Annotated in this window: 67 protein-coding genes; 48 read left to right on the top strand and 19 right to left on the bottom strand. The window is 50.1% G+C overall.

The window, feature by feature from the left end; translation table 11 throughout:
• Nucleotides 1-1,155, bottom strand: a 1,155-nt coding sequence (locus tag C5O19_RS25210) for a UDP-glucose dehydrogenase family protein (RefSeq protein WP_104716142.1), incomplete at its 3' end; no start/stop codon positions are given.
• Between the two features lie 78 nt (nt 1,156-1,233).
• Complete coding sequence (locus tag C5O19_RS25205; protein WP_104716141.1) at nt 1,234-1,542, bottom strand: helix-turn-helix transcriptional regulator; 309 nt, start codon at nt 1,540-1,542, stop codon at nt 1,234-1,236.
• 606 nt (nt 1,543-2,148) lie between these two features.
• On the opposite strand from C5O19_RS25205, the gene C5O19_RS25200 reads away from it, so the two are divergent.
• The 3 genes from C5O19_RS25200 to C5O19_RS25190 are packed head-to-tail and all read left to right on the top strand — an operon-like array spanning nt 2,149 to nt 7,954.
• Nucleotides 2,149-3,432 carry a TlpA family protein disulfide reductase gene (locus C5O19_RS25200; protein ID WP_104716140.1) on the top strand — a complete coding sequence of 428 codons (1,284 nt, stop codon included), beginning with the start codon at nt 2,149-2,151 and terminating at the stop codon, nt 3,430-3,432.
• A 29-nt stretch (nt 3,433-3,461) separates the two neighbouring features.
• Entirely contained in the window at nt 3,462-6,596 is a 3,135-nt protein-coding gene (locus C5O19_RS25195) for a SusC/RagA family TonB-linked outer membrane protein (protein ID WP_104716139.1), read from the top strand.
• Between the two features lie 11 nt (nt 6,597-6,607).
• Nucleotides 6,608-7,954: a RagB/SusD family nutrient uptake outer membrane protein gene (locus C5O19_RS25190; RefSeq protein WP_104716138.1), complete on the top strand. Its 1,347-nt coding sequence runs from the start codon at nt 6,608-6,610 to the stop codon at nt 7,952-7,954.
• A gap of 133 nt (nt 7,955-8,087) precedes the next feature.
• Here C5O19_RS25190 and C5O19_RS25185 read toward each other — a convergent pair whose 3' ends face one another.
• The 6 genes from C5O19_RS25185 to C5O19_RS26425 all read right to left on the bottom strand — a co-directional run bounded on the left by C5O19_RS25185 (nt 8,088) and on the right by C5O19_RS26425 (nt 14,375).
• Nucleotides 8,088-8,384 carry a DUF6520 family protein gene (locus tag C5O19_RS25185; protein ID WP_133163452.1) on the bottom strand — a complete coding sequence of 99 codons (297 nt, stop codon included), beginning with the start codon at nt 8,382-8,384 and terminating at the stop codon, nt 8,088-8,090.
• A gap of 122 nt (nt 8,385-8,506) precedes the next feature.
• Nucleotides 8,507-8,917 (bottom strand): MauE/DoxX family redox-associated membrane protein, encoded by a 411-nt coding sequence (locus tag C5O19_RS25180; RefSeq protein ID WP_104716136.1) that lies wholly within the window; start codon nt 8,915-8,917, stop codon nt 8,507-8,509.
• A gap of 150 nt (nt 8,918-9,067) precedes the next feature.
• A complete protein-coding gene (locus C5O19_RS25175) occupies nt 9,068-9,628 on the bottom strand; it encodes a Crp/Fnr family transcriptional regulator (protein ID WP_104716135.1) in 561 nt (186 codons plus the stop codon).
• Nucleotides 9,629-9,667: 39 nt separating this feature from the next.
• Nucleotides 9,668-12,601: a lantibiotic dehydratase gene (locus C5O19_RS25170; RefSeq protein ID WP_262509742.1), complete on the bottom strand. Its 2,934-nt coding sequence runs from the start codon at nt 12,599-12,601 to the stop codon at nt 9,668-9,670.
• A 449-nt stretch (nt 12,602-13,050) separates the two neighbouring features.
• Nucleotides 13,051-13,794 carry a LytR/AlgR family response regulator transcription factor gene (locus tag C5O19_RS25165; RefSeq protein WP_104716133.1) on the bottom strand — a complete coding sequence of 248 codons (744 nt, stop codon included), beginning with the start codon at nt 13,792-13,794 and terminating at the stop codon, nt 13,051-13,053.
• The gene (locus C5O19_RS26425) at nt 13,791-14,375 is read right to left on the bottom strand and encodes a sensor histidine kinase (RefSeq protein WP_104716132.1); all 585 of its coding nucleotides are present in this window, start codon (nt 14,373-14,375) and stop codon (nt 13,791-13,793) included. Before C5O19_RS26425 ends, C5O19_RS25165 begins: the two co-directional genes overlap by 4 nt.
• A 1,038-nt stretch (nt 14,376-15,413) precedes the next feature.
• Here C5O19_RS26425 and C5O19_RS25150 point away from each other — a divergent pair.
• Complete coding sequence (locus C5O19_RS25150) at nt 15,414-16,211, top strand: glycosyltransferase family 2 protein (protein ID WP_104716130.1); 798 nt, start codon at nt 15,414-15,416, stop codon at nt 16,209-16,211.
• Between the two features lie 348 nt (nt 16,212-16,559).
• On the opposite strand, the gene C5O19_RS25145 is transcribed toward C5O19_RS25150, so the two are convergent.
• Together C5O19_RS25145 and C5O19_RS25140 are read right to left on the bottom strand one after the other, a co-directional pair.
• Nucleotides 16,560-19,001: a S8 family serine peptidase gene (locus C5O19_RS25145; RefSeq protein WP_104716129.1), complete on the bottom strand. Its 2,442-nt coding sequence runs from the start codon at nt 18,999-19,001 to the stop codon at nt 16,560-16,562.
• Between the two features lie 4 nt (nt 19,002-19,005).
• Nucleotides 19,006-19,410: a hypothetical protein gene (locus C5O19_RS25140; RefSeq protein ID WP_104716128.1), complete on the bottom strand. Its 405-nt coding sequence runs from the start codon at nt 19,408-19,410 to the stop codon at nt 19,006-19,008.
• Between the two features lie 997 nt (nt 19,411-20,407).
• On the opposite strand from C5O19_RS25140, the gene C5O19_RS25135 reads away from it, so the two are divergent.
• The gene (locus tag C5O19_RS25135; RefSeq protein ID WP_165796128.1) at nt 20,408-23,398 is read left to right on the top strand and encodes a T9SS type A sorting domain-containing protein; all 2,991 of its coding nucleotides are present in this window, start codon (nt 20,408-20,410) and stop codon (nt 23,396-23,398) included.
• Between the two features lie 462 nt (nt 23,399-23,860).
• Here C5O19_RS25135 and C5O19_RS25130 read toward each other — a convergent pair whose 3' ends face one another.
• Nucleotides 23,861-24,313, bottom strand: a complete 453-nt coding sequence (locus tag C5O19_RS25130; protein ID WP_104716126.1) for a hypothetical protein — start codon at nt 24,311-24,313, stop codon at nt 23,861-23,863.
• A gap of 591 nt (nt 24,314-24,904) precedes the next feature.
• Nucleotides 24,905-28,894, bottom strand: coding sequence for a hybrid sensor histidine kinase/response regulator transcription factor (locus tag C5O19_RS25125; protein ID WP_104716125.1), 3,990 nt, complete (start codon nt 28,892-28,894; stop codon nt 24,905-24,907).
• 609 nt (nt 28,895-29,503) lie between these two features.
• Here C5O19_RS25125 and C5O19_RS25120 point away from each other — a divergent pair.
• Nucleotides 29,504-29,899 carry a hypothetical protein gene (locus C5O19_RS25120; RefSeq protein WP_104716124.1) on the top strand — a complete coding sequence of 132 codons (396 nt, stop codon included), beginning with the start codon at nt 29,504-29,506 and terminating at the stop codon, nt 29,897-29,899.
• A 291-nt stretch (nt 29,900-30,190) separates the two neighbouring features.
• Nucleotides 30,191-31,354 (top strand): hypothetical protein, encoded by a 1,164-nt coding sequence (locus C5O19_RS25115; protein WP_104716123.1) that lies wholly within the window; start codon nt 30,191-30,193, stop codon nt 31,352-31,354.
• Nucleotides 31,355-31,395: 41 nt separating this feature from the next.
• Here the strand turns inward: C5O19_RS25115 and C5O19_RS25110 are convergent, their stop codons facing one another.
• Both C5O19_RS25110 and C5O19_RS25105 read right to left on the bottom strand, forming a co-directional pair.
• On the bottom strand, nt 31,396-32,016 hold the full coding sequence (locus tag C5O19_RS25110) for a hypothetical protein (protein WP_104716122.1): 621 nt from the start codon (nt 32,014-32,016) through the stop codon (nt 31,396-31,398).
• Between the two features lie 216 nt (nt 32,017-32,232).
• The gene (locus tag C5O19_RS25105) at nt 32,233-33,003 is read right to left on the bottom strand and encodes a helix-turn-helix transcriptional regulator (RefSeq protein ID WP_104716121.1); all 771 of its coding nucleotides are present in this window, start codon (nt 33,001-33,003) and stop codon (nt 32,233-32,235) included.
• Nucleotides 33,004-33,186: 183 nt separating this feature from the next.
• On the opposite strand from C5O19_RS25105, the gene C5O19_RS25100 reads away from it, so the two are divergent.
• Nucleotides 33,187-33,858 carry an outer membrane beta-barrel protein gene (locus tag C5O19_RS25100; RefSeq protein WP_104716120.1) on the top strand — a complete coding sequence of 224 codons (672 nt, stop codon included), beginning with the start codon at nt 33,187-33,189 and terminating at the stop codon, nt 33,856-33,858.
• An 11-nt stretch (nt 33,859-33,869) separates the two neighbouring features.
• The gene (locus C5O19_RS25095) at nt 33,870-35,879 is read left to right on the top strand and encodes a hypothetical protein (RefSeq protein WP_104716119.1); all 2,010 of its coding nucleotides are present in this window, start codon (nt 33,870-33,872) and stop codon (nt 35,877-35,879) included.
• A 114-nt stretch (nt 35,880-35,993) separates the two neighbouring features.
• Here C5O19_RS25095 and C5O19_RS25090 read toward each other — a convergent pair whose 3' ends face one another.
• Both C5O19_RS25090 and C5O19_RS25080 read right to left on the bottom strand, forming a co-directional pair.
• A complete protein-coding gene (locus C5O19_RS25090; protein WP_104716118.1) occupies nt 35,994-36,764 on the bottom strand; it encodes a LuxR C-terminal-related transcriptional regulator in 771 nt (256 codons plus the stop codon).
• Nucleotides 36,765-37,638: 874 nt separating this feature from the next.
• A complete protein-coding gene (locus tag C5O19_RS25080; RefSeq protein ID WP_104716116.1) occupies nt 37,639-38,025 on the bottom strand; it encodes a response regulator in 387 nt (128 codons plus the stop codon).
• A 778-nt stretch (nt 38,026-38,803) separates the two neighbouring features.
• Here C5O19_RS25080 and C5O19_RS25075 point away from each other — a divergent pair.
• The 17 genes from C5O19_RS25075 (at nt 38,804) to mobC (ending at nt 53,209) form a co-directional block, all read left to right on the top strand.
• On the top strand, nt 38,804-39,232 hold the full coding sequence (locus tag C5O19_RS25075; RefSeq protein WP_104716115.1) for a hypothetical protein: 429 nt from the start codon (nt 38,804-38,806) through the stop codon (nt 39,230-39,232).
• A 93-nt stretch (nt 39,233-39,325) separates the two neighbouring features.
• Complete coding sequence (locus C5O19_RS25070; RefSeq protein ID WP_104716114.1) at nt 39,326-39,562, top strand: DUF4134 family protein; 237 nt, start codon at nt 39,326-39,328, stop codon at nt 39,560-39,562.
• A gap of 521 nt (nt 39,563-40,083) precedes the next feature.
• Nucleotides 40,084-41,355: a group II intron reverse transcriptase/maturase gene (ltrA, locus tag C5O19_RS25065; protein WP_104716113.1), complete on the top strand. Its 1,272-nt coding sequence runs from the start codon at nt 40,084-40,086 to the stop codon at nt 41,353-41,355.
• 61 nt (nt 41,356-41,416) lie between these two features.
• On the top strand, nt 41,417-41,551 hold the full coding sequence (locus C5O19_RS25060) for a DUF4134 family protein (RefSeq protein WP_449441380.1): 135 nt from the start codon (nt 41,417-41,419) through the stop codon (nt 41,549-41,551).
• 18 nt (nt 41,552-41,569) lie between these two features.
• Complete coding sequence (locus C5O19_RS26580) at nt 41,570-41,905, top strand: DUF4133 domain-containing protein (protein WP_104716112.1); 336 nt, start codon at nt 41,570-41,572, stop codon at nt 41,903-41,905.
• Complete coding sequence (locus C5O19_RS25050) at nt 41,886-44,366, top strand: TraG family conjugative transposon ATPase (RefSeq protein ID WP_104716111.1); 2,481 nt, start codon at nt 41,886-41,888, stop codon at nt 44,364-44,366. The genes C5O19_RS26580 and C5O19_RS25050 overlap by 20 nt, the downstream gene beginning before the upstream one ends.
• Nucleotides 44,363-45,046 carry a conjugal transfer protein TraI gene (locus C5O19_RS25045; RefSeq protein ID WP_104716110.1) on the top strand — a complete coding sequence of 228 codons (684 nt, stop codon included), beginning with the start codon at nt 44,363-44,365 and terminating at the stop codon, nt 45,044-45,046. Before C5O19_RS25050 ends, C5O19_RS25045 begins: the two co-directional genes overlap by 4 nt.
• Nucleotides 45,022-45,615, top strand: coding sequence for a hypothetical protein (locus C5O19_RS25040; RefSeq protein WP_104716109.1), 594 nt, complete (start codon nt 45,022-45,024; stop codon nt 45,613-45,615). The genes C5O19_RS25045 and C5O19_RS25040 overlap by 25 nt, the downstream gene beginning before the upstream one ends.
• Nucleotides 45,616-45,619: 4 nt before the next feature.
• Nucleotides 45,620-46,234, top strand: a complete 615-nt coding sequence (locus tag C5O19_RS25035) for a hypothetical protein (RefSeq protein ID WP_104716108.1) — start codon at nt 45,620-45,622, stop codon at nt 46,232-46,234.
• On the top strand, nt 46,219-47,286 hold the full coding sequence (traJ, locus tag C5O19_RS25030; protein ID WP_104716107.1) for a conjugative transposon protein TraJ: 1,068 nt from the start codon (nt 46,219-46,221) through the stop codon (nt 47,284-47,286). The genes C5O19_RS25035 and traJ overlap by 16 nt, the downstream gene beginning before the upstream one ends.
• Nucleotides 47,287-47,309: 23 nt before the next feature.
• Nucleotides 47,310-47,918, top strand: a complete 609-nt coding sequence (gene traK, locus C5O19_RS25025) for a conjugative transposon protein TraK (protein ID WP_104716106.1) — start codon at nt 47,310-47,312, stop codon at nt 47,916-47,918.
• Nucleotides 47,915-48,064, top strand: coding sequence for a hypothetical protein (locus tag C5O19_RS26135; protein ID WP_165796127.1), 150 nt, complete (start codon nt 47,915-47,917; stop codon nt 48,062-48,064). The genes traK and C5O19_RS26135 overlap by 4 nt, the downstream gene beginning before the upstream one ends.
• Nucleotides 48,065-48,075: 11 nt before the next feature.
• Entirely contained in the window at nt 48,076-49,119 is a 1,044-nt protein-coding gene (gene traM / locus C5O19_RS25020) for a conjugative transposon protein TraM (protein WP_104716105.1), read from the top strand.
• A complete protein-coding gene (locus C5O19_RS25015) occupies nt 49,116-49,865 on the top strand; it encodes a DUF4138 domain-containing protein (protein WP_104716104.1) in 750 nt (249 codons plus the stop codon). Before traM ends, C5O19_RS25015 begins: the two co-directional genes overlap by 4 nt.
• A 4-nt stretch (nt 49,866-49,869) precedes the next feature.
• Complete coding sequence (locus C5O19_RS25010; protein WP_104716103.1) at nt 49,870-50,187, top strand: hypothetical protein; 318 nt, start codon at nt 49,870-49,872, stop codon at nt 50,185-50,187.
• Complete coding sequence (locus C5O19_RS25005; protein ID WP_104716102.1) at nt 50,172-51,224, top strand: relaxase/mobilization nuclease domain-containing protein; 1,053 nt, start codon at nt 50,172-50,174, stop codon at nt 51,222-51,224. Before C5O19_RS25010 ends, C5O19_RS25005 begins: the two co-directional genes overlap by 16 nt.
• A 14-nt stretch (nt 51,225-51,238) precedes the next feature.
• A complete protein-coding gene (gene mobC / locus C5O19_RS25000; protein WP_104716101.1) occupies nt 51,239-53,209 on the top strand; it encodes a conjugal transfer protein MobC in 1,971 nt (656 codons plus the stop codon).
• Nucleotides 53,210-53,251: 42 nt separating this feature from the next.
• Here mobC and C5O19_RS24995 read toward each other — a convergent pair whose 3' ends face one another.
• Nucleotides 53,252-54,136 carry a class I SAM-dependent methyltransferase gene (locus C5O19_RS24995; RefSeq protein WP_243406511.1) on the bottom strand — a complete coding sequence of 295 codons (885 nt, stop codon included), beginning with the start codon at nt 54,134-54,136 and terminating at the stop codon, nt 53,252-53,254.
• A 1,235-nt stretch (nt 54,137-55,371) separates the two neighbouring features.
• Here C5O19_RS24995 and C5O19_RS24990 point away from each other — a divergent pair.
• Nucleotides 55,372-56,829, top strand: coding sequence for a capsule assembly Wzi family protein (locus tag C5O19_RS24990; protein ID WP_104716099.1), 1,458 nt, complete (start codon nt 55,372-55,374; stop codon nt 56,827-56,829).
• Between the two features lie 3 nt (nt 56,830-56,832).
• On the opposite strand, the gene C5O19_RS24985 is transcribed toward C5O19_RS24990, so the two are convergent.
• Together C5O19_RS24985 and C5O19_RS24980 are read right to left on the bottom strand one after the other, a co-directional pair.
• The gene (locus C5O19_RS24985; protein ID WP_104716098.1) at nt 56,833-57,120 is read right to left on the bottom strand and encodes a hypothetical protein; all 288 of its coding nucleotides are present in this window, start codon (nt 57,118-57,120) and stop codon (nt 56,833-56,835) included.
• Nucleotides 57,121-57,177: 57 nt separating this feature from the next.
• The gene (locus tag C5O19_RS24980; RefSeq protein WP_104716097.1) at nt 57,178-58,689 is read right to left on the bottom strand and encodes a M28 family peptidase; all 1,512 of its coding nucleotides are present in this window, start codon (nt 58,687-58,689) and stop codon (nt 57,178-57,180) included.
• A 201-nt stretch (nt 58,690-58,890) separates the two neighbouring features.
• On the opposite strand from C5O19_RS24980, the gene C5O19_RS24975 reads away from it, so the two are divergent.
• From C5O19_RS24975 to C5O19_RS24875, 21 genes are all read left to right on the top strand, one after another.
• Complete coding sequence (locus C5O19_RS24975) at nt 58,891-59,418, top strand: DUF2911 domain-containing protein (protein WP_104716096.1); 528 nt, start codon at nt 58,891-58,893, stop codon at nt 59,416-59,418.
• Nucleotides 59,419-60,386: 968 nt separating this feature from the next.
• A complete protein-coding gene (locus C5O19_RS24970; protein ID WP_104716095.1) occupies nt 60,387-62,684 on the top strand; it encodes a GumC family protein in 2,298 nt (765 codons plus the stop codon).
• Between the two features lie 211 nt (nt 62,685-62,895).
• A complete protein-coding gene (locus tag C5O19_RS24965) occupies nt 62,896-63,564 on the top strand; it encodes a sugar transferase (protein ID WP_104716094.1) in 669 nt (222 codons plus the stop codon).
• 24 nt (nt 63,565-63,588) lie between these two features.
• Nucleotides 63,589-64,548 carry a GDP-L-fucose synthase family protein gene (locus C5O19_RS24960; RefSeq protein ID WP_104716093.1) on the top strand — a complete coding sequence of 320 codons (960 nt, stop codon included), beginning with the start codon at nt 63,589-63,591 and terminating at the stop codon, nt 64,546-64,548.
• A gap of 16 nt (nt 64,549-64,564) precedes the next feature.
• The gene (gene gmd / locus C5O19_RS24955; protein WP_104716092.1) at nt 64,565-65,662 is read left to right on the top strand and encodes a GDP-mannose 4,6-dehydratase; all 1,098 of its coding nucleotides are present in this window, start codon (nt 64,565-64,567) and stop codon (nt 65,660-65,662) included.
• 13 nt (nt 65,663-65,675) lie between these two features.
• The gene (locus C5O19_RS24950; RefSeq protein ID WP_104716091.1) at nt 65,676-66,977 is read left to right on the top strand and encodes a lipopolysaccharide biosynthesis protein; all 1,302 of its coding nucleotides are present in this window, start codon (nt 65,676-65,678) and stop codon (nt 66,975-66,977) included.
• A 40-nt stretch (nt 66,978-67,017) separates the two neighbouring features.
• Complete coding sequence (locus tag C5O19_RS24945) at nt 67,018-67,965, top strand: hypothetical protein (RefSeq protein WP_104716090.1); 948 nt, start codon at nt 67,018-67,020, stop codon at nt 67,963-67,965.
• Between the two features lie 11 nt (nt 67,966-67,976).
• Nucleotides 67,977-68,801, top strand: coding sequence for a hypothetical protein (locus tag C5O19_RS24940; RefSeq protein ID WP_104716089.1), 825 nt, complete (start codon nt 67,977-67,979; stop codon nt 68,799-68,801).
• Between the two features lie 23 nt (nt 68,802-68,824).
• Nucleotides 68,825-69,364 (top strand): acyltransferase, encoded by a 540-nt coding sequence (locus tag C5O19_RS24935; RefSeq protein ID WP_104716088.1) that lies wholly within the window; start codon nt 68,825-68,827, stop codon nt 69,362-69,364.
• A 13-nt stretch (nt 69,365-69,377) separates the two neighbouring features.
• Nucleotides 69,378-70,475 (top strand): glycosyltransferase family 4 protein, encoded by a 1,098-nt coding sequence (locus C5O19_RS24930; protein ID WP_165796126.1) that lies wholly within the window; start codon nt 69,378-69,380, stop codon nt 70,473-70,475.
• Entirely contained in the window at nt 70,472-71,587 is a 1,116-nt protein-coding gene (locus C5O19_RS24925) for a glycosyltransferase (RefSeq protein ID WP_104716086.1), read from the top strand. Before C5O19_RS24930 ends, C5O19_RS24925 begins: the two co-directional genes overlap by 4 nt.
• Nucleotides 71,584-72,594 carry a glycosyltransferase family 2 protein gene (locus C5O19_RS24920; RefSeq protein ID WP_104716085.1) on the top strand — a complete coding sequence of 337 codons (1,011 nt, stop codon included), beginning with the start codon at nt 71,584-71,586 and terminating at the stop codon, nt 72,592-72,594. The genes C5O19_RS24925 and C5O19_RS24920 overlap by 4 nt, the downstream gene beginning before the upstream one ends.
• A 7-nt stretch (nt 72,595-72,601) precedes the next feature.
• Entirely contained in the window at nt 72,602-73,858 is a 1,257-nt protein-coding gene (locus C5O19_RS24915) for a glycosyltransferase family 4 protein (protein ID WP_104716084.1), read from the top strand.
• 2 nt (nt 73,859-73,860) lie between these two features.
• Nucleotides 73,861-75,204: a hypothetical protein gene (locus C5O19_RS24910; RefSeq protein ID WP_243406510.1), complete on the top strand. Its 1,344-nt coding sequence runs from the start codon at nt 73,861-73,863 to the stop codon at nt 75,202-75,204.
• A 44-nt stretch (nt 75,205-75,248) separates the two neighbouring features.
• Nucleotides 75,249-76,373, top strand: coding sequence for a glycosyltransferase (locus C5O19_RS24905; RefSeq protein WP_243406509.1), 1,125 nt, complete (start codon nt 75,249-75,251; stop codon nt 76,371-76,373).
• 12 nt (nt 76,374-76,385) lie between these two features.
• Nucleotides 76,386-77,558 (top strand): glycosyltransferase, encoded by a 1,173-nt coding sequence (locus C5O19_RS24900; RefSeq protein ID WP_104716082.1) that lies wholly within the window; start codon nt 76,386-76,388, stop codon nt 77,556-77,558.
• Nucleotides 77,545-78,117 (top strand): WcaF family extracellular polysaccharide biosynthesis acetyltransferase, encoded by a 573-nt coding sequence (locus tag C5O19_RS24895; RefSeq protein ID WP_104716081.1) that lies wholly within the window; start codon nt 77,545-77,547, stop codon nt 78,115-78,117. The genes C5O19_RS24900 and C5O19_RS24895 overlap by 14 nt, the downstream gene beginning before the upstream one ends.
• A 4-nt stretch (nt 78,118-78,121) precedes the next feature.
• The gene (locus C5O19_RS24890; RefSeq protein ID WP_104716080.1) at nt 78,122-78,940 is read left to right on the top strand and encodes a glycosyltransferase family 2 protein; all 819 of its coding nucleotides are present in this window, start codon (nt 78,122-78,124) and stop codon (nt 78,938-78,940) included.
• Nucleotides 78,941-79,652: 712 nt separating this feature from the next.
• Nucleotides 79,653-80,948, top strand: coding sequence for a WcaI family glycosyltransferase (locus C5O19_RS24885; protein ID WP_104716079.1), 1,296 nt, complete (start codon nt 79,653-79,655; stop codon nt 80,946-80,948).
• Nucleotides 80,949-81,586: 638 nt separating this feature from the next.
• The gene (locus C5O19_RS24880; protein ID WP_104716143.1) at nt 81,587-82,726 is read left to right on the top strand and encodes an acyltransferase family protein; all 1,140 of its coding nucleotides are present in this window, start codon (nt 81,587-81,589) and stop codon (nt 82,724-82,726) included.
• Nucleotides 82,727-82,789: 63 nt separating this feature from the next.
• The gene (locus C5O19_RS24875) at nt 82,790-83,845 is read left to right on the top strand and encodes an isoaspartyl peptidase/L-asparaginase family protein (RefSeq protein ID WP_104716078.1); all 1,056 of its coding nucleotides are present in this window, start codon (nt 82,790-82,792) and stop codon (nt 83,843-83,845) included.
• Nucleotides 83,846-84,407: the final 562 nt, after the last annotated feature.

Raw genomic sequence — 84,407 nt, 5'->3', positions numbered from 1 at the left:
CATCAACGCGTCCGCATCCACCAGCGCCGAATAGGCATCCTTGGTGAAGGTGATCTTTGAGCCAATGTCCGCAAGATTCGCTACGTTTTCCATCGCCTCGGGATCGTAGGCTTTGATGTGAGCTCCCTGAGCAATCAGCTCGCGGATGTTGTAGAGTGCCGGTGCTTCCCGAATATCGTCCGTGTAGGGTTTAAAGGCCAGTCCCCAGATGGCGATCGTCTTGCCTTTCACATCCCCACCGAAATAATCCAGTACGTGCGGAATGAGCTTGGTCTTCTGATCTTCGTTGACCGTCATCACCGACTGTAAGATACTGAAGTCGTAGTCGTAATCCTGGGAGGTCTTGTGCAGGGCCTGCACATCTTTGGGGAAGCATGACCCACCGTAACCAATCCCGGCAAACAAAAAGCGTTTGCCAATCCGGCTGTCGGTACCAATGCCGCGACGGATGTCATCGACGTTGGCTCCTACTTTCTCGCAGAGGTTAGCAATCTCGTTCATAAACGTGATCTTGACGGCCAAAAACGCGTTTGCCGCATACTTGGTCATCTCGGCCGAACGCTCATCCATGAAGATGATGGGGTTGCCCTGCCGCACCAGCGGCGCGTACAACCGGTTCATGACCGCTTTGGCTTTCTCCGATGAGGTTCCAATGACTACGCGATCGGGCTTCATGAAGTCCTCTACCGCTACGCCTTCGCGTAAGAACTCGGGATTGGAGATCACGTCGAAGTCGACGGTAGCGTTCTCGGCAATGGCCGCCCGTACTTTCTCGGCCGTGCCCACGGGTACCGTCGATTTGTCAATGATGACGGCGTACTGCTTCAAAAGAGGTCCCAGATCTTTGGCTACGCCCAGGATGTATTTGAGATCGGCCGAACCATCTTCACCGGGAGGGGTGGGCAGGGCCAAAAAGATGACTTCGGCTCCTTCGATGCCTTCCGCAAGGGAAGTCGTGAACTGAAGGCGACCTTCGTTGGTGTTGCGCAGGAAGAGTTCTTCCAGACCGGGTTCGTAAATGGGAATGATGCCGCTACGCATCTTCTCAACTTTGCGAGCGTCGATGTCGACGCAGGTCACTTGGTTTCCAGTTTCAGCAAAGCACGTGCCTGTAACCAGGCCTACATATCCGGTGCCTACAACGGCTAATTTCATAGTGTGGCGGAAAAGTTTATGAAAATATAATTGATATTTTAAACAATCAAGCTGGTTAACGATTTATTATATATCGAATCAATCAAGTTTTGCACTACGTTTTTTAGGTTTATCTTTTTTGCTTTTCTTAGCCATTTTAATTTCTTCTCTTTTCGTTTTCAATACTTCTGCAGGTGATGGCCCTGTATCCCATTCTGTCTTTACAAGTAAGTCTCTTATATCAACTTTTAGAAATTCAGCTATTTTATATAAATCATTTACATGAGGTTGACTCTTATTATTGCACCACCGAGATATAGTACTAGCATCTTTATGTAAATACTCTACTAATAATACGCTATTTATTTTCTTTTCAGCTAGGATAGCTTTTATTCTATTTTCAGCCATTTCAATTTGGTGATATCGTTTGGCTGCAAATGTATAGTATTGTAAATTATTGAAAATCAGTATATAATGGATGTATTTGAAAATATAATTGCAAATGTTGCAATTATATTTTCGTTATTTGCAATTTTTTATATCTTTGTATCGCTAAGTTGAAGTATGAGTGTCTTTTTTAGCTTTTTAATTTCGTTATATAAGTCTCGCCCTCGAAAACTGGCACTTTTCACGCTACCACGAGACAAATGAGTTCTGAACACCCGACTTTGGCGTGGACTAGCTTATTTGTGGTAGGTATGCCAGTACCTCAAGGGCAATAAGTGAAGCTCCACGCCTTCCTTTCTTCTTTTGGCGCTTGACTTATGAAAAGAGACTCATTCCTTCGTTCCATTCACCGCTTTTTCCTTGTTAGGAAAAGCTAAACGCAACACGGTATGGAGTCTATGCTTTCCCTTATTATCTGTCCTCCGGACTGACCGCAGTCTAGATAGCTGCTTTTAAGCAGGCTAGGGGAGTGCACGCCCCTAGGCAGTATCCCTTTGCGCTTAAGATCCCCTTAAGCGCCAGCACCTGCTTTGCCCTTTCTTTCCTGATTTTAATCACATCCAAACAATGAAACCATTCATGTGTTTGCTGGGAATGCTATGCCTTTCCAGCGCGCTGCTGGCACAGCGAAACCCCCTTTCAGTAGGAGATACCTTACCCAATATTGATTTACCCACGGTACTTCACCACCAAGGAAAGTCCTTACCCACTACTTCCTTAAAAGGTAAGCTGGTGCTGCTGGACTTTTGGGCTACCTGGTGCAGCCCTTGCATTGCCATGATCCCAAAGCATCAGGAACTGGAAAAGCAGTTCGAAGGCCAATTGCAGGTGCTTTCCGTTACGAGTCAAAGCCGTAAGGAAGTAGAAGCATTCAGGGCTAAATATGAAGCTAAATACAAGCGACGTATAGAAGGACCGGAAGTCGTAGAAGATACGCTGTTACACGCGCTTTTTCCGCATAACTCGCTCCCACATTACGTGTGGATTGACGCTTCGGGGGTCGTTCGCGCCTTTACGGAACCCAGGGAAGTAACCGCCGAAACGATTCAAACGTATTTGCAAAGCCGTCAGCTCAGCGTAAGGCAACAGGAATACGTGGCGCCGCTAGCGTTTGATCGGCAGCTGCCGTTTCTAGTCAATAATAACGGAGGCAAAGGAGAGAACCTCATCTACCATTCCGTGCTCACGAGTCACACGTCAGGTCTGCCTTACGGCTCTATTTTAAAGCGTGATAGCACCGGCATGAAATACCTGGGCACTAACCAGAGCTTAAGTTGGCTGTATAAAACGGCGTATTCGGTTAGACCCCAGGTTTTTACCGAGCTTAATACCCGCTTTGAAGTAAAAGACCCTTCGTGCTTGACGACCGATCTTGTCGGGCAGGATTTCATCGATTGGCAAAAGGCGGGCAATGGCTACTGTTACGAGCTACTGGTTCCGAAATCCATGCAAAAGGATTTTTACCCGATTATGCAGCAGGAATTAGCCCGCCTATTTCCGCAGTATAAGGCCGGGGTAGAACAGCGACTTCTGGACTGTTTTGTGATGCGCCGTACCTCCGATCAAAACAAGCTACCTGCCGCTACTGGAGGCAAGCCTGTGATTCAGCATGATACCTTCGGCTACCGCTTACGTAACGCCTCCTTTGCCCAGCTCTTCTACCAAATCAACTATACCCAGCGCAGTCCTGCTCTGTTAATCGATGAGACGGGCCTGCGGCAAAAGACGGATTTGGACTTACCGGCAACCGTATCAGATCTCAAAGCTCTGAATCAGGCACTGGTTCCCTATGACTTGGAAATCACCGCCGAACAGCGTACGCTTCCTTTTTTGATCATTCGCGACCGTTAATCCTTTCTTCTCTTAACCATATACTTATCATGAAGCAGATTTTAATTTTTTTGTGGGCCCTGGCACTACCGGGGCTGGGCACCTGCCAGTTGATTACCCAGGGGCGCGTAGTGGCGCTACCGCACTTACAGCCTCTGGCGGGAGCTAGTGTGCGGTTGCAGGATAGCAACCTGGGAACGACGACGGATTCGTTGGGGCGCTTTACCTTGCGCACGGCGCAGCAGACGGGTATGCTCATCATTTCCAGCGTGGGCTACCAAAGCAAGCCAGTGCCCCTGGGCCCAAACGTGGGAACCATTGCCCTGAGTGAAGAAGCCAGTCAACTTTCCGAGGTGGTGATTTCTAATGGCTTTGAACGCATTCCCAAGGAGCGGGCGACGGGTTCCTTTGTCACTGTGGATCAGCAGCTGTTAAACCGCAGTGTCAGTACGGATTTGATTAGCCGGCTGGCTGACGTGGTGCCGGGACTTACCTTTGTTCGGCAGAATAGTAGCCCCAACGCCCAGACGCCCATCCGAATCCGCGGCCAAAGCACGCTCAATGCCCGCGCCGAACCCCTGATTGTCATTGACAACTTTGCCTTTGAAGGGGATATCAATACCATCAACCCCAACGACGTGGAAAGCGTAACCGTCCTAAAAGATGCCGCCGCCGCTTCCATATGGGGGGCAAGAGCCGGCAATGGGGTAATCGTCATTACCACGAAACAGGGAAAATTTAATCAGGCTCCGGTGGTTTCGCTGACGGCGAACGTGACCGTGGGCGAAAAACCGGATCCCTATTATGTTTCGCTGATGAGCTCGGCGGACTTCATTGCCAACGAGCAGCAGTTGTTTACCAGGGGCTATTACCGAAGTCAGGAGACTTCCCCCAATAAGCTCGTGTTGAGTCCCGTGGTGGAACTGCTCATTGCGGGACGGGACGGAAAGTTGTCGGCGGCGCAGGTGGCTCAGCAACTGGAACAACTGAAAACGCAGGATGTACGCCAGGACTACCTGCGGTATCTGTACCAGCCCAGCATCAACCAGCAGTACGCATTAAACCTGACGGGAGGGGCTGCTCAGCATCGGTACCGGGTAGCCGCGGGTTGGGATGAGAATCGCAGTACGGCCGTGGGGGATGGCTACCGGCGTCTAACCCTGAGCGCGAAAAATACCTGGTCCCTTCTCAAGCGAAAACTCGACCTGACGACAGAATTCTACCTGACGGCGGGCCGCACCCTGCAAAATAATGGCGGGCTCACGCCCATGAATCAGGTGCAACTGCTATCTAAAAATCCCTATGCCCGGCTGGCGGATGAACAGGGGCAGCCCCTGGCCATTCCAAAAGATTACCGGGTGGGGGTTCTTACGCCTCAGCCGCTGCCCTGGGACTATAAGCCCTTAGAGGAATTACGCCTAGCGGATTATAGCCGGCGAACGCAGGAGTTGCGGCTTAATCTGGGACTAAGTTATCAGGTGCTACCGGGCCTAACGGCTTCGCTACAGTACCAATATGCCCCGGGATCTTCGCTGCAGCGGAACCTGCAAAAGCAGGAAAGCTACGAAACGCGTAAGCTGATTAATTCCTTTCGGCAGGCCGATGGCAGTTTACCCATTCCGCTGGGAGATATGCTAGATGAGAGTAACGCGCGCAGTACCGGTCATAACCTGCGGGGGCAACTGGCGTATCAGCGGCACTGGGGAGGTAAGCACGAGCTTTCCTGGTTAGGGGGGAGCGAGATTTCTGAGCTGAGGCGCTACGCGCGTTCCGCGCGGTTATACGGCTACGATGCCGAGCACCTGACGAGTAAAGCCGTGAACTACCTTTTGCCCTATGCATCGGCCATTAACCCGGCTTCCCAGCTCAGTTACATTCCTTATAAGGACGGGAGTACCCTGCAGGTCGACCGCTTTCTTTCTTTGTATACGAATGCTTCCTATACCTACGACCGGCGCTACAGCGTATCGGCGAGCACGCGTTACGATCAGAGTAATCTTTTTGGCGTGGATGCCAACCAGCGGGGCGTTCCTCTGTATTCCCTGGGTCTGGGCTGGAACCTGCACGAAGAGACCTTTTATCACCTTTCGGCTTTACCGTATCTCAAATTGCGCCTGACTTACGGATATAGCGGAAATATTGATAAAAGTGTATCGGCTTACACCACAGCCTACTACCAGTCCTTTGATGCCGCTTCGGGATTACCTTACGCGATGATTACCAATCCGCCTAACCCTTCGCTTCGCTGGGAACGCGTAGGCATGACCAACGTCGGGCTGGATTTTCAATCCAAAAACCGGCGTATCGTCGGAAGTTTGGAGTGGTACGCTAAAAAGGGTTTGGATTTAATGGCTACCTCCACGCTGGCACCGCAGACGGGCGTGGCTTCCTTGAAAGGTAATTCAGCGAATACGAAGGGCCGGGGTATAGATTTGACGCTGACGAGTTTAAATGTCAATCGACGACTGAAGTGGGAGACGACGTTTCTCTTCAGCTACAATAAGGACTGGCTGACTAAGTACCTGGGGCCTGCTTCCAGTACCCTCTCCTTTGTCGGTTCTGCGAATGTTCCCTTAGAGGGCAAGCCCCAGTACGCGCTGTATAGTTACGCCTGGGCGGGGCTGGATCCAGCGACGGGCAATCCGCAGGGCTATCTAAACGGGGAGGTGAGCCAGAACTATTCCCAACTGGTAAGTGTGCCTTTAACCGATCTGGTCTACCACGGCTCCCGACGCCCACTCGTATACGGAGCGCTTCGTAATACGCTTTCCTACAAGCGCTTTTCGCTTTCGGCCAATCTGACCTACCGACTGGGTTATTTCTTTCGCAAGACTTCCGTCGTGTACGGTAACGTGTTAGGGGGAAAGGCAAGTCACGGGGATTATGCCCTGCGTTGGCAGCAACCCGGTGATGAAGCCTGGACTCAGGTGCCTTCCCGGCCTCAAACCTTCAGTAGTAGCCGGGATAGTTTTTATGCCAACGCTGAGATCCTGGCTGCCAAGGGAGATCACCTGCGCTGGCAGGACATGAATTTAAGCTACCGTTTCCCCAAAGGACAAGTGTATCTCTACGCGGCGAATCTGGGCCTTCTCTACACGGCTGATAAAAGCGGACTGGATCCGGAGTTTCCTGATGGGTTTCCGCCCGCGCGAAGTCTGGCGCTGGGCATGAACTTCACCTTTTAATCTTCTTTCCTATGAAAAAGATCCTGTGGATTTTAGGCAGTCTGCTAATGGGTTGCCAGAGTAAGTTTTTGGAAGAAAAACCGAATAAGGCTTTGTTGGTACCCACCACCGTAGCGGACTTTAGAGCCTTGCTTAATAATATGGCGACGGGCGATTTAAACATCTATCCCGGCCTGAATACGCTAGCCGACGATGATTTCGTTGCACAGCCCAGTAGTATCCAGTCCCTAAGTGAAATCGAGCAAAAGGCGTACCTGTGGAAATCCGACGTCTTTGGCAGTGAGGCATCAAATGATTGGAATAAACCGTACGGGGCTATTTTTATTGCCAACGTTGTGCTTGACGGGATTCCTTACGTACCGGTGACACCGGACAATCAGGCCGAAATCGAGCAATTAAAAGGGGAAGCCTATTTTCACCGGGCCTTTGCCTTGTACGGGCTGCTACAGCAGTTTGCTGCGCCTTACCAGGCTGAAACGGCTCCTCAAGAGCTGGGTCTTCCCATCCGGCTGACTGCGAATGTAAACGTTCTGGTGGGCCGGGGTAATTTGCAGCAGGCCTACGACCAAGTATTATCGGATTTAGATGAAGCGGCCCTTCGTTTAGCCGAGCGCTCCGTGTACCGGCAACGCCCAAGCCGCTGGGGCGTGGAAGGACTACGCGCGCGGGTGTATCTAACTATGGGGCGTTACGATCTGGCCTTAGTACACGCGACGGCCTGTTTGGAACGCGGGGCTTCTTTATTAGATTATCAAAAGTTAGACACGCTGGCCGTTCGGCCCATGCCGCGCTGGGAGGAAAACCCCGAAATTATTTTTTACAGTCAAACTAATCCCTACTTGTTTCACTACGAAGAAAGCACGCAACTAGAGGCGGGTTTGTATGCAAGCTATCAAACTGGGGATCTGCGTCGTGCCTGCTTTTTTACGCCCGATCGGGTTTTTAAAGGAAGTTATTCGGGAAGTAGCGGTTTTAGCGGTAGCTTGACTACGGGTGAAGTCCTGCTTACCCGGGCGGAATGTTACGCCCGCCTGGGACAAAACCAGGCTTCGCTTACCGATCTAAACACCTTGCTACAGGCCCGTTTTTTGGCCGTGCACTTTCAGCCTTACCGCCTCGGTGCCGTTTCTGACGTACTGGACCTTGTACTGCGGGAGCGAAGAAAGGAATTAGTCGCCCGGGGACTGCGCTGGGCGGATTTGCGGCGATTGAACCTGGAGTCGCGCTGGCAAAAAACGCTTGAACGGGTGGATGATCAGGGCCAGCGACATGCGCTCAAACCCAATGACCCACGCTACACGTTTCCAATTCCCACGACGGAAATCCAGGCGAGTGGAATTGCTCAGAATCCGCGCTAAACAAAACTCCCCCGCCTTATAAAAGCGGGGGTGTAAAAAAGCTTCCTTCGGGACGACGATACAAATCATCCCCCAGTTGGTGGGTCATGGATAATCGTCAGGAAGCTAAGGAAAAAGCGTTTACTAGTTAAGCTTACAGGGATACAAAGCCATTGTCCTGAATCACCGATTCAGCGGCTGCTTCGTTTTCGAGATTGCTATGCTCATTCGGATCATAGCCTTCAGCAAAAACGGCTTTACAGAGTTGGTTCGAGGCAATACAGGATTGGGTAGTATTCATCTGCTCCCAAGCAATGGTTGTTCCCCGGCGAACCCGGGTCCACTCTGTGGAAGCCGACTTGATCTCAGAAACCTGCTGGGTAGCCAGGGCCGCACCAGCGGCGAAAACAAAGGCGAAAACGCCCGCCAGACTTACTTTGGATGCATGCATGAGTGACATCAATTTAAGTGATTACTAGGAGTACAAGTAGTAAGGAGCCTATACGTATACAGGGGATAGGCAGGTACCCTGGCCGCAGCGCGCGGAGCACTCCCACTCCGGGAAACGGGCTTTCAAGGCTTTTGCTGATAATGCCAGCGAAGACTGGTGAAGGCCAAAGCGAGAAAAAAGAGATTCAAATACAAATGGGGTTTCCAGCCCATGCCCCGAAGAATGCCACCACAACTGCAGGGCATTTGCGGAAAGACTCCGAGTAGACCCAGAGCAATGTAACCCGTGAGCAGGGCCATCAGCAGGGTATAACCTACCAGAGCCGCCCCTCTAGTAGCCCTGCTGAGTAGGCATCCTGCAATAACTAATTCGAGTAGCGGTAAGCCGTAACGCAAAGGCGTTTTAGACCAGTCTGGCAAGGGCTGGGCAGCTAGTTGCCGCTCAAATTCCGGCCCCTCCCAAAGCTTACTCACGCCGGCATAGGCAAATAAGAGGACTAGTAGGGCTAGCACTAGCTCGCGAACGTAATTCATAGGGTATGGTATAAGAGTGTAAACCGGAAGGCGGGTGCCTTGAATCGTTAGGATAAAGCTAAGAAGGCTATTGTAGTCACTGGATGTGCTAGCGCACGAAGTAAAGTGCTAAAAGAGAGAGAATGCATTGCTAGCGAGCATTCTGAACCCCTAGATTCGACTTCTTAACCGACTTATGGTACTAACGCTCAGGTGTAAGTAAGAGGCGATGTCTATGTTTTTCAGCCGATGACAGGGAAATCGCTGGCAAAAGTGTTGGTAGCGCCCGGCAGTGGATTGCGTAAGGAGTTGGGTGCGAAACTCTAGCGTTCTCAGAATATCCCCAATGATGCGGTGAGCTAGGTCTAAGGCTTCGGAAGAATGCAGAATCGTGTCATGCAAAGCCTGGTAGGAAAAACCAACCAGGTGACTAGGTTCCAGGCATTCGACGTAGAGTGCATTGGATTGGAAAGTCGGATGAGAAGCCGGCCAAATGATAAAATCCCCTGCTTGAAAGAAATGATGAATCGCCGGGAGCCCCGTTTCTTCGTCATACGTGTAGACTTTAATAAGCCCTTCTTCTACAAAGTAGAGTTGTGAGCGGGCATAGCCGGGATACGCTAATTGGTGGCCCGCGGGATAGTGCTGAATATGGGCCATTACTTGAATCTGCTGCCAAAAGCCAGCACTCAAGGGCTGTAATTGATTAAGATACGTTGCAAGCGTGATCATAAGTCTACAAGATGAAAGGTATAGAATGAAGCAAAGCATTTAGCGGGGTAAGTGAATCATTTGATTCAAACGGGCAAGCTGAGACGTATAATAGCGAGTGAGAAAATAATAGGTAAGTAGTTCGTAGGTGCGTTGATGCGCGGTGAATAAGCGATTAATGCTCATGTGTAAATAATCTGGTAAGCGGGCTGGAAGAGCACTCACTTGAGCTAACTGGGTAAACAGTGGAAGAACTTTTGCCGATCTGCTTTGTAAAATACGCTGGCAATCTTCACTAGGATAGGCAAGGGCAGTATGAATTCTAGGCTGATAGGCTTGGTAGCGTTGGTTAAGCTGTTGGCGAAAGGTTTTATCCGCTTGATGCTCAAGTAAAAAAGCTTCTTCCTGTTGATGCGTAAAGGCTTGTTTAGCCACTAAATTGAATCCTGCATCTTCTAAATACCCATCAACACTTTGCAAGGCAAATAAAATGCGATCCTGGGGCTGCCATTCCGTTTGTAAGTACGCTAAGGTTGCCGAGCTATCTACGCAAAACAAATCTTCGCTAGTGAGCATAGCCTCTGGGCCGTAACGGTCTACTTCGCGTTGATAGGTATCTAACTGCCAATACAGCTGATTGGCAGTTAAAAGGGGACTTAATGCCTTTTCCAAAAGTGCCAAAGCCCTTACATAAAAATAAGAATCGTTTCCTTGCATGCGTAGTCGTAGATGGAGTTCGGGATCCGCGTAACGAATGAAGAACCAACTTTTTAACCGGTCTGCTAGCTGCGTTAAGATGGAAGGAAGCTGTGTAGTTAATAATTCCTCCTGAATCGTAGGGCCAGCGTATAATTTAGCATACAACCAGGAAGATCCCGGAGGAAAGGTGTAGGGTTGGTGAAACGTGAGGGTTGGCATAGGTTTCAGCACGGGGGGCTTTAGGGATTTAAAGGGGAGAATGACTTCATTGGTATAGGAGGTATTCTGTTCTCGTATCCAGCAATGATTGGCCGGCATTAACCATTCCTGCAGGATAAGGGTGTTATGTTTGGAAAGTTCAGCCTGGAGTAATTCCCTGCCCCAATCCTTCTTCAAATCCAGTACTAATTCCTGATCATAGTGGGTTAGGCATACCCAGCGGGGCAAGGAACGAAAGGGAATATAGTTTTTAATGCGCCAACGAGCCCGGCATAAACAAATGTTTTGATAGATAACCCTGGGTAGAAAAGGTTCTTCTTTCAATTCTTTCCAATCCCAGGCTAAGGGAAAGCCATGCTCTTGACTTTGCAAGGCAACTAGAAATTGATAGACAGGCGGGCCTTGCGCAGGGTTATGGGCCGAAGAAAGCCGCGGAATTACTTTTTTTTGAAGCCGTGATGAAAATAAATGTATATAGCCGCTTTCCTCAACCTGAACCGAAAGGTCGTCCAGGTGAATTTGAAATTCAGGCTTTACACTGGCTTTTCCCAAACAGGGAATTTCATACGTTCGGAGTTGGGGACGTTGAATGATATTACCTGCCCGACCCTTCGGAAGATAGACAATTTCCGCAAAGATTGCTTCAGGCTCTTGAGCTTCTTCTTCTCTCAGAGCATCAACTAAGTGATCACTTAAGGCCGAATCGTACGTGGCAAAACGGGCCATTAAGTTCGCGGCGGAAGGGCCATACACAGAAAGCAAGTGAAAAAGAAAAAAGCCCTGATCTAAGCTAGCACTAGAAGAAGCAATTAGGTTACCCAAAGCATAAAAACTAGTAGGGATTTTCGTTCGACTCGGTTGACAAGATGCTAAATCTTCCGCCTCGATCTTGATGGAAGTCTGTTTCTCTCTTAATGCTTGCTTTAGCACTTTTGTTCGTAAGTTACGGAAGGCTTCTGAATCAGAATTTGTGTCGGGACTTGAGGCAAAAGGAACTAATCCCTCCACTAACGGAGCGTAGGGAGCGACTTGATCTCCAAATCCGATTCCCCAATCAGGATCTAAAGCCTGTAATAGCGGTACAGACTGAGCGCCATAACGCGCGCGAAAGTGTTTGGCAAAACTTAAAATCGATGAGTCTGTTTGCGTTGCAGGGAGAACCAGGAGATCAGAAAGTTGCGAGGTAATCAATTCCCGGACCTTTTCACTTAAGGTGCAGGAATGAGTTTGTAAGTACAGATCCGTTTGCTGAATTACTGGAATTTCAGATAACGGTGTATTGTGTACGTTTAAGTTGGGGACCCTTGTACTAACCTCATCGAGAAGTAAATGTTTTTCCAGCATTTTTAAGAATGCCAATTCAGACGATACATCCTGTAAAGGGCTAAGTTTTTGTAACAAAAGCTGAAGTGGATTTTCTCCCGTTAAGGATGGATGAAGTTCATTAATTAGTAACTGATTGGTAATGAGGGATTCAATATAGCAAAGCGCGGCTTGCTTAGAATACTCATGGCTGGTAAGCTTTGCTTCCAATGCCTGCAGGGTAAGTCCCTGCTGAGCATCCATTAGAAGCTCTCGAAGCGGTTCCGTTAATTCCACTTCACTAATAACATGACTTCCGTCTACTTGATCGAGATAGCGTAACGAGTCCTGATGGCAGTAATAGATGGGATTGGTGTAGAAGCGGAGTTGCGTTTGTACCTTTGGCATACATGCCAAGGCTTGAATTAATGCCAAGAGGTATTCAATATCTAGGCGATGGTGAGGCTTCAAACGTTTAGTCTTCCACGATACCTTTGAAGTGGCATCTATTTTTCCCAAACTCACTCCCGCTAAAAGACCATACGGCGTAGGGCGAGTGCTCATGCGAATAAAGTACTTTAATATACTCTGCTTGACTGATGGTGGGAGGGGACCTTCTTTTTGCATTTGCTGCCAAAGGGTTGGAGAAGCCGAAGCAATCGCGGCCTGAAAAAATACATTCTCTCGTAGGAACTCGAAGCTAGGGATTAGCGGCCCTTTAGTGGGGAATGGGTTAGGCCATACCGGGGTCCGAAGCAGGAAGAAAGGAAGCATTTGAATAGACTTCATAAGCGGAGAATGGCTTGGTTCAATCAAAAGGGAAGTGTACCTCCCAACTCTATTAGCTGTGAGGTAAGGCGTGAATGAAGTGGGTGCTAGGGAAAGTAAAAATGAAAGAAGGGCCAAAGAGTTAAGGTCTTTGGCTCTGACGGATTGAACGCTTACCGCGTAGTACCTAAAGTACAGGGAATCGTGGAAAGCAGAATGGTACCGGAAGTTGACAAAGGCTTTGTCGTCGCTTGAGCAATAACTTTCTTTTTGAATGCTAAATTTTCGGATACTGGTGCTGACGTGTTCATTGGAAAATAGTTTAAACGGTGAATAATAGATTGATTAAGGCTTAAAGCTACATCATCAACGCCGACTTAATCAAGCCCCTGATAACGGTACTCGGTGAATCATGAATCTCAACCAGTGAAGAAGAAGAAGTTCTCGGTAAACTATTAATAACCCATAGGTTTGTTACTAAACAAAACGTTAAGAGAATCCCTGTAGGTAGGGCCAATGGAGATTTCTAGCCCGTTTATTAATTTAATCTGTTTCTTATCGATAGAGTAGATAGCGGTTTTATGCACAATGTAGGAGCGGCTAATCCGGATGAATAAGGATTGTGGCAAACTATCCTCCATAAACTGCATACTAACATACGAGGTGATGAATTTAATGGGCATGTCAACATTTGAACGACTTGACTTATCCTGTAAGAAAACATTTACGTGATCATCCATCCCTTCAATATACAGGATTTCGTCAGCCATAACCTGTATCTGCTCATAACCCTTCTTTATCCAAATGCGGTGAGAAAAGGAATGGTTGCCAGGAGTTTCTCCTAAATACACTTTTCCTAAGGCCCTCATAAAACGCTCCAAAGCAATGGGTTTTAATAGGTAATCGCTTACATCGTACTCATAGGAATCTACCGCGTACTCAGTATGAGCAGTCGTAAGTATAACGTGGGGGTGATACGTAAAAGTAAAGGCCTTTAACAAATCCAATCCATTCAAGCCCGGCATCCTAATATCTAAAAAAAGTAAATCAGGACGCTCTTTCAGTAGAATGGGCAGTGCATCAACTGCGCTTGTACAGGTAGCTACTAAACGCAAATAAGGTATTTGGTTGATGTAGCTAGATAAGACCCGATGAGCTGCTAGCTCATCATCAATAATACAGCAGGAGATCGTTTTCATAGAGTTTCAGAATTTTCATATGTGGAAAGAAGTATGGTAAGCGTAATGTTAAAAATGGATGCATTGGATTCAATAATTAGACTATGTTTTTGAGGGAAGAGAAGCGCCAGGCGACGTTTGGCATTGGCTAAACCTTGACCTGTGCCTTTAGAAGATATACAAGGATGAGAATTCTTTATGCTAAAAACGAAAAGACCATTCTTTTCCATGCGCAGATAGATTTGTACCCATGCATCCAGTGAGGTGGCTTCAACGCCGTGTTTAAAGGCATTTTCCACGTAGGTAATTAACAGAAGAGGAGGAATTTTATAATTTCCTAAGTAACCTTCTTGTGTGAAGCTAGCCGTAACCCGCTCGCCGTGCCGATTCATCACTAATGAGATATAGCTTTCAATGAACCAAACTTCTTTTTCTAAGAGAATAAAGTCTTCACTGGCTTCTTGAACGGTATATCGTAAGAAATTTGATAGATAAATGATTTGCTTTGGTGTTTCTAGGTCTTGAGAAAGAACTCGATCATAGATGGTATTTAGGGAATTAAAAATGAAGTGGGGCTGGATTTGTGCCTTTAAAGCCTGCAGTTCGAACTGTAATTTTCACCTTTCAAAAGCTCTTGTTGACGTTGAATAGTATTGATGACTTTAGAGATTTTAATGAAGATCGGTAAAGAAAGTTGAGAAAAGCTAAAGGCGTAATTGTAGATGAGTACTGATAACTTACTTAAGACAATAAATAGAGGCGCATCGGCATAAACCGAAATCAATCCTTTATAGGCTCCTCCGTACTCCAGAGATAGTATTGGAATGAAGTAATGATAAACAGCAGTTGTCGTGACGTAAACAATAATTAGACAACTTATTAAATCAGTATATCTTCTCTTTAAAAGCGCTGGGATACCCCAAAGACTAATTATATAGTAGTTAAAAATGATTGGAAAAAGAATAATGGACAAAATGCTTAAGAGCAGTGGTAAATGAACCGGATCTCGTAGACTAATGTAATGTTGGCTGAAGATAAATAATCCAATAAGAAACCAGAAGCTAAGGTGTAATGCTATACGAACTTGCGTATTGGGGTAGGGCTGGTGTAAATATAGCCATGGAAGAAGAGGTTTCATAGCTGGGAAGATTAGGGTAGGATAAGTACTTTAAGCTAACATTATTATTTAAATAATTTTTAAACCATCGTCGAAGAACGTCAGTTTATCGACATACAACTGTTTTAGTTATACGCTTATCATAAATGTATGAGAGGTAGCTAATTTTTATTCAGTATTAAAATTCTAAAGGCACTTAAAAACAGGAAGCGAAACAGTATAGTCTATCTATACATTGACCATGAGATATATGTAATATAGACAATGACAAAAGAGTGTCTAGCAACAACGCACGTCAAATAGACAAAAGAATACATAATTATATATCCATTTATGGGTATAAGAAATAGCTTTAGGCTAGGCAAACCGTTAATAAGTAAGCTTTTTATAGAGTTTAAGCGCTTTCTCCAATAATTACGAGTAGGGCTCACTTCATTTATTCTTAAAGATGTATGATATTTGAAGCGAGGTCGGTTTTCTAAACCGGCACTTACAATACCACACCTAAAAGACTTATATCTTCATGCTCTCCTTGCCTCAACACTTTGAGTCAATTACGCTGTTAATTACTCATTTTAATCGAAGCCATTCGCTGGAGCGGCTCCTCCAGTCGCTGGAAACGCTCAAGCTTTCATTTGGTGAAATCATTGTCTCGGATGGCGGCAGCAATGGCGAGCATTTTGAAGCGGTGCTCCAGCAGAAGGAGCGGTATTCCTTTACCCTGCTGAGTACCTCAGTCAATAAAGGCTTAGGCAATAGTATTAATGTAGGGCAGGATTTTAGTAAAACTCCTTATCTTTTGTACGTACAGGAGGATTTTGTGCCCCTGCCCGCCTTTCGGCAAGCCCTGGCTAATGGCCTGAATCTCATGGATGAGGAATCAGAATGGGATATCGTCCGTTTTTATGCGTTTCCCTGGGCGAAGTATCCGTACCTGAAGAATTACAAGAAGGGGTTTTCACGCATGCAATTCAACTTAGCCCCCTGGTACATCAATCATCATAAATTTTACCTCTACAGCGATCATCCCCACTTAAAACGAAATACGTTCAGCGATAAGTTTGGCCGGTATTTGGAGACGCTCAGTGGGGATACCACGGAAATGAGCATGTGCCGCTCTTTCTTGAAAAACCATGGGAAGGGGTTGTTCTACAATGACTATAAAGATTTATTTGAACATGTAAATTCAGCGGAAGAACCCGGGCAATACCGGCCGGTGAATCAGGCTAGCCGAAAACTATCGGAAATCCCTTGGGTCTATAATGCCTACTTGAAATATAAAACCATGAAAGAAACCTTCTCCTACGTGCTGGCTAAGTAATACTTAGCTAGGTCAAAATGCTGAGAAGATCATCCTTTAACGTTTACGCTTTGGTTTAACAAATACTATATCCCAGTACATTATTAGCAAGCAGTTTAAAATCTATTCTTGAATCGAAGCGGCCCTGTTTAACGTTTAGTTAAGCAGGGCCGCTGTATTGTAATGCTTCGACCAGTACTTGGATGAGCAGAAGTCCGCAGCCACCGGTGTATTTGGGAATATAGGGACTTTTGATCCGATCACCCCGTACTACAGTTTCAATCCCACTATGACCAATCAACTAAAGGTATACACAATAAGATTGCAATTGATTAAAGTCTTAGTATGTATACCTTTAGTTTGTAGAGTTTAATTAAGGATTATATGCAAAGCATCGATTTGCTTGGATTTATCTTCTTCTTTTTCTTTTGTGATTCGTAGTACATATCTTCCTCTGGGAAGGTCCTTTACATCAAAATAAATGCTATTTGTTGCTTCAACCTGTAATTTATTTACCTCCTCTTTCAATGAAATGGATCGAACTGGTTTAGAAGTGGTTATTCTTTCTTCTTGATAAAGCTCAATGCTTTCAGGTAGAAGTTTGTCTTCCTCCGACTGCTCAAATTCGACACTGATTTTATCAGATGCAGGATTTGGATAAACTTTATAAGCTAAGTAGGAAGCACAACTTACAGTAAATGGAAATTCCCTCCAAGTGCTACCACAGCTATTTGTAGCAGTATAGCGAATATGAAAGCTTCCATTTAGATAACCAGAATTAAAATTAACGCTAGTAGTAGTAGGATTCCAGAAGTAAGCATTAGAAGTATTGCTGGTGAAAGAATAATTGCCACCAGTAGCTCCAATCATATTTCCGGCTTGTAGTTGCCGATTCTGATTTTGGCAAATGGTATTAGGGAAGTATGGAGTTAAATAGGATCCAGCCATCGTGACTTCACCAAACCGGGGACGGCCTACCCATACACTTTTACGAATGGTTACCGATCCACAGGAAGAGTTAGCTGTAACCTGAATCCAACCTTCTTCTGCTTCATTGGTGGTAGCCGAACTAACCGAAATAGAGGTCGAGTTTTGACCGCCCGTAATTTGAAGATTACTACTGGTTATCCACGTTGCACCCGAATAGCCAGCAGGCAGGCTAAACGTTGCGTTAGAGCAAGCCACGGAATTAGTAGGAAACATACTGGCCATCACTGCTTCTAATGCTGCCCGTGCATTTACTCGACCGAATCCAAATGTATTGTCAAACCCTGGATTGCCCATATCAACCGCAGTCTGCTGTAATAAGGTTCGTACTTGAGTTTCAGTAAGATTGGGATTAAGTGATAACATTAAGGCGGCTACGCCAGAAACTTGGGGAGCAGCTGCTGATGTTCCATTAAATAGATTAAAGAATCCGTCATTTGAATAACCATTAGCCCCGGGACGATCAATGGTGCGAATGTCACCATTCGGAATTATGCAATTATCACCTAAGTCTAGACGGCCCATATCAGCACCTGAACAAGCTACTAAGTCCATTTGAGGCCCACGGCTACTATAGCCATGAATATTTCCATTAAATTCGATAGCTCCTACCGTAATTACTCCATCCACATTACCGGGAAACAAGACACCGGAGAAATTAAGGTTTGAATTTCCGGAAGAAAATATAACTATGCAACCTAAAGTAACACCGTTCCGTCTTCTGCCTTGGGTGCGAGCGTTTGTAATTTCTTGAGCAATCCCTGGATGGAAAGCATCTTGTTGATTAAAGCCCCAAGAGCAGCTTATAATATCTGCATTTCCGGCATTTTCTCTCCAAGCATTATTTATGCCCAAAACTATTTCCTCTGGAGTTTCTCCGCCTCTAAATATATTTACAGGATAAATAAGGGAGTTAGGTGCAATACCTGCTACACCTCCATTGTCATGTGCAGCAGCTATTATTCCGGTACACGCCATACCATGACCGACTCGCAGGAATCGATTAGGGTCAAATGGGTCAGGTGTATTCCTATCAAAACATACGCCAAAGGGTCGTCCGAAACCGTTTGGGTCTAGAGGTGTAAAGCCCTGTAAAAGACGGCTTCCTAGTTCTGGGTGGTCTTCTACTCCATCATCTATGACAGCAACACGAATACCACATCCACGGGTTATGTCCCAAGCTTCAGGTGCATTAATGTCTATGTTGTTGGCTTGATGTAAGTAGTACTGATCTGGGAAACGGTCATCACTGGGTATGTAATTAGATGTGATTCTTGCTAAATAGCTTGGAACGCACCATTCCACTAACCCACTTTCGTGTAGATTATTTGAGATATTAAACAGTTGGTCTATATCGGTAACTCTACAAAAATAGGTTTGAGTTGGTGTATTACCAGTGAGTAGGATTTGATTATTTGTGAACTTTACAATTCTTTCTATAGAGACACCTTTTTTGGGCATCAGCATTAGTTTGCCATTAAAGTACATGGGTTCACCATTGGCATAAAATAGGGGTATGCTAAAATCAGCTTCAGTTTTTGTTAAAGACAATTTGCCTGTACTTGAGGTTTGTTTGTAGATAACAAACGGGACCCCCCCAATTGAAATTTCACGATAATCTGAGCTGGCAGGATTATTAATTATTTTCTTACTTAGGTCGTTAATTGAAGCTCCTTTGGCCACCTTAGCTAAAATGATACTTGAATCAGGCTTAAGTATTACCTTTTTTTTCCCTGCCCACATGAAGATTTCTTGAGCAAAGCTTGAACTACAAATACTGATCAGAATGAGGACAATGGTTAGGGTAGAGGTTTTTTTTTTCATTGGGTTATTTGCATTGGTTTAGAGATATATAATCAATACATAATTGGACACTTGGCTTTTTCAAAGGAATGGTAGTGGGGCAGGGATAAAAATCGCTGCATGAACGTTGTTCTGTAGCTTTTGCGTCAATATGAAAGTATACTTTAGTGCCGATTGTAAGGCCCCCCTCGATTCTGTTAAAGGGTGGATTATTTAACATGACTACATTATTAAACAAACTATCTTTTCTATCCCACTCCACGCCGATAGGAGCATTCGTGACTTGTACGAAGTATAAAGATGGACAATCTCCAGCGACGATTATACCTTCGTAACAAGTATTGCCGTCATAAGGATTATCTTCCTTAGTACAAGTGATCAGTAAGAGTGCTGTAAAAAGAAAGATAACGATAGAAAGTATATTTTTCATGATATGTAGTGTTTGAAATGTGAAGTATATTAGATAGACACCTATTTATATTATATAGTTGTAAAGGCAAATAAAAATAGATGGAATCATTAATAACTGATATTAGAAATTAATTAGAATAAGATAAAAAATCACTTTGTATAGAGCTCTTACAATTTAGCGTAAAATATTGCATTTATACTTTTGCATATTTAATGCCATTCTAATAAGTAATAAAGCGTAGTTTCTTAACCTAGGATTTTAAGTTGCTAAAGTTTTGAGGAATGTACACCGCTATTGGGGTATTTTTTCAAGAAGGCTTTCATTTTACTTTATAGCACATGGTGACTTCATTTTTATCCTGCTTTTGGGGTTATTGAATTGGACGCAATGGAGTCGATCCTGCTAAATATGGAGCTAGAGTTGTTTCAATTTGTTATAGCTACAGCTTTACATGATCAAGCCTTTCCTGCTTGGCTTAGGGCTTGCCTAGTTGAGTTCTGAGTTATTGCATATTTTTCTCTACACTAGCGATTCAGGCAATTTGCTTCTCAATTAATCGGATAGCTTATTTAAAGCTTTCTCGCGATACAAACCCGTAATGGCTTGCAGGTTACCATGATTATGCGTATACCATTGTGTACGGTGAATTTAAGGTTCGCTTGTGGTAGTCCGTACGTAATTCATGTCTGTAATTTCTCGTAAAATGAAGCCGCCCCTAAGCGTTGCTACGTCCTTGTTATGCTTCGGCTGATTGACTTGTTGCAATAACTGTCCTAACTGTTTGCTGAAGAATCGAGGGAGTTCCGATTCAAGCCGCCAAAATTCCTCAGTTTGCTTATACGCGCTTATAACAAAGGTATTCCGGTCAGTCTTTTATTACCTATAATATTTTCTTAAAGGCTCTACGTTTTTGTGCTGTACTCAAAATCTTGATATGCCTATATATAGGTATTTATGGGCTACGGTAAGTCTAATACTTTTGTTTCATACCTATCATATTCTTGTCACTGTACGTATGAAAAAGAAATTCTACCTGTTTATTCTATTACTTTCTCTCTTGACTTATGATAGATCGTATGGTCAACTAATGGAGCTAGATAGTATTGAAGTGAGTATGTTAGGCGGGAAAGCGTCAAGCCAGTTTACCTTGCCTTCTACTAAGATAGTAGTTAAAAGTTTCGTTGGGCCGACGACTACTTTTCAAGGCTCTAATAATAAAAATGAAAAGGGTAACCCTTTTTACAGTAAACAGGTTGAGTCAGGGGCCATCTTTTATGAAGTTAGGGTGGTCCCTAATTTTCCCGAGAACGTTAGGGGGCCTCGTATTAACAGAACCGGTGCATCTAGTTTTATTGCCGTTAAGTACGATGCAGAAGGCTACAAGAAAATTTGGATGACTTTATCGGTAGGGGCCTTTCGAATCGTGGGGTCTTCCACCCAAGATTGGGAATACCAATTTCGTTATTTCAAAGATACGCGAACGGGCGAAGAAACGGCAAGCCTAGGCACTGTATCTAATACGAATACATACGCCGGCCAGGAGGTAGTGGCTAGTGTTAAAGTATATGAAAAGAATACTACCCTATTATCACTTTACAATGAATTCAAGATTGGAAATCAAGCGGCACCCCTCACTCGCACTTTTCTTGAGGAAATAAATCTGGGGATTAACAAAAATATTAATGCTAAAACAAAAGTATGTGCGGATGGATCGGAGGCAACCGTTATCGAAGTGAAGGGTAAACAAGCTAATGATGTTTCGATTAAAATTGAAAATACATCAATAGGGAATGAAGAGCGGGATGGTGAATTAATTAACCCTATTAAGCAAGTCGATAAATTTAGAATAACGTATAAGCATCCTTCCTTTTTTAATAGTGAAAGGGCCCAACGAGAGTATTTGATTACCTTACTCATTTACCAAGGTGCTACTCAAGTGGGTAAATTAAAGCTGACTGTTGTCCGGCCTCCTGTAGCTTTGATTCATGGCTTGTTATCTAAAGGGAAAATTTTTGAATTGATGAAAGTGGGCTTGCAAGCAGAGCTCTATAGCGATAGGCAAGTGCATATAGTGAGATATTCCGATCGGTCAGGTATGGGCTTTTGGGACAATTCTGCCTTGTTGCAGGAACGATTAAAACTCATTTTATTGGATTGCAATAATGCTCAAATATCAGCTGGAAAATGTGATTTAATTGGGCATAGCATGGGGGGGATTCTGAGCCGAATCCATGTTCAAACGAATTATCACTCAGCCGTTAATCGAGTTATTACGCTGAATACGCCACACGGAGGATCTCAAGTAGGTAATCTAGTTGATCATCAAGTTTTTTACGGAGCTTTGACAGTGGCCAGTTTTATAATGGGTGGAGAGTGGAAATTTCAAGCGATCAGAGATTTACGGGTAGGCAGTGTTGCCCTTACTGAATTATTAAATGGTCCGACAAGAACTCATAATTCGGTTCCCTGCCATGCGATTGTGACCAGGTATGAAATTCCGATGGATCAGGTAGACCCTCTTTCAGTAATCAATGATTGGTCAGCTCTAGTACTGCAGGCGGCCCTCTTTAAATACAAGTCTATGCTACCTTCCCCCGGAAATGATATTGCGATTTTATTAAATAGATTGACGCAGGAATTGTTTGACGGCTACAATGACATTACAGTATCTGATCAGAGCCAAAGGGGGGGCTTAAGTCCATCCAATGTAACGTTGATCCCGGCAAATCAAAATCACATGGGTTCTACCGTAAACCCCATTGTTATTGAAAAGGTAAAAGAATTGCTTAAAAAGAGTCCAGCAGATCCACTATTTAGTAAAACGTGGTATGACCCTTTCCCAGAAAAAATACCTGATTTTCTAAGCGAAACGAATAAGGGGGCTAGGGGCTACACGGCTGCTGCAACCCAAGCATCGACTCTACACATTGCTCAGCCCCTTTCCGGTACAACTGTACGACCCAATCAATTCGTTACGGTTTCCGTCAACGTTAGTCAAGATATAAAAAATATCGTGTTTTTTGCCGGAAACGCTTCCGTCGGAACGTATCAAAAGATAGTTGATCCCACTACGACCACTTTTACTTATCAGGTGCCGACTAACGCTATCGGTACCTTACGCTTAGCAGCGTTAGGATTTGGGGAAGCAGGGTATGAATTGATGGATACTACGGTAACCCTCCAGGTGGTTCCAAACGTGAATTTGAAAAGTATCTCCGTACAACCTGCTAGCGTACTCGTGAGTTTACAGGGTACGCAGCAATTAACTGTAACGGGGCTGTTTGACGACGGAGTAGAACGGGACTTATCAGCTTTGGCAGGAGTAACGTATCAGTTTAAAGAAAATATCGCTTCTTATCTGGGAGAAGGCCAGGTTCAGGGAAATCAAATGGGCCGGGACACCTTAACCGTGCAATATTTGGGCAGCTCAACCCGGGTTCCCATTCAGGTGTACGTAGCCATTGAGACCCCCTTACCCGTTACATTCATCCACTTTTCTGGAAAAAATAAAGCAGAACTAGGGAATCAACTTTTATGGTCAACGGCTCAGGAGACCACCAATAGCCATTTTCTGATTGAGCGAAGTCCCAACGGTAAACAATTTGAGGTCATAGGCTTAGTCAAAGGTGCGGGAACGACAACTACGCTGCAAGGTTATACCTTTTGGGACCGTTTGCCGTGTAGTCCAATCACCTATTATCGCCTGAAACAAATAGATGAGGATGGTACTACTCATGATTCGAAGATGATTTCTGTAAAGAATGCGGGCATCAGCTACGATTTGACAATATATCCCAATCCAACCGAAGGTGAGTTAGCAATCGAATTATCACCTACCCTCGATGTAGCTAAAATCCAGGTTTTGAACCTACAAGGACTCGTGCTCTGGCAGAAAGCAGTATTCGATAAGAAGATCCAGGTAAACACCTTGCCTAAAGGTGCCTATATCCTACGAATTTTTACTAAAACTGGGCATACGTTAGAGCAACGATTTATCAAGCAGTAACCTAGCAAAGAGAAAGTGAAAAATTAATGGCTGCATGCATTGAATACGCACCGTTTAAAAGCAAGAATCCTTTACACTGGAAAAATCGCTAATCACTGAGCATTTTCTTTAGACTAAAGTAATTACCCCTAGAGTAGTCTTACTGAGTACTTACTTTCTTCACGTATTCAGCAGGCGTCAGGGGGGTAAATACTCGCGGAAACGATTAATACTGTAGGAAGGATTTTGTTTACAAGATAAAGGGCTACTAGACCGGGCTTATCATCTGCCAGTCATGATCACCTAGTCCAGCCAAGTAGTCAGCGGTAGTTCCATGAGCGGAAAAGCCTCCTGGCTTTGTTCGCCATGACCCCAAACCGTATGCGCTTAGATGAGCCAATCAACTGCTGGCAGGAGCGTACCACCAAATAAAGCGAACGAGTAGTGATTTCTAATGTTGAGAAAATGAAGGCCTGGTTGATTTTAGGGCTCGGTAGCCGTTTGTAGGACGATTGGCCCGCGGGGTTGAGCCACGCTGAGGTTGTCTTCCGCAGAAATTAAAAAGCCTACGGGTTTAAAGGGGCTGAGGCTGTGCAGGGAACTCTTAAGCGTGGAGGAAAGAAATCCCGTGGACATTTTTAATTGCCCAATGTTTCGATTTCCTTCTTTTTCCGTCTGCGCCCAAACGATATATAATTTTCGAGCCGGCTGCAGCCGACTGGGCTCGGCAAGGTTCGTCACCTGTAGTTCTATTTCATAATTGCCATTGTCTTCGGGTTCGACTTTGATCGTTCCTTCGGCAGCCGGTACAACCGCTGAAGAGGCAAACGTGTATTTTTTAGACTGGCACGATTGAAGCGTTAGTAACAGGAGGGCGACTCCTAATCGATACGTCTGTCTATGCTTGAAGGGGAAGGTTAGCCATCTACGGTGCATACAAGGTGTTGGGATCAGTTCCCTTTTAATTCTAGGTCGGCCTATTGCTTTGTTTTGCTGAGTGATTTAAAACACGTTCTCAAAAGCAAAAAGATATACCAGGCCTGTAAAAGCGGCTAACCAATTTTGCTTGCGCCAAGGCTTTCTAAAAGCAAGGCATGTGGCTGCAGGTCTCCCTTTTCGTAGTAAGTCAAGACCAGGAGCTTACAAAAATGGTAGGCGCTTATCTGCGCTATTGGGGTATCTAAAGTGATTAAGAGACCTGATCGCTAGTAAAGGCGCCCGGTACGCTCACAGCTAATAAAGCCCGCGAGGTTAGTGGCGTTTCTTATCCCCTTTATCTACCGAAAGACGGGCCCGGCTATCTAACCATACGCCTGAGAAAGGAATTTTGCGAGCAGCCGTTTGGGTAAACAGTCCGGCTCACGTTCAAATCAAAGGCAAGGAGTCTTACGAGTAAACTGGCTTCTATACTAAGGATGTTGGGGTCCATCAAAGCTACGTAGCTAGGGTAGTGACGGTCTTAGACAGGCGTAATCCTGGCGATTGGATAGGTGTCACTCATTATAATCCCTTTGCCGCCGCTAGCTCTTACAGTGCATTTACCTTCTTTACATACTCGGAAGGCGTCATGTGGTAGAGGTCGCGGAAACACTTGATAAAGTAGGAAGGATTTTCAAAGCCCACCTGGTAGGCCGTCTGGGAGCTGTTAAGTCCCTGTTCTAAGAAGGCCGTTGCACGTTTGAGGCGGTAGTTGCGGATCACCTCGCTAACGGAAAGACCCGTCAAGGCCTTGATTTTCCGGTGCAAATTGACCCGGCTCATATTGACCAGACTAGCAAAGGTTTCCACGCTCAGCGAAGAATCGTCGAGCCGTTCTTCGAGTAGCGCATAGCACCGGGTCAGAAAGGGATCTTCGACGGTCTTTTGGACCGGCGCCGGCTGCATTAAGCCCTGACGGGCGTGCTGCTGGCTGAGCTTTTGCTGGGCGAGCAGATTTCGAATCTTCAGGTGGAGCTCCTCGACGTGAAAAGGCTTGGTGATATAGGCATTAGCGCCGCGCGAAAGCCCATCAATCCGGCTTTCGTAAGCGGATTTCGCCGTGAGTAGGATGATGGGAATGTGACTTACCTGCTCATCGTTTCGAATGGCCTGACACATAGCCAATCCATCCATCACGGGCATCATGATGTCACTAATGATTAAATCGGGTCCCAGCAAGAGGGCCTGCTCGTAGCCTTCGGCGCCGTTGGTGGCTAGACTCACCCGGTAAGCACTAGGGAGACTATCAATGATGAAGGCCGCCAGCTCGGCGTTGTCTTCCACGAGTAACACGTGCGCTTGGGTCTCCTCGGGCGTTTCCGGAGCAGAGGCCCCCGACGTTTCGACGATCGCCGGTTCGGCTTTTGCGTAGGGTAGAAAGATCACAAAGGACGTTCCGCGGTTTTGCTCACTGGCCACTTCGATAAAGCCCATCTGAAGTTCGACGAGTTCTTTAACCAAGGCTAGACCAATGCCCGTTCCCTGCCTAAAATGGCTTTCATCGACCTGGTAGAAACGGTCAAAAATGTGGGGCAGCACCTCCGGCGCAATGCCCAAGGCCGTATCGGACACGGTTAGGTAGATGCCCGTATGGATTTCCCTCCGGGTGGATTGGGCCGGAGGCTGAGTGCTCAGACTGACTTGGACCTCGTCGCCACTCTGGGAAAATTTGATGGCGTTTGAAAGCAAGTTATAGGCAATGCGTTCAAACTTATCCACGTCAAACCAATACGTACCGAGGGATGAGGGAAAGCTCCACGTAAGCTGGATGCCTTTTTGTTCGGCTTCAATCTGAAACGATTGGATCAGGCGCGTTAACACTTCTTGTACACTGCCCCGAGCCAGCGAAAGTTTCATCATCCCCGACTCGAGCTTGGAAAGATCCATGAGCTGATTAATCAGGCCAAGCAATTGGTGGGCATTGCGTTCAATGGCCGATAGCCAGCGCTGCTGGTGGGGAAGTTCAATTTCCTGCTTGAGCCGTTCGGTAGGCGTGAGAATCAGCGTCAAGGGCGTACGAAACTCGTGGGTAATGTTGGAGAAAAACTTCGTCTTCAGCTCATCAATCCAGCGCAACTGCTGGGCTTCCTTTTCTTTGAGTACCATCGCCTGGGCAAAGCGGTCCTGTCGGATACGGTATTGCACAAATAGCCAGGCTAAGGAGCCCGCTAGCAGTACATACAGGGCGTACGCCCACCAGGATTGATAAAAGGGCGGATGGATGATCAGAGAAAGTGAATAGGTATGATGGCTCCACTCCCCGCTGGTATTGGTGACGTTTACGCGGAGCGTGTAGTGGCCCGGAGGTAATTTGGTGTAATGCGCCTCGGAGGCCGTGCCAATGTGGTTCCAGCCCTCATCGTAGCCTTCGAGTTGATAGCGATAGGTAAGCTTCTCGGGCTGGGCGTAGTGCAGGCCGGCAAAATTAAAAACCAGGGAGTTCTGATCGTAAGGAAGCTGGAGGGCTTGCAGGGCTTCCAGCGGCTGTTTAAACGGCGTTTGGTCGATGGGACTGTTATTGATCAGCACCTGGGTGAGGCCCACCGTAGGCTGGTACGTGTCCACAAAGGAGCCAGCAGGTTTAAACAGGGTCCAGCCTTCAATGCCCCCAAAGGCCAGCCGGTCGTCAGGCAGGCGCAGGTAGTGAAAGCGGTTGAATTCCTCGCCGGGTAGACCGTCGGATGCCTGAAATAGGCGAATCTGATGGGTTAGGGGATGGAATTGGCAAAGCCCCTTGTTGGTGGCTAGCCATAAGCTGCCCTTCGCATCGGGCAATAGGGAGTAAATGGCATTATCGGGTAGCCCCTCTTCGAGGGAAAAGGTTTCGCTGGTACGGGTGGATTTATGAAAACAGATCAGCCCGTCGTAGCTCCCCATCCAAAAGATGTCTTTCCGGGTGGGATCGGCTGCCAGGCCAATGAGCTGATTCGTAGGGATTACCTTGGGAGCATTTTCGTGGGTAAGGGTCTGAATTTGATGGGTTTTCCGGTCAATAATGACCAGGCCATCAAACTCCGTAGTCAGGTAGATGCTTTGCTCGTCGACGAGTAAAGCCACGGGGATCACCGGGCGGCTATTCTTTTTTTGCACGGCCTGGGCAAAGGCCGACGCTGGACTTTGGGTCGTCCATTGCCGGGTGGCTTCATTAAAGCTAGCCACGTAGCCATCCTGACCAGAAATCCAGACCTGGCCCTGTGCATCGAAGGTTAAGCCCCGGATGCCTTGGTAGAGATACTGTTGTGAAAGCAGGTCGGGTGGTAAGGGCAGCAGTACAAAGCGCCGGGCCGCGGCATCCCAATACCCCAGATTTTTCCACAAGCCTACCCACAAGCGATGATGGGCATCGTAAGCCGAGCGAACGTTGTAGCTGGAGAGCTGGTATTCGGGGTGCTGGGGCGGCCAGCCAAAGGTCTGACCCAAAGAAATGCCAAACTCCTTTTGAAATAAATCCTCGTGAAAGGAATGCGTATTTTCAAACGTCCGAAAATAGGGGGCATTCAAATCAATCTGGTGCAGACCTGCGGCATTCGTACCCAGCCAGATCAGACCCGATCGGTCTACCAAAAAGCTACAGGCTTCTTTGATCGTGGTTAGCGATGTTTCGGCTACCTGCCGAATGCCCTGCGCATCGCCGTACTGATATACTTTTCCGTTTAATTCCCAGTATTCTTTTTGATCGGGTCCCCGGCGAATCCAGCGAATGGACAGGTTCTCCTCGTGTGGAAACGACACCTGTCGGAAGCTACGGCGCTCGGGATGGTAGAAAATGAGCTTGCGGGCATCACTAAACATCAATTCCCCATTGGGCCGTTCCAGCATGGAAATCATGTCGGTGGAAAGCGAGCGACTGGTACCAAACTCCAAGGGGAAAGGCGTAGGAGTGCTTTGAAAACGGCCCCCTTGCAACCGGGCCAGGCCCGCCATGGTAATCACCCAGATGCGGTGCTGACGATCCTCGAATACCCCCCGCACAATATTGGAAGGTAAACCGTGGGTTTGCTGCGTATAATGGGTCAGCTTTTGAGCTTTTAAATCATAGCAGTAAAGACCGTTTGCGCGCTCAATGCCCCAGATTTTGCTTTCATGGTCAATGAGTAGACCCTGGCTAACAAAGTACTTGGGATACTTTTGAAAGAGGGGGTCCTTACTCACGTGGATGACTTGCTCGGTAACCGGATCAAACACATCGAGTGCCGTGCTTTCGTACTGAATCCAGATGCGGTTCTGGGCGTCAGGCGTCAGGTAGGCAATTACATTGGAGCTAAGGGTGGTGCTGTCGTGCTGATTGTGCTGAAAAACTTTGAATGCTTTGCCGTCGAAGCGGGCCAGACCATTGCGGGTACCTACCCAGACAAAGCCTTGTTTATCCTGAACCAGCCCCGAAACAAAGGATTGTGGAAGACCGTTACGGGGCGTTAGAATGCGTTTAGGATAGGTTAGACCAGCGGCCACGTCTATCTGACCCGTACTGTACAAGGGGTACAGACAGATAAGCAATAACCCAAACCATTGGCGATAGCTTCGGGATAAAGAGCGCATAAGTGGCGGTAAAAGCAACGTTGGGGGAATACAACGGCTTTTATGTAAACAATATTAATTCTTTAAAACATGCTTCTAAAAGAAAACAGGCGCCAATTTTAGCAACGGAGTTGATTAATTAACATTTGTCAGCTTTGTCGGCGTCTAAAAGAAAATATTTCTGGACTCCTCCCAGGTACGTACCGAATTAGCTCGGACTGAGCCGGTCTGCGAATGGATAGCCGTAAGGATGAGTATTCGATTCCACTCTTGATCATTACTTTAGAAAAGATAGGAGGCTAAAATGGCTCTGTTGGGGGCTGGTTGACTTACAAAGAACGGGCCCAAAACCTAAATAGACTTATAAACTAGCATAACGCAAGCAACAGCACTCTGAAACGATTCCCGCCAGCCTTTAACGTAATACCTCGCAAGGCATGCGAGGTATTACTTAATAATCCTTTCCTACAAGTGAGTAATCCTTGCTGGGGTAATCGCCTCCCTCTACTGATCACCGTTCGTACGCTCTGGCTGAGATCATCCATACCACGTCTAAGTGATAAACATCAGCCGAGGTCCTAAGGATAAACAGCACTGGGCTCGACTAACGTACACATCTTGCGCCGGTTTATGAAAGGTCTTCGTACACTGATTATTATTCTTTTGCTAGGCAATGGGCTTTCGGCCCTGGCGGGAGGGCTGGCGCTGATTATGGATCCCAGTGGTGGCGCCTTGCAACTGCCGCTTGGCCTGCTAAGGCATAGCCCCTTTACTACTTTTCTAATCCCCGGTCTCGGGCTATTGATCATAAACGGAATGCCTAGTCTGTATACGATCTGGACCGTGATTCAAAAAAGACGCTACTATCCCCTTTTCGTAGTAGGGCAAGGTCTGCTCTTGATTGCCTGGATCAGTGTTCAAGTGGGGATGATTCGTGAGGTATCAATCCTGCATTACAGCTATGCTATCATGGGAATAGCGCTGGTTGGATCAGGGACCCGGTTAAGGCTTAGTCAACCAATCTAGGGGGTTCTCTAGGAGCAGGTCCCCTTTCGGAACCTTTAGCCCCCTTAGTGAAAGGGAGATTACTCCAGCCTTGAGTGAAAAACAAGCGTGATTTCGGTAAGCCCTAGGAGCGATTCGCCTTTTTTACTACCTTCGAAAAGCTTCACTCCGGGAGGTCGCACTCGTTAGGAAAGCTTTCCCAACGTTAGGCCAGTCACCTAACCAGACGTACACCAAGGCTTTCGCCGCATAGCCTGCGTAGGCTCAGCTCACGGGCTGAGCATGCGATTGTTCATTAAATCTTCCCAAGTTATGGATCACTCGTATGCCCTACGGGCAACGGAAGCATTTGCCGTGCTTCCACTGCAGCGCGTGGCTCAATTCACTTCCCAGCAGCGCCAGCAAACCTTAGCTCTTTTGCAAGAAGAAAAAGAACGCTTTCCGGCGGCACTCCAGGCCGACTTGCTCCAGGTAGAAAGCAGGGACCAGTGTCACCAGCGCCTGCAAACCTATCACGCCACGCTCATTGCCTTACACGATACTACGCTAGCCAAAAGTCAGGAAGCAACGCCTTTGGAGCTGCAACAACTCTATGCGCAGTCGCTATCGAGTCTGGACGCACTCCTGCATTTTGTACAAAGCCGGTATGCGGCCCAGTTGAGTTTACAAACGCCTATTCCTCAGCTTTACCAAGAGCGGGCCCGGCCCCAGCAGCAAGTCCGTTTGCAACAACTCGAGGGCCAGCTACTCGCCCAGGCCTGTGATCCTGCCCTGGTTGCGGGGTTTATAAAAGCGCTACACGCGTATGTGATGCGTGAATCCGGCCAACAGCCCCTGACCTTTCAGCAGGTTCTGCACCTGCAGCGCCTGTTAACCGCTCTTGAGCAAGGCCCCCCTGCGCAAGCCGCAGAACGCGGCTTTTCCTGGCTGGACGCGCACTTGATGGCTTTTCAGGTGAATCCGCCGTTTTACCTTTCGTATGTACAGGGCTGGGTGCAGGCGTATGTATCGGATAGCGAAGATGAGCAGGAGCAGCTGATCCGGACATGGAAACTGGCCAAGGAACTCAAACAGCTTCCCCAGCAAGTGCCGGAAGCTTTGTACCCGGGCCTAGAAACCCCGCGTGAATTCCTGAGCCGCTGGTTAGCCGAAGAAATCGACTACCTCGAAAAAAAACGAGCGTTGCAGCAAGCAGACGACTGGTCCGAACCGGCTGCTGATCAAAGCGTGCAAACCACTCTTACGGTGACTCAATTGGGCCTGCTGCTCAAAGTAGCCTTTGAGCGTAAGTATCTCAAGGCTACTTCTCTGAGCGGACTCTTTAAGCGGCTGGCTCCCTATGTCGCTACGCCTCAAAAAGCGCAGGTTTCGGCCCAAAGCCTCCGTAGCAACGCCTACGTAGTGGAAGAATATGATAGAAAGCGACTACTGGAAATACTCAACGACCTGATGAAGACCATTGAAAGCTATTGGTAATAGATCAGCAGGACTGGATAAACTTGCTTATCCAGCCCTGCTTACTGGGCCTTTACGCCTAACCGGTAGGCTTTTACCAGCAGCGTATCCCCGGCGGGCAGATTACGGGCGCTGGATTCATCCAGCTCCGTATACGCCCGGCCGCCGCCATAGGTATACCCCTTACTACTTTTAAAAAAGTAGCTGAGTACGGGTAGCTCAAGGTAATTGTAATCGCCGTAGGCTTTATACACCCGCTGCACGGGCTCCGTATCACCCGCGCGCAGACTTTTAGTGGTAAAGTAACGCTCGAGCTCTTCGGGATACGCTTCATCGGACGTTTGGGGACCAGTGATGGTAAATTCCTTACCGGTTTGTTGGACCGTATGCTTACCCGCTACAAAGCTAAACTGCAGGGTATCAGGGCTAGCAAAGAACAGGGCCGTGTCACCCTGAATGGCCGTATTTTCAAACGAAAATACCGAACCCAGGGATTGGCGATTGACGAACGCCTGAATGAGGGTAGGGTCTTTAATTTCTCCCCCTTTCAGTAGTAAGCGTAACGGATGGGTGACGGTAATTTTGTCGCCGATAAAGTAACGCGGGAAGACGGGTGTCACCTCCTTGGCAGGTGTACACGCGGTTAGGATTCCTGCGAGCAGGAAACCGAAGTGAAATTTCATAGAATTGTGGCGGATTAAACGAATGCTTTTCAAAGGCAGATCAACGCTAGCCTTACCTAGGGCAATGAATAAAGCCTAGGAGCCCGAAATACGTTCAGGGAGTTCAGGTGCATAAAGGGTGTGGGGGTTAAAGCGTAGCCTAACTTAGGCGCTTAAAGATGGGAATAATTTGCAAAAGTAGTGCTAGTGCAACGCTGGTAAATTTTCCGGAACGCCTTATACCCAGCCTTCTTGCAGGGCTTTGGCTACCAGCTCAGCCGTCGAATGCGTCTGGGTCTTTTCGAGCATATTCTTCCGATGCCGATCTACCGTTTCTTTGGTAATCGAAAAAAGATCGGCGATTTGCTTACTGGCTTTTCCGAGCATAATGGCCGAAAGCACTTGCTTTTCCCGCAGCGTCAGCACCGGTTTGCTCGGCAGTCCTACGGAATCCGTGGCGACGTTTAAATAGGAGGGCTGGCCTTCCATGCCGATAAGAGATAGGGTGGGCGTGCCTGCCTGTTTAAAGGCAGAAATGTCGGTATGAATCCCCAGAGTCCGCAGCACGCTACCCGGAGCACCTACTTCCAGGGTAACCACCTGATGAAGGATGCGTATGTAAACACCATTCGTCCGCCGGATACGAAAGTCATAGCTTACCTTGTATTGCAGGGCCTGGCTAGGGGTTAGCTGCCTGAAAAATTCAGTTACTTTACGTTCGAACTGGATAAAATAAGGCAAGTCTTCCGGGTGCATGTGCGAAAAGGCGTAGGGCACGGAAAAGGCCTCGGGCGGGCAGCCGAGTACCTTTTGAACGGCATCACTGGTGTGCTCGATTTCACCGGTAGATACGTTAAAAAAGTAATAGTAGTAGGGACCGACCTGGAAAACATTGAGCAGTTTTCGGTGGATTTGTAGTTCTAGTGCTAAATCCAGTGGGCTAGCTTCCTGATAATAGGCCGCTTTTTGCCAAATCTCTTTTGCTTCTTGAAACGCAAGTAAGGTCATGGGTTCAGTAGTTTCATGGAAGAAAAATACTCATTGTTAGGCAATGCTACCAGCCTGTCCGGAGATTTATAGGAGCGTCTGGCCATTTATAGGTATTTTCTTGGGGAAGGACGCGGGCTTATTTTGCAATTAAAACCAAGACCGGCGCGTGTCTTGGCCCTGTTTTACCCATACCGCCACTCTATGAAACACCTGTACATTTGCGGGGCTTTACTAGCCCTGCTTCTGCTGAACTATTGCCCTTGCCTGGCACAGCACTCTTCCACTAAACTAGGCCTGGTGCTGGATCTGGGCACGACCCCCGGCGCGAAACTGGCTTACGGTCTTAGCCCGCACGTGACGCTGAAAGCTGGGTATAACTGGTTAGGCGTCAACTTAAATCGCTCCCTGGATATTTCCGATGAATCCGTCAACGTGAAGGGGAAAATCAATTTGTCTACGGTGAACGTATCGGTAGACTATCATCCCTTTGCTCAAAGTGCGTTTCGCGTGTTTGGAGGCGTGGGTTATACCCTAGGGGCTAAGGCCCATTTGACGGCTCAACCGAACCAGGGTTACGTGTATGGGGATACGGAATTAACGCCCGAACAGCTGGGTTCAATGTCCTTTGAAGCCGATTACAGTGGGCAGGTAGTTCCCTTTGCGGGAATCGGTATCGGCCGGGCGCTGCCTCGTAAACGCTTTAGCGTAGGCCTGGAGCTGGGTACCTATTATACGCAAGCGCCGAAGGTGCATCTGAGCGGAACGAATTTGTTTACACCCATGGCCGGTCAACAAGCCATAGTGCAGAAAAATATGGAAGACTGGCGGTTCTGGCCCGTGCTGAATATCAACTTGGCTTTTAAACTTTTGTAATCTCCCACACCATGCACTTTATCAGTTCGCTTATCTACACTCGGGGCCGCTGGCCCCTGGCCCTTCTTTTGCTGGGCCTTGTGCTCAACAGTTGTCAGCAACTCAACCCCTTTGAGGGAGTTAATCTTACCGTAAGCACGGCTTTCTTAGGCCGGGTCGGGGAAATTAAACTTAGCAACGCCGTGGCTTCGGAACCCTTGCCGGGTCTGATCATTGGCCGAATCACGGGTCGGGATGCGGGTAAGCTCACCGATGAAAAAGGTAATACCTTGCGTACCTTAACGTTTACGCAAGGCCGTTTGCCCTTTGCATTGAAACCCGGAGTCAATCCGACGCCCGCGACTCCGTTGCAAATTGATGTGACGCTGGAGGGTCCGGATGTGCTCAGTCAAACCCATCACTTTACCTTGACCTCGCGTACGGATTATCAGATGCTCTTTGCCCCCGTGTTCACCAAAGCGAAATTACCCCGGGAAGTGGTCTATGCGGAGGTGCCCTTACGCCAGTCCCTCAAAAGATTCGCGCAGCCGGATCAAATCCAAACGTTGGGTGGCCCCAAAACCCTCGCCGATGAAAACGTCTACTACGAAATTGCCAGCCCCCAGACCTGGAATGGCTACCAGGCCAAGCTTCGTTTGAGCGGAGCTACCCGGGTCAACTATAAAAGCGATACGACGCGGCTGACCTTAGAGCAACTCGCTACCAAGGATGCTTCGTTTTTCATTACCTATGATACGTATCAGTATTACCAGAACGGATACGCCAATTCGGCCAATGACTTGAAAAGCAAGGTAGACATAGCTTGGGCGGACTGGAAAATACAGGCCCCTTTAAAGGATACGACGGTGACCTACCTGGTCAAAGACTTCAAATGCGAAGTCATGAAAGCGGGGTCCGTCATTAAAAACGGAACGGCTACCCAAACGCTGGAAAAAGACCATGAGGTGTGTCAGGAATACGATAGGCCCGTGACCCGGACGTATAAAATCTATCAGGTGGTTACCTTCCAGGGACAAAGTGAACTAAGCCTGGAAATTCCATCTACTAATTACAATCCCAACACCAATGCGACCGTCAAAGCGGGGGATCTGTTGCTCTACGATTATAAAGGCATGATTTCTAGTGTGCAGGATGCCGAAAAAACGGGAAATCAAGTCCGAATAAAATCCGAAAATAACCGGCTCCTGATCCGGGGGCTGGCTAGTGCCACCGCACGGACGCCACTAGCGGGTGGTCTGCAGGCCAGCGTTGACGTCAATGCGTCGCTGGTCACCATCGACGGTACCTTGACCCGTCCCCCCATTCGGGAGGTAAGCGACCGCCTCACCAATTATTACTTCCCGGGCTATGACTACGGCATTGACCTACAGCCTGGCCAGGATTTGCCCATTGGCTTAAGTCTGCCCTACATCAGCCTCTATGGTACGGCCACGCAATACAGTGTAATTCTGCCGAATAACCTCAAGTGTAAGGCGGTACTGTACGAAAGTTCAGGGCAGGGAACCTGTGCGCGCAAGGTGCTTAGTGAAAAGGCTTTTACGGCGAGCCCGGCCCTGACGGTAAGCGTGACAGGTAAGCCTAGCTCGACGTTGCCGCAGTATACCAATGCAGCCATGGCCTTCGTCGAAGTGGACGTGACCTATAACTGCCCCAATAAGCTAAGTGCTAAGCCCAATGGTACCCTTTGGATCGATTATCAGAACACCGGTGTGGATTACGGCTGTGGTCGAACCTACGGCCGCTCATACGCCACCATGATCGATGGCAAGGTATGGTTTTACCTACCCGTTAATTCCATCGTTTGGCTATCGGCCGGCAACTTTACGCAACGCTTGTATATCAGTCCCGACTTTGCCATTTCCGTTCCCTTAAAATCGGATCTGGCTCAGATCAGTGATAAAACGGATAATCTGGTGAGTTCTTCAAAGGTAGATGTGGCGGCCAGCACCTATTACCTGCGTGATTACGACATGTACAGCATCCGAATCAACGTTACGGAAAAATCAAATTGTAGTTATTAACTAATTACCCGGGTGCCGCTTTTGCGAAAAGCGTTTGTGCCGCCTTGCAAACGTCTGAAAAAGCCTTTGGAATGCCCCGCGGGGGAGCAAACCTAGGCTTTTTCTAGCAATGTCTTATAACCAGCCTTCATTAACGGCTTTACTGATGAGTTCGGCCGTCGAGCTAGTGCTGGTTTTGGCCAGCATGTTTTTGCGGTGTCGGTCTACGGTTTCTTTGGCAATCGATAAATAGCCGGCTACCTGTTTACTGGCCATGCCGTTCATCAGGGCCCGAAGCACCTGCTTTTCGCGTTGAGTCAAGACGGGCTTAACCGGAGCAAACACTTCCATGGGCGTTACATTGATAAAGGAGTCGTCGCCTTCTAAATCGATAAAAGAAAGCATGGGCTTTCCCTCCTTTTTAAAAGAGGTGATATCCGTATGAATACCTAAGCTGCGGAGTACACTCCCTTCTTCATCCCCTTGCAGGGTGACGAGTTGATGGAGTAAACGGATGTACTGACCATCCCTTCGTTTAATGCGGTAATCATAACTAACCTTGTAGCGGCGAATCTGCTCGGGCGGTAGTTGACCGAAAAAGTCAACGGCCGTGTGCTCAAAGTTCAGAAAGTAGGATAGATCTTCAGGATGGATCTGAGCTAGGGTAAAGGGGGGGCCAAAGTCCTCCGGCGCGCAGCCCAGTACTTCGCGTATCGATTCACTGGTGTATTCAACCTGGCTATTGGTTAAATTAAAGATAAAGTAATAGTAGGGGCCTACGTGAAAAAGCGTAAGAATCCGCTGGTGGACCAGCAGTTCCGTTTCCAGATCCAGGTCCGGCGCCTGCTTGTACTGCGTAGCTTTTTTCCAAAATTTCTTTGCTTCCGTGAGTGCGATTGAGTTCATTAGTGTGGTAGTAAGAATAGGGTAAGTTTGAAAGAAGAAATATAAATGATTACCCGTAAAAACAAGGGATGACGGCTAACATAAACTGTAGCAGAACGATCCCTAGTAAAAGTCTTTCGTGCTCATGAAAGGTATTCGGTTACCTGCGCATGTGTAAGTCAACGCACCCTATGCGGAGCGGATTTGGAACCGGCCTACGGAGGCGCAGCTGATTACCGAAAGTTTTCACGGGATCTGTACGGATTAGTATAAGGCGGATGTGCAGAATCCCGACTCGGAGATTGGCAAAGCCCTGGCCGACAATGATCTAACGGGCTGGCTCCAAAAACGCCTTTGCATTTATTGCACAGCGATCAGGACGAATACATGGCCTATTTAGATACGGCCGAAGTCGTAAAGTCGATGCTGAGCCTGGGCGCCTCTACCACGCAGCTTACGCGCATTCCCAACGGCTATCAGGTACCCACGGAAGTCATCTATGACGCACCCTTGAATGGTTTAATACACTTAAAAAGTAGGCGTATGCGCTCCTAAAAGACGCTGTCCTTTGTTTTCCCCGAAAGTCCTTCTACGCCGCATGCCTACGGTAAACGAGCCGGCAGAGGAGTCCCCAGGGGCCCCAGCTAGCGTAGCTTTTTTACGGTGCCCTCAGACCAGGACTAAAGCCAGGACCGTTTTTTTATAAAAGGGTAGGAGTCCGGCTACGCTATACAGGAGTTTTGCTTCAGAAGAGGCTTTTGTGCCTAAAGAAGGACCAAACGACTTTCTGGGGTACAGGCGTTAAGACTACACCAGAAGCCCCTAGTTTGGGGCTTACTTTTCAGCATAAGGGGTGCTTAGGGAAATGCTTGGCAAGGGCTGAATCCGCTCGTGCTTAGCAGTAGGCGTGCGTGAGTTGCTTCCAGAGTTGCGCGAGTTCGGTCTGCGAACTGGGCTTACTTAAAAACTGAGTAACTCCCTGCGCGTAAGCTCGTTCGCTGGCTTCCTGGCTTCCATTCGTTGTGAGCAAAATAAAGGGGATTTGTTGCCACTGCGTAGATGTCTTTAGGTGCGCTAAGAGCTCCAATCCGTTCATGCGGGGCATGTTGACGTCGGAAATAACCAGATCGGGCTGTTGAGAGGCCAGCAGCTCCAAGGCCTGCCGGCCATCCTGAGCAAAGAGTAGTTGACCGGGAAACGCCGATTGTTCAGCGACAATCTTTAAGAATTCCTGATCATCTTCATCGTCGTCTACAATTAATACCAAAGGAAACGTGTGCATAAGGATACATGACGGTAGGTGGTGAAAAGACTCGAAACAAGCGAAAGGGGACTAAACGTAAGAAAGCGCTACGCAGTAATAGAAAGCCCCAGCGAGGCGGCAATCCAAAGGAATGATCCTCAGCGTCAGGGGATAACGCAGGGGCTAGGGTAAAGGTAAGTAATGAAGCCTTCGCTTGTATCGTTTAAAAGCCTAAAATTTAACGCTAGGTCAACGGACCATTGAATTTTAAAAAACGCTTAATCAAAACTACTCAGGCGGCCAAAGACGCCTCAGAAAACCGGGCTTCTTCCCTTAAAGAGTACCCTAAAAAAAACTAGTCAGTAGCGGCTGACTAGTTCGGCTCCTTTTTGCTAGGGTCAAAAAAGACGTGTCCCGATAACAAAGGGCTGGAGCAATAGCTTAAAACGTAGGTTGGTACTGATTTATGCTATAAAATTAATAAAAATAATTATATGTGCGTATAGTGAATAGAGTTAATTTTTTGAAAAGACATTTTCTAAAGATTAAACTGACAAATGATAAGATAAATGCGCCGAAAGTGTCTTCATCAATTTTTTTAAAAATTAAGTCCATGTTGGTAAGGGGAGCCTTCTTTGCTAGCCACTTTTACTAGCTCAGACTTGTATCTTTTATTATTGGAAATAAAAATAATCGTCTGATTATCAATAGATACAGCAGAGATACAGCAAAATTGTATCCCCAAGCGTTTCAGCTATTGCCTTGCTTTGTTTCAAGCTTTTTAAATGACTTGAAACCAAAGCAACTTCAAGGTCCTATGCTGAAAATGATATCCTGGGCTAGCTATGCCCAAGCACTGAGTGGGGGCCTGATTCTCTATTATGGCTGGTGGTTTTGGCGCTATGCCGGTGGACTTAAACGCCCTAGTCCCCGATCGGACCAGTCATTCCCGCAGCCCCCATCCCCGGAGCTAGCGCCCCCAACCCCGGAATTGGATGCCCGGCTGCAAAGCCTGGTGATGTTGACCAGTGAAATTACCCACGGGGTGCAGCAGGCATCCCTGGCTGAGCAAAGTCCACAGGCTCTTTTTGCCTATCTGCAGCAAGTGCTACAGCGGTATCCGGAACTGAAGTCCGAGCCCTTTCAGCGCTTCATCTACGGAGTCATTAACGAAGCCTACCAACGTACGGGCTTTATCCCCCTCAATGCTACCGAGCAAGCAAACCTTTGGGAGGCGATCGGATAAAGCTCCTTTAAAGGCCCCGCCTCCCTGGTTGACGGGGTGGGTGCCTTTAAAGCCGACGAGTTTTTCTTTTTTTCACCTTAATCCCTTTCTCCAATGAAAACTACGTGGATGACCCGGCAAGCGGCCCGGCCCTTTGCCCTCCTCAGTGCCTGTCTATTGTTGAGCCTGCGTACCTATGCGCAAGACGGCAACTCCGGCATTGAAGAAGCCAATACCCTGGTCCGGGGGTATTTTGACTCCGGTACCCAACTCATGTACGCCGTAGGCGCCATTCTGGGGCTGATTGGCGCAGTAAAAGTTTTGTGTGCCGTGAACGGTGTTGTTGCCTGAATAACAACAACGCCGGTGCTTTGTAGAAGATGAGGGTAGGCCCCTCGGAACCGCCTTACAGGAGGAGGTTTCAAACCAGCGTATGCGGCTTTAGTTAAGAGCTTTGGTCGTGAGCGATACGTGAAAAGTCGGACTAGATTCCGGCAGGTGACTATGCAAAAGGTGAACACAAGTGAACCGTTGAGGAGGTACCGAAATACAGAAGACGATGTCAAAACCGAACTCCAAAACTTGGTTCGGGATAAGCCAGAGGGAAACCTGCTTACTGCTTTGGCGGCATCCGGTATAGAGACGGCACGAGTTGCATAGAGGCTTTTACAAGGAACACGGGAACCTGTCGTGGGGATGCTAAGGGAGAAATTCAAGCAGAGATCCTGTAAGAATGAGCGTACCGATGCCCCGCACAGGGACAGATCAGTCTGTAGTAGCGTGGAAGCTTCTGTAATGGAAGTAGAGCGAAGGGACTGACTTATTCAGCGAATTTAATTCAAACAACTAATGAAGAATTAGGAGGATTTGAAATGAAAGACGCAAAGCCATTTGAAATTAAGCAACAGCTTGTCAGGGAAGCTTACCAGCAGGTAAAGGCCAATCAGGGCGCAGCGGGGATCGATGCTGCATCGATACGGGACTTTGAGCAAAAGCGCAGCGACAACCTCTATAAAATCTGGAACCGCATGAGTTCTGGCTGTTACCTGCCTGATCCGGTACAATGGGTAGAAATACCGAAAACCGGTGGTGGTAAAATACCTTTTGGGATTCCAACGGTTGAGGATCGTGTGGCTCAGATGGTGGTCGTGATGACCATAGAGCCTGAGATAGAACCACACTTCCATGAAGATTCCTATGCGTATCGGAAGAACAAATCAGCACACCAGGCCCTGGGAAAAGCGAAAGATCGCGCTTACCTGTTTCATTGGGTGGTTGACCTTGACCTCAAGGAGTTCTTCGATAACATAGACCATACGCTTCTCATCAAAGCCCTCGAAAGGCACGTGACCTGCCAGTGGGCGATGTTGTACATCAAACGTTGGTTAATGGTTCCTTACCGGTTAGCCGCGGGGAGACACGTGCAAAGAACCAAAGGAGTACCACAAGGTTCGGTCCTTGGGCCGATACTGGCAAACCTGTTCTTGCACTATGTATTCGACGAATGGATGAAAATAAATCATTCTAACCTCTCATTCGAGCGGTACGCCGATGAGATCCTGGTGCACTGTGTAAGTCTGAAACAAGCCCAATTCATCCAACGCCTGATTAAGCAGCGTTTGGCGGATTGCAAGCTGGAACTCAATGCGACAACGATTGTGTACTGTAAGAAGAACCATCGTGACATCGAATACGATACGATCCAGTTCGATTTCCTTGGTTACACCTTCAAGCCCAGAAGGTCTATCGACGCGCACGGCGTAGTATTCCTGAATTTCTCACCGGCCATCAGTAAGACGGCAAGGACGAAAATCTGGAGCACCATCAGGGACTGGAACCAGCACTACTGGAACTATCTCACCCTGGAGCAAATCGCAGACAAGATCAATCCTATCATTCAGGGGTGGATCAACTACTATGGCAAGTACAACCCACGAGTACTGAAAGAAGTGCTCATGCGCATAAACATGAAGTTGTCTCGTTGGATTCGCAATAAGTTCAAAGGGTTTAGAAAGCATAAGACACGTGCTATTCATAGGCTGGGGGACATCTGTTTGACCAAACCCCACTTGTTTGCCCACTGGTCTTATGGGGTCAAACCCACTGCAAGTCTGCGTAATCGCAAGCAACGGGCAGTTGGCTGAATAAGAAGAGCCGTGTGAGCGGAGACGTTCACGCACGGTTCTGTGAGAGGTTTGGGGTGCGATTCCCCTTACCTACTCGATTCAAAAGTGGAATTCCGGTGATCAGGACACCAACAAAGTGGCTGCGGCCTGGTTTGGTAGTTGCGTTTTTCTGGTCGTCGTGGCTACGGTTATTAAATCGTTTTTCGGCGTATAGTTCATACCGGTATAGACGATGACGAACCGTTCCTACGCTACGCATCAGGGCATAAATCGCCCCGTTGAGCTTTATGGGTTTAAAGCGCAGTATCTGCTCTATCTGGTGCTGAGTCTGATCGGCCTGTTTTTAAGCTTTGTTCTGCTCTACGCGCTGGGCCTGCCAGCTCTGGGGTGTGTGAGTCTGGTAGGCGGTCTGGGCGGCGGCTGGGCCTACCTGCTGCACCGCTGGAGTCAGCGGTACGGGGCGCAGGGCTTGCTTAAATTCTGGGCCCGCCGCCAGCTGCCGTCTCATCTTTCACTGACTTCCCGTACCCTATTCATGCCAATGAACCATGAGAAAAGACCTGAATGAATGCTATCCCTTATTGGATGTTGAAGAGGATGTGCTGCTTTCCAAACAGGGGGACGTCACCCTTGGCTTTCAAGTGGAGTTGCCCGAGCTCTTTTCAATGGATGCAAGGGATTATGAGACTTTGCACCAAAGCTGGGTAAAAGCGATTAAAGGCCTTCCCGCCGGCTGCCTGCTACACAAGCAGGATTGGTTTGTAAGGGAGCAGGTTTCCCTGCCCGCCCCGACCCAAACGCCTAGTTTTCTTAGCCGCAGCAGTGATCGCTTCTTTGCCGGCCGGCCGTATCTCGCCCAGGAGTGTTATTTGTATATCACGTGTAAACCCCGCCAGCGGCGAGCGGCCACCTCGCTCTGGAATACCTTGCTTAAACCTTCTTTACTGCCCCAGCAGACCCTAGATGCTGAAGCCCTAAGCGCTTTCGAGCAAAGCGTACAGCAGTTTAGGCATGAATTGGAGCAAAGTGGTTGGCTGCGCTTGCGAAAGTTGACCCGGGACGACTACTGGTCTACGGCCCATCGACCAGGGCTCGTGGAGCGGTATTGGCACCTAGCCGGGGCTTCGGATGCGCCGCAGATTAAGGAGGTCACCTTAAAGCCCAAACTCCGCGTGGGTAGTCAGGCTACCTGTGTGTATACCCTAGCCGAGGCGGCCAGTTGGCCCACCCTTTGTGGCGTAAGCCGGCCCTTGGAAGCCTATTCGTCGGAAAAGGCACCCGTGGCTACGGGCTTAAGTAGTGTACTGGGCCAACTGCTGCCCTGCAACCACATTTACAACCAATACCTAGTGCTGGAGTCGGATGCGCAGGTGCTTCAGGGCTGGGAACAGCAGCGTCTTCGTTTACAGGCGCTTTCACAGCATTCCCGGGAAAATCAACGAACCTATGCATCGGTACAGGCCTTTTTAGACGAAGCCTTTGCCCAGGGCCGCCGTCCGGTCAAAGCCCACATCAATGTGCTTTGCTGGGCCCCTACCGAGGCCGAATTACAGGCCATCAAGCCCCAGGTGGTCGCCGCCTTTCAGCGGCTGGAGGCCGTGGCCAAAGAAGAAACCGTGATCGAAGCGCAACTGTTCTGGGCGGGACTGCCGGGCAATGCGGCCGAGCTTCCCCGGGAGGAAACCGTACAAACCCTGCTGGAGCCCGTTGCTTGCTGGCTGATGCTCGAACGCAGTACCCGCACGTCGCTGAGTCCGGTCGGCCTACGTTTGGGCGAGCGGCTGACGGGCTACCCGCTGCACGTAGACCTGAGCGATGAGCCGCGGGAGCAGGGCCATATTGACAACCGAAACAAGTTTATTGTGGGCCCGAGTGGGAGCGGCAAATCGTTTTTTACCAATCACTTGGTACGCAGTTACTATGAGCAAGGGGCACACATTGTGTTAGTCGATATTGGCCATAGCTATGCGGGGCTGTGTGAACTGGTACAGGGCTACTATTTTACGTATACCTCCCAGGCGCCCCTGGCGTTTAATCCCTTTTACGGCGAGCCGGGCCAGCCCTGGGAACCGGCAAAAATGGAACTGCTGAAAGGATTGCTGGGGGCGCTTTGGAAAAAACAGCATTCCGAGTTAACCCCGAGTGAGTACACTGGACTATCGAGTGCGCTGCGGGGCTATGCCCGTTGGCAGGCGGCGCATCCGGACGTATTTCCCTGTTTTAATCGTTTTTACGAATACTTGTTTGTCGAATACGCCAGCCAGGTGAAAAACGATCCGGTGCAACAAACCCAGGCGTTTGATCTCGACAACCTGCTCTACGTCTTGCGGCCCTTTTACCAAGGAGGGGAGTTTGACTACCTGCTCAACGCCGAAACCCAATTGGATCTGGTGGAGCAGCGGCTCATCATTTTCGAGCTCTCGCAGATTCAGGATCACCGGATTCTTTTGCCCGTGGTCACGCTGATGATTATGGAGGTCTTTATGAAAAAGCTGGAACTCCAGGGCGTCCGGAAAATACTGCTCATTGAGGAAGCCTGGAAGGCCATTGCCCGCGAAGGAATGGGGGAATACATTCGCTACGTCTTTAAAACCGTGCGCAAATCCTTTGGGGAGGCAATTGTGGTTACCCAGGAAATTGATGACATCATCTCAAGTCCAATCGTCAAGCAAGCGATCCTGGCCAATGCGGATTGTAAAATTCTTCTGGGCCAATTCAAACAGGCCCCGAAGATGGAGCAACTCCAGCAACTGCTGGGCTTAACCGAAAAGCAAAAGGCGCAGGTCATGTCCCTCAACAAAGCCCGCGCTGCCGGCGAATCCTACAAGGAAGTGTTCATTAGCCTGGGCAGTGAGTGGTCCAACGTCTACCGCGTACAGGTATCGCCGACCGAGTACTTGTGCTACACGACGGAGGAGCGCGAAAAAATGCAGGTGACGGCTTACGCCCGGCGCTACGGCAGCTTTCAGCAGGGCCTAGCGATGTTAGCCGCGGAACGGCGTGACTCTACTACCCTTGAAAGCCCATGAAAACCGCACGTGTACTTCTCTTGACGCTGGGCCTATGCCTGGCGGGTCCCCGCCCATCGGTCCAGGCGGCTCTGCCCCTGGCCGAAATCATCAAGCAGGCCATCGTCAAGGTCATCAAAGCCGCGGATTTAGTCATTCAGCGGGAGCAGAACAAGGTCATCTGGTTGCAAAATGCGCAGAAGGCGCTGGAGAATACCATGGCCAAGCTCAAACTCGAGCAAATTGCCGACTGGCTCGAGCAGCACCGCAAACTCTACGCGGATTACTTTGAGGAACTCGCTCGGGTCAAACAAACCCTGGCCTTCTTTCACCGGATTCGGGCGGTTTCGCTGCGTTACTACGCCCTGGAAGCGCTCTACCAGCGGACCTGGACGCAGTTGCAGCAGGATCCCACCTTCACGCCGAACGAGCGGGCGCATATGAACCGGGTGTACCGGGGCATTCTGCAAGCTAGCGGGGAAAACATGCAGCGCCTGTTACTGGTGGTGGAATCCTTTCGCACCCGCATGACCGATGCCGAGCGCCTGGCGCTGATTGAAGCGGCGGCTGATGCAGTGGAGAAAAACTACGAAGACCTGCTGCGTTTTAATCAACAGAACCTGGAAATCCGGCTGGGGCGGGCGCACTCCCAGCGGGAACGCGAAGCCTTACGCCGATGGTACGGATCCTCCTTGCCGTAACGACGCTGCTGGCCGTCGCGCCCGGCGCGGCTGGGCAACTGCCGGAAGAATGGCTGCAGCAAAAGCAAACCCAGAAAAAGTACCTCATCGAGCAAATCGTAGCCGTCCGGACGTATGGGCAAATACTCCAGGAAGGCTACGCCGTAGCTCGGCAGGGACTTTCCCTCTGGGGGCGGATCAGCGGGCGGGACCAGTCCCAGCACCAGGACCACTACGCGCGGCAAGCGGCGATTAATCCGGCGGTGCCGGTGCCCGCGCTTAGTGCCCTGGTCGCGCCGGCGGCTGAACCCCGCTTGCCCTTGCGGCAGGCCGCTTACCTGCGCGCGGTGGACGCACAGCTGCGCAGGCAGGCGGACCAGCTCATGCAGGAGGCGCAAGCCCTGGCTACCGCCTCCCACTACACCTTAAGCGACCAGGCCCGCTGGCAGCGGAGACAGGCGCTGCTCACCGAGTGGCGCTCGCTCCGGGCCACCCATCGGGCGCTCTGGCTGGACGCGCAAGGGTTGGGCCGGCAGCAAAGCCGCAGCCGGCTTGTCCTCACCCACCAGCGCCGCTGGTATAACCCCTAACGCGATGAAAAAACTTTGGGTAACCCTATTGCTGGGCCTGGGAAGTGGTTCCCTGCAGGCGCAAAGCGATGAAATACAGCAACTGCTACTCAATGTGGAAAAACTCGCTCAACTCAAAGAAATCCTCAGCGACTTGGAGCGGGGGTACACCTTGCTGGAATCCGGATATACTACCATTAAGAACCTGGCCCAGGGAAATTTTAAACTACACGAAGCTTTCTTAAACCAGCTGCTTGAGGTAAGCCCGGCCGTGCAAAACTACGCCCGCGTGGCCCAGCTCCTTTCGCAGCAACGCCAGTTGCTATCCGAAATGCAAACCGCTCGGGCGCAACTCGGTCCGGGCATCACTGCTTCGGAACGGGCCTACGTAGGCCGGGTGTATACCCGACTCTACGAAGAAAGCTTCAAAAACCTCGAGAGTCTCACCCTGGTGCTGACGGCTCAGCAACTGCGCATGTCGGATCAGGAACGCCTCGCGGCCATTGATCGCCTGTTTGAAAGGGGGCAGGCGCAGCTCGTCTTTCTGCGGCAATTCAAAGGGCAGGTGGCCGTGTTAGCCCTGAGCCGCCGGCGAGAAACCCAGCAAATCCAACGCTTGTTCCAATGGTACCACCCGTAACCTTTCGATCTTCTTGGCTGCTCACGGGCGCGCTCGTGCTGCTGCCCCTGGGGAGTCAGGCCCAAACGGCGGCGAGTCTGCATGCCGTACTCGCCCAGATTTACGATGAGATGATTCCCCTCTGTAGTCAACTCACGGGCGTAGCCCGGGGGCTGGGGAGTTTTGCCGCCCTGTTTTACATCGCCGTACGGGTATGGCGACATTTGGCCGCCGCCGAACCCGTGGACCTGTTTCCCCTGCTGCGCCCCTTTGCCCTGGGCTTCTGCATTGTAGCTTATCCCAGTGTGCTGGCGCTGATCAATGGCCTGCTCAAACCCGTCACCACCGTTACCGAGGGGATGGTCACCCGCTCCAATCAGGCCATTGAGACCTTGCTCGAGCGGAAGCAAAAAGCCCTGGAACAAACCGATACCTGGCAAATGTACGTCGGGCTGAGTGGGGAAGGCGACCGCGACCGCTGGTTTGAGTACACGCACGAAGCCCTAGGGGAGGGGCCCTTGGAAAGCCTCGGGCATGACGTGGAATTTGCGATGGCCAAAGCGGCCTACCGCTTCCGCAACTCGGTCAAAGAATGGATGAGCGAAATATTGCAGCTGCTTTTTGAAGCGGCCGCCCTGTGCATCAATACGATTCGCACGTTTACGCTGATTGTCCTGGCGATTCTGGGACCCCTGGTGTTTGGAATCGCCATTTTTGATGGCTTTCAAGCGACCCTGACGGCCTGGCTGGCGCGCTATGTGCAGGTGTATTTGTGGTTGCCGGTGGCCAATCTCTTTGGGAGCATCATCGGCAAAATTCAGGAGAACCTGCTTAAACTGGATTTGCAACAGATTGACAGCACGGGCGATACCTTTTTTAGCCCCGCCGATTCGGCGTATTTAATCTTTTTACTCATGGGCATCCTGGGCTATGTGGCCGTACCCTCAGTAGCCAGCTACCTCGTACAGAGTAGTGGCAGCCAGATCCTGCAAATGCGGGTGACGCAATACCTGAGTAGGACGGCATCCGGGATTCAGGCTCTGCTTGCTTCCTCCAAAACGGACCGCAGTTAAGTCGGTCGAATTGTTCCACCGCTATGTTCCAACGACTTCGTAGCCTGGATGCCGCTTTTCGCATCCTGCGCACCTTTACCCTTTGCGTCATCGCCGGTAGTCTGGCCCTGGGAGCCTTTGCCCTGTATCTAAGCCACCGCTTGATTACAGAAAGCCGCCAGCGCGTCTACGTTCTGGCGGCTGGTCAGGCCCTGGAAGCGTACGCCGCCGGCCAAAAGGAGCAACTAGCCATTGAAACCCGCGATCACGTCAAAACCTTTCATCAGCACTTTTTTACGCTGGATCCCGACGAAAAACTCATTCAGGCCAATCTGCGTCAGGCCTTCTACCTGGCCGATGGTTCAGCCAAGCAAGCCTACGACAATTTAAAAGAGAGCGGGTACTATGCCGGGGTGGTCGCTGGCAATATAAGTCAGCGCATCGAGGTCGACAGCATCAGCGTGAATACCACGGAGCATCCCTATCGTTTTCGCTGCGTGGCCACGCAACGCTTGATTCGCAGCAGTCATACCGTGCGGCGGCGCCTGGTCACGCAGGGACGTCTGCGCAGCGTGGGACGCTCCGAGCACAATCCCCATGGCTTTTTAATCGAGCGCTGGACGACGCTGGAAAACCGGGACATTCGGCCATGAAGTGGCGCTCCTGGCCCGAACCCTGGCGCACCTATGGCCTGCTGCTGGCCTGGGCCTTACCCCTGGCGCTCCTGGTCCTGCTCTTGGCTTTGGAGCTTTTTAATCCCGCCAATGCGCGCTTTGCGGATTCTTCCTTACATCCTTAACCCTTCTTGCGATGATGCTCTCGACTTTGACTCCGCCGCAGCGGGCCCTGCTTTGGTTGCCTCTGCTCGTGGTTCCGCTACTCACGTTGGCCTTTTACGCGCTGGGCGGGGGCGGACCCCAGGCTCCGGTGGAAAGTAAACTGAACGATCGGTTGCCCGAGGCGGTATTTAAAGAGGCCGGTATCCTCGACAAGCTCAAGACCTACGAAAAGGCCGCCCTGGATTCCAGCCGACTGGACCAGGTACGCTTTCCGGCGGATTCCCTCGAGCAGCAGGCCTGGCAGCGCAGTCAGCGCCAGCGGACCCAGGTGATGCACCAACTCGATGCCTTAGAGCATCGCTACGCCGAAGTCCCGGTCCGCTTGCCGCCGGTGCTAGCCACCGAGCACGATTCCCCCGGGTTGCCGCGTTTACCGCGACCCGATCCCGGGCCAGATCCGGAATTGAAAGCCTTGCATGCCTTGCTGGACAAGGTGATTCTCGTGCAACGCGGGGCGACGGATTCCCTTCCCGCGGCTACCGCCCCCGTCGTGGCCACTCGACCCGACAGTTTATCCAATGCCTTCTACGGGCTAAGCCTCCAGGCAGGCCCGCCTGCGGCCTTGCGGGCAGAGATTGCTCACACCCAAACAATTCAGCCGGGGGCTACTGTCTGCTTGCGCCTGACCGAACCCGGACGCCTGGGGACCATGGAACTGCCCGCCCAGCAGCCGCTCTGTGGACAGGCGCAGCTCCGGGGGGAGCGGTTGCTGATTTCCATCGTGAGCCTGCGACGGGGGCAAACGCTACTGCCCGTCCAACTGACGGTCTACGATGTCGACGGCATCGAAGGCCTGTTGGTTCCGGGCTCGCTGACGCGGGAATCCCTCCAGGAATCCGCCCAGCGCTCGGCCCAGCGGCTGATGCTCCCCGTCGGGGGCTTGGAAACGCAGGCGGCGCAACTCGGCTTGCAGACGGCGCAAACGCTGCTGCAGAAACACGGCCGGGCCCGCAAGGTGACCTTGCCCGCGGGCTATCAGGTGCTACTTCAACCCTTAAATCCTAGCCGTTTATGAAACGTTTGCTTCTACTGGGGCTCCTGGCCCTAAGCCTAGCTAGTCGCGGGCAAACCCCACCGGATACTTTAGCGCTAAGCTTTCGAAAAACCACCCACTTGATTTTTCCGACGTCCATCCTGAGCGTAGATCGGGGCAGTGGCCAGGTGCTCGCCGAGTCGTCCCAGGCTCTGGACAACGTGTTGCTCGTGAAGGCGGCCCGCAAAGCTTTCGAGCCCACCAACCTCACCGTCATTACCAGCGACGGGAAACTCTACAGCTTTGAACTGCGCTACCAGGAGCAGCCTCAGCCCCTGGTCTGGCGGCACCGGGAAGGATCGGTGACTTTTAGTGAGACTGCCCAGCGGGCCTTGCAGGCGCGGCCTTTTCTGCGCCGGCCCCACGTCCGGCGGGGTGGAGCCAAGCTACGGGTACGGGGACTCTACCGGCACGAGCAGCGATTGTATGTGCTGTTGGCGCTGACGAATGCCGCGCGCCTTCCTTGGGTGACGGGAACCGTGGAGGCCCGCCTGCAGGATCGCCGCCTGCCGAAGCGAACGGCCCGGCAACACGTGCCGATTGCGGGGCTACAGTTCGTGCCCGTCAAGGTCGCGCCCGGTCAGCAGCAGCCGCTGGTGGTGGCCCTGCCGGCCCAGTCCTGGAACCCCCGCAAGGTCCTTCGCCTGGAACTAGCCGAAAAAACCGGCGGGGGGCGCCTGACCCTGACCCTTTCGCCGCGTCACCTGCAAACCGCCCGTCCCCTGTAAGGTTATGTCAAAAAAAGCAACAGCTCAAGGGCGGTATGTATGCACCCGGTTAAGTCTGGAAGAGTACGCGACGTTCCGTCAGCAGGTACAGCAAAGTAATTACCCGTCGGCGGCGGCCTATGCCCGCCGCTTGCTCCTGCAAAAACCGGTGACCCTGCGCTACCGCAATGCTTCCCTGGACGATGCCCTGGAAGAATTAGTCCTGCTACGCCATCACCTGGAAACCTTACTGGAACGTCCCCAGGAACCGGCGCTGGCCGCAGCTATTCAACGCTTACAAACGCTCATTGAAACCCTTACTCCGCTATGGTTGCCATCATGAGTGCCACCCGGCAGATTCAGCGGGCCCTGCACTACAACGAGCAAAAAGTAGCCCAGGGCCAGGCGCAGTGCCTCGATGCGGGCTATTATCCCCGGGCGGCCGAAACCTTAAGCCTGTCCCAGAAACGCCTGCGCCTGCAACAGCGGGCTGAGCTCAATAAAAAAGTAAAAAAGCCCTACGTTCACCTGACGCTTAATTTTCACCCGAAGGATGCCCTGTCCCCGCGGCGGCTCAAACAGATGGCCGAAGCCTACCTCGAGCGCATTGGCTACGCCCGCCAGCCCTATCTGGTCTACCAGCACCACGACGTAGCGCACCCGCACCTACACGTGCTCACGACCAATATTACGGCGCAGGGGCGGCGCATCAATGCGGCGCCTTACGCCATCAAGCAAGCCGCTCAGCACCTGGAACTGACTTGGGGCCTAATCCCCGCGCGCCAGGCGCGTGCGCTTTACCCGGCCCAGACGCCTACACTGGCTGCCACGGTAGCCCACATCCGCCAAACCTACGCCTACACCAGCCTGGTGGAATTCAATGCGATTCTGCAGGGGTATGCGCTACAGGTGCGCCAGCGGAACCCGGGCCCCGGTCACGTGCCGGGCCTGTATTACCAGCGGCTGGATGGGCAAGGGCAGTCGCATTCGGTTCCCATTCCGGCCAGTAAGCTGCCGGGCAAGCCCACGTTAGCGGCGCTGGAAAAACAATTTGCCTGGCACGCCCTCCAGCCCAGTGCCCCCCGCGCTTTGGAAAACAAGCTACGCTGGTGTCTGGAGCGCTCGCCAAGCCTAAGCGACTTCCTGGCGTCCTTGCGGGGTCAGGCAATCCAGGCCGTGCTAACGGATAGCGCGCTGGTGTACGTCGATCACGGGCGGGCGATTGCCGTGCAGGCCACGCGCCTGTCGGCAGGCCTGCAGGGACCGGGCCTGGAAAAAGCCTTTCAACTCAGTCCGACTCACCTCCAACAGGGCCTACGCGCCCGGCATGTACCCGAACTTGACGCGGCACCCAACCTACGCCCGCGTCTTCACCTGTAACCTGGCTACTACGCATGAACACGGGAGAAAACACGCAGGCGCTACGCGGCATCCTCGACCTGACGCGACTCATTAGCGTCAGTCTGCTGGGCCTTCACGGCTATTACTACGGGTATCAGGCCTTTCTGGGCTGGCAGCTCACCCATCCGATTACGGACCGTTTGCTGCGGCACATCGCCCAGACGGGCCTCTTTGATACCCTGGCTACCTCTAAACTATTAGCCCTGGGATTTTTAGCCCTTTCCTTACTCGGCGTCCAGGGGCGAAAGGATGAACGCTACTCGGTAACTGCCGCGGCCCTATGGATGGGGGTGGGCCTGGTCCTCTACGCAACGAGTCCCTGGGTGTTCGTTACCGCTTGGCCCACCCCGACGCTGGTGAGCACGTACCTGGGCCTAACGGGTGGAGGGTATTTACTGCTGTTGCGCGGCGGGAGTCAAGTCTCGCGCATTATTCAAAAGCACTGGCAGGGCGAGCCCTTTAATCACGCCAATGAAACCTTTCCCCAGGAGCAGCGCCGGCTTCCCAATGCCTACGCTTTGCATTTTCCGACGGACTTTATGTACCGGGGTAAACGCCACCGCGGCTGGATCAACGTCATTAATCCCTTTCGGGGGCTGATGGTATTGGGCATGCCCGGCGCGGGAAAATCCTACTTTGTCATTCGGCACGTCATCCAGCAGCATCTGGCCAAGGGCTTTGCGATGTTTATCTACGATTTTAAGTACGATGATTTAACCCGCATTGCCTATTACCACTATCGCCAGCAGCGCTCCTGCCTGTCCTTCTACGTGCTGAATTTTGATGATTTGTCCCGCTCGCACCGCTGTAACCCCGTAGCGGCAACGTATTTGCTGACCCTGCAGGACGCCGATGAATCGGCCGAAACCTTGCTGCTGAGTCTGAACCGGGACTGGATTCAGCGGAAGGACTTTTTTGTCAGCTCCTCGTTTAGTCTGCTGGCGGCCTTACTCTGGTTTCTGCGGCTCTACCAAGACGGTCGCTACTGCACGCTCCCGCACGCCATTGAACTCCTGCACATGGATTATGACCGCCTGTTTAGCGTGCTGCAACGCGACGAAGACCTGCGTAAACGCGTCAGTCCCTTTGTCTCGGCGTATCTCAACAATGCCATGGAGCAGGTTGAAGGGCAGCTGGCTTCGGTAAAAATTTCGCTGGCCAAGCTGGTTTCCCCCACGATGTATTATCTGCTATCCGGCAATGATTTTGATTTGAATCTCAATGACCCCGCCCGTCCTAAGATCATTTGCATGGGCAACAACCCCCTGCGCTCGGCGGCCAACGGGGCGATCGTGTCCCTGTACGTCAATCGTCTGCTCAAGCTCTGTAACCAGAAAGGGCGCCATCCGGCCAGTCTGGTGTTTGATGAGTTTCCGACGATTTACCTGCACGAAATGGACAAAACCCTGGCTACGGCGCGCTCCAATCAAATCGCGGTGACCTTAGCCCTGCAGGATTTAAGTCAGTTACGCAAAGATTATGGCAAGGACCCCGCTGACGTGCTTTTTAATTTAACGAGTAACGTCATCGCGGGCCAGGTAACGGGCGAGACGGCCCGGCAGCTTTCCGAGCGCATCGGTAAGATTGTGCAGGATCGCAGGAGCTATTCCGTCAATCGTACGGATACTTCTTTTAGTCACGCCCAGCACCTGGACTATGCCTTGCCCGTTTCACGGATTGCTACGTTGTCTTCGGGGGAGTTTGTGGGACTCGTGGGCGATGAGCCCGGGTGTGAGATTCCGCGCAAGGCTTTTCACGCGCGCATTCGCAATGACCATGCAGCACTCGCCCGGGAGGAAAAACAATTTACGGATGTGCCCATCGTAAGAACCCTGGGGGCGGATACGCTTGATCAGACGGTGAAACGTATACGTGAAGAGGTAATCACGCTGGTAGGGGATTGCCTGGATGAGATGCAGCGGGATCCGCGCTTGCAGCATCTGCTGGTGCAGAAAAAGCGTTAAGCGAAAGCAAAGAAAAAGCCAGTGGCGGCTGGCGAAGGTAGGTTACGCGCGCTTCTGAGCGACGCACATCAGCGATAAGGCACTGGTCTTCGCGTCGGGATTGCGGGCGGAAAGCAGGTTGCCTAAGCGGTACTTCAACTCGGCTTTTCCGTGAACGCCCTGCAGGGCTTCCGCACCCACTTCGTGATTATGCGGGTATAGGTTCACCCGAAAGCCTGCGGGCTCCAGGGTTTGTTGGAAAAGCTCCGGGGTAACGCCGTGTCCGGGTTTGTGGTGGATTTCCGAGGCCAGCGCGGCTTCCTGCTGCACATTGGATTTGTGAAAGCTGTGGCCAATCCAGTTATAATACCAAAGTCGGGCATTCCAAAGCAGTTTAGCCATGCCTTTGTAGTTCCAGGCACTTAATTGGGGATCGTGGTCAGTAATGAGCAAGCCTCCGGGCTTGACCAGGCGAGCGGCCTCCGCTAAAACGGCTTGCATATCATCGCAGTGATGAAGCGTAGCATTAAGCGTAACCAAATCGGCAAAGCCCGAGGTAAAGGGAAGGGCCGTGGCATCGGCTAGTACGGGCACATAGCCCTGTTGGGCGGCAAAAGCCAGTGATCCTGGCGCGACGTCTACGCCGATGAGCAATTTGGGTTTGCCCTGCAGCGTAGCAAAAATGTTACCCGGACCGCAACCAATGTCAACGACGACTTTGTCCGTCCAGTCCCCAGTGGCGGCCTGCCAGCGGCTTTTGAAGGGTTCACTGCGGTGACAGTAGATTAAATACTCTTCGGCCCATTCGGGATGGTCAAAATAATGAGCGTTGGCCCGCAGGCCTTCCGTGGGATGGGTAATGGGAAAGGCCAGGTAGCCATCTTTTTCCTGACCCGGGGCGGTCAAATACGGGGCAAGCGTTTCCTGTAATCGAGTAGCAGTCATCATACGAAGACGTTAAGTGATTAGAAAACATACAGAAAGCGTAGGATAAACAGAAAAGAAAGCGGGATTCGGGGCGATCTGCTCGAAAAGGAAGGAATAGAAAAAGCAGGAGCCGTAGGTCCTTTACTTCGGACGTGACGTAGATAGGTATAGGTTGGTGTAAAGGATAGGCGGGGATACGCATCAAAACTAGTAAATCCTACGTAGTTGTACAAGCGACAAATACCTCTTTTTTTTTATAGGAGCTTGATAGACAGGCGGATGGATTTGGGAAAGCAGCCAAGGGAGATGAGCTTGCAGGCGTAACAAATAAAAACCCGGAACTTCTGTCCAGCCAACAGAAGCCCGGGAATGCCCGATTAGGGGTTCAGGGGGGTTAATACAATAGCTTTATAGTTGCAGAAAGGAACGGCGGCAACGCATGCACTGGTAATAACGCGTATTTAAAAAGAATAGCGAAAACTTGACCAGTAACGGACGTCGGCGTCTTTCTGTGTCTTTACAACGGCAATAGGGACAATTGGCGGAATTAGAAATAAAGGACATAATTAAAGCGGGGGTAAATCAGCCGTGGAGGCAGCCACAGCCGGGGGGATTGATTAAGGAGTATTGATAGGGCTTTTGGTAAAACAATAACGAGAGCAAATATGCCCTCACCTTCCCAGAAAGGGCATCAAAAATGTTTCAATTGATACGACAGGCGTTACCTAGATGCATAGAACTACAATTATTCGTTGCCTTGCAAGCGTGTCTATGCATTGTCTATATCTATTATAGCTTAAAAAATGTCTAGCACTGACGTTACGAATGATAGCGTTGAGGTTACATTGTTGAAAAGACTGCATAAAAGCGTTACTAGAGGTTTAACTCCAAAAAAGGCTTCATACGATTGCTAAAGACTTTTTTATGCGGCGTTTAGACTTTCGTTACGTTAGTAAAGCTAGGATAGCCCCAAAAGTAGGGTCTTGACACGCAAACGTAATTAATGTATATTCAAACATTATTTCGTCATATGGCGGTATGACAAAAGAAGGGAGTAACATCTCACCCCAGGCAAACGAGCCTGGGGTTTTTTAATGTTTCAATGAAACAAGCGACACCGATGCACAGGCGGTGACAAGCGTTTAGGGCACTGCTTACACGTTTCATGAACGTCTTACCTTCCGGCTAGCGTCCGATTTTTAAAGCCGTCCATCGAACCGCGTTTTTTTCGTACCTTTCCCCAAACCAGCTACCCCATGTCTTTTCGTTTCCTTCGGTATTGCCTATGGTTTTTGGCGTATGGATCGGCCTGTGCCCAATTCAACCGACCAGATACCTTGTCTCATACCGGACTCTATTATCAGGCTGAACTCAGTGGCTGGACGGCTCAGCGTAGCCAAACCCCTTTCTGGTTGCGAACGAATCAGTTTGGAGCCTTACCCTGGGCTTCGCCGGGAGCTTTGTTCAACGGGAGCCTGGGGGGGCGGTGGCAGGCGGGAAACTGGACGCTGAAAGCCAGTGTACAGGCCGTAGGGCAGCTTACCCGCTCGCCTCAGGTGGTACTGCCTCAGGCATACGTAGGGCTGGAGCGGGGCCATGTTGAATTATACGTGGGGCGGCGTCGGGAGATAAACGGCTTGACGGACACCCTGTTGACCTCGGGTTCGTATGCGTATTCGGGAAATGCCGTGCCTATTACGCAGGTAAGGCTAGGAACGCGTGATTACGCTCCCTTAGGCTTTACCAAAGGCTGGGTGGCGGTTAATGCCTTCATGAGTCACGGCTGGTTTACCGATACGGATTCCATGAAAAACGTCTGGTTGCACAGCAAAGCCCTGTTTGTGCGCCTAGGGAAGCAAAAATGGCATCTATACGGTGGCGTGACTCACTTCGTCCAATGGGGAGGGTATTCCGCTTACCTCGAACCGGGTTTGACGCGTAATGGCCACTTGCCTCGCAACTGGACCGCGTTTAAAAATGTACTCTGGCCGGGAAGTTTGGAAGGAAATGCGAATGATCAGTTAACGGGGCACGATACCCTGAATCGGGTGGGGAATCAACTAGGTTCGATTGATCTGGGATTGGAACTCAACCTACGGAGCTTTCAACTGCTATTCTATCATCAGCACGCCTACGAAGACATGTCCGGAGTTGCTTTTCAAAACTTTCCCGACGGCATCTTCGGTCTACGCTGGAAAACAACGACCCCTGGTAAAGCCTTTCAACTTCGGCAGCTGACCCTGGAATATATTACGACGCTCAACCGCAGTGGCCGGGGACCCAAGGGGTATGACGACTACTTTTATAACGGCCAATATTTAGACGGCTGGGTGCACGAAAATTACATCATTGGTACCCCCTTGTTTACCCGCACCAAAGATATTCCCTACGCCCTACGCCAAACCTACAGTGATCTAAACCGGCCACGTTCGGTCAATAATAATGCCCTTCGGGCCTGGCATGTGGGCTTGGAAGCGCAAGTATGGGTGCCCGTGCAGATTCTCCTCACGCGTACGACCTACGTAGATGATCCCTTCCGCTCCGATTCGCATCGGTTTAGGCAATTTTCCATGAGCGTGGCTCTACCCGCCATTCCTTTAGGGCGGGGACTCTTCGGCGGGTTGAAGCTAGCCCTGGATCGGGGTGATCTGTTTTCCCAGAATGCCGGGTTGCTATTCAGTCTGCGTAAAGTAGGGGGCTGGGGACACCCGTAGTGGTTAAGCCAGCAACCGGGTCAATTTCCATTGTAGCTGTTCCCACCAACTGAGCTGAACATGCTGGCTTACCCAGGGGAGTAGTCCCGGATTATGGCTAATGTCGTAGCCTTTTTCGGTTAGACTGTAGTACGTTTTACCCCGAGAGACGAGAAGCCCGGCCTTCACCAAGCACTGAAAGGCCCAGTGGCGTACCCAAGGGTCCCGTGCATTTCGTTTGGCATAGGTCTGATCCTGAAGCTGCTGATGGATGCGTTCGACCTCAAGGAGTAACTCCGCCGGCATGGCCATAAGTTTAAGGATAAGAAAGGCATGGGGGGTCCAAACCTGGCCCCCCATGCGTCGCTGCTATTGACCGTATAATTGCTGACTGACGGCTTCGTATTTGTCGCCCTTACTCCAGCGGGGACGACTCGCACGGTTGGCAATCAGACGTGCCACATAAGCGTAGGTCTGGCAATATTTAAGTAAATACGGATAACTAATCGAGTCCGGATTGTCACTGACCTGATGGTAGAATTTAAATAAACCGGCATCAAACTTCGTGAAGCCGGGCGCAAACGTCGGGGCAGGTACGCCCTTGGCGGCAAAGCTAACGTTGTCGGATCGGTCAAAGAGTCCCTGCTCGGGGGCGGGATCGGCATTCACCTTCAATCCAAACGCCGCCGCGGCGGTTTCAAATTCGGTTTGCGTACCCGTACGCTCCAAGCCAATGACGGTAACCAGCGTCGTATCATTGTAGCCTGCACCATCGCAATTCAGGTTATACACGCAGGATTTCATGGGTAGGAGTGGGTGTTCGGCGTAATACTTACTACCCAGGAGCCCGAGTTCTTCGCCCGTAAAGTTTAAAAACAGAATCGAGCGTTTAGGCTTCACGCTGGTAAGCGTCTGGGCGGCACTGAGTACGGCTGCCGTTCCGAAGGCATTGTCGCGGGTTCCGTTGAAGATGCTGTCAGCGGCCGTAAAGGTACCGCCCCCGTTTTTACCCGTACCTACGTGATCGAAGTGGGCGGATAAAACCACGTATTCCTGCTTGAGAACCGGATCCGTACCTTCTAGTACGGCGGCTACGTTAAAGGAGCGAATCGCCTGTTTGCTCTGACTGGGCGTTTGACCGGAGAGTTGTTTGACTTGGTCGCGGTTGAAACCTTTGGCTGCTTTTCCGCCCAGCCATAAGTGGGGGAGTGAGGCGGGCGAAGTACCGTCCGCGGCTAAACGGACTTGCTCCCGGCCAAAATAATTGGCTACGCTCATCCAGGGCAACTGCGGCGGTAATACTTCAATCAAAGCCAAGGCTCCGTGCTGAGCCGCGATCTTTGACTTTTGCTCGGCCGATTCAAAACCTTCCATGGGTGATTTAGCATCGGCCGTGCCAAACTGAGCAACGACAATTTTTCCTTTCACGTCGAGGCCCTGGTAATCGTTTTCCAGGCCATAGGCCGCAAAAACGACGGGAGCCTGCTGAAACGAGGCCGACTCCCCCGAAAAGCTGATGAAATGCTCTTTCACCTTTAAGGTATCACTACCGTAGGTCAAATAACCCTGACTGCCGGGCGTTACCCGTTCGAGGTTTACCGTTTGCAGGTAGTCTTCGCCAGCCGCTGGTTTAAGCCCCAAACTGCGGTAGTATTCAGCCAGGTAGCGGGCCGCTACATTATTGGTGATTTCACCCGTACGCCGACCCAGCATTTCATCCGCAGCCAAAAAGCGAACGTGTTGCCCGACCGTGGCTTCCTTTAGGGCGAATTCGGGCAAGGCTTTGGTTGGGGTAGCTGCTTTGGATTTTTTGGGTGTTTGGGCCTGTAAAGAGGCACTCGCCAGCACGCCGCAAAGGGCCGCCTGAAGCAAAAATTTCATTCGGTGTTCTGTTAGGTTCTTGCCTTTAAGCCCGGTAGACGCGCTTTGGGAGAGCTTACTGACCTTGAAAAGGGCTTTCATATCTGCTAAATTGCTTGAAAAGTTTGGCCTGTAGGTGCCATTCATCAAAAAAACCGCACAAAATCACGAACATTTAATGCGTAGCGACGTTTTTTGTAGGTCTTAACTGTATTGCATCACATGAAAAAAGCACTTCTTACCCTCCTTGTTCTTTGCTTTGCCTTCGTAGGCTTTGCTCAAAATCAACCTGAAGACAAATCCAAACGCCCCAGCCCCCCGGCTCAGGCCATGGGTAAAGTCAATGGAAAAACCATTACCATTGAGTATTCGCAGCCTTCGGTAAAGGGCCGCGATGTATGGGATAAAAGCGGGAAGATAGCTCCCTACGGTCAGGTATGGCGTACGGGTGCCAATGAGGCCACCACCTTTGAAACTTCGGGTGATTTGAAAGTAGAAGGTAAAAAATTACCCGCCGGTAAGTACGGCCTGTTTACCATTCCCGGGGAAAAGGAGTGGACCATCATCTTTAATAAGACGGCTCAGCAGTGGGGTGCTTATAAGTACCAGCAGACCGATGACGTGTTACGGGTAACGGTACCTGCACGCAAGGCTCCACAAATGACCGAGAAGTTTACCATTACGGTAGCCAACTCCGGTACCGTTAGTATGGCTTGGGCGAATACGCTGGTGGATTTTAAAGTGAAATAAAGTTTCGTAACCATCAAAAAAGGTCGTCTTAGGCAAGGCGACCTTTTTTGATGGTCTATCCTCGGGACCGTAACGAAAATGATCTACCCTTTATCTTTTCGTAAGTACGCTAGAGCCTTCTGAAAAAGCATAATACCCAGCGATTTATCCACTAAATAGGGTTTTAAGAGGATTAATTAACTGAAAAACTGAACTTTAGTTAGATTTTAAAAAAATTAAATATTTTTTCCTGCTAAGTATTAAATTAATTGAAATTTAAGATTACTTTTGACCTAAGCTTCTATTATGAGGCCAGACTCATTACACGGTTTAACCTGAACTATTGTCGAGTTGTCTTTGAGGCCAGATTATTCCGCCCATATCTGCTTCTATTTTTAGTATCCGTACGTTTCCTTGCTCAAGTTGCCCCTTGTGCTAGTTTCAAATTTAGCTGTTAGTCCTAGCTCCGCCAGACCAAGACTACCTGAGAATTAGTATGCAGGCATGTGTGTCAGGGGAAGGATTAGCTCTGAATCTACCCTCAAGAAACGTATCTTTCCACCGGGCTTAAGTCAATCCCCCTTGAGCCATAACAGTAGCATAAGCGATTGCTCTAGAAACAGAGACTTGGTCTTTTAGACTCCGTTTTCTTGTCCTCTAGCGGTTGTCTCAGCAGAAAACTTTAAAGCAGTACTCAATGGAAGTACACGTAGGTATGCGTGAACGGGCCCAGGGCTTTGTTTAGACGTATAACTTGTAGCGTGAGATCTTCCGGGCTATTGCTATATCCTTTCGTTACCTGCCTCAACGGGCAGCAAACGATTTGTATCCGCCACCAAACCGTACGAAACCGCGTGCCTTTCTCCGATAGGAAAGCCTGGCACGCCCTGCCCGAAGCTCAGCTTGTCACGCTGGAGCGATGGTCAGCGTATGCCCCTTTGATAGTCCCATACCCTTACAAACCCAATCCCGTTGATTGACCGAATTTTATGGAAACGCCCGCTACCGCTTATGAAGTCTACCAGGTCATTGATCCTGAGCAATCCAAACTTTGGACGGCCGTTCGACGCTACCTGAAAAGTTGGCCCTGGTTTGTATTGTCTGTGGCTTGTGCCCTAGGGCTGGCCTATGTTTACCTGCTGTATCAGGCTCCGATTTACCGGGCCAAAGCCAGCTTACTGGTAAAGGATGAACAGAAAGGAGCCGCCAATGATGAAATGCTCAAAGGCCTGGACATCTTCGGTCAGCAAAAGCTCGTGGATAATGAAATCGAGATTTTAAAGTCGTATACCCTCATGGATGAGGTGGTCGATAAGCTGGATTTGGATGTGCGCTATTTTGTAGAATCTAACTTTGGTAAACGGGAGATTTATGATTTAATACCCGTGCACGTGGTCGTCGAACGTCTGAACGAGTCGATCTATGCTAACCCTTTGCTAGTGACTTTCCCTGGCAATAATCGCGTGGCCATCGATGGCGTCGAATATCCCTTGAATAAAAGCGTTCAAACGCCTTACGGAAAGCTACGGCTTATTCCGGCCTGGACACCCCTCAAAGCCATGCCTGAGCTGCAGGTACAGGTCCTGTCCCGGGATGAAGTGGTAGAAGGCTACTTAAGCCAGTTAACGGCTGATACGAAAAGTAAACAGTCTACGGTCATTGAACTAAGCATCACCGACCCGGTTCCCGCCAAGGCGAAAGCCATTTTGAATGGGCTGATTGAAGCCTATAACGCGGCGGCCATAAGTGATAAAAATAAAACGGCATTAAATACCTTAAGCTTTCTCGACGAACGTCTGGGTTTGGTTTCGGGCGAGCTGGAAACGGTTGAAAAAGACGTCGAGTCTTATAAGAGTACGCACGGCATTACGGATCTAAGCGTTCAGGCCGAAAAATTCTTGCACGGCGTTCAGGAAAACGACTCCCGATTGAACGAAATCAATATTCAATTAGGAACCCTGGGTGACATCGAGCGGTATTTGGATTCGCGGGGTAAAGACCGCAGCGGCGCTCCTTCCACGCTGGGTTTGAATGATCAGGTACTTTTAGGATTAATCGGCCAGGTATCTGAACTGGAACTCAAGCGGGAGCAACTCCTGCGGACTTCCAATGAAATGAACCCATTGCTTCAAATCATGGAGAGTCAGATTCGCAACGTGAAAGCCAACATTCGGGATAATGTGCAGACCATGCGTACCATGCTGGTCACCTCCAAAGCACAAACGCTGGCCACCAATTCCAAAATGGAAAGGGTACTCCGCGGCATTCCCCGTAAGGAGCGTCTGTTACTCGATATTTCTCGCCAGCAGGCCATCAAAAACGACCTGTATACGTTCTTACTCAAGAAGCGGGAGGAAACGGCGGTAACGCACGCGGCTACGATTGCCGATAGCCGGACGGTCGATGCGGCCCGTAGCGGGAAGTTACCGATTCAACCCGTCAAGCGAAACGTGTACCTGGCCTTTGCCCTGTTAGGCTTTCTCTTACCCATTGGCTTTATCTACGGCCGGGACTCGGTCAATAACCGCGTCATGCAACGCAACGACGTGGAAGGTGTGACGCAGATTCCCATTCTGGGGGAAGTCGTTAAGAGTAAAGGCGGTGGCGGACTTGTCATTGCGGACCGGTCCGTACTCAGCGAGCAAATCCGGTCCCTGCGTACGAACCTACAGTTTTTAAAGGCGGCTACGGACAGTCAGGTGCTTTTATTTACTTCCAGCATCAGTGGGGAAGGTAAATCTTTTGTGTCCTTGAACCTGGGAGCCAGCTTAGCGTTGGTCAACTACCCAACGGTGATTTTAGAAATGGATTTGCGTCGCCCGCAGTTACAAAAGAGTTTGGATCTGAATCATACCGTGGGCATTTCCAACTACCTCATCGAAGAAGCTACCTTGGATGAAATTTTGTACGAAATCCCCGGCTATACCAACTATTACATCATTCCTAGCGGGCCCATTCCACCCAACCCTTCCGAGCTCCTCAGTAGCCCACGGCTCAAGCAACTCTTTGAAGAACTACGGCAGCGGTTTACGCATATTCTCGTCGACTCCCCACCCATTGGGCTAGTCACGGATGCTCAGTTGATAGCTCCCTACGCCGATTCAACGATGTATCTGGTACGGCAGGATGTAACCCCCAAAACGTACTTAAAGACGCTCGATACACTGTACCGCGAACAGCGTTTCCAAAAGCTGAATATCATTCTTAACGGCATGGGTAAGAACAAACGGGATTCGGCCTATTATCAATATGCCTATAGTCCCAAGGAACTTCAGAAATTATCCTAACCTCCGCCCGGGGAACGCACGGACTTAGGTAACGTATGTAGCGAAGCGTTAGACGCCAATCGCTTCTGAATCGAACAACTGTATGCCAGGAAAAGGGTAGGTAGTGCCGGACTCGTCCGTGCACTACTTCCACCCGCTTTGCCCAGCGGAACTGCCCAGGATTAGCCCCATGAGGGCGATTACCTCCCATGCTACTAACACACCTGAAACCATGAGCTATGTAGAACCTGTATTCACTGTTCCTAAACTACGTCTCAAACCTAAACCAGTACCTGCCTCATCACCCGTCGTACCGGTCTGGGGAAAACGGGCCTTTGATGTGCTGATGGCTGGGCTAGTGATCACAACGGTTCTCTCCTGGATGATACCCCTGATTGGTATTTGGATCAAGCTTTCTTCTCCGGGCCCGATCTTCTACATTCAACGACGAACCGGTCGGCGCGGACGCCACTTTAACTGTTTGAAATTTCGCACCATGCGGTATCAGGTCAATGCCCCCTTTTGTCAGGCTATTCCCAACGATCCGCGTGTGACCAACCTAGGCAAGTTCCTCCGCAAAACCAATCTGGATGAGATGCCGCAATTTTTAAACGTGCTCTGGGGAGACATGAGCATTGTAGGGCCCCGGCCGCACGCGCTGGAACACGATGCGCAGTACTGGGATTTGGTTCCTGACTACGCCATTCGTTACCTCATCAAACCCGGTATCACCGGTTTAGCCCAAAGTCGCGGCTATCGCGGGGAGGCCAATCTGTTGCAGATGAAACATCGCTTGAAACTCGATCAATGGTACATAAAAAAGCAGTCACCCGGCTTGGACGTGAAGATTTGCTGGTGGACCGTACAGAAAATGATCCAAGGCGACGAAAAAGCTCACTGATTTGTTTATCTCTAAATCGCCCGTATGGACGTATCTAGTAAAATTTATGTAGCTGGCCATCGAGGAATGGTGGGTGGGGCCCTTATCCATCATTTGCAACAGCGGGGCTATCGTAAACTTCTTAAACGTAGTTCGGTAGAGCTCGATTTGCGTAATCAGGCAGCAGTAAATCGTTTCTTTGCTCAGGAGCGACCCGAGTATGTATTTCTTGCGGCGGCTCGGGTAGGGGGGCTCACGGCCCATGATACGTACCAGGCGGAGTTTCTCTACGATAACTTGATGATCGAAGCCAATGTCCTGCACGCGGCTTATCAATATGGGGTAAAAAAACTGTTGTTTTTGGGGAGTAGCTGTATGTATCCCCGTTTGGCTGCTCAGCCCGTAAAGACGGATTATTTGCTGCAAGGCCCCTTGGAACCGCTTACGGAATCCTACGCCGTAGCTAAAATCGCGGGGCTTAAACTTTGCCAAGCCTACCGCGATCAGTACGGAGCCAATTTCATAACGGCTGTACCCACCAATGTGTACGGGCTGGGAGATAATTACCACCCGCAAGAGGCCCAGGTACTGCCGGCATTAGTGCAGCGGTTCCACCAAGCTACTCTAGCGGGATCGCCTAGCGTGAACGTATGGGGAACGGGTACACCCCGCCGGGAATTTCTCTTTGCCGATGATCTGGCCGATGCTTGCGTGTATCTCATGCAGCATTACCAAGGCCGGGAGCCCATGAACGTGGGTACGGGGGAGGGCATAAGTATTCGGGAGTTGGCTGACTTGGTGAAAAGCACGGTCGGCTATGCGGGCGAGATTGCCTTCGACTTCGCCCAACCCGATGGAGCCCCGCGGAAACTCCTGGACGTGTCGCCCTTATACGCGTTGGGCTGGCGGCATCGAACCTCATTAAAAGAAGGCTTGCGAATGACCTACCAGGATTTTCTGGGCGCACACCTTAATCCTAGAACTGCGTATCCGGTGACCTATTAACTTATTCTTTCTTCCAATGAAAACGGCATTAATTACGGGTGTGAACGGCCAAGACGGCGCTTACCTGTCGGAGTTACTCTTAGAAAAAGGCTACCTGGTGCACGGTGTCAAGCGCCGTGCCTCTTTGATCAACACCGAGCGGATCGATCATCTCTATCAGGATCCTCACGAGTCTAACGTGCGCTTCAAGCTGCACTACGGGGACATGACCGATTCCACGAACCTGATTCGCATCATCCAGGAGACGCAGCCTGATGAGATCTACAACCTGGCGGCTATGTCGCACGTGAAGGTGAGCTTTGATACCCCCGAGTACACGGCTAACGCCGACGGCATCGGCACGCTTCGGATTCTGGAAGCGGTACGGATTCTGGGTCTGGAGAAGAAGACGAAAATCTACCAGGCTTCGACCTCGGAGCTGTATGGCTTAGTGCAGGCCGTTCCTCAATCGGAGACGACGCCTTTCTATCCCCGGAGTCCCTACGCCGTAGCTAAACTCTACGGCTACTGGATCACGGTCAACTACCGCGAGGCCTACGGCATGTACGCCTGCAACGGGATTTTGTTTAACCACGAATCACCGCTTCGGGGGGAGACCTTCGTCACGCGCAAGATCACGCGGGCGGTAGCAGCGATTGGCTTGGGGATGCAGAAGTGCTTGTATCTGGGGAATCTGAACGCCGAGCGGGACTGGGGTCATGCCAAGGATTACGTGGAGGCGATGTGGCGGATTCTGCAGCAGGAGACTCCGGAGGATTACGTGATTGCCACGGGGGTGACCACGCGGGTGCGGGAGTTTGTGAAACTGGCCTTTGCTGAAATTGGCGTGGAAGTAGCCTTCAAGGGCGAGGGCGTAGAGGAGAAGGGCTACGTGGTGAGCTGCTCCAACGAAGAATTTCAGTTAGAGGCAGGCAGCTGCGTAGTGGCAGTGGATCCGGCCTACTTCCGTCCGACGGAGGTGGAGCTGTTGATTGGGGATCCGACCAAGTCGAAGACGAAGCTGGGCTGGGAGCCTAAGTACGATCTGGCGATGCTGGTTCGGGAGATGGTGGAGAAGGATGTGGAGGTCTTCCGCCGCTCGAGTAAAATGCAAATTGAACACCTCATCGGGTAAAACCGCTGCTTGGATGAATGAGATAAAATTAACCACTAAGGCGAGTTATTTGTGGCAATGGGGCAAACTCCTGTCTTTGACGGGAGCTGCTCAAGTGCTCGTACAAGGTTCCAGTTTAGTCGGTGGAATCTTGGTTATTCGTTTATTGCCCGCCAGTGAATACGCCTTGTATACGCTGGCGAATACCCTGCTGGGAAGCATGGTAGTACTGGCCGATAGTGGAATCGGAGCGGGGGTGATGGCCCAGGGAGGCAAAGTGTGGCAGAATCCGAGCCAATTGGGAGCCGTAGTGGCAACGGGATTGAAACTAAGACTCCGTTTGGCGGTGGGGAGTTTAGTACTGGCGCTACCCTTATTAGCCTACCTGTTACTCCATCACGGGGCGAGTGCGTTAATGACTACCTTGATCGTGCTGGCCCTGATTCCCGCCTTTTTTGCGGCTTTATCGGACACGCTTTGGGAAGTAGCCCCCAAGCTACACCAGCGGGTAAAGCCTTTGCAAAAAAACCAGCTCGCCGTGAGTTTGGGACGCTTGGTACTGACGGCCCTAACCTTGTTTACGTGTCCTTGGACGTTTGTGGCCCTACTGGCCAATGGATTCCCGCGTCTGTGGGGAAACAAGCAGTTGAAAGCCCTGTCTGGCGAATTGCTCGACCTCAAGCAAACGCCCGATCCCGCCGTACAAAAGGAGCTTTTGGGCATGGTGAAGCGAATTTTGCCCTACACGTTGTATTACTGCGTTTCCGGACAAATCACCATCTGGCTACTTTCCTTTTTGGGAAGTACCGCTTCCATTGCCCGTATTGGAGCCCTGGATCGCTTGTCGGTAGTGGTTACGGTCTTTAGTACCTTGTTTACGACCTTGATTTCCCCGCGTTTTGCCCGGCTGTCTGGCGATCGATCGCAGCTCTTCCGGCATTTTTTACGCATTCAACTGGGGCTGTTAGTCGTCGCTTTCTGCACCATCGCGGGTGTACGGATGGCGGCTACTCCCATTCTTTGGGTACTGGGACCAGAGTATACGGGTTTGGAAGGGGAATTGACCCTGAACATGACGGGCAATTGTTTGAACTGGATTGCCGGTTCTACCTACGCCTTGTACAGTAGCCGGGGATGGGCCATGAAGCCGCTGGTTTCCATTCCCTTGAGTTTACTTCCCATTGTAGCAGGTACCTGGTTTCTGGAAGTAGGAACGCTGCTCGGCGTCATCACCTTGAACATTTGTATAGCCTGCGTACAGGTTTGTGTCAGCATTACCTACAGTTGCTTTAAAATATACCAAACACCTCGACAAACCGATCCTGCAGCTTTTTAAGTGCAGATAAGCCACACTCAAAGACTGTCTTTCTCCCTTTATGAATGCGATAGTATGTACTCTTTTTGAAGGTCATTATCATTACGGCGTTGCGGCTCTGGCGAATTCTCTGTACAACAGAGGATTTCGTGGCGTGCTCTACGTGGGTTACCGTGGAAGCGTTCCCTTCTGGGCCGAACAGGCCGTTGAAAATCCGGCTTTAGGGTGGCCCGGCAGCCAAAGTTTCAGCCCTTCCCAAGGATTAGACATTCATTTTCTGCCCTTAGAAACAACTTGGCATCTGACGAATTACAAGCCGGAGTTTATGCTCCGCATTTTCAATAACTACGGCAGTGGGGCCGATGCGATCCTGTATTTCGATCCGGATATTGTCGTGAAGTGCCAATGGGAATTCTACCTGAATTGGGTGAGTTATGGCGTAGCCCTTGTTCATGAGATTACGAGTAACGACATGCCCTATTCGCATCCCATTCGGATGGAATGGCTCAAATTAATCGATCGCTGTAATCTCCAGCCGCAGCGTAAACTACAGTCCTACATCAACGGGGGCTTTTGCGGCGTATCACGCCGGGATTTGGGCTTTCTTGATATTTGGTCGCTGATTCTAAAGACGGGTTTTAGCTATTACCAGTTTGATCCCAGCAAGTTCATGCCTACCAACCGGGAACATCCTTTCTACGGTACCGATCAGGATGCCTTAAATATGACGGCCATGTGTTCGGAGTTTCCCTTGAGTGAAATAGGACCAGAAGGGATGGACTTTGTGTACGGCGGGTATACCATGTCGCACGCGGTCGGCTCCCCCAAGCCCTGGAAAAAGAACTACATCTGGAGTGCCCTGCAGGGCAATAGTCCGTCCTTGCCGGATAAATGCTTCTGGCAAAACGTGCAAGGACCCATCGCTACGTACCATTCCTGGCACATTCAACGCAAGCAGGTAGGTCTGACCATTGCTTCGGCAATCGGTCGGTTTTATCGGCGGGCTTAATCTGGATACCGATGACGGCAACGTTACTTCTACTAGGCGGATTTCTGGGTTATCACGGTTTTTTTTGGCTGTTTCCCTCGCCACCCCGGGTCCACTTTACCCCGGAGGGTCGGGCACAGGAATACATCTATGCCCGAAAACCTTTTGAAATCGTATGGGTGGGCTCCGGGCTTATCGGTGACTTTACCAAATACCTGCCCGAGCCTTCGCGTAGCTTTAATCTGTTCTTCCCCTACAGCAGTAGCTGTTTAGGGATTGAAATTATTGCCCGCCGCCGCCGGACGCCACGGGTGATCTTCGTAGAAACCAATTATTTATTCAAGGGCTCGGATGCGAAGCTCGTCGATCGTCTGTTTCACCGGATTGGGTATCCTGTCCAGTACTATCTGCCGGGTTTTCAACGGAAAAATAATCCCTTGCGTTGGGTGAAACGGCTGTTGCACCAGGTAAGACCTGCACCCGCTCTTTCAGGGCAGACGCCGCATTTCCAGGAGTGGCTGGCCTTACACCGGAAGAATTACGAGCATTTCCATATCAGTGAGCCATTTACGCGCGAGCTGGAACGCTTGAAGCAACGCATCAACGGCCTCACGGCTCAGGGCTGCCAGATTCTATTTTTTGAAATGCCCATTGAAGAGAGCCTGAAGGAGACCGACTTATACAAGCTCCAGAAGCAGTACGTGCGTAGCTTATTTCCGCCGGAATCCTACGAATGGATTGAGCAGGACTCTGCCTACCAGTATCGAACCTGGGATGGGATTCACCTGACCCAGGAGAGCGTACGGACCTACGTGGCCTACCTCAGTAAGCAGGCCCAGCAGCGGGGCCTTATTTGAACCGATTTTAATCATGGTTTGCCATGGCAAGATACCTTTCTGAATTCCGATTGTATGTATGTAATCAGTGGATTAGCCGCATTCCCAGCCACCGCATTCGCCTGTGGTACTACCGCCGGGTGATGAAGTTTACCATTGGTCCCAAAAGTTACATTTTGATGGGTTGCTCCTTTGATTGTGCCGGAGGATTATCCATGGGCAGGGGCTCCGTAATTAATCCCAACTGCCGCATTGATACGCGGGGTTCGGTGACGATTGGCAACAACGTTTCCATTTCCAATGAGGTGATCATCTTGACGGCCGATCACGACATGAATTCCCCGACGATGGCGGGCCGGGAAAAAGCCGTAACCCTGGAAGATTACGTTTGGATAGGAACCCGGGCGATGATCTTACCCGGCGTAACCCTACGTGAGGCGGCCGTTGCGGCGGCCGGTTCTGTGGTCACCAAGTCCACGGCTCCCTACAGCGTAGTAGCGGGTATTCCCGCTCAGGAAATCAAGAAACGCTCCAGTGAACAGGCGTATACCTACGATGCTTCGTACAAACGACTATTCCAGTAAAGCAACGAACCGCATGAAAAAGAACGTAGCCATTTTGAGTGCCGGCCTGGGAAATGTTTCCCGGGGCTTTGAAACCTCCGCCAGTTTGTGGTATCAGGCCTTAGCCCGGGAAAAGGAACTGGCCGTTGAGCTTTTTGCCGGTGGTCCGCAACCGCAGGCAACCCGTATTTGGAATTTACCACGGAATGGGAAAGTAGCCCGCTTGCTGCGTTCACTACGGCTGATTCAAGACGGATGCCGCCTGGAACAATTGTCCTTCGGCCTGGGCTTGTTGCCGTATTTATTTCGGGGCAAGCTGGACGTCGTCTGGTTACAGGAGGCAACGCTGGCTTCCCTTATGCTACGCTTTAAGAAAATGTTTCATTTTCGGTACCGAATTATGTTTTGCGATGGGGCTCCCGTCGGTCACGCCTTTGCCCAGCAATTTGACTACTTGATCTTTTTGCACGCGTATGCCCTGCAAGCGGCGCTGGCCGATGGCATTGCTGCTCGCCGCTGTGCGGTGATTCCGCACGTGGCAGATGTGACGGTATATCCGACGAGTAAAGCCGACGCCCGTGCCCACTTTGGCCTGGCATCCGATCGGTTTGTCATTATTTGCGTGGCCGCCTGGAACAAGCATCATAAACGCATTGACTATTTACTCCAGGAAGTGGCTCAGCTCCAGCGACCGGAGATTACCCTGCTTTTGTGCGGACAGCCCGAGCAGGAAACCCAAGAACTCCAAGCGATGGCCCAAGATTTAGGCCTGGATGTTCAGTGGCATACGCTGACGCGACAGGACTTATCCCTGGCCTACAGTGCCGCCGATGTGTTCGTCTTGCCGAGCTTACACGAGGGCTTAGCGGCTGTTTTGCTGGAAGCAGCCGCCCATCAGTTACCCGTACTGAGTCACATGCACGAAGGGGGGAAATATGTCTTTGGCGAAGCGTACGAAGGCTTGGCCGATTTTTCCCAACGCGGTGTCTTAGCGGATCGGTTGAAAGCCTGGCAGGCAGCTGCCGACTTAAGCCCCATTGGAGCCTACACCTACCGCTGCGTCAGTGAACGCTTTAACGCCACGACCTTGACGCATACACTGGTGAACTTTATTAACCGAGCTACGCTATGAGAATCGTATTCGTTTGCGGTTGTTTAGAGCCCGGTAACGATGGGGTCGGTGATTATACGCGTCGGTTGGCGGCGGAGCTCATTCGGCAGGGGCACACGGCGGGGATTTTAGCCCTGCACGAGCCGGGTCGGGAATGGGTCTTCAGTGGTCAGCAGTTCGATGAGCAAATCCCCGTGCCGGTACTCCGTTTATCGCAGTGTTTGTCCTGGCCGGAGCGAATGCGCTATGCACAGGCCTGGGTGGCTCAGCAGAATCCTGAAGTCTTAAGCTTGCAATACGTCCCCTTCTCCTACGACGCCAAGGGATTACCCTGGGGCTTGGCCGGGCAATTAAAAACCTTGGGCAAGAATGTACCCTGGCATGTCATGTTTCATGAAATCTGGGTGGGAACCCGGCAGGGCTCTTCGGTGAAACAAATGTTGTGGGGTAGTTTGCAGCAAGCGATCCTGCGGCGGCTGGTCAAGCAATTAGCCCCCCAACAGATCCATACGCAAAGTCAATTGTACCAAGCCTTTCTGGCTCGTCAGAAGGTCCAGGCGGGTCTGCTCCCTTTGTTTGGCAATGTGCCTTTACAACCGCAACCCTTCCGCGTCAATACCCACGATTACCTGGAAATCATTGTTTTCGGGACGGTTCATGCCGATGCCTTGTGGCGGGAAGCCATTCAGGAATTAAGTCAACAGGATCGGCCTATGCGACTCACCTTCATTGGTCGTAATGGCTCCCATGCCAAGGCCTGTATCGAATGGTGTACCCAGATGCAGTTGCCCGTACGCTTGCTGGGAGAACAAGCCCTGGAGCGGATCTCTTTTGTTCTAAGCCAAGCGGATATCGGCCTGACCTCGACGGCCTTGCCTATGGTGGAAAAAAGCGGAACCGTAGCCGCCATGCTTGAACACGGCTTACCCGTTTTGTGTATTGCCAGTGCCTGGCAGCCGCGCGGTGTTCCTAGTCCTCCACTGCCCCTACACGTCTATGCGTACCGCGTAGGGCAGGTATTCCAGCTCCTGGATTCGTTGCAAAAGCATCCACCGAAAAATCGGATTGCACGGACGGCTGAGCAGTTAACCCGGCAGTTGAGTCCTCGCCGGTCTTATTCGACATTGTTATGAAGTATTCTGTTTGCATTCCTACCTATAATCAGTCGGCTTACCTGGAAGAGGCCGTCTGGAGTGCCTATACCCAAAGCTGCCCGCCGGCTGAGATTATCGTCTACGATGATTGCAGTACCGATGCAACGCCGGCTATTTTGGCTGGTTTGCAAGCCCAGATTCCTACCTTACGCGTCGTGCGTCAAGCGGTCAATCAAGGGATTTCGCGCAATACCGACCTCTGCTTACGGGCAGCCCGCTATGAACTCATCATTCGACTGGATTCTGACGATCGCCTCTTGCCTGAATTTGCCGAAACCCTGGGTACCGCATTTCAGGCGTACCCCCAATTAGGCTATGCCCACGCGGCCGTTGAAGAAATGGATCAGTACAGTCAGCCTTTACGCATCCGCCGCTTGAATCGTCCGACGGGTGTACAGACGGCTGGCCAGGCCTTGAAGCTAGCCGGGCAGGGCTATAAAGTAGCGGCTAACATTCTCATGTTCCGCCGGCAAGCCCTGCAAGCAGCCCACTTCATTGCCTCGAGTGTTGATTTTGCGGAAGATTATTACCTGTGTGCCTCGTTAGCGGCCCTGGGCTATGCTAATTATTATTCGAGTGAAGTTCTATCCAATTACCGGGTCTGGACGGATCAGGGACACGTTCGTCAGCGGCGAAAATTAGCCGAAATCCGGGGCATCCGGGCGGTATTCGAGGAAGTTCTACAACCCGCCTACCAAGACCGCGGCTGGGGACTGACTTCCTTGCACGCGCAACGACGCCAGCATGCGTGTCAACACGCGGACTGCTTAACCTGGCGTACCTATACCGCCGTTGAAAAACAAGAACTAAAGGACGCCTTGCTATCCCTGTCTTCGGCCGGGCTCACCCGGCTATGGATCTGGCTATACCAGCATGAGTACGGCTCCTGGATTCAGGGCTATAATCGCCTGCAACAGGTACCTAGAACGTGGGCCAAACGCCTGCTTTTATCCTGGCGATCTTCTTTTTCATTAACCAAGGCCTAGACGTATTGTGAAAATTCTAGTAGCACATCCGACTGGTAATCGTAACGTACGAGCCATCCTTTCCAGTTTGTTCGAGCGGCAGATGCTAGCGGACTTTCATTCCACGGTGGCGCTGACGGGCGAGGAAGCCTGGCTCCAAAGGCTGCCCGCAACGCTGCAACAGGAACTATTGCGGAGGAGTTATCCGATACCCAGTACGCTCATCAAAGCCCACCCCTGGCGGGAGGTGCTTCGCATGGTGGCTCAAAAAGGACGCCTGCAACGTCTCTTGCAACCCGAAACGGGCTGGGCTAGCATTGATGCCATTTATCGGGACTTAGATCATCGGGTCGCACAGTCGCTTCGGAGCTCCTCGCTGGACGCCGTATATGCCTACGAAGATGGAGCGTTAGAAACCTTTCGGCGAGCCAAGGACCTGGGCCTGACGTGTATCTATGATTTACCGATTGCCTACTGGGAAACCGGACGTCAGCTCATGCAACAGGAAGCCGAACGCTATCCGGACTGGGTACAAACCCTGGGCGGAAGTATTCAGGATTCATCCGAAAAAACGGATCGTAAAACGCAGGAACTGGCCTTGGCCGATGTGGTCATTACCTCGGGTAGTTTCGTTTCGGATTCGTTGCCGGCGTTTGCCCGGGCCAAAGATCAAATTGTTTCTCCCTTCGGCTCGCCGCTTACCGCGACCACCGAGCCCCGGCCGGCCGGTAGAGGACCCCTCCGCGTTTTATTTGCCGGGTCGATGGGACAGCGTAAAGGGTTGGCAGATTTGTTTGCCGCCGTGAAGCAACTACCCAAAGGAAGTATCGAACTCGTCGTCATGGGCAGTTTACTGGCACCGCTTGCGTTTTACCGCCAGCAGTACGCGGACTTTACCTACGAAGCGGGACGGCCCCACGATCAAGTACTGGCGTTGATGCGTTCCTGCGATGTGTTCTGTCTGCCTTCGATTGTAGAAGGTCGGGCCTTAGTAATGCAGGAGGCCATGAGTCAGGGCTTACCGCTGATTATTACGCCCAATACAGGTGGAGCAGATTTGATCCGGGAAGGGGAAACCGGCTTTTTAGTTCCCATTCGATCGCCCGAACGCATTGCTGAGAAACTCGTCTGGTTCCTGGAACACCGGGATGCTATTCCGGAAATGGGTCGGCAAGCCCAGCAGCACGCCGCCCGCTATACCTGGGAACGGTACGGTCAGCGGATTGCTACCGCTTTGCAAGGCCTGCCCACCCGAACCCATAGTCCCGCCTTTAATCAATTGTAGAAATGGCTTCGCTTGCATTAACCTCCTTCCGGACTGTTCCGTCGCCCCTGGCCCAGTCGGCCAGCCGGGCTTACATTACCCAGTTGAAGCAGGGCATTTGGCTCTATTTCTTCTTACTGATTTTTGAAGGAGCCCTGCGTAAATGGGTGCTACCTGGACTGGCGACTCCCTTGCTCATTGTTCGGGACCCGCTAGCCTTATGGCTCATCTACCGGGCCTGTAACCGGGGGCTCTTTGCCGGCAATGGTTACCTGCTCCTAAGTATCATAACCAGTGCCCTGGGCTTCTTTACCGCCTTGGTTTGGGGCCATGGGAATGTCGTAGTGGCAGTCTATGGGCTACGGATTATGCTGATTCACTTTCCATTGATCTTCCTCATTGGACAAATTTTTAGCCGTCAGGACGTCCTCAAAGTAGGCAAAATGGTTTTGATGTTAGCCTTGCCGATGACCCTGCTGATGGCGGTTCAATTTTATAGCCCTCAGTCCGCTTGGGTGAATCGGGGGCTGGGTGGGGATACCGAAGGAGCTGGTTTCAGCGGAGCCCTGGGGTTTTTCCGGCCACCGGGTACCTTTTCGTTTATTACGGGTTTGGCCTCTTTCTACGGACTACTGGCCGCTTACGTTCTGTATTTCTGGCTGGAAGAGAAACCTTCGGTCAAGCGTCCGCTCCTAATAGCCGCGACGGCCTGTTTAATGCTGGCCATCCCCTTGTCGATCAGCCGTACCGTGTTATTTGAGACGGTGCTTTCGGTCCTCTTTGCGTTAGTCATTGCCGCTTCGAAGCCGAAATACACGGGTAAGATTCTCGGAGCCGCCTTTGGGACGGTATGTTTATTGGGCTTGCTGAGTACGCTGCCCGTCTTTCAAACGGGCATTGAAGCCTTTACCTCCCGCTTCGACGAGGCCAGCGATGTAGAAGGAGGCTTGAAAGGAACGCTGGTTGATCGCTTTTTAGGGGGTATGGGCAGTGCCATATCCGAGGGAGAACACTTGCCTTTTTGGGGCATGGGCCTAGGGATGGGAACCAATGCCGGAGCTAAATTAATGACGGGGAAAACGGATTTCTTGGTTTCCGAAGGCGAATGGGGACGCATCATTGGAGAAATGGGCCTATTACTAGGACTGATTACCATTTTTATACGCGTTCATTTCACCTGGAAGCTTAGCTGGCAAGCCTTTGCCTTAATCGCCCAGGGCAACTTCCTACCCTGGATGTTACTGAGCTTCGCCTTTGTCAATGTCATTCAGGGTCAGTGGGCACAACCTACTTCGCTGGGCTTTTCTACCCTCGTAGCTGGCTTAATCCTAGCCGCCAGCCGTTCGACCATTAAACCAAAGCTATGAATATTATTTTCTTTACGCATCCAAGTTTTCTAGGGCATCAAAGCATGCCACGCTACGCGCAATGGCTAGCCTGGGGTATGCAGGAGCGGGGTCACCGCATTGCCCAGTGGACGCCTAAAGCCCGGTTTGTTTCGTTACCCGTTCCGCAGGCCCTCAAAAAATGGATGGGCTACCTCGACCAGTACGTATTGTTTCCCTGGCAGGTCCGGCGAAGACTCAAGCAAGTGCCAACGGATACATTATTTGTGTTTACGGATCATGCCTTGGGCCCTTGGGTCCCCTTGGTGAAGCATCGCCGGCACGTAGTGCATTGTCACGATTTTTTGGCCCAGCGTAGTGCCTTAGGACTCATCCAAGAAAATCCGACGGGTTGGACCGGACAGATTTATCAAAACTTTATCTGGAAGGGTTACGCCCGTGCCCAAAACTTTATATCCATTTCTCATCAGACCCAGCGGGATTTGCATACGCTGCTGGAACGTCGCCCCGCGTGCTCTGAGGTGGTGTATAATGGGGTTAAATCCCAATACCGTCCTGGTTCCACTAGCGAAGCCCGGCAGCAGTGGAGTCAGCAGCTCCAGCGTGATCTAACCAGTGGGTATCTGCTGCACGTAGGCGGCAATCAATGGTACAAAAACCGCATGGGCCTGCTCGAATTATATACGGCTTGGCGAAATCAAAGTCGGCAGAACTTACCCTTGCTGTGCATTGGGGAAGCGCCTAACGCTGAGCTCGAAGCCTTTCATGAGCAATCGCCCTACCGCCAGGACATCTACTTTTTAACCCAGCAATCGGATGCCGATGTGGTAAAAGCCTATCAGGGAGCTACTGCGTTTGTCTTTCCTTCATTGGCGGAAGGATTTGGCTGGCCCATTGCGGAAGCCATGGCTGCGGGTTGCCCCGTCATTACAACCCAGGAGGCCCCCATGACGGAAGTAGCTGGAGGACAAGCGTTTTTGATTCCCCGTCAGCAAGCGGGAACGGACTGGGCCCAGCGAGCCGCTGGCGTATTAGAAGCCGTAGTGACGCTAACCCCGCAGGAACGCCGCCAGGTTATTGAGCAAAGCCTAGCCAATGCACAACGCTTCAATGCTGAGCGAGCCCTTGACGTCATGGAAGAGATCTATCAGCAAATTGTGGAAAAATCAGTGGACTACGTTACCCCTTAGCAAGCCCTATGTATGCGACTTCTTCATGTCATTGATCAAATTGATTTGCGGCTCGGCGGGGTAAGCCAGGCCGTTCATACCATGATGCAGGGACTCGATACCTTACACGTAACCAGTGAGGTAGTTAGCTCGGATGTTCCCGCATCCGGACTGCCCGACCGGGTGCATGCCCTTGGGCCGAGTAAGGGGCCCTGGCATTATAATGCAAACCTACGGGACTGGTTACAAGCGAACTTGGCCCGCTTTGATACGATCCTCGTACACGGCTTGTGGCAGTACCACACGTTCAGTGTGTACCAGGTTTGGAAACAACTACCCGAGCCGCGGCCTAAGCTCTTTGTGATGCCCCACGGGATGCTGGATCCGTATTTTCAGAAAGCAAAAGGCCGCAAACTCAAGGCCTTACGCAATTGGCTGTTTTGGAAAGCCATCGAACGCCACCTGATTAATCATGCCGATGGGTTATTATTTACCTGTGAAGCAGAGAAGACCTTGGCCCGACAGACGTTTCGTCCCTACCAGCCCCGACAGGAAACGGTGGTGGGTATGGGAGTACTGGAACCACCCGTGTTTCAAAAAGCTATGACCCAAGCGTTTGCTCAGGCCTGTGAACGCCCGGTGCGGAGGCCTTACTGGCTTTTCCTGAGCCGGATTGATCCCAAGAAAGGGCTGGATCTACTCATTGAAGCCTACGTGCGGCTCAGTGCTCAATACCCGCAACTGCCCGCGCTGGTCATTGCCGGACCAGGCCTGGAAACTTCGTACGGACAAGCGATTCGTAGCCGAGCCCTGGCTCATACCCATATCGTTTTTGCTGGAATGCTAACGGGTGCGGCTAAATGGGGGGCCTTTTACGGCTGTCAGGCTATGGTTCTACCGAGCCATCAGGAAAATTTTGGTATTGCTATCGTAGAAGCCCTGGCCTGTGGTAAACCCGTTTTAATCTCACAACAAGTCAATATCTGGCAGGAAATCAGCCAGGGCCAAGCCGGTCTGGTAGCGGAAGATACCCTCGAAGGTACCTACCGTCTGCTGAAAACTTGGCTGGAGCTCTCGCCCATTGCCCAACAAACTTTAGCCGAGCGAGCACGTCAGGTTTACGAACAGTCCTTTGCCGTAGCACCCACCGCTCATACTTTAGTCGAAACCCTTTTTGAACCGTCATCGCTGCATGTCCACCCTTAATCAACAGACCCAGACGGGCCCATCTTTCTCGTTACAAAATCGCCTGGCCCGCTTGGCTTGGACGCTGGTGGAAAATACACTCTTTCGATTTTCACCGACGCCTTTTCATGCCTGGCGTTCGGCTTTACTGCGTTTGTTCGGAGCTAAAGTAGGGCGGGGCGTACACGTGTATCCCGGCGTGAAAATCTGGGCACCCTGGAATCTGGAGTTACACGATGAATGCGGGGTTGGCAGCGGAGCGGTCTTGTACTGCCAGGGTAAAATTCACATCGGTTTTCGGGCCGTTATTTCGCAAGGTGTGTATCTCTGTGCGGGCACGCATGATTACAATGATCCTGGCTTCCCGCTCATTACGCGACCCATTGAGGTGGGTGATCACGTCTGGATTGCCGCTCAAGCTTTTGTACATCCCGGAGTGCAGCTAGCCGAAGGAGCCGTCGTCGGAGCCCGTTCCGTCGTCACTCGGAACATGCCCGAATGGATGGTCTGTGCAGGACATCCCTGTCGGCCCCTAAAACCTCGCCATAATTATTCCCTAACGCCAAGTTTGGTTTCATAACGCTATGTTAGTTGACATTACAATTGCCATTCCGGTTAAAAATGAGGAACAAAATCTGCCTCATTGTTTAGACGCCCTGGGCAAGGATTTTGCCAAAGCTATTGTCCTGATTGATTCGGGGAGTACCGATCGCACGCGGGCCATTGCTGCCGAGTACGGCGTTGATTTCATCGACTTTACTTGGGATGGAAAGTTCCCAAAGAAGCGTAACTGGTTTTTACAAAGTGGTTATTTACAAACCCAATGGGTTCTTTTTTTAGATGCGGATGAATACGTAACGCCCGCGTTTAAAGAGGAGCTGCGGCAGGCCCTGCACCAGACCGAAAAAGTAGGTTTTTGGTTAAACTACAGCATTTATTTCATGGGCAAACAACTAAAGGGCGGCTATCCCTTACGAAAGTTGGCCCTCTTCCGTGCCGATGCGGGTCAGTATGAGCGTATTGAAGAAGATGCGTGGAGTAAGATGGATATGGAAGTGCATGAGCACCCCGTCCTGCAGGGAAAGGTAGGCATGATCAAAAGTAAGATTGATCATCGGGATTTCAAGGGGATCTCGCACTATGTTCGCAAGCACGATGAATACTCCAGTTGGGAAGCCTCCCGCTTTGCCAAAGCGTTTCAAACCCAGGAAGTACGAAAGCACTGGACCTGGAAGCAGTGGATGAAGTACAAACTTTTGCACAGCCCCCTGATTGGACCCGCCTATTTTTTAGGTAGTTTTATTCTCATGGGTGGATTTAAAGACGGGAGTCGTGGGTTAGCCTTTTCTATCCTAAAGACCGCGTATTTTACCCAGATTTATTGTAAAATTCAGGAACAGTAAACTTCGATAAATCAGGACTTTAGCGTAAGGTGTGTGCGTAAGGAATGGTAAGGAATAGGGAAAAAATATTTCGCCATTATTACCTAAAAAACAGTATAAAAAAGGTTCAGATTTTAATGGTTTTGCTTGCATCTTAACAAAGCGTCAAATATATTTGTTACATCGAGTACGTATAGTTTTTGTCTGGTCAGGAAGCTGTTTTATCTGGTTATTTTAACGGCTAAACATACTCATTTCTGACTTGAACACACCCGGTTGCTGGTAGATTCCGCTCATTCGCTCAGCACCTTTCTTTTACATTTATGAATGGATGCCCATACCCCCCAATAAGGCATCTACACAAAAGCGATTAGCCTCTTTCCGCCATTAGGCCTACGCAACCTTCGTTTCGGATACTCCGCTAGCTATCCTTTTGCTTTCAATGAAATGAAAGCAACGACGGTATTCTCAAGTTATCATCTCAAGTACCGAATTGCCCGTCGGTGCGAAATGTACGGAAGCTCCTTTTCGGCTTACGCGTGCCAACATGGTTGGTTGCGTTTGTCTGGGATTCGTATGGAGTAACGCGTATAGTATAGTCCGTTACCTATAGTATACCTCCACCGCCAAGGATGTAGTTGACCGTTGCCCACTTTCGCTAGCTTTTCAACGCTAGTGCTATAAACGTGTTGTCCTACTAAACTCTTGCGAAGAGTTATAATGAATTCAACCTATGAAAAAAGTATTAATCTATGGCATCAATTATGCACCTGAATTAACGGGCATTGGTAAATATACGGGAGAATTAGGGGCGTGGTTGGCGGAAACTGGGCACGAAGTAGAAGTGATTACCACGTTTCCTTATTATCCGCAGTGGGAAGTACAGACCGATTTTAAAGGGAAGTTATGGCACACGCATCTGCTCAAGGGCGTGACCGTTCACCGGTGTCCCTTTTACGTTCCCAAGCAAGTAAGTGCGGCCAAACGCATCATCCATGAGTTTTCTTTTTTGCTCAGCAGTTTAGTTTACTGGATTCCTTTACTTTTTAAACCCAAAGCGGACGTAGTGCTTTGCGTAGCTCCTCCGTTTCATTTAAGCTTTGTTGCCTATTTGTATAGTTTACTCAAAGGTTCATTGTTTTACATTCATGTACAGGATCTTCAAGTCGATGCGGCTAAAGATTTAGGGATGATTAAAAACAAAAGCTTATTAAACATTCTTTTTAAAGCGGAGAAGTTTATTTTAAATAAAGCGGATCGTGTTTCCACCATTAGCTTAGCAATGGAAAAGAAAATTATCCAAAAAGAAGTAGGTGAAAATAAAACGTACGTGTTTCCCAATTGGGTAGACATGGAAGCCATTCAACCCTTACCTAAATCGGCTTCTTTGCGCAAAGAATTTGGTTTACGTAATACGGATAAAGTTATTCTGTATGCCGGAAATTTAGGTGAGAAACAAGGCTTGGAATTAATTATTGAAGCGGCTAAACACTATCAGAAATTTCCACATATTTATTTTGTTGTGGTAGGTTCGGGTGGAGCCAAAGAGCGATTAATTGAGAAGGTTGACGCGGATAAACTGACGAACGTTAAGTTTTTCCCCCTGCAGAAAAGTGAAGATATGTCACGGTTGTTGGCTACGGCAGATTTACACTTAGTCTTACAAAAGAAAGCAGCAGCCGATTTATTACTGCCTTCCAAACTAGGACCTATTTTAGCAGCGGGTGGTTGCGTTTTAGTAACTGCTGATCCGGGTACCACACTGCATAACCTGGTGTCTGATAGACAATTAGGATTAGTGGTGGAACCAGAATCCTTATCAGCATTAGTGGCAGGAATTGATATGGCTTTAAAAACTAATCTGGCCTTTTTTCAAGCAAATGCGCGCAGTTATGCCAAACGTCATTTAAGTAAAAAGGTGATTTTATCAGCCATGGAACGTGAACTTTTAGGCGGGAAATTAGTTAAGAGTGTGCCAGAAATATCAACTTCTTTTCAACCCGTTAATGAAGTGTATTACTCCGGGTAAGGCAAGATCATTGGCCTTATTCGATTTAGATAAAATATGCTTATTTTTTTTTAAAAAAACTTTGATTGTATTTGCTTTTTTAAATTAAATGTAGCATGTTTGTAAAGTCTTAGCGATAGTAATATTGATAAGGCAAAATATAACTCCTGTTGTGGCGGCAACAGGAGTTTTTTTATGTTATTCGGGAGTATGAAACTCTTATATAAACGAATGATTGATTATAATTTCAGCCAGAAAGTAGCAGTTGATTGATAGACTTACAGTTTTATTTTAGGACTTACCGAAGCTTATTTTATGCATTTTTTTAGATTTTTAAAAGTGAACTAGTACGCTTTTAAGCTTGCTGGAAAGCGGGATCGTTGAAACTAATGATAGGTACACTAGGATATTTATTTTGCAGCTAATCAGTTTGGATTTCAGGCAAACCCTTCAGGGAGCCTACGGCAGGGAAGACGCTAGCCGATTCGTTATACCCTAACGATAAGTGGGGCGAAAGGCATTCGGCTATGGGGCTAGGACAGGCCGTAGGTATCCCCTAAAAGGAGATGGAAACGCTCAGAGGCGTTTTTTCGCAGCTTAGCTGTGAATATTTTAGCTATATTTTAGCCACCAATCGTTTTCCTCCATTCTGTATTACTATGTCCCTTACTGCTACTGAACCTACCCTTGCTCAACCCGTACCCATCAAACGGCTGTTATCCCTGGATACGTTACGGGGATTTGATATGTTTTGGATTATGGGAGGGGATGAAATCTTCTATGCCCTGGCCAAGACGACCACTTGGGGCTGGGCCGCCTTTATGGCCGACCAGTTTACGCATCCCGAGTGGAATGGCTTTCGCTTTTACGACCTGATTTTTCCGCTCTTTCTATTTATGGCGGGCGTATCCACTCCCTTTTCCGTAGGCAGCCGATTGGAGAAAGGCGATGAGAAGGGACCGCTAGCCCGCAAGATTATTACGCGAGGCATCACCCTGGTGATTTTCGGTATTATCTATAATAATGGATTGTTCGTTAAGCCGATTGAGGAAATTCGTTTTTGTAGCGTACTCGGACGTATTGGGCTGGCGGGGATGTTTGCCCAGCTGATTTATCTGTACGCTAGTGAGCGGGCTCAGTATGTCTGGTTCTTCGGAATTTTACTCGGTTATTGGGCGGCCTTGATGCTCATTCCCGTACCCGGATGCGGAGCGGGTGTGCTTACGCTGGAATGTAGCCTGCCGGGTTACGTAGATCGATTGCTAGTCCCGGGAAAACTGTACCTAACCGTACATGACCCCGAAGGATTGCTCTCCACCATCCCCGCCATCTGCAATGCTTTACTCGGTATTTACGCCGGTACTATTTTAAGGAATGCGATGCGTCGTCCCGAAGAGAAGATACAAGCTTTAGTCGGCCTCGGAGTGATTTTCTTTATCCTAGGATGGCTCTGGAATATGGTCTTTCCCGTAAACAAGAACTTATGGACGAGCTCGTTCGTACTCGTAACGGGGGGCTGTAGTCTAGGTTTGCTCGCTTTATTTTATTGGATCATTGATGTAAAGCGGTATCAGAAATGGACGATTCTGTTCACCGTGATTGGGATGAACTCTATTTTAATCTACCTGGCGGTTTTAATCATTAACTTTGAACACATCGCAGACTTCTTTTTCGGAGGACTCATTCATCAACTCAGCTCCGAACCCTTAAAGGCCGTTCTGACCGTAGCCGGAATGATTTTGATGAAGTGGCTTTTCCTGTATATCCTTTATCAAAAGAAGATATTCCTTCGAGTCTGAGTATCTATCTATATATATATAGGTATAGAAGAGACGTGTTTATTTCACTTAAATCTACTTCCCATGAAAAAATGGTTATTGCTACTAATGAGTACCCCGGCCTTTGCTCAAAGTCCCGATCCTTCTAAAATAACGCTGGTCATACACGGCGGGGCTGGAACCATTACCCGGCAGAATATGACGGCAGAGAAAGAAAAGGCGTACCGGCAAGTGTTAGAGCAGGCTTTACAAACGGGTTATACTATTTTAAAGAAAGGAGGTACGAGTCTGGATGCGGTAGAAGCTACGGTCCACGTCATGGAAGACTCACCTTTATTCAATGCTGGAAAGGGAGCCGTGTTTACGCACGAGGGTAAAAACGAACTCGATGCCGCCATCATGGATGGAAAAACGCTCAAAGCAGGAGCCGTAGCGGGCGTAACCACCGTTCGTAATCCCATATCGGCTGCTCGGGCGGTGATGGAAAAATCCGAACACGTTTTATTAATAGGAAAAGGAGCCGAAACGTTCGCCAAGGATAAAGGACTCACCATCGTTGACCCCAGCTACTTCTACACCGAAAACCGATGGCAGGGTTTACAAAAAGCCATAAAGGAAGAGAAGGTCAAACTGGATCATACCGAAGAAGCTCCGAAGAAACCAGCAAAGGCTCCTAAGAATGCCAGCAGTCGGGCTGAAGAGTTAATTTTCACGGAAGGGAAAAAATTTGGTACGGTCGGTTGTGTAGCATTGGACCAGTACGGAAACTTGGCTGCGGGCACCTCTACGGGGGGAATGACCAACAAACGATACGGTAGGGTAGGGGATGCTCCCATTATCGGAGCGGGTACATATGCGGACAATACTACCTGTGCCATTTCAGCGACGGGCCACGGTGAATACTTCATTCGATCAGTAGTCGCTTATGACATCGCTGCCCTGATGCATTATAAAGGACTATCTGTACAAGAGGCTGCCAAGGAAGTGGTAAATCAAAAACTGGTCGAACGAGGAGGCGAAGGTGGAGTCATTGCCCTGGATGCAAAGGGTAATTTTGCCATGCCTTTTAATTCGGAAGGAATGTACCGAGGCTACATTAAGTCAGACGGCTCTCTTCAAATAGAGATCTACAAAGACTAATCCTTGTATCCTTATATATAATATATATAGTAGCCAGTAATATATATAGTAGCAAGTAGGAAGAGATTCAAAAAGGTTGCCGGATTACTCCGGCAACCTTTTTGATGGAAGAATAGCGAAGGAGTAGGAGTTATACAAACGAGTCCTAAATATTAGATTTATAGGGAAATCCAAAGAAAGGATAGGTTAAGCTGTAGGGTAGCCGTAGAAAATCAAAGTCAAGGTGCAGAAGGGCCAAAGAAGTGCGTAAAAACGGGGATTTTAGGGCTGAAAGGGGGTAACTACCTTGGTTTAAAAAAGTTTCAGGAATTTCCGGGCTTTAAAACACTGATAATCAGCGATTGGTTTGATGGGCTATTAATTATTTTGATTTCATACTTGACAAGGGCGGTTTTTGAGTGATATCTTTGCACTCCCAAACGACGGGAAAGGCACTTGAAAGTGAGTGTAAATACTTGAGGCAAAGGCAGTTAAGTAGCGGATGAGGCGATGGGAAGTTAAGAAAAGGAAGAAAATAAATTTTCACTTTTTTCTTGACAAGCGGCGAGTAAATGACTTACCT

This window comes from Siphonobacter curvatus (assembly GCF_002943425.1).
GTDB classification, from domain to species: domain Bacteria; phylum Bacteroidota; class Bacteroidia; order Cytophagales; family Spirosomataceae; genus Siphonobacter; species Siphonobacter curvatus.
This window is presented reverse-complemented; position numbering and strand designations above follow the sequence as displayed.

Bases quoted from the DNA above. Each gene is read 5' to 3' on its own strand.
- C5O19_RS25205 (WP_104716141.1), bottom strand. From the start codon at position 1,542: ATGGCTGAAAATAGAATAAAAGCTATCCTAGCTGAAAAGAAAATAAAT.
- C5O19_RS25200 (WP_104716140.1), top strand. From the start codon at position 2,149: ATGAAACCATTCATGTGTTTGCTGGGAATGCTATGCCTTTCCAGCGCG.
- C5O19_RS25195 (WP_104716139.1), top strand. From the start codon at position 3,462: ATGAAGCAGATTTTAATTTTTTTGTGGGCCCTGGCACTACCGGGGCTG.
- C5O19_RS25190 (WP_104716138.1), top strand. From the start codon at position 6,608: ATGAAAAAGATCCTGTGGATTTTAGGCAGTCTGCTAATGGGTTGCCAG.
- C5O19_RS25185 (WP_133163452.1), bottom strand. From the start codon at position 8,384: ATGCATGCATCCAAAGTAAGTCTGGCGGGCGTTTTCGCCTTTGTTTTC.
- C5O19_RS25180 (WP_104716136.1), bottom strand. From the start codon at position 8,917: ATGAATTACGTTCGCGAGCTAGTGCTAGCCCTACTAGTCCTCTTATTT.
- C5O19_RS25175 (WP_104716135.1), bottom strand. From the start codon at position 9,628: ATGATCACGCTTGCAACGTATCTTAATCAATTACAGCCCTTGAGTGCT.
- C5O19_RS25170 (WP_262509742.1), bottom strand. From the start codon at position 12,601: ATGCTTCCTTTCTTCCTGCTTCGGACCCCGGTATGGCCTAACCCATTC.
- C5O19_RS25165 (WP_104716133.1), bottom strand. From the start codon at position 13,794: ATGAAAACGATCTCCTGCTGTATTATTGATGATGAGCTAGCAGCTCAT.
- C5O19_RS25150 (WP_104716130.1), top strand. From the start codon at position 15,414: ATGCTCTCCTTGCCTCAACACTTTGAGTCAATTACGCTGTTAATTACT.
- C5O19_RS25145 (WP_104716129.1), bottom strand. From the start codon at position 19,001: ATGAAAAAAAAAACCTCTACCCTAACCATTGTCCTCATTCTGATCAGT.
- C5O19_RS25140 (WP_104716128.1), bottom strand. From the start codon at position 19,410: ATGAAAAATATACTTTCTATCGTTATCTTTCTTTTTACAGCACTCTTA.
- C5O19_RS25135 (WP_165796128.1), top strand. From the start codon at position 20,408: ATGAAAAAGAAATTCTACCTGTTTATTCTATTACTTTCTCTCTTGACT.
- C5O19_RS25130 (WP_104716126.1), bottom strand. From the start codon at position 24,313: ATGCACCGTAGATGGCTAACCTTCCCCTTCAAGCATAGACAGACGTAT.
- C5O19_RS25125 (WP_104716125.1), bottom strand. From the start codon at position 28,894: ATGCGCTCTTTATCCCGAAGCTATCGCCAATGGTTTGGGTTATTGCTT.
- C5O19_RS25120 (WP_104716124.1), top strand. From the start codon at position 29,504: ATGAAAGGTCTTCGTACACTGATTATTATTCTTTTGCTAGGCAATGGG.
- C5O19_RS25115 (WP_104716123.1), top strand. From the start codon at position 30,191: ATGGATCACTCGTATGCCCTACGGGCAACGGAAGCATTTGCCGTGCTT.
- C5O19_RS25110 (WP_104716122.1), bottom strand. From the start codon at position 32,016: ATGAAATTTCACTTCGGTTTCCTGCTCGCAGGAATCCTAACCGCGTGT.
- C5O19_RS25105 (WP_104716121.1), bottom strand. From the start codon at position 33,003: ATGACCTTACTTGCGTTTCAAGAAGCAAAAGAGATTTGGCAAAAAGCG.
- C5O19_RS25100 (WP_104716120.1), top strand. From the start codon at position 33,187: ATGAAACACCTGTACATTTGCGGGGCTTTACTAGCCCTGCTTCTGCTG.
- C5O19_RS25095 (WP_104716119.1), top strand. From the start codon at position 33,870: ATGCACTTTATCAGTTCGCTTATCTACACTCGGGGCCGCTGGCCCCTG.
- C5O19_RS25090 (WP_104716118.1), bottom strand. From the start codon at position 36,764: ATGAACTCAATCGCACTCACGGAAGCAAAGAAATTTTGGAAAAAAGCT.
- C5O19_RS25080 (WP_104716116.1), bottom strand. From the start codon at position 38,025: ATGCACACGTTTCCTTTGGTATTAATTGTAGACGACGATGAAGATGAT.
- C5O19_RS25075 (WP_104716115.1), top strand. From the start codon at position 38,804: ATGCTGAAAATGATATCCTGGGCTAGCTATGCCCAAGCACTGAGTGGG.
- C5O19_RS25070 (WP_104716114.1), top strand. From the start codon at position 39,326: ATGAAAACTACGTGGATGACCCGGCAAGCGGCCCGGCCCTTTGCCCTC.
- ltrA (WP_104716113.1), top strand. From the start codon at position 40,084: ATGAAAGACGCAAAGCCATTTGAAATTAAGCAACAGCTTGTCAGGGAA.
- C5O19_RS26580 (WP_104716112.1), top strand. From the start codon at position 41,570: ATGACGAACCGTTCCTACGCTACGCATCAGGGCATAAATCGCCCCGTT.
- C5O19_RS25050 (WP_104716111.1), top strand. From the start codon at position 41,886: ATGAGAAAAGACCTGAATGAATGCTATCCCTTATTGGATGTTGAAGAG.
- C5O19_RS25045 (WP_104716110.1), top strand. From the start codon at position 44,363: ATGAAAACCGCACGTGTACTTCTCTTGACGCTGGGCCTATGCCTGGCG.
- C5O19_RS25040 (WP_104716109.1), top strand. From the start codon at position 45,022: ATGGTACGGATCCTCCTTGCCGTAACGACGCTGCTGGCCGTCGCGCCC.
- C5O19_RS25035 (WP_104716108.1), top strand. From the start codon at position 45,620: ATGAAAAAACTTTGGGTAACCCTATTGCTGGGCCTGGGAAGTGGTTCC.
- traJ (WP_104716107.1), top strand. From the start codon at position 46,219: ATGGTACCACCCGTAACCTTTCGATCTTCTTGGCTGCTCACGGGCGCG.
- traK (WP_104716106.1), top strand. From the start codon at position 47,310: ATGTTCCAACGACTTCGTAGCCTGGATGCCGCTTTTCGCATCCTGCGC.
- C5O19_RS26135 (WP_165796127.1), top strand. From the start codon at position 47,915: ATGAAGTGGCGCTCCTGGCCCGAACCCTGGCGCACCTATGGCCTGCTG.
- traM (WP_104716105.1), top strand. From the start codon at position 48,076: ATGATGCTCTCGACTTTGACTCCGCCGCAGCGGGCCCTGCTTTGGTTG.
- C5O19_RS25015 (WP_104716104.1), top strand. From the start codon at position 49,116: ATGAAACGTTTGCTTCTACTGGGGCTCCTGGCCCTAAGCCTAGCTAGT.
- C5O19_RS25010 (WP_104716103.1), top strand. From the start codon at position 49,870: ATGTCAAAAAAAGCAACAGCTCAAGGGCGGTATGTATGCACCCGGTTA.
- C5O19_RS25005 (WP_104716102.1), top strand. From the start codon at position 50,172: ATGGTTGCCATCATGAGTGCCACCCGGCAGATTCAGCGGGCCCTGCAC.
- mobC (WP_104716101.1), top strand. From the start codon at position 51,239: ATGAACACGGGAGAAAACACGCAGGCGCTACGCGGCATCCTCGACCTG.
- C5O19_RS24995 (WP_243406511.1), bottom strand. From the start codon at position 54,136: ATGATGACTGCTACTCGATTACAGGAAACGCTTGCCCCGTATTTGACC.
- C5O19_RS24990 (WP_104716099.1), top strand. From the start codon at position 55,372: ATGTCTTTTCGTTTCCTTCGGTATTGCCTATGGTTTTTGGCGTATGGA.
- C5O19_RS24985 (WP_104716098.1), bottom strand. From the start codon at position 57,120: ATGGCCATGCCGGCGGAGTTACTCCTTGAGGTCGAACGCATCCATCAG.
- C5O19_RS24980 (WP_104716097.1), bottom strand. From the start codon at position 58,689: ATGAAATTTTTGCTTCAGGCGGCCCTTTGCGGCGTGCTGGCGAGTGCC.
- C5O19_RS24975 (WP_104716096.1), top strand. From the start codon at position 58,891: ATGAAAAAAGCACTTCTTACCCTCCTTGTTCTTTGCTTTGCCTTCGTA.
- C5O19_RS24970 (WP_104716095.1), top strand. From the start codon at position 60,387: ATGGAAACGCCCGCTACCGCTTATGAAGTCTACCAGGTCATTGATCCT.
- C5O19_RS24965 (WP_104716094.1), top strand. From the start codon at position 62,896: ATGAGCTATGTAGAACCTGTATTCACTGTTCCTAAACTACGTCTCAAA.
- C5O19_RS24960 (WP_104716093.1), top strand. From the start codon at position 63,589: ATGGACGTATCTAGTAAAATTTATGTAGCTGGCCATCGAGGAATGGTG.
- gmd (WP_104716092.1), top strand. From the start codon at position 64,565: ATGAAAACGGCATTAATTACGGGTGTGAACGGCCAAGACGGCGCTTAC.
- C5O19_RS24950 (WP_104716091.1), top strand. From the start codon at position 65,676: ATGAATGAGATAAAATTAACCACTAAGGCGAGTTATTTGTGGCAATGG.
- C5O19_RS24945 (WP_104716090.1), top strand. From the start codon at position 67,018: ATGAATGCGATAGTATGTACTCTTTTTGAAGGTCATTATCATTACGGC.
- C5O19_RS24940 (WP_104716089.1), top strand. From the start codon at position 67,977: ATGACGGCAACGTTACTTCTACTAGGCGGATTTCTGGGTTATCACGGT.
- C5O19_RS24935 (WP_104716088.1), top strand. From the start codon at position 68,825: ATGGCAAGATACCTTTCTGAATTCCGATTGTATGTATGTAATCAGTGG.
- C5O19_RS24930 (WP_165796126.1), top strand. From the start codon at position 69,378: ATGAAAAAGAACGTAGCCATTTTGAGTGCCGGCCTGGGAAATGTTTCC.
- C5O19_RS24925 (WP_104716086.1), top strand. From the start codon at position 70,472: ATGAGAATCGTATTCGTTTGCGGTTGTTTAGAGCCCGGTAACGATGGG.
- C5O19_RS24920 (WP_104716085.1), top strand. From the start codon at position 71,584: ATGAAGTATTCTGTTTGCATTCCTACCTATAATCAGTCGGCTTACCTG.
- C5O19_RS24910 (WP_243406510.1), top strand. From the start codon at position 73,861: ATGGCTTCGCTTGCATTAACCTCCTTCCGGACTGTTCCGTCGCCCCTG.
- C5O19_RS24905 (WP_243406509.1), top strand. From the start codon at position 75,249: ATGCCACGCTACGCGCAATGGCTAGCCTGGGGTATGCAGGAGCGGGGT.
- C5O19_RS24900 (WP_104716082.1), top strand. From the start codon at position 76,386: ATGCGACTTCTTCATGTCATTGATCAAATTGATTTGCGGCTCGGCGGG.
- C5O19_RS24895 (WP_104716081.1), top strand. From the start codon at position 77,545: ATGTCCACCCTTAATCAACAGACCCAGACGGGCCCATCTTTCTCGTTA.
- C5O19_RS24890 (WP_104716080.1), top strand. From the start codon at position 78,122: ATGTTAGTTGACATTACAATTGCCATTCCGGTTAAAAATGAGGAACAA.
- C5O19_RS24885 (WP_104716079.1), top strand. From the start codon at position 79,653: ATGAAAAAAGTATTAATCTATGGCATCAATTATGCACCTGAATTAACG.
- C5O19_RS24880 (WP_104716143.1), top strand. From the start codon at position 81,587: ATGTCCCTTACTGCTACTGAACCTACCCTTGCTCAACCCGTACCCATC.
- C5O19_RS24875 (WP_104716078.1), top strand. From the start codon at position 82,790: ATGAAAAAATGGTTATTGCTACTAATGAGTACCCCGGCCTTTGCTCAA.